This window comes from Hydrogenivirga sp. 128-5-R1-1 (assembly GCF_000171895.1).
The window spans coordinates 1-108,073 of the sequence record NZ_ABHJ01000003.1; the positions used below are offsets into that span (position 1 = coordinate 1).

General features: G+C 51.5%; 122 protein-coding genes and 2 tRNA genes (1 of these 124 cut by a window edge). 54 read left to right on the forward strand and 70 right to left on the reverse strand.

Features of this window, described 5'->3' with window-relative positions; all coding sequences use genetic code 11:
* The coding region (locus HG1285_RS13830; protein ID WP_008286480.1) for a methyl-accepting chemotaxis protein at positions 1-560 on the forward strand (560 nt) is incomplete at its 5' end.
* A gap of 12 nt (positions 561-572) precedes the next feature.
* Here HG1285_RS13830 and hypE read toward each other — a convergent pair.
* Positions 573-1,568 (reverse strand): hydrogenase expression/formation protein HypE, encoded by a 996-nt coding sequence (gene hypE, locus HG1285_RS13825; RefSeq protein WP_008286481.1) that lies wholly within the window; start codon positions 1,566-1,568, stop codon positions 573-575.
* Positions 1,569-1,587: 19 nt separating this feature from the next.
* Here hypE and moaC point away from each other — a divergent pair, with 19 nt between their 5' ends.
* From moaC to aroA, 5 genes are read left to right on the forward strand one after another with little or no spacing between them, the layout of a single operon-like run.
* Positions 1,588-2,346: a cyclic pyranopterin monophosphate synthase MoaC gene (moaC, locus tag HG1285_RS13820; RefSeq protein ID WP_008286482.1), complete on the forward strand. Its 759-nt coding sequence runs from the start codon at positions 1,588-1,590 to the stop codon at positions 2,344-2,346.
* The gene (locus HG1285_RS13815; protein ID WP_008286483.1) at positions 2,346-2,921 is read left to right on the forward strand and encodes a UbiX family flavin prenyltransferase; all 576 of its coding nucleotides are present in this window, start codon (positions 2,346-2,348) and stop codon (positions 2,919-2,921) included. The genes moaC and HG1285_RS13815 overlap by 1 nt, the downstream gene beginning before the upstream one ends.
* A complete protein-coding gene (locus HG1285_RS13810; RefSeq protein ID WP_008286484.1) occupies positions 2,918-3,622 on the forward strand; it encodes a FecR domain-containing protein in 705 nt (234 codons plus the stop codon). Before HG1285_RS13815 ends, HG1285_RS13810 begins: the two co-directional genes overlap by 4 nt.
* An 11-nt stretch (positions 3,623-3,633) precedes the next feature.
* The gene (locus tag HG1285_RS13805; protein WP_008286485.1) at positions 3,634-4,482 is read left to right on the forward strand and encodes a prephenate dehydrogenase/arogenate dehydrogenase family protein; all 849 of its coding nucleotides are present in this window, start codon (positions 3,634-3,636) and stop codon (positions 4,480-4,482) included.
* Complete coding sequence (gene aroA, locus HG1285_RS13800; RefSeq protein WP_008286486.1) at positions 4,479-5,786, forward strand: 3-phosphoshikimate 1-carboxyvinyltransferase; 1,308 nt, start codon at positions 4,479-4,481, stop codon at positions 5,784-5,786. The genes HG1285_RS13805 and aroA overlap by 4 nt, the downstream gene beginning before the upstream one ends.
* Here aroA and HG1285_RS13795 read toward each other — a convergent pair.
* From HG1285_RS13795 to dcd, 4 genes are read right to left on the reverse strand one after another with little or no spacing between them, the layout of a single operon-like run.
* Positions 5,766-6,842 carry a DUF763 domain-containing protein gene (locus HG1285_RS13795; protein WP_008286487.1) on the reverse strand — a complete coding sequence of 359 codons (1,077 nt, stop codon included), beginning with the start codon at positions 6,840-6,842 and terminating at the stop codon, positions 5,766-5,768. The two genes, aroA and HG1285_RS13795, sit on opposite strands and share 21 nt — an antisense overlap.
* A 4-nt stretch (positions 6,843-6,846) precedes the next feature.
* Positions 6,847-7,101: a hypothetical protein gene (locus HG1285_RS13790; protein ID WP_008286488.1), complete on the reverse strand. Its 255-nt coding sequence runs from the start codon at positions 7,099-7,101 to the stop codon at positions 6,847-6,849.
* A gap of 5 nt (positions 7,102-7,106) precedes the next feature.
* Entirely contained in the window at positions 7,107-7,529 is a 423-nt protein-coding gene (locus HG1285_RS17175) for a M23 family metallopeptidase (protein WP_008286489.1), read from the reverse strand.
* On the reverse strand, positions 7,526-8,059 hold the full coding sequence (gene dcd / locus HG1285_RS13785) for a dCTP deaminase (protein ID WP_008286490.1): 534 nt from the start codon (positions 8,057-8,059) through the stop codon (positions 7,526-7,528). Before dcd ends, HG1285_RS17175 begins: the two co-directional genes overlap by 4 nt.
* Before the next feature lie 22 nt (positions 8,060-8,081).
* On the opposite strand from dcd, the gene HG1285_RS20590 reads away from it, so the two are divergent.
* From HG1285_RS20590 to HG1285_RS13770, 3 genes are read left to right on the forward strand one after another with little or no spacing between them, the layout of a single operon-like run.
* A complete protein-coding gene (locus tag HG1285_RS20590; protein ID WP_083793035.1) occupies positions 8,082-8,939 on the forward strand; it encodes a glucosaminidase domain-containing protein in 858 nt (285 codons plus the stop codon).
* Positions 8,917-9,885: a polysaccharide deacetylase family protein gene (locus HG1285_RS13775; RefSeq protein ID WP_008286492.1), complete on the forward strand. Its 969-nt coding sequence runs from the start codon at positions 8,917-8,919 to the stop codon at positions 9,883-9,885. Before HG1285_RS20590 ends, HG1285_RS13775 begins: the two co-directional genes overlap by 23 nt.
* 1 nt (position 9,886) lies before the next feature.
* Positions 9,887-10,813, forward strand: coding sequence for a 2-dehydropantoate 2-reductase (locus HG1285_RS13770; RefSeq protein WP_008286493.1), 927 nt, complete (start codon positions 9,887-9,889; stop codon positions 10,811-10,813).
* Here HG1285_RS13770 and HG1285_RS13765 read toward each other — a convergent pair.
* Genes HG1285_RS13765 through lepA form a run of 3 tightly spaced genes read right to left on the reverse strand, consistent with a single transcriptional unit; the run spans position 10,797 to position 13,846 of the window.
* Entirely contained in the window at positions 10,797-11,192 is a 396-nt protein-coding gene (locus tag HG1285_RS13765; protein ID WP_008286494.1) for a polymer-forming cytoskeletal protein, read from the reverse strand. The two genes, HG1285_RS13770 and HG1285_RS13765, sit on opposite strands and share 17 nt — an antisense overlap.
* A gap of 1 nt (position 11,193) precedes the next feature.
* The gene (locus HG1285_RS13760; protein ID WP_008286495.1) at positions 11,194-12,036 is read right to left on the reverse strand and encodes a M23 family metallopeptidase; all 843 of its coding nucleotides are present in this window, start codon (positions 12,034-12,036) and stop codon (positions 11,194-11,196) included.
* A 7-nt stretch (positions 12,037-12,043) separates the two neighbouring features.
* Entirely contained in the window at positions 12,044-13,846 is a 1,803-nt protein-coding gene (lepA, locus tag HG1285_RS13755; protein WP_008286496.1) for a translation elongation factor 4, read from the reverse strand.
* Positions 13,847-13,946: 100 nt separating this feature from the next.
* Between lepA and HG1285_RS13750 the strand changes: the two genes are divergently transcribed.
* The 4 genes from HG1285_RS13750 to merA are packed head-to-tail and all read left to right on the forward strand — an operon-like array spanning position 13,947 to position 16,538.
* Positions 13,947-14,240 carry a metal-sensitive transcriptional regulator gene (locus tag HG1285_RS13750; RefSeq protein ID WP_008286497.1) on the forward strand — a complete coding sequence of 98 codons (294 nt, stop codon included), beginning with the start codon at positions 13,947-13,949 and terminating at the stop codon, positions 14,238-14,240.
* A 25-nt stretch (positions 14,241-14,265) separates the two neighbouring features.
* The gene (locus HG1285_RS13745) at positions 14,266-14,610 is read left to right on the forward strand and encodes a mercuric transporter MerT family protein (protein ID WP_198005422.1); all 345 of its coding nucleotides are present in this window, start codon (positions 14,266-14,268) and stop codon (positions 14,608-14,610) included.
* 3 nt (positions 14,611-14,613) lie between these two features.
* Positions 14,614-14,892 carry a heavy metal-associated domain-containing protein gene (locus HG1285_RS13740; RefSeq protein ID WP_008286499.1) on the forward strand — a complete coding sequence of 93 codons (279 nt, stop codon included), beginning with the start codon at positions 14,614-14,616 and terminating at the stop codon, positions 14,890-14,892.
* A gap of 11 nt (positions 14,893-14,903) precedes the next feature.
* On the forward strand, positions 14,904-16,538 hold the full coding sequence (gene merA, locus HG1285_RS13735) for a mercury(II) reductase (protein WP_008286500.1): 1,635 nt from the start codon (positions 14,904-14,906) through the stop codon (positions 16,536-16,538).
* Here merA and HG1285_RS13730 read toward each other — a convergent pair.
* Both HG1285_RS13730 and HG1285_RS13725 read right to left on the reverse strand, forming a co-directional pair.
* On the reverse strand, positions 16,532-17,029 hold the full coding sequence (locus HG1285_RS13730) for a hypothetical protein (protein ID WP_157560467.1): 498 nt from the start codon (positions 17,027-17,029) through the stop codon (positions 16,532-16,534). The genes merA and HG1285_RS13730 overlap by 7 nt on opposite strands.
* Positions 17,026-17,967 (reverse strand): OmpA family protein, encoded by a 942-nt coding sequence (locus HG1285_RS13725; protein WP_008286502.1) that lies wholly within the window; start codon positions 17,965-17,967, stop codon positions 17,026-17,028. Before HG1285_RS13725 ends, HG1285_RS13730 begins: the two co-directional genes overlap by 4 nt.
* Positions 17,968-18,016: 49 nt before the next feature.
* Here HG1285_RS13725 and HG1285_RS13720 point away from each other — a divergent pair, with 49 nt between their 5' ends.
* The 6 genes from HG1285_RS13720 to HG1285_RS13695 all read left to right on the forward strand — a co-directional run bounded on the left by HG1285_RS13720 (position 18,017) and on the right by HG1285_RS13695 (position 22,504).
* Positions 18,017-18,559, forward strand: coding sequence for a phosphate-starvation-inducible PsiE family protein (locus HG1285_RS13720; RefSeq protein WP_008286503.1), 543 nt, complete (start codon positions 18,017-18,019; stop codon positions 18,557-18,559).
* Positions 18,560-18,596: 37 nt separating this feature from the next.
* Positions 18,597-20,471 carry a vWA domain-containing protein gene (locus HG1285_RS13715; protein WP_008286504.1) on the forward strand — a complete coding sequence of 625 codons (1,875 nt, stop codon included), beginning with the start codon at positions 18,597-18,599 and terminating at the stop codon, positions 20,469-20,471.
* Positions 20,472-20,475: 4 nt separating this feature from the next.
* On the forward strand, positions 20,476-21,702 hold the full coding sequence (locus tag HG1285_RS13710) for a cation:proton antiporter (RefSeq protein ID WP_008286505.1): 1,227 nt from the start codon (positions 20,476-20,478) through the stop codon (positions 21,700-21,702).
* 79 nt (positions 21,703-21,781) lie between these two features.
* Positions 21,782-22,006 carry a ribbon-helix-helix domain-containing protein gene (locus tag HG1285_RS13705; RefSeq protein ID WP_008286506.1) on the forward strand — a complete coding sequence of 75 codons (225 nt, stop codon included), beginning with the start codon at positions 21,782-21,784 and terminating at the stop codon, positions 22,004-22,006.
* Between the two features lie 3 nt (positions 22,007-22,009).
* Positions 22,010-22,270, forward strand: coding sequence for a type II toxin-antitoxin system RelE/ParE family toxin (locus HG1285_RS13700; RefSeq protein ID WP_008286507.1), 261 nt, complete (start codon positions 22,010-22,012; stop codon positions 22,268-22,270).
* A 9-nt stretch (positions 22,271-22,279) separates the two neighbouring features.
* A complete protein-coding gene (locus HG1285_RS13695) occupies positions 22,280-22,504 on the forward strand; it encodes a hypothetical protein (RefSeq protein WP_008286508.1) in 225 nt (74 codons plus the stop codon).
* Here HG1285_RS13695 and HG1285_RS18680 read toward each other — a convergent pair.
* Together HG1285_RS18680 and HG1285_RS13690 are read right to left on the reverse strand one after the other, a co-directional pair.
* Entirely contained in the window at positions 22,464-22,970 is a 507-nt protein-coding gene (locus HG1285_RS18680; RefSeq protein ID WP_008286509.1) for a DUF6036 family nucleotidyltransferase, read from the reverse strand. The two genes, HG1285_RS13695 and HG1285_RS18680, sit on opposite strands and share 41 nt — an antisense overlap.
* Complete coding sequence (locus HG1285_RS13690) at positions 22,930-23,220, reverse strand: hypothetical protein (RefSeq protein ID WP_008286510.1); 291 nt, start codon at positions 23,218-23,220, stop codon at positions 22,930-22,932. The genes HG1285_RS18680 and HG1285_RS13690 overlap by 41 nt, the downstream gene beginning before the upstream one ends.
* A 17-nt stretch (positions 23,221-23,237) precedes the next feature.
* On the opposite strand from HG1285_RS13690, the gene HG1285_RS13685 reads away from it, so the two are divergent.
* On the forward strand, positions 23,238-23,759 hold the full coding sequence (locus HG1285_RS13685) for a gamma carbonic anhydrase family protein (RefSeq protein ID WP_008286511.1): 522 nt from the start codon (positions 23,238-23,240) through the stop codon (positions 23,757-23,759).
* 151 nt (positions 23,760-23,910) lie between these two features.
* The gene (locus HG1285_RS13680; protein ID WP_008286512.1) at positions 23,911-24,951 is read left to right on the forward strand and encodes a hypothetical protein; all 1,041 of its coding nucleotides are present in this window, start codon (positions 23,911-23,913) and stop codon (positions 24,949-24,951) included.
* 27 nt (positions 24,952-24,978) lie between these two features.
* Here HG1285_RS13680 and HG1285_RS13675 read toward each other — a convergent pair whose 3' ends face one another.
* On the reverse strand, positions 24,979-25,806 hold the full coding sequence (locus tag HG1285_RS13675) for a DMT family transporter (RefSeq protein ID WP_008286513.1): 828 nt from the start codon (positions 25,804-25,806) through the stop codon (positions 24,979-24,981).
* Between the two features lie 301 nt (positions 25,807-26,107).
* Positions 26,108-26,650 carry an orotate phosphoribosyltransferase gene (gene pyrE / locus HG1285_RS13665; protein ID WP_008286515.1) on the reverse strand — a complete coding sequence of 181 codons (543 nt, stop codon included), beginning with the start codon at positions 26,648-26,650 and terminating at the stop codon, positions 26,108-26,110.
* Between the two features lie 17 nt (positions 26,651-26,667).
* On the opposite strand from pyrE, the gene lpxK reads away from it, so the two are divergent.
* Positions 26,668-27,612, forward strand: coding sequence for a tetraacyldisaccharide 4'-kinase (gene lpxK, locus HG1285_RS13660; RefSeq protein ID WP_008286516.1), 945 nt, complete (start codon positions 26,668-26,670; stop codon positions 27,610-27,612).
* Positions 27,599-28,741 carry an MFS transporter gene (locus tag HG1285_RS13655; protein ID WP_008286517.1) on the forward strand — a complete coding sequence of 381 codons (1,143 nt, stop codon included), beginning with the start codon at positions 27,599-27,601 and terminating at the stop codon, positions 28,739-28,741. The genes lpxK and HG1285_RS13655 overlap by 14 nt, the downstream gene beginning before the upstream one ends.
* On the opposite strand, the gene HG1285_RS13650 is transcribed toward HG1285_RS13655, so the two are convergent.
* The 3 genes from HG1285_RS13650 to thrC are packed head-to-tail and all read right to left on the reverse strand — an operon-like array spanning position 28,732 to position 30,839.
* Entirely contained in the window at positions 28,732-29,214 is a 483-nt protein-coding gene (locus tag HG1285_RS13650; protein ID WP_008286518.1) for a glycine cleavage system protein H, read from the reverse strand. The genes HG1285_RS13655 and HG1285_RS13650 overlap by 10 nt on opposite strands.
* Positions 29,215-29,229: 15 nt before the next feature.
* Complete coding sequence (locus tag HG1285_RS13645) at positions 29,230-29,781, reverse strand: class II aldolase/adducin family protein (RefSeq protein WP_008286519.1); 552 nt, start codon at positions 29,779-29,781, stop codon at positions 29,230-29,232.
* Positions 29,781-30,839 (reverse strand): threonine synthase, encoded by a 1,059-nt coding sequence (gene thrC, locus HG1285_RS13640; RefSeq protein WP_008286520.1) that lies wholly within the window; start codon positions 30,837-30,839, stop codon positions 29,781-29,783. Before thrC ends, HG1285_RS13645 begins: the two co-directional genes overlap by 1 nt.
* 48 nt (positions 30,840-30,887) lie before the next feature.
* Here thrC and fetB point away from each other — a divergent pair, with 48 nt between their 5' ends.
* Positions 30,888-31,628, forward strand: coding sequence for an iron export ABC transporter permease subunit FetB (gene fetB / locus HG1285_RS13635; protein ID WP_008286521.1), 741 nt, complete (start codon positions 30,888-30,890; stop codon positions 31,626-31,628).
* Here the strand turns inward: fetB and HG1285_RS13630 are convergent.
* Entirely contained in the window at positions 31,615-32,487 is an 873-nt protein-coding gene (locus HG1285_RS13630; RefSeq protein WP_008286522.1) for an ATP-dependent Clp protease proteolytic subunit, read from the reverse strand. The genes fetB and HG1285_RS13630 overlap by 14 nt on opposite strands.
* Before the next feature lie 38 nt (positions 32,488-32,525).
* A complete protein-coding gene (gene ftsY / locus HG1285_RS13625) occupies positions 32,526-33,908 on the reverse strand; it encodes a signal recognition particle-docking protein FtsY (protein WP_008286523.1) in 1,383 nt (460 codons plus the stop codon).
* 23 nt (positions 33,909-33,931) lie between these two features.
* Between ftsY and HG1285_RS13620 the strand changes: the two genes are divergently transcribed.
* The 3 genes from HG1285_RS13620 to HG1285_RS13610 are packed head-to-tail and all read left to right on the forward strand — an operon-like array spanning position 33,932 to position 37,756.
* Positions 33,932-34,204 carry a septation protein SpoVG family protein gene (locus HG1285_RS13620; protein ID WP_008286524.1) on the forward strand — a complete coding sequence of 91 codons (273 nt, stop codon included), beginning with the start codon at positions 33,932-33,934 and terminating at the stop codon, positions 34,202-34,204.
* Positions 34,173-35,870 carry a cytochrome c biogenesis protein ResB gene (locus HG1285_RS13615; RefSeq protein WP_232219446.1) on the forward strand — a complete coding sequence of 566 codons (1,698 nt, stop codon included), beginning with the start codon at positions 34,173-34,175 and terminating at the stop codon, positions 35,868-35,870. The genes HG1285_RS13620 and HG1285_RS13615 overlap by 32 nt, the downstream gene beginning before the upstream one ends.
* Before the next feature lie 23 nt (positions 35,871-35,893).
* Positions 35,894-37,756, forward strand: a complete 1,863-nt coding sequence (locus tag HG1285_RS13610) for a diguanylate cyclase (RefSeq protein WP_008286526.1) — start codon at positions 35,894-35,896, stop codon at positions 37,754-37,756.
* A gap of 6 nt (positions 37,757-37,762) precedes the next feature.
* Here the strand turns inward: HG1285_RS13610 and trpE are convergent, their stop codons facing one another.
* A complete protein-coding gene (gene trpE, locus HG1285_RS13605) occupies positions 37,763-39,238 on the reverse strand; it encodes an anthranilate synthase component I (RefSeq protein ID WP_008286527.1) in 1,476 nt (491 codons plus the stop codon).
* Positions 39,239-39,296: 58 nt separating this feature from the next.
* Between trpE and HG1285_RS13600 the strand changes: the two genes are divergently transcribed.
* Complete coding sequence (locus HG1285_RS13600) at positions 39,297-39,686, forward strand: hypothetical protein (protein WP_008286528.1); 390 nt, start codon at positions 39,297-39,299, stop codon at positions 39,684-39,686.
* Positions 39,683-40,096 carry a secondary thiamine-phosphate synthase enzyme YjbQ gene (locus tag HG1285_RS13595; RefSeq protein WP_008286529.1) on the forward strand — a complete coding sequence of 138 codons (414 nt, stop codon included), beginning with the start codon at positions 39,683-39,685 and terminating at the stop codon, positions 40,094-40,096. Before HG1285_RS13600 ends, HG1285_RS13595 begins: the two co-directional genes overlap by 4 nt.
* Positions 40,097-40,137: 41 nt before the next feature.
* On the opposite strand, the gene HG1285_RS13590 is transcribed toward HG1285_RS13595, so the two are convergent.
* Together HG1285_RS13590 and rimO are read right to left on the reverse strand one after the other, a co-directional pair.
* Positions 40,138-41,451: an outer membrane protein transport protein gene (locus tag HG1285_RS13590; RefSeq protein WP_008286530.1), complete on the reverse strand. Its 1,314-nt coding sequence runs from the start codon at positions 41,449-41,451 to the stop codon at positions 40,138-40,140.
* 121 nt (positions 41,452-41,572) lie between these two features.
* Positions 41,573-42,847: a 30S ribosomal protein S12 methylthiotransferase RimO gene (gene rimO / locus HG1285_RS13585; RefSeq protein ID WP_343122627.1), complete on the reverse strand. Its 1,275-nt coding sequence runs from the start codon at positions 42,845-42,847 to the stop codon at positions 41,573-41,575.
* A 78-nt stretch (positions 42,848-42,925) separates the two neighbouring features.
* On the opposite strand from rimO, the gene HG1285_RS13580 reads away from it, so the two are divergent.
* Genes HG1285_RS13580 through hisH form a run of 5 tightly spaced genes read left to right on the forward strand, consistent with a single transcriptional unit; the run spans position 42,926 to position 49,431 of the window.
* A complete protein-coding gene (locus HG1285_RS13580) occupies positions 42,926-46,441 on the forward strand; it encodes a valine--tRNA ligase (RefSeq protein WP_008286532.1) in 3,516 nt (1,171 codons plus the stop codon).
* A gap of 53 nt (positions 46,442-46,494) precedes the next feature.
* Positions 46,495-47,322, forward strand: coding sequence for a serine/threonine-protein kinase (locus HG1285_RS13575; protein WP_008286534.1), 828 nt, complete (start codon positions 46,495-46,497; stop codon positions 47,320-47,322).
* The gene (locus HG1285_RS13570; RefSeq protein ID WP_008286535.1) at positions 47,319-47,951 is read left to right on the forward strand and encodes a PP2C family serine/threonine-protein phosphatase; all 633 of its coding nucleotides are present in this window, start codon (positions 47,319-47,321) and stop codon (positions 47,949-47,951) included. The genes HG1285_RS13575 and HG1285_RS13570 overlap by 4 nt, the downstream gene beginning before the upstream one ends.
* Before the next feature lie 20 nt (positions 47,952-47,971).
* Positions 47,972-48,814, forward strand: coding sequence for a cytochrome c biogenesis protein CcdA (locus tag HG1285_RS13565; RefSeq protein WP_008286536.1), 843 nt, complete (start codon positions 47,972-47,974; stop codon positions 48,812-48,814).
* A complete protein-coding gene (gene hisH / locus HG1285_RS13560) occupies positions 48,811-49,431 on the forward strand; it encodes an imidazole glycerol phosphate synthase subunit HisH (protein ID WP_008286537.1) in 621 nt (206 codons plus the stop codon). The genes HG1285_RS13565 and hisH overlap by 4 nt, the downstream gene beginning before the upstream one ends.
* Here hisH and HG1285_RS13555 read toward each other — a convergent pair.
* From HG1285_RS13555 to HG1285_RS13520, 8 genes are all read right to left on the reverse strand, one after another.
* A complete protein-coding gene (locus HG1285_RS13555; protein ID WP_008286538.1) occupies positions 49,428-50,180 on the reverse strand; it encodes a TIGR04219 family outer membrane beta-barrel protein in 753 nt (250 codons plus the stop codon). The genes hisH and HG1285_RS13555 overlap by 4 nt on opposite strands.
* Before the next feature lie 16 nt (positions 50,181-50,196).
* Positions 50,197-51,381: a transglycosylase SLT domain-containing protein gene (locus HG1285_RS13550; protein WP_008286539.1), complete on the reverse strand. Its 1,185-nt coding sequence runs from the start codon at positions 51,379-51,381 to the stop codon at positions 50,197-50,199.
* 49 nt (positions 51,382-51,430) lie between these two features.
* Positions 51,431-52,015 (reverse strand): LPP20 family lipoprotein, encoded by a 585-nt coding sequence (locus HG1285_RS13545; protein WP_008286540.1) that lies wholly within the window; start codon positions 52,013-52,015, stop codon positions 51,431-51,433.
* Positions 52,016-52,085: 70 nt separating this feature from the next.
* Positions 52,086-55,589, reverse strand: coding sequence for a DNA polymerase III subunit alpha (dnaE, locus tag HG1285_RS13540; RefSeq protein ID WP_008286541.1), 3,504 nt, complete (start codon positions 55,587-55,589; stop codon positions 52,086-52,088).
* Between the two features lie 97 nt (positions 55,590-55,686).
* Complete coding sequence (locus HG1285_RS13535) at positions 55,687-56,955, reverse strand: hemolysin family protein (protein WP_008286542.1); 1,269 nt, start codon at positions 56,953-56,955, stop codon at positions 55,687-55,689.
* The gene (locus tag HG1285_RS13530; protein ID WP_008286543.1) at positions 56,924-57,841 is read right to left on the reverse strand and encodes an oligopeptide/dipeptide ABC transporter ATP-binding protein; all 918 of its coding nucleotides are present in this window, start codon (positions 57,839-57,841) and stop codon (positions 56,924-56,926) included. The genes HG1285_RS13535 and HG1285_RS13530 overlap by 32 nt, the downstream gene beginning before the upstream one ends.
* Positions 57,842-57,863: 22 nt before the next feature.
* Positions 57,864-59,234 (reverse strand): oxygen-independent coproporphyrinogen III oxidase, encoded by a 1,371-nt coding sequence (hemN, locus tag HG1285_RS13525; protein ID WP_008286544.1) that lies wholly within the window; start codon positions 59,232-59,234, stop codon positions 57,864-57,866.
* A 31-nt stretch (positions 59,235-59,265) separates the two neighbouring features.
* Complete coding sequence (locus HG1285_RS13520; RefSeq protein WP_008286545.1) at positions 59,266-59,919, reverse strand: site-2 protease family protein; 654 nt, start codon at positions 59,917-59,919, stop codon at positions 59,266-59,268.
* 27 nt (positions 59,920-59,946) lie between these two features.
* Between HG1285_RS13520 and rimP the strand changes: the two genes are divergently transcribed.
* From rimP to HG1285_RS13505, 3 genes are read left to right on the forward strand one after another with little or no spacing between them, the layout of a single operon-like run.
* Positions 59,947-60,420, forward strand: a complete 474-nt coding sequence (gene rimP, locus HG1285_RS13515) for a ribosome maturation factor RimP (RefSeq protein WP_008286546.1) — start codon at positions 59,947-59,949, stop codon at positions 60,418-60,420.
* A complete protein-coding gene (nusA, locus tag HG1285_RS13510; RefSeq protein WP_008286547.1) occupies positions 60,414-61,415 on the forward strand; it encodes a transcription termination factor NusA in 1,002 nt (333 codons plus the stop codon). Before rimP ends, nusA begins: the two co-directional genes overlap by 7 nt.
* Positions 61,408-62,685: a class I SAM-dependent RNA methyltransferase gene (locus HG1285_RS13505; RefSeq protein WP_008286548.1), complete on the forward strand. Its 1,278-nt coding sequence runs from the start codon at positions 61,408-61,410 to the stop codon at positions 62,683-62,685. Before nusA ends, HG1285_RS13505 begins: the two co-directional genes overlap by 8 nt.
* Here the strand turns inward: HG1285_RS13505 and HG1285_RS13500 are convergent.
* Complete coding sequence (locus HG1285_RS13500) at positions 62,676-63,101, reverse strand: hypothetical protein (protein ID WP_008286549.1); 426 nt, start codon at positions 63,099-63,101, stop codon at positions 62,676-62,678. The genes HG1285_RS13505 and HG1285_RS13500 overlap by 10 nt on opposite strands.
* Positions 63,102-63,119: 18 nt before the next feature.
* Complete coding sequence (locus HG1285_RS17185) at positions 63,120-63,647, reverse strand: hypothetical protein (RefSeq protein WP_008286550.1); 528 nt, start codon at positions 63,645-63,647, stop codon at positions 63,120-63,122.
* Positions 63,648-63,667: 20 nt separating this feature from the next.
* Here HG1285_RS17185 and HG1285_RS13495 point away from each other — a divergent pair, with 20 nt between their 5' ends.
* On the forward strand, positions 63,668-64,750 hold the full coding sequence (locus tag HG1285_RS13495) for a glycosyltransferase N-terminal domain-containing protein (RefSeq protein ID WP_008286551.1): 1,083 nt from the start codon (positions 63,668-63,670) through the stop codon (positions 64,748-64,750).
* Here the strand turns inward: HG1285_RS13495 and HG1285_RS13490 are convergent.
* Positions 64,733-65,149 carry a low molecular weight phosphatase family protein gene (locus HG1285_RS13490; RefSeq protein ID WP_198005423.1) on the reverse strand — a complete coding sequence of 139 codons (417 nt, stop codon included), beginning with the start codon at positions 65,147-65,149 and terminating at the stop codon, positions 64,733-64,735. The genes HG1285_RS13495 and HG1285_RS13490 overlap by 18 nt on opposite strands.
* Here HG1285_RS13490 and lpxB point away from each other — a divergent pair.
* Positions 65,130-66,269, forward strand: a complete 1,140-nt coding sequence (lpxB, locus tag HG1285_RS13485; protein ID WP_232219447.1) for a lipid-A-disaccharide synthase — start codon at positions 65,130-65,132, stop codon at positions 66,267-66,269. The two genes, HG1285_RS13490 and lpxB, sit on opposite strands and share 20 nt — an antisense overlap.
* 175 nt (positions 66,270-66,444) lie before the next feature.
* Here lpxB and HG1285_RS17190 read toward each other — a convergent pair whose 3' ends face one another.
* The 3 genes from HG1285_RS17190 to HG1285_RS13475 form a co-directional block, all read right to left on the reverse strand.
* Positions 66,445-66,795 carry a hypothetical protein gene (locus HG1285_RS17190; RefSeq protein WP_157560471.1) on the reverse strand — a complete coding sequence of 117 codons (351 nt, stop codon included), beginning with the start codon at positions 66,793-66,795 and terminating at the stop codon, positions 66,445-66,447.
* Complete coding sequence (locus HG1285_RS13480) at positions 66,759-67,385, reverse strand: hypothetical protein (RefSeq protein ID WP_232219448.1); 627 nt, start codon at positions 67,383-67,385, stop codon at positions 66,759-66,761. Before HG1285_RS13480 ends, HG1285_RS17190 begins: the two co-directional genes overlap by 37 nt.
* Positions 67,386-67,456: 71 nt before the next feature.
* Positions 67,457-67,550 (reverse strand) — tRNA-Ser (locus HG1285_RS13475).
* A gap of 19 nt (positions 67,551-67,569) precedes the next feature.
* On the opposite strand from HG1285_RS13475, the gene HG1285_RS13470 reads away from it, so the two are divergent.
* The 3 genes from HG1285_RS13470 (at position 67,570) to ccsA (ending at position 70,254) form a co-directional block, all read left to right on the forward strand.
* Positions 67,570-68,418, forward strand: coding sequence for a YicC/YloC family endoribonuclease (locus HG1285_RS13470; protein ID WP_032496385.1), 849 nt, complete (start codon positions 67,570-67,572; stop codon positions 68,416-68,418).
* An 84-nt stretch (positions 68,419-68,502) separates the two neighbouring features.
* The gene (gene nadA, locus HG1285_RS13465; protein WP_008286557.1) at positions 68,503-69,474 is read left to right on the forward strand and encodes a quinolinate synthase NadA; all 972 of its coding nucleotides are present in this window, start codon (positions 68,503-68,505) and stop codon (positions 69,472-69,474) included.
* A 12-nt stretch (positions 69,475-69,486) separates the two neighbouring features.
* Positions 69,487-70,254 (forward strand): cytochrome c biogenesis protein CcsA, encoded by a 768-nt coding sequence (gene ccsA / locus HG1285_RS13460; protein WP_008286558.1) that lies wholly within the window; start codon positions 69,487-69,489, stop codon positions 70,252-70,254.
* On the opposite strand, the gene accB is transcribed toward ccsA, so the two are convergent.
* From accB to HG1285_RS13425, 7 genes are read right to left on the reverse strand one after another with little or no spacing between them, the layout of a single operon-like run.
* Positions 70,251-70,709 carry an acetyl-CoA carboxylase biotin carboxyl carrier protein gene (gene accB, locus HG1285_RS13455; protein WP_008286559.1) on the reverse strand — a complete coding sequence of 153 codons (459 nt, stop codon included), beginning with the start codon at positions 70,707-70,709 and terminating at the stop codon, positions 70,251-70,253. The two genes, ccsA and accB, sit on opposite strands and share 4 nt — an antisense overlap.
* Positions 70,709-71,278, reverse strand: a complete 570-nt coding sequence (gene efp / locus HG1285_RS13450) for an elongation factor P (protein WP_008286560.1) — start codon at positions 71,276-71,278, stop codon at positions 70,709-70,711. The genes accB and efp overlap by 1 nt, the downstream gene beginning before the upstream one ends.
* Before the next feature lie 14 nt (positions 71,279-71,292).
* Positions 71,293-72,297 carry a tRNA preQ1(34) S-adenosylmethionine ribosyltransferase-isomerase QueA gene (queA, locus tag HG1285_RS13445; protein WP_008286561.1) on the reverse strand — a complete coding sequence of 335 codons (1,005 nt, stop codon included), beginning with the start codon at positions 72,295-72,297 and terminating at the stop codon, positions 71,293-71,295.
* The gene (locus HG1285_RS13440; RefSeq protein ID WP_008286562.1) at positions 72,287-73,525 is read right to left on the reverse strand and encodes a cation:proton antiporter; all 1,239 of its coding nucleotides are present in this window, start codon (positions 73,523-73,525) and stop codon (positions 72,287-72,289) included. The genes queA and HG1285_RS13440 overlap by 11 nt, the downstream gene beginning before the upstream one ends.
* Before the next feature lie 27 nt (positions 73,526-73,552).
* Complete coding sequence (locus HG1285_RS13435) at positions 73,553-75,430, reverse strand: bifunctional diguanylate cyclase/phosphodiesterase (protein ID WP_008286563.1); 1,878 nt, start codon at positions 75,428-75,430, stop codon at positions 73,553-73,555.
* On the reverse strand, positions 75,427-75,930 hold the full coding sequence (locus HG1285_RS13430) for a hypothetical protein (RefSeq protein WP_008286564.1): 504 nt from the start codon (positions 75,928-75,930) through the stop codon (positions 75,427-75,429). Before HG1285_RS13430 ends, HG1285_RS13435 begins: the two co-directional genes overlap by 4 nt.
* Entirely contained in the window at positions 75,927-77,882 is a 1,956-nt protein-coding gene (locus HG1285_RS13425) for a hypothetical protein (protein ID WP_198005424.1), read from the reverse strand. Before HG1285_RS13425 ends, HG1285_RS13430 begins: the two co-directional genes overlap by 4 nt.
* 10 nt (positions 77,883-77,892) lie before the next feature.
* Here HG1285_RS13425 and murC point away from each other — a divergent pair, with 10 nt between their 5' ends.
* Positions 77,893-79,296, forward strand: a complete 1,404-nt coding sequence (gene murC / locus HG1285_RS13420) for a UDP-N-acetylmuramate--L-alanine ligase (RefSeq protein ID WP_008286566.1) — start codon at positions 77,893-77,895, stop codon at positions 79,294-79,296.
* On the opposite strand, the gene HG1285_RS13415 is transcribed toward murC, so the two are convergent.
* The 3 genes from HG1285_RS13415 to HG1285_RS13410 are packed head-to-tail and all read right to left on the reverse strand — an operon-like array spanning position 79,246 to position 81,712.
* Entirely contained in the window at positions 79,246-80,901 is a 1,656-nt protein-coding gene (locus HG1285_RS13415) for an AarF/ABC1/UbiB kinase family protein (RefSeq protein WP_008286567.1), read from the reverse strand. The two genes, murC and HG1285_RS13415, sit on opposite strands and share 51 nt — an antisense overlap.
* Entirely contained in the window at positions 80,901-81,044 is a 144-nt protein-coding gene (locus HG1285_RS19410) for a hypothetical protein (RefSeq protein ID WP_157560474.1), read from the reverse strand. Before HG1285_RS19410 ends, HG1285_RS13415 begins: the two co-directional genes overlap by 1 nt.
* Positions 81,045-81,061: 17 nt before the next feature.
* Positions 81,062-81,712 (reverse strand): ComF family protein, encoded by a 651-nt coding sequence (locus HG1285_RS13410; RefSeq protein WP_008286569.1) that lies wholly within the window; start codon positions 81,710-81,712, stop codon positions 81,062-81,064.
* Between the two features lie 30 nt (positions 81,713-81,742).
* Here HG1285_RS13410 and carB point away from each other — a divergent pair, with 30 nt between their 5' ends.
* The gene (carB, locus tag HG1285_RS13405; protein ID WP_008286570.1) at positions 81,743-83,347 is read left to right on the forward strand and encodes a carbamoyl-phosphate synthase large subunit; all 1,605 of its coding nucleotides are present in this window, start codon (positions 81,743-81,745) and stop codon (positions 83,345-83,347) included.
* Here carB and lipA read toward each other — a convergent pair.
* Entirely contained in the window at positions 83,335-84,171 is an 837-nt protein-coding gene (gene lipA / locus HG1285_RS13400) for a lipoyl synthase (RefSeq protein WP_008286571.1), read from the reverse strand. The two genes, carB and lipA, sit on opposite strands and share 13 nt — an antisense overlap.
* 99 nt (positions 84,172-84,270) lie before the next feature.
* Here lipA and HG1285_RS13395 point away from each other — a divergent pair, with 99 nt between their 5' ends.
* A complete protein-coding gene (locus HG1285_RS13395) occupies positions 84,271-84,741 on the forward strand; it encodes a cytochrome P460 family protein (protein WP_008286572.1) in 471 nt (156 codons plus the stop codon).
* Here the strand turns inward: HG1285_RS13395 and HG1285_RS18685 are convergent.
* The 4 genes from HG1285_RS18685 to metG form a co-directional block, all read right to left on the reverse strand.
* Positions 84,683-85,264: a winged helix-turn-helix transcriptional regulator gene (locus HG1285_RS18685; protein WP_008286573.1), complete on the reverse strand. Its 582-nt coding sequence runs from the start codon at positions 85,262-85,264 to the stop codon at positions 84,683-84,685. The genes HG1285_RS13395 and HG1285_RS18685 overlap by 59 nt on opposite strands.
* A gap of 9 nt (positions 85,265-85,273) precedes the next feature.
* The gene (locus HG1285_RS13390; protein WP_008286574.1) at positions 85,274-85,834 is read right to left on the reverse strand and encodes a bifunctional precorrin-2 dehydrogenase/sirohydrochlorin ferrochelatase; all 561 of its coding nucleotides are present in this window, start codon (positions 85,832-85,834) and stop codon (positions 85,274-85,276) included.
* Positions 85,834-86,421, reverse strand: coding sequence for a thermonuclease family protein (locus tag HG1285_RS13385; RefSeq protein WP_008286575.1), 588 nt, complete (start codon positions 86,419-86,421; stop codon positions 85,834-85,836). The genes HG1285_RS13390 and HG1285_RS13385 overlap by 1 nt, the downstream gene beginning before the upstream one ends.
* A gap of 116 nt (positions 86,422-86,537) precedes the next feature.
* Positions 86,538-88,040 (reverse strand): methionine--tRNA ligase, encoded by a 1,503-nt coding sequence (gene metG, locus HG1285_RS13380; protein WP_232219449.1) that lies wholly within the window; start codon positions 88,038-88,040, stop codon positions 86,538-86,540.
* Positions 88,041-88,060: 20 nt separating this feature from the next.
* On the opposite strand from metG, the gene HG1285_RS13375 reads away from it, so the two are divergent.
* Positions 88,061-88,624 (forward strand): hypothetical protein, encoded by a 564-nt coding sequence (locus HG1285_RS13375; protein WP_232219450.1) that lies wholly within the window; start codon positions 88,061-88,063, stop codon positions 88,622-88,624.
* A 2-nt stretch (positions 88,625-88,626) separates the two neighbouring features.
* On the opposite strand, the gene HG1285_RS20595 is transcribed toward HG1285_RS13375, so the two are convergent.
* Together HG1285_RS20595 and HG1285_RS13365 are read right to left on the reverse strand one after the other, a co-directional pair.
* A complete protein-coding gene (locus HG1285_RS20595) occupies positions 88,627-89,175 on the reverse strand; it encodes a septal ring lytic transglycosylase RlpA family protein (protein WP_008286579.1) in 549 nt (182 codons plus the stop codon).
* 1 nt (position 89,176) lies between these two features.
* Positions 89,177-89,851 carry a hypothetical protein gene (locus HG1285_RS13365; protein WP_008286580.1) on the reverse strand — a complete coding sequence of 225 codons (675 nt, stop codon included), beginning with the start codon at positions 89,849-89,851 and terminating at the stop codon, positions 89,177-89,179.
* Between the two features lie 52 nt (positions 89,852-89,903).
* Here HG1285_RS13365 and HG1285_RS13360 point away from each other — a divergent pair, with 52 nt between their 5' ends.
* Genes HG1285_RS13360 through HG1285_RS13350 form a run of 3 tightly spaced genes read left to right on the forward strand, consistent with a single transcriptional unit; the run spans position 89,904 to position 92,342 of the window.
* A complete protein-coding gene (locus HG1285_RS13360; protein ID WP_008286581.1) occupies positions 89,904-91,658 on the forward strand; it encodes a mechanosensitive ion channel domain-containing protein in 1,755 nt (584 codons plus the stop codon).
* Positions 91,618-92,061: a nucleoside deaminase gene (locus tag HG1285_RS13355; RefSeq protein WP_008286582.1), complete on the forward strand. Its 444-nt coding sequence runs from the start codon at positions 91,618-91,620 to the stop codon at positions 92,059-92,061. Before HG1285_RS13360 ends, HG1285_RS13355 begins: the two co-directional genes overlap by 41 nt.
* Entirely contained in the window at positions 92,055-92,342 is a 288-nt protein-coding gene (locus tag HG1285_RS13350) for a DUF503 domain-containing protein (protein WP_008286583.1), read from the forward strand. Before HG1285_RS13355 ends, HG1285_RS13350 begins: the two co-directional genes overlap by 7 nt.
* Here HG1285_RS13350 and dapA read toward each other — a convergent pair.
* The gene (dapA, locus tag HG1285_RS13345; protein WP_008286584.1) at positions 92,339-93,223 is read right to left on the reverse strand and encodes a 4-hydroxy-tetrahydrodipicolinate synthase; all 885 of its coding nucleotides are present in this window, start codon (positions 93,221-93,223) and stop codon (positions 92,339-92,341) included. The genes HG1285_RS13350 and dapA overlap by 4 nt on opposite strands.
* 41 nt (positions 93,224-93,264) lie before the next feature.
* On the opposite strand from dapA, the gene hpt reads away from it, so the two are divergent.
* Complete coding sequence (gene hpt, locus HG1285_RS13340; RefSeq protein WP_008286585.1) at positions 93,265-93,801, forward strand: hypoxanthine phosphoribosyltransferase; 537 nt, start codon at positions 93,265-93,267, stop codon at positions 93,799-93,801.
* Positions 93,802-93,804: 3 nt separating this feature from the next.
* The gene (locus HG1285_RS13335; RefSeq protein WP_008286586.1) at positions 93,805-94,836 is read left to right on the forward strand and encodes a zinc-binding dehydrogenase; all 1,032 of its coding nucleotides are present in this window, start codon (positions 93,805-93,807) and stop codon (positions 94,834-94,836) included.
* Here the strand turns inward: HG1285_RS13335 and HG1285_RS13330 are convergent.
* Both HG1285_RS13330 and rimI read right to left on the reverse strand, forming a co-directional pair.
* The gene (locus tag HG1285_RS13330; protein WP_008286587.1) at positions 94,833-95,165 is read right to left on the reverse strand and encodes a nicotinate phosphoribosyltransferase; all 333 of its coding nucleotides are present in this window, start codon (positions 95,163-95,165) and stop codon (positions 94,833-94,835) included. The two genes, HG1285_RS13335 and HG1285_RS13330, sit on opposite strands and share 4 nt — an antisense overlap.
* A 9-nt stretch (positions 95,166-95,174) precedes the next feature.
* Positions 95,175-95,627: a ribosomal protein S18-alanine N-acetyltransferase gene (gene rimI, locus HG1285_RS13325; protein ID WP_008286588.1), complete on the reverse strand. Its 453-nt coding sequence runs from the start codon at positions 95,625-95,627 to the stop codon at positions 95,175-95,177.
* A gap of 25 nt (positions 95,628-95,652) precedes the next feature.
* Between rimI and HG1285_RS13320 the strand changes: the two genes are divergently transcribed.
* The gene (locus HG1285_RS13320) at positions 95,653-96,972 is read left to right on the forward strand and encodes a nodulation protein NfeD (RefSeq protein ID WP_008286589.1); all 1,320 of its coding nucleotides are present in this window, start codon (positions 95,653-95,655) and stop codon (positions 96,970-96,972) included.
* Here the strand turns inward: HG1285_RS13320 and HG1285_RS13315 are convergent.
* From HG1285_RS13315 to HG1285_RS13265, 11 genes are all read right to left on the reverse strand, one after another.
* The gene (locus HG1285_RS13315; protein ID WP_008286590.1) at positions 96,920-97,192 is read right to left on the reverse strand and encodes an EscU/YscU/HrcU family type III secretion system export apparatus switch protein; all 273 of its coding nucleotides are present in this window, start codon (positions 97,190-97,192) and stop codon (positions 96,920-96,922) included. The two genes, HG1285_RS13320 and HG1285_RS13315, sit on opposite strands and share 53 nt — an antisense overlap.
* Positions 97,193-97,194: 2 nt before the next feature.
* The gene (locus tag HG1285_RS13310; RefSeq protein WP_008286591.1) at positions 97,195-98,754 is read right to left on the reverse strand and encodes a hypothetical protein; all 1,560 of its coding nucleotides are present in this window, start codon (positions 98,752-98,754) and stop codon (positions 97,195-97,197) included.
* A complete protein-coding gene (locus HG1285_RS13305) occupies positions 98,744-99,628 on the reverse strand; it encodes an ROK family protein (protein ID WP_008286592.1) in 885 nt (294 codons plus the stop codon). Before HG1285_RS13305 ends, HG1285_RS13310 begins: the two co-directional genes overlap by 11 nt.
* Complete coding sequence (locus HG1285_RS13300; protein WP_008286593.1) at positions 99,612-100,082, reverse strand: hypothetical protein; 471 nt, start codon at positions 100,080-100,082, stop codon at positions 99,612-99,614. Before HG1285_RS13300 ends, HG1285_RS13305 begins: the two co-directional genes overlap by 17 nt.
* Positions 100,073-101,014 (reverse strand): magnesium/cobalt transporter CorA, encoded by a 942-nt coding sequence (corA, locus tag HG1285_RS13295; RefSeq protein WP_008286594.1) that lies wholly within the window; start codon positions 101,012-101,014, stop codon positions 100,073-100,075. Before corA ends, HG1285_RS13300 begins: the two co-directional genes overlap by 10 nt.
* 18 nt (positions 101,015-101,032) lie before the next feature.
* The gene (locus HG1285_RS13290; RefSeq protein ID WP_008286595.1) at positions 101,033-101,464 is read right to left on the reverse strand and encodes a DUF2267 domain-containing protein; all 432 of its coding nucleotides are present in this window, start codon (positions 101,462-101,464) and stop codon (positions 101,033-101,035) included.
* Between the two features lie 26 nt (positions 101,465-101,490).
* Entirely contained in the window at positions 101,491-102,468 is a 978-nt protein-coding gene (mltG, locus tag HG1285_RS13285; RefSeq protein WP_008286596.1) for an endolytic transglycosylase MltG, read from the reverse strand.
* Positions 102,465-102,863, reverse strand: coding sequence for a Holliday junction resolvase RuvX (ruvX, locus tag HG1285_RS13280; RefSeq protein WP_008286597.1), 399 nt, complete (start codon positions 102,861-102,863; stop codon positions 102,465-102,467). The genes mltG and ruvX overlap by 4 nt, the downstream gene beginning before the upstream one ends.
* Positions 102,860-103,054 carry a DUF2892 domain-containing protein gene (locus tag HG1285_RS13275; RefSeq protein ID WP_008286598.1) on the reverse strand — a complete coding sequence of 65 codons (195 nt, stop codon included), beginning with the start codon at positions 103,052-103,054 and terminating at the stop codon, positions 102,860-102,862. The genes ruvX and HG1285_RS13275 overlap by 4 nt, the downstream gene beginning before the upstream one ends.
* Positions 103,055-103,089: 35 nt before the next feature.
* Positions 103,090-103,181 (reverse strand) — tRNA-Ser (locus tag HG1285_RS13270).
* Between the two features lie 36 nt (positions 103,182-103,217).
* Positions 103,218-103,958: a 3'-5' exonuclease gene (locus HG1285_RS13265; RefSeq protein ID WP_008286600.1), complete on the reverse strand. Its 741-nt coding sequence runs from the start codon at positions 103,956-103,958 to the stop codon at positions 103,218-103,220.
* Positions 103,959-104,001: 43 nt separating this feature from the next.
* Between HG1285_RS13265 and HG1285_RS13260 the strand changes: the two genes are divergently transcribed.
* A complete protein-coding gene (locus tag HG1285_RS13260; RefSeq protein ID WP_008286601.1) occupies positions 104,002-105,333 on the forward strand; it encodes a TrkH family potassium uptake protein in 1,332 nt (443 codons plus the stop codon).
* Complete coding sequence (locus tag HG1285_RS13255; protein ID WP_008286603.1) at positions 105,330-105,980, forward strand: TrkA family potassium uptake protein; 651 nt, start codon at positions 105,330-105,332, stop codon at positions 105,978-105,980. Before HG1285_RS13260 ends, HG1285_RS13255 begins: the two co-directional genes overlap by 4 nt.
* Here the strand turns inward: HG1285_RS13255 and HG1285_RS13250 are convergent.
* The 3 genes in view from HG1285_RS13250 to HG1285_RS13240 are tightly spaced (each overlapping or abutting the next) and all read right to left on the reverse strand, a layout consistent with a single transcriptional unit that may run on beyond the window.
* The gene (locus HG1285_RS13250) at positions 105,977-106,297 is read right to left on the reverse strand and encodes a tetratricopeptide repeat protein (protein ID WP_008286604.1); all 321 of its coding nucleotides are present in this window, start codon (positions 106,295-106,297) and stop codon (positions 105,977-105,979) included. The genes HG1285_RS13255 and HG1285_RS13250 overlap by 4 nt on opposite strands.
* On the reverse strand, positions 106,260-107,018 hold the full coding sequence (locus HG1285_RS13245; RefSeq protein WP_008286605.1) for a DUF3108 domain-containing protein: 759 nt from the start codon (positions 107,016-107,018) through the stop codon (positions 106,260-106,262). The genes HG1285_RS13250 and HG1285_RS13245 overlap by 38 nt, the downstream gene beginning before the upstream one ends.
* Positions 107,015-108,073 carry the 3' portion of a GspE/PulE family protein gene (locus HG1285_RS13240; RefSeq protein WP_008286606.1) on the reverse strand. It continues 639 nt past the right edge of the window, so 1,059 of the gene's 1,698 nt are visible here — the last part of the coding sequence; the start codon falls outside the window, past its right edge; it ends in the stop codon at positions 107,015-107,017. Before HG1285_RS13240 ends, HG1285_RS13245 begins: the two co-directional genes overlap by 4 nt.

Genomic DNA, 108,073 nt, shown 5'->3' on the forward strand with positions numbered 1-108,073 from the left:
AGACTTCCGAAGCTATAAGGCAGATATCTGAGGAGACCCTGAGGGCGAGAAACGTTTCCATGGACATGGCAGAAGCTATAAGGGACGGGAAGGATAAGGTTTCCTTCATGCACGGGGCTATGAACAGGATAGTTGACGTGAGCGAGAGCATAAGCTCCATAACGGAGACGATAATAACCATCGCGGAGCAAACAAATCTATTGGCTCTGAACGCCGCCATAGAGGCGGCGAGGGCTGGAGAGGTGGGGAGAGGTTTCGCCGTGGTCGCGGACGAGGTCAGGAGGCTCGCCGAAATATCGGGTAACGCGGCTAAGGAGATAGCCCAGCTCCTAGAAAACGCCCTCAAGACCGTGGCTGAAGGCAAGGACGCTTCGGAGGCTGTAGTGGAGAGCTACAGGAAGATAGAGGAGGTTACCACCGAGATCGCTACCGTCATAGATACCATAGCCACCGCTATGGAAGAGCAGAGCAGGGCAGTTGACATAATAAGGGACAGCATAACGGACATATCCAACAGCACCGAGAGGATGGAGGAGAGCGTAAAGAGGTTTAAGCTGTGAACACACAGGACTTCAGCATATACGTGGCAGGAGCTCGCCCGAAGGTGCTTCCATTATCCTTTTCACGCCGTAAGGCGTCCTTAAGACAACCCTGCTGCCATTTCCGACAATCCTACCTATGATCTCCGCATCCCTGCCGTGGGGATGTTCTCTGAGAAGCTCAAGAGTCCTCTCTGCATCCCTTTCCGCGACGGACATTACCGCCATACCTTCGTTGGCTAAGTGGGTGGGCTCAAACCCGAGGAGCTCACAGAGTCCCAGGACGGCTTCCTTGACGGGTATCTTATCCTCCTCAACCTCTATTTCAACACCCGACTGTTCAGCCCACTCGTTGAGAACTGCAGATAGTCCACCCCTCGTGGCGTCCCTTATAGCGTGGACTTGAACGCCTGAGCTCAAGACCTTCTCTATCATGTCCCACAGGCTCTTACAGTCGCTCTCTATGGGGATCTCAAACTCCATGCCCTCCCTCTCGGCGAGAATGCACGCACCGTGGTCTCCAACGGTTCCTGAAACGAGTATCGCATCTCCCTCCTGCAAGGTGTGGGCGGACAGACCTTTGAAGGTCATGATCCCTATGCCCGAGGTGTTTATGAATATCCTGTCCACCTGACCCTTGGGGACAACCTTGGTGTCCCCGGTGACCACGAGAACACCAGCCCTGTTTGCCTCCTCAGCCATGCTCTTTACGACCCCCTCAAGCTCCTCAAAGCTGAAGCCCTCCTCTATTATGAAACCCGCCGAGAGATACTTCGGTCTTGCACCCATAACGGCGAGGTCGTTTACCGTGCCAGCCACCGCAAGCTTACCTATATCCCCTCCCTTGAAGAAAGGAGGAGAGACCGTGAAGGAGTCGGTGGTGAAGGCGACGGCACCCTCCAAATCAAGAACTGCGGAGTCCTCCATGCGTTCAAGGATAGGGTTTGAGAGGTGTTTTATGAAGAACTCCTTTATCAACCTTTGGGTTTCTTCTCCTCCGGAGCCGTGAGAGAGTAAAACACGCTTCATTTAGGTTATATTAAAGCTCATGAGAACGATAGACGTAAGTCCAAAATTTGAAACCCACAGGAGCGCGAGAGCTTACGGTAGGATAAGGCTCAGACCGGAGACCGTGGAGCTGATAAGGGGTAAAAAGCTTCCCAAGGGAGATCTTGTTGAAGCCACGAAGCTTACGGGCATTTACGGAGCCAAGAGAACAGGCGAGATACTTCCCTTCTGCCACCCCATATCCCTTGACTTTGTGGAGGTTGAAGTGAGGGTTAACGATAACAGCGTAGAGGTCTTCTCCACGGTGAGCGGCATAGCGAGAACGGGCTACGAGATGGAAGCTCTGACCGCGGTGTCAACTGCACTCCTGAACGTTTACGACATGTGTAAAGGCGTTGACGATGAGATGGTCATAGAGGATATAAGACTTACGGACAAGAAAGGAGGGAAGTCTGACTGGTCGGTAAAGCTGGAGGGAGTTGGAGTGAGGGTGCTGTCCCAGAACGAAGAACTGAAGGATGTAGCCCTATCCTACCTGAAAGACCTTGGAGCTGTGGAATCGGAGAAGCCCAGGCTGACAGTAGTATTAGGAGAACCCACGGGATTGAAGGAGGAGCTCATTTCCCTGGAGGCGGTTATAGCCCTGTATGACTTCAGGAAAAACCCCACACTCGTGGGAGAGGAGATAAGGGTCGGCAGAAACGGAGAAGGCTCCCTCGTCGTTGTTATACCTCCAAGAAAAGAGAAGCTCAAACTGTTCTTTGAGACCTTCGGGGGAATACTCGGGAGCCTCCTGTAATGGACAGGTTCGTTCTCTGCATCACCGGGGCGAGCGGAGCTGTATACGGATACAGAGTCCTACAGGTATTGTCGGAGTTTTCCTACGTTGATGTGGTGGTCTCCGGGGCTGGAAGCATAGTCCTGAGAGAGGAACTTGACAAAGACCTTCAGGGGCTTAAGGAAGAATTTCCTTCGGTGAAATTTCACGGAGAGAAGGATCTTACCGCTCCCATAGCGAGCGGTTCTGTCCTCACGGGATACAGAGGGGTGGTGGTTATTCCCTGCTCCATGAGCACCCTCGCAAGCGTGGCGAACGGTGTGAATAATAACTTGATCCACAGGGTTTGTGAAGTAGCCTTAAAGGAGAGGGTTAAACTGGTTATGGTTGTCAGGGAGATGCCTTACTCAAGGGTGCACATAGAAAACATGCTCAAGGTCACCGACGCGGGGGCTATCGTGACACCTGCAAGTCCGGGCTTCTATCACAGACCGGGCTCGCTCCAGGAGGTCGTTGACTTTGTCGTGGGTAAGGTGCTGGATCAGCTCGGCGTTAAGCACGAGCTTTACAAAAGGTGGAAAGGAGGAGGGAAATGAGAGTATTAGCCATTGTTCTCGTTTTAGCACTGAGCGTTTTTGGCGGGGAGAAGGCAGGAGAGGTGGTCAAGAAGCAGGGGAGGGTCAAGCTCCTGAGAGAGGGTGATCTGAAGGGTAAGCTGATAACCCACCTTCCTCAGGAGCTCTTTGTTAAGGACATTCTCAAAACGGACTTCTCCTCAATGGCTTTCGTAAAGCTCCTCGGAGTGAACAAGCTCGTCCTCATGGAGAACAGCGTCCTGTACATAGAGGGCATAGACAGGCTGAACTTTGAAGAGGGCAGGGCTGTATTCCAGATAAGGAAGAGGGAGGAGAGCAGAGGGCTCAAGGTTAGGGTGCGCTCCGTGATCATAGGTATAAAAGGGACAAGGTTCATGGTGGACGCAAAGGGCGACAGTATAGGGATATTCCTAAAGGACGGACTCCTCACCGTGAGGAAGATGGTTGGAGAGTTCATAAGGTACAAAAAGAAGGAGGAGGAAGAGTTTGAGGAGTTCAGGCGCGAGATAGAGGAGGGGATAAGGGAGGAGAAAGAGGAGTACGAAAAGTTCAAGAGAGAAACGGAGAAGGAGTTCCGTGAGTTCGTCAAGGAATTTGAGCTCAAGCCGGGCAGCGCGGTAATAATAGAGGGCAGCGAGGTCAGGGATGTGGAGATACCTCCCGAGGTGGAGGAAGAGTTCAGGCTCCTTGATATGTTTTAATATTTCCTCCTATGGCTAAATCTCTCCTCATAGTGGGCGTTGGGTTTATGGGAGGCTCGTTCGCCTTAGCCCTTCGCAGGGGAGGATTTAAAGGGAGCATATACGGCGTAGACATAAAACCGGAAACCATAGATAAGGCGGAGGAGCTCGGCGTAATTGATGGGGGTGGAACGGAGCTGGGACTCGTTCAGGAGATAGAGCCGGATTATGTCGTCCTCGCATCGCCGGTGAGGACCTTCAGGGGCATAGTCAGGGGTGTGAAGCCCTTCCTGAAGGAAGGGGCTGTGATCACAGACCTCGGGAGTGTGAAAGGAAAGCTCGTTTACGAGCTTGAGGAGCAGCTCGGGAGCAGGTTCGTCGGGAGCCACCCCATCGCCGGTACGGAGAAGTCGGGGGTTGAGCACAGCTTCGCAGAGCTCTTTGAGGGTAAAAAGGTAGTCATAACACCGACCGAAAGCACCGACAAGGAAGCCCTGGAGGAGGTCGTCTCCCTGTGGAAGCTTACGGGTGGAAGGGTTGAGTTCATGGATCCCATGCTCCACGACTGGGTCTTCGGGGCTGTATCGCACCTGCCCCATGCGATAGCCTTTGCCCTTATAGACGCCCTCATAGAGATGTCCGATGGAGTAGACCTGTTCAAGTATCCGGGGGGCGGTTTTAAGGACTTCACCCGCATAGCGGCGAGCGATCCTGTGATGTGGAGGGACATATTCTTAGAAAACAGGAACAACGTCCTGAAGGCTATAGAGGTGTACGAGAACTCCCTTCAGAAGCTCAAAGAGCTTATAGAGGACGAGAGGGAAGAGGAGCTCACAGAGTACCTGAAGGAGGCAAAGCAGAGGAGGTTGAGCCTGGAATGAAGGAGCTCGTTATTGAGAAAAGGGTAAGCAGGGTAAAGGGTGAGCTGAGAGTCCCCTCCGACAAGTCCATATCCCACAGAGCTGTGATCATAGGTGCCCTTGCCAGGGGGAAGACCACCGTTCACGACTGGCTTAGGTCTGAAGATACGCTCGCCACCCTTAACATGGTCAGAATGCTCGGCGTTGAAGTCTATGACAGCGGGAGCGTGCTTGAGATAGAGGGAAAGAATTACCTCTTTGAAGAGCCAACGGACATACTGGACGCAAGGAACTCCGGGACTACGGCGAGGCTTATGCTCGGCGTGCTATCAACCCAGCCCTTCTTCAGTGCCCTGACCGGCGATGAGAGCCTGAGGGGAAGACCGATGCTTAGGGTCGTTGATCCTCTGCGGAGCATGGGAGCTACCATAGACGGAAGGGAGCAGGGGAACAAACTACCCGTGGCTGTCAGAGGTGGTAAGCTCAGAGGCATATCCTTCTTCAACAAGAAGGCTTCAGCTCAGGTAAAGTCCTCCATACTCCTTGCCGGGATCAAGGCGGAGGGCATCACGGAGGTGGTGGAGCCCGTTATGTCCCGAGACCACACGGAGAAGATGCTCAGCTTCTTTGGAGCTGAGATAGTGAGCGTTCCAGAGGAGAAGGGGCACATAGTAAAGCTCAGAGGCGGGCAGGAGTTGAAGGGCTCCGAGGTTTACTGTCCAGCCGACCCCTCCTCGGCAGCCTTCTTCTGCGCCCTCGCACTTCTAACAGAAGGGGGTGAGCTCGTTCTCAGAGATGTCCTCGTTAACCCTACGAGGGATGGCTTTTACAGAAAGCTGAGGGACATGGGGGCAGAGCTCAGCTACGAGAACCAGAGGGAGATATCGGGGGAGCCCATAGCGGACATAGTGGTTAGAGGAAGCAAGAGACTGAAAGCCGTGAAGGTGGACGCTGAAGAGATACCTGCGATGATTGACGAGATCCCTGTGCTCGCCGTAGTTATGGCACTTGCGGAAGGGAAGTCTTCAGTCAGGGGGGCGAGAGAGCTCAGGGTAAAGGAGAGCGACAGGATAAGAGCAATAGTTGAGAACCTGCGTGCTATGGGTGTCAAGGTTGATGAGTACGAGGACGGCTTTGATATAGAGGGCACTGACAGGCTTAAGGGGGCTCACATTAAGACCTTCGGAGACCACAGGATAGCTATGGCTTTCACGGTGGCTGGACTTTTGGCAGACGGAAGAACGATCATAGACGACGTTGAGTGCGTTAACATCTCCTACCCAAACTTTCTGAGGGACATAGACTCAGTGGTTGAGTATTCTTGAGAGCCTTTTCAGGGCGTCTACCTTTTCCCTCTCACCTATCTTTGCCTTTGATATGGCTCTTTTTAAGGTATCTATGGTTGCGTCGTAAACCTCCCTCTGGACGGGAAAGGGGTGTCCGTCCTTCCCGCCGTGAGCAAAGGTGTAACGGGCGGGGTCTTTAAAGGAGGGCTTTTCTCCATAAATGAGTTCGCTCACCAAAGTGAGGGCTTTGATGGTCTTTGGACCTATTCCTCTCTGCTTAAGGAGGTCTTCAAACCCTTTTACGCTCCCTGCGTCTATCTTTTTAACCGTATCTCTGAGCTTTCTGAGGTTTAGGTCTTCACCCTTTATGTAGTGTCTTGAGGGCATCTTAAGGCTTTCCATCTTCTCAAGCTCTCTCAGGAGAAATTCCCTGTCCCTGATCAGCTCGGTTATTGACCTCCTGGAACCACGAGACTCCCTGGACACCATATTGAGGATTATCCTCTCGTGAACTTTTTGGGCGGATATGCCGCTGTGGGGTTCCTCAACGAGGTTGTTCACTCTATCACCAAGCCAGTGGTAGCGCCTCGCATATCTGTTCTCTGCATTCAAGCCCTGCTGAACCACAGCCCAGGAGCCGTCCTCTGTGAAGATCAGCGTGTGGTGGTAGAGCTGATAGCCATCCTGAAGCAGGGTGTTGTCTACCTTGGCAACCACACGACTTATCTCTTTCAGACCTTCTGTATCCGTACCCACGATCTCTCCGAGCCTGTCAAGCTCCTCGGGGGTTCTGAGCGCGCTCTTTCCCTTTCCTCCGACCACGAACAAGCCCAGATCCTTCCCGATGTATCTGAGAGATTCCTTTAGAGCTCCGCAGACCGTTGTGGTGAGACCGCTGGAGTGCCAGTCAAACCCGAGAACGCAACCGAAAGACTGAAACCAATAAGGGTCTGCCACCCGCTCAAGGAACGCATCTCTGCCGTGCTCCAGCACCACCAGCTCAACGATGTTCCTTGAGAGCTCAACCATCCTCTTGAACAGCCACGGTGGAGCCTTGCCGTGGTGAAGAGGCAAGTCCGCAAATCCCTTCCTCATCTGATCAGTCCCGATCTTTTGTAAAGCCTTCAAAGAACCTGTTGATGTCCTTTGCTACGTCCTTTACCGCTTTGCCCGCCTTGCACCAGCCCTTGTTCAGCTTGCACCTTGTAATGCATCCCTCTCTCTTCTTCTCGTCAAGGGGAAACTCCTGAACGCAATCAAAGGCACACTTCTTATAGGAGAGCTCACACCTGTCGGCGAGCTCAACGGCTTCCGAAAGGGATACGAGACACAGGAAAACAGCCACTATAAGCATGAGCCTCACCTCAAGATGGGTTTTAAAGGTTTACCGTAGGCATCTCTGAGTTCATAGTACACGCCGCAGGCGTCCTTGTTCCTGCCCACCTTACCTATGACCTGTCTATCCTTGACCCTCTCTCCCGTTTTGACCCAGGGCTTGCTGAGCCTGCCGTAAACAGACACGAAGCCGTCCCTCTGGTTCACTATGACCACCCAGCCGTAGCTCTCTATGTCCCTGCCGGAGTACACTACATCTCCCTCCTTCACAGCCCGAACGAACTTTGAACAGCTTGTCTTTATGAACACGCCTCTGGGCGTCTTGTTGAAAACACCCCTGACGGGGGCATGGTAGACGGGAGTCCTCGTCTCCGGCCTCTCAACCTTGACCGGTCTCTGGGCACAGGAGGCTATAAAAAAGAGCGTGAGTATCAAGAGTGCCTTCATAGGTCTCCGTCCAGCTCTATCCTTGAGGGCGTTACGCCTCTCTGCCCCTTGTACTTGCCCGAGTACACGTTCTCCGGTATCTTATCAAGCTCCGCAAAGACGAGCTGACACACCCTCATCCCCACATAAAGCCTTATGGGAACGCTGTTTGCGTTGTACAGCTCAAGGGTTATCTGTCCCTCAAACCCCGCATCCACCCAACCGGCGTTCTCTATGAAGAGCCCGAGTCTGCCCAGCGAAGACCTACCCTCAACGAAGGCTGTTATGTGGGAGGGTAACTTTATGTACTCAACGGTCGTGGCGAGGAGGAACTCCTTAGGCTGTATGTCTATGTACTCGTTCACGTCCACCCTGTCAACCCTGTGCACTCCCTCCCTGACGTCTATCAACTCCGTCTCCCTGTATCTGGCAAACTCTCCCCCAAGCCTGAGGTCAAGGGAGGAGCACTGCACCTGAGACTTCTCAAAGGGGTCAACCTTGAGGACACCCTTGTCTATAAGCTCCTTTATAGTCCTGTCGCTCAGGATCATAACCTAATAAAATTATAAGGCTATGCGAAGGGCTTTATCCCTTTCTGCACCGCTGCTTCTTTTAGTGCTGAGTGTGTATGTGTCCCTGAACTACCTACCCGAAACCCAGAGGCTAAAGGCGCTGCTCTCTTCCCAGGTCACCCTTATAGAGCTCCCCCGCATAGATGTGATCTACCGTAAGCTAAGCTCCCCCAACGACATAGTGAGTGTGCACTGTGAGTCCGTGCTACCGGTAACCTACACAAAGGTGGTATCCCTGTCCTCCCTTCAGCCGGCGGAGAGGAAGAAGAGATTCATAGACCTACTTTTGCCCTCCGTCCTAATAGCCAACTACGAAGTGGTGAGAACGAGGGAGAACCTAACCAGAGTCCTTGAGAAGCTGAAGATGAGGTACAAGCTGAGCAGAGCTGAGAGGGACTTCGTTGAGAGCATGCTGGACAGGTGTAAGGCGGACTCCATAGAGGAGGTGTTGCTAAAGGCTAATCCGGTTCCTCCGAGCCTTGTGGTGGCTCAAGCTGCCGTTGAAAGCGGGTGGGGAACCTCACGCTTCTTCGTAGAGGGAAACAACCTCTTCGGTATGTGGGCTTTCAAGGATAAGAGCAAGGTAATAGAAGCTAAGGAGAGTAAGGTTCACCTCAAGAGGTACGATTCCATACTTGAGGCTGTGCGAGATTACATATACAACGTTAACGTTGGCTGGGCTTACAGCGAGTTCAGGAAACACCGCCGCAAGAGCTTTGACCCCCTTGAGCTGTCAGAATTTTTGAGCTTCTATTCCATAGAGAGGGAGAAGTATGTTAAGAAGATCAGGAGAATCATTGAGAAGAACGGGCTTACGGAGCTTGATTATTGCATTCTTGACCCTTCTTATATCCGGTGAGTCCTTCGCGGATTACGCTTCCATACTTCTCTATCACAGGTTCGGCGACCACAGGTATCCGACCACATCCGTAAGTATGGAGGACTTTGAGGCTCAGATGCGCTATCTTAAGGAGAACAACTACAACGTTATACCCATGAGCAAGCTCGTTGAGCTTCTGAAGGATAAAAAGCCTATACCTCCAAAGACGGTTGTGATAGCGATAGACGACGGCTACCGTTCAACTATGAAGGCTTTCAGAGTCCTCAAAAAGTATAGGTTCCCCTTTGTAGTCTTCCTGTATATGGAAGCTGTGGGAAGGTATCCGGATTTCCTTACCTTAAAAGAGATAGAGGAGATGAGAAGCTCTGGACTTGCGGAGTTTGAGAACCACTCGTACTCTCACAAACCCTTCGGACTGATGAAGGACACATCCAAGTTTATAAAAGACCTTGAGCTGAGCGAAAGAAGATTCAAGAGGCTTTTTGGGAGAAAACCGCGGCTCTACGCGCTACCCTTCGGATACTACAACAAAGGTGTTATAGAGGCTCTCAAGGAGAGAGGCTACGAGGCTGTCTTCACCCAGGATCCCGGCAACGTTGACCTCAACACCGACATTCACAGGATACCGAGACAGGCTATAGTGGGGAGCTGGAGCAAGATGAAAAACTTCAAGAAGAAGCTAAACCGTGAGCCTCTCCCCATAGACGGAATTGTCCCCGGCTGGGGATTTCTGGAGAATAACCCGCCTGCGCGAATAGGGGCTTTCCTGAAAGAGCCGTCTAAGTACGACAGGTGCAGGATATACGTAACGGAGCTCGGCTGGAGGCTCGCCAAGAGGAAGGGTGCCCTCGTGTTCAGAGACAACCTGCCCAAGCTGAAACGGAGGTGGAACAGGGTAGGCGTGAAGTGCAGGAACACAGAAAGCAACAGGTGGGCTGAGAGCTTCTGGATGATAATAAGGTGAAATGAGGTTTCTCGTAGTTGGCGTGGGTGCCATAGGGAGCTCTTACTTCGCCTTTCTTACCAGGGCGGGACATGAGGCTGTTGGGCTCGTCAAGAGGGGAAGAAAGCTGAAAAACCTCTCCGTTAGAGGTATATGGGGAGAGTTTGAGGTGCCTGTCAAGACTGTGGAGAGCCCCTCCGAACTCGGACTAACCCCTGAGGTGGTGATACTCTCCGTCAAATCCTACGATACGAGAAGAGCCCTTGAGAACATAAGAGAAGCTGTAGGAAGGAACACCCTGATAATGATCGCCCAGAACGGATACGGCAACTACGAAACGGCGGTTGAGCTCTACGGAGAGGGGAAGGTCATACTGGCGAGGGTAATATTCGGCTCCGAGGTCTTGGAACCCGGCAGCATCAGGATAACGGTCTCTGCAGACGACGTAGTGATAGGAGACCCTGCGGGGATCGTTAAAGAGGATTACCTGAAGGATCTCGCCCACACCTTCACCGAAGCGGGCATACCCACCAGATACGAGAGGGAGGTTTACAAGTTCCTCTGGGACAAGATAATCTACAACTGTGCCCTCAACCCCCTCGGGGCACTTCTTGAGGTTAATTACGGAACCTTGGCTGAAAACCCCCACACCAGAGAGCTGATGGACAGGATCGTTGAAGAGGTCTTTGAAGTGACCCGCTCCGCGGGTATAGAGACCTTCTGGAAGACAGCAGAAGAGTACCTTAAGGTCTTTTACGAGAGGCTGATACCGCCAACCTCAGCCCACTACCCCTCCATGCTTGCAGACGTGAAGAAGGGAAAGACCGAGATAGACGCCTTAAACGGGGCTATATGCAGACTCGGTTCAAAGTACGGTGTGGCAACACCCACCAACAGAGTTATAACGGAACTCGTGAAGGCGAAGGAGTTGCTCAATCAGGGATCTTGATCTCAGACGTGTCGGGTATGGTCGCGCTCCCCATGGAGCAGTGCCCGTTATATACAGCCCCCTCTTCTATAACGAAAACGTCAGCCCTTACGTCGCCGTTGAGGGTTGCACCTCTCTTTAGCTCTATCCTCTGGGCATCAACGTTGCCGTCCACAGTCCCGTGTATAAGTATCTCGGTACACTGTATATCCCCCTCTACCCTTCCGGACTCACCTATTATCAGCATCCCCTCGCTTCTTATGTTGCCCTTCACCCTTCCATCTATCCTTGTAGCGGTTGATAGGTTCAGGTTCCCCTCAAAGGTGCACCCCTCTCCTATTAGAGTGTTTACGTCCGCGCTTTCAACGGGTTTGAACACCTCTTTCTTTCCACCGAACATCTCACCACCTCACATACATGTATTTTATTGGATTCTCACGCTTTGAGTACCTCCACACCTCGTAGTGGACGTGGGGACCTGTAGACCTGCCCGTGGAGCCAACGTAGCCCACTATATCACCCGACTTGACCCACTGCCCGGGCTTAACCTTTATCCTTGACAGGTGTGCATACATCGTCCTGAAGCCGTAAGCGTGCTTTAGTATGACCACCTTTCCGTAGCCACCCTTCCATCCCGCGTATATAACCTTGCCGTCGGCGGTAGCCCTGACCCGTGTGCCCCAGGGAGCCCTTATGTCCACACCCTCGTGGAACTCGTACTTACCCGTGAAGGGGTCTATCCTGTAGCCGTACCGGGAAGTTATCCTGCCCCACACCGGAGGTCCTAAGGGAACCCTGCTCAAATACTTCTGAAACTTGTCAGCCTCGCTGTGAAGAAAGCTCACGTACTCAACGTCAAGGATGTCAACCTTGTTCTGGGCACCTCCAACGCCGCTCGGCACACGCCTTATTCCCTTTCTTCTCAGGAACTTGTCTATGGTTACGAGCTTACCCTCAAGGTGTTTCACCTTCTCCTTGAACTGCTGAAGGTAGCTGTTCCTCTCCTGCTCTCTGGCGAGCAATAGCTCCAGGCTCTTCCTCTCCTCCTTTAGCTTGGCAACCTCCTGCCTCAGGGATATGTTCTGGTAGAAGGAGAAGACCGAAAAGGCGAACAGTCCCCCCAAAAACACCCCAGACGCAACCAAGGACTTTTTCAGCAGATCAACGTTTACCTTTAAACTCTTTGCCTTCTTCCCTCCGTACCCTACTATCAAGATGTTTATGTACTTATCCTTCCCCTTCATAATGCTCTTATTCTACACTAAGAACGCTCAGGAATGCCTCCTGCGGCAGTGAGACGTTCCCGAACTGCTTCATCCTCTTCTTACCCTCCTTCTGTTTCTCAAGGAGCTTCTTCTTTCGGGTTATATCTCCCCCGTAACACTTGGCGGTGACGTTAGCCCTCAGGGGCTTTATCCTCTCGGAGGCTATCACCTTTCCCCCTATCGCCGCCTGTATGTGTATCTCAAAGAGTTGCCTGGGTATGGTTTCCCTGAGCTTCTCCACTATCAGCCTCGCCCTCCTGTATGCCTTGTCCCTGTGGACTATGAAGGAAAGGGCATCAACAGGCTTCTTGTTTATGAGTATGTGCAGCTTGACGAGGTCTGAAGGTCTGTAGCCTATGAACTCGTAATCGTAGGAGGCGTAACCTCGCGAAAGGGTCTTTATCTTGTCGTGGAAGTCTAAAATAACCTCTGAAAGAGGGATCTCGTACTCCAGCATAACCGTGTTCTCATCAAGGTAGGAGAACTTCTTCTGCTCTCCCCTCTTCTCCTGACAGAGCTGCATTATGTTACCAACGTACTCCTTCGGAGTGATTATCGTAACAAGAACGTATGGCTCCTCAACGCTATCAACGAGACCGAGGTTGTCGGGGAACTCCGAAGGGTTCCTTACCTCTATGACCTCACCCGTGTGTTTCTTCCTCACCCTATAAATAACGTTCGGTGCGGTGGTGATAATTTTTACCCCGTACTCCCTCTCAAGTCTCTCCTGGACTATCTCCATGTGCAGGAGTCCCAGAAATCCTACCCTGAAGCCCATCCCTAGGGCCGGCGAGCTCTCAGGTTCATAGACTATGGCTGAGTCGTTTATCGCATATTTTTCAAGGGCGTCCCTGAGCTCCTCAAAGGTGGTGTCCTCGGTAGGGTATATACCCGCAAAGACCATAGGCTTCGCAGGTCTAAAGCCGGGTATGGCTTCCTTCACAGGGTTCCTCGCGTGGGTTATCGTGTCCCCTATCCTCACGTCTCTCACGTCCTTTATGGATGCGGCGATGTATCCCACGTCTCCCGCTTCCAGCTTTTCAAACTTCGTCATCTTGGGAGTTTGGGCACCCACCTCCGTAACCTCGTACTCCTTGCCCGTTGAGAAGAGCCTTATCCTGTCTCCCGGCTTTACCTCCCCGTCGAAGACCCTCACGAAGGCGACCGCTCCGCGGTATGGGTCGTAGTAGGAATCAAATATGAGGGCTTTAAGCGGAGCCTTTGGATCACCTTTGGGCGGCGGCACCCTCTCAACTATCGCCTCAAGGATCTCCTCTATGCCTATCCCTTCCTTAGCGGAGGCGAGGATGACCTCATCACCGGGCAGCCCGAGTATGTCCTCTATCTGCTTGATGATCCTCTCTGGCTCGGCGGCAGGAAGGTCTATCTTGTTTATAACGGGGATTATCACGAGGTCCTGTTCAACCGCCTTCCAGAAGTTTGCTACAGTCTGAGCCTCTATCCCCTGGGTCGCGTCCACGAGGAGGAGCGCCCCCTCACAGGCAGCGAGCGCACGGGAAACCTCGTAGGAGAAGTCCACGTGTCCAGGAGTGTCTATGAGGTGTAGCTTGTAGGTCTCCCCGTCCTTAGCATTGTAGAACATCCTGACAGCTTGCATCTTAATCGTTATACCCCTCTCCCTCTCTATGTCTAAGGTGTCGAGGAGCTGTTCCTTTTTCTCCCTCTCGCTGATAGCCCCCGTAAATTCAAGGAGGCGGTCTGCGAGGGTGGACTTTCCGTGGTCAACGTGGGCTATTATGGAGAAGTTCCTTACCTTTTCGAGGCTCATAAGCTCTAAATTATGACACAGCACCTCTGGGGACAAGTGAGACTCTTGCAGTTGAAATTTTACTCCCGGGCATTACAATATACCTATAGGGGGTATAGGTATGGAGAGGTGCGACGTTTATCTGACCCAGGAGAGTATGGAAGAGCTACTAAGGAGGCTCTCACGTATTGAGGGGCAGATAAGGGGTATCCAGAGGATGGTCAAAGAGAAGAGGAGCTGTGACGAGATACTCATTCAGATATCGGCAGTGAAGTCAGCCCTCAGCAGTGTGGCGGTGAAGCTCCTTGAGGATCACGTGGAGTCCTGCGTGAAGCCGAGCGTTGAAGCGGGGGATACTAAGGCGCTTGAGGATTTTTTAGAGGCTGTTAAGAAGCTGATAAAGGGAGGTTGCTGATATGAGAGAGTTCCTCGGAAGCCTCGTGGGGACCTTTGCCTCCCTCCTCGCCGCCTCCTGTTGTGTTGTCCCAACCCTCTTCGTGGTCTTCGGAGTCTCTGCAGGAAGCCTTAGCTTTCTGAGTGCACTGGAGCCCTACAGGTGGTACTTCCTGGCAGTCGCCTACATCGCGGTCGGATACTCACTCTACAAGTTCTACCTGAAGAACTGGGTCAAGGAGAAGCTGCTCAAGAAGCCCGCTATAGAGTGTGCCTGCGAGGAGCCGGGCTGGACTCAGAAGCTCAGCAAAGGGGTTACGTGGTTTGCCCTCGTACTTCTTGTGTTTGCAACTTTTTACCCCTACGTCCTTGAAAAGATTTACGGAGGTTGAGATATGAGAAGAGCTGTGCTCGCTGCCCTTATTCTGGTCAGCTTCAGCTTTGCAGAGAAGGTTCTGGTGATTGACGTGGAAGGGATGACCTGCAAGGTCTGCCCTATAGCGGTTAAGAAGGCTATATCTGAAACCAAGGGTGTGAAGTGGGTCAAGACATCATTGAAGAACCGCGTAGCGGTTGTAGTAGTTGAAGATAACGTAAAAGAGGAGGAAGTTCTGAAAGCTATACGCAGGGCTGGAAGCTACAGGGGAAAGCTTATAGGTAAGGCTGAGTTTTAGGAGGTTTAAAGATGGTTAGGTTGAAGATCACGGGGATGACCTGTGAGCACTGTGCCCAGACAGTAAAGAGAGCCCTGGAGAGCGCGGAGGGTGTTAAGTCCGCCAAGGTTTACTTCCCTCAGGGCTACGCAGAGGTAGAGATGGAAGGGGAGATGGACGTAAACGAGCTTGTGGAGGCTGTAAGGCGTTCGGGCTACGGCGCACAGCCCCTTCAGGAAGCTCCCGAGGTTTACATACCTAAAGAAGATGTCTATGACCTCTTCATACTCGGGGGAGGTTCCGCGGGTTTTGCAGGAGCGATAAGAGCTGTGGAGCTCGGGGCGAATAGGGTTCTGATAGCGGAAGAAAACGTAATAGGAGGGACGTGCCTAAACAGAGGGTGCATACCCTCCAAGTACCTGATAGAGACTGCAAACATGCTCTACGCTCCTAAGTCCAACCCCATACCGAGCGTGAGGCTCGGAGAGGGAGAGCTTGACTTCAGGAAGGTAGTTGAGCTCAAAGAGGAACTCCTGAAGGAGCTGAGGAAAGAGAAGTACTGGAATGTTCTTGGCGCTTACCCAGAGATAGAGTACGTTGAGGGGCACGCAGAGTTCCTGAAAAAGGGTAAGGCGAGAGTAGGAGAGAGGGAAGTGAGCTTCCACAGGGCGCTCGTGTCCTCGGGTTCAAGCCCCTTTGTACCTCCCATAAGGGGAATAGAGGACGTTCCCTACCTCACGAGCGACACGATATTTGACCTTGAGGAACTCCCCGAGCACCTGCTTATAATCGGAGGCGGAGCTATAGGTCTTGAACTGGGGCAGGCGTTTTTGAGGTTTGGCTCAAAGGTGAGCGTAATAGAAGCTCTACCCGAGATAGCGATGGGAGAGGAACCGGAGCTCAGGAGCAGACTTAGAGAGCTCTTAGAGAAGGAAGGTATGGAGATATACACCTCCGCGAGAGTGGAAAGTGTGGCAAAGGACGGAGAAGAGATAAAGCTCACTATTTCTCAGGGTGGAAGGAGCTTTGAGCTTGTCGGAACCCATCTCCTCGTGGCGACGGGAAGAAGAGCGAACACGGAGAGCCTCGGGCTTGATAGGGTTGGAGTCCAGGTGGACGAGAGGGGCTTCGTGAAGGTGAACGAGTTTCTGCAGACCACAAACCCGGAGATATACGGTGCAGGGGACTGCATAGACAGGATGCTCCTCGTTACAGTCGCGGCACTTGAGGGAGGAATAGCCGCTGAGAACGCACTCCTCGGGAATAAGAAGAAGATAGACTACCTCTCCATCCCCCACGCCATATTCACGGAGCCGGAGCTCGGGAGCGTGGGACTGACCGAGGAGGAGGCTCGCAAGAGAGGTTACAGGGTGGACACGAGGGTTCTGGAGTTCTCAAAGGTTCCGAGAGCCATCATAGCCTTCAGGACCGAGGGGCTCGTTAAGATGGTGGTGGAAGAAGAGACCCACAGGGTTCTCGGAGTCCACGTCCTCGCTCCCCACGGGGCTGAGATAATCCACAGGGCGGTTCCTATACTGAAGTTGGGTCTTAAGCTCGAAGACATAGTAGACATGGTTGACGTATATCCTACCCTCTCCGAGTCCATAAAGCTCTGTGCCCAGACCTTCTTCAAGGACGTATCCAAGCTCTCCTGCTGTGCTCAGTGAGTTAGCCCGAGCCTATCTACAACCTTCCACAGATCAGGGGTTAGCCTTAGGAAGTCCTGGAGACTTCCGGCAGGTCTCAGCTCGGCTACAGGTTCTGGATCCTCTCCCATTTCAGCCCTAAGAACCTTCCCACTCGGGAGCTCGAAGAGAAACTCCGTGAGGTTTACATCCTGGGTCACGGTTGCGAATCTTCCTGATTCCACAAAGACTTCTGAGATTATAAAGAAGGTGAGTTTTGAGCTTTTCAGCTTTAAGGACAGGAGTTCACACAGTCCCTCCAGCGTAGGCTTTCCCTTGAACCTTACCTTGATAAGCTTGCCTCTGGAGGAACTCCTACCCTTTATTACCCTGCCCTCCTCTCTGTAAACCTCTATAAGAGAGTTCTCGTAATTTACTCTGACTGAGAGCCCGACCCTGTGGAGGAACTCTACCTTAGAGTTCACGTATATAACAGCTGTGTTCTTGAAAACCTTGGAAAAGTCCTCCATCACATCTCTACGAGCTCTACCCTTCTGTTCCTCGCCCTTCCCTCGGGAGTTCTATTCGTGTCCACGGGCGCAACGGGTCCAACCCCTACGGCCTTCAGCCTTTTTGGGCTTATCCCGTACTCTTTGACGAGCCTTCTGACCACAGCCTCAGCCCTCTTCAGGGATAGCTTCAGGTTGTAATCGTAACTCCCCGTTCCGTCTGTGTGTCCTACCACGTAGAGCCTGGCTTTGGGGTTCATCTTCAGGTATCTCGCTATCTCCTTTAAGGTCTTCTCGGATCCGGGCTTGATGACCGCGCTGCCGTGGTCAAAGTGTATCCCGTATATGGATACCGACCCCCTCTCTTCTATACTCTTTTCTATCTCTTCAGCCTTCACGACCTTGAGCCCGAGATTCAAAGGCTTACTCTCCACTACCCTGAGCTTTATCTGGGTCATGCCTGAGAGTGTATAGGTGTAAAGGGCAACGTGAACTTCCTTATCTTTATATGAGCCCCTCATAAAGAGGAAGTTCAATTTCCTTGGAGGAAGGGCATCCCACTTTGGCTCGCCGAGCTTGTTTATAAGCTCCATAAAGAGGGTTGCATTTGAGCGTGTGCAGGGTGCACATTCGTAGATCACCTTGAAGCCCTTTGAGCTCAGCTCTTTCCTGTATACCTTATGAACCGCCGCAGGGCTCAAGCCCTTGGGAACCAGGTAGTATATCCTCGTGACCTTACCTTCCAGCTCCTTAAAAGCCTTAATTCTTCCCCAGCCGTAGTCTATCTTCGTGGGAACCCTGAGAACGTCGTAGTCCTTCACCGTATAGTTCGCTATCCTGGAGCCCTCAACCCTACCCACCGCAGGGTGATCCTGCGAACCCCTTACGTCCTTCTTGGGAAGTCTGGAGATATCCGCGAAGGCAAACACCGTCAGCACGAGCAAGGAAAGAAGGTAAAGCATATCGCCGCCCTCCCTCTACAAATTTACTTTTTCCTTTAAAATTTTCCCTATGAAGTTCCTCTTCTCCGACAAATTCTCCCGAAATGCCCTTGAGTTCTACAACAAGGTGGTGAACCTTCTCGTCATACTCACCGTTCCCATAATCATACTCACACTGATAACCGCCATCTTCATAATCCTCTACGATCTCAGGCTCTTTACCGCCCACATAGTTGAAGGTGAGTTCAGGTTAGAGCACGAGGAAGCCTTCAAGCTCTTGATAAAGAACATCCTCAACTTCTTCGTCCTTATAGAACTCTTCAGGGTGTTCCTTGACGTCATAGAGTACAAGCGCATACGAAAACGCCAGATGCTTGAAGCGGGCATAGTCTTCGTGGTCAGGGAGATAGTGATAGCCATGTTTGACCACAGGTTCTCTTACACAGACCTCATAGGTTACTCGGTCTTGATATTAGCCTTGGGCATAACCTACGTTCTTATGGAGAGGAGCTGGTTTGAGTTCGTCCGCCTATCACGGAGAAGGACAACCGACAGCGAGTTTGAGAAGGGCATAAAGAGGGTTTACAGAAAACTCAAAAGGACTGAGCAATAACATTGAAGAGACCGCCTTCGGCGGTAGTTTAAAGACCATGAAGGAAAGGTGGAAGGTAATAGCTAACCTCCTTGAGGAGGAATACGACGTAGAGGTTCAACCCTCCTACGAAGGCTGGGGTGCGGGATACGACCCTAAGCTACTGCCCGTCCTTGAGATGTGGGCGAGGGGAGAGGTGGAGGAGATACCTCCCGGTGCCAAGACGCCACGGGGCGTGGTCTTCAACGTGGTAGAGTTCCTGAGAAAGACCGACGATTACGCCATAAACTCCATAAGGCATGAGATAAGCTACCTTTTCACTACCCACTTTCCCAGCTGGAGGTTGGGTCAGAGGGAGGTCTTCAGGGCTGGCTACGTTCCCACCTCCTTCTTGAGCCTGTATGCGGTTCTTGAGAACATAAAGTCCAAGGAGAGGATAGTGGAGGAGATACCCTCTGCGGTCTTCGGGCTCAAGACAATAACCAGAGAACTCCTTGAGAGCATAAAGCCCATCTACCCGCACCACCAACTCGCCCTATCCCTCGCTTACAGGTGGCTGGGTGAAGAGGCTCCCTTTTCTCAGGAAATAAAGCACTATACGGACAGCATGGAGAAGACCTTCTACGAATACATAAAGGAAAAAGACTACCAGACCGCCTACGACATAGTGATGGAGGAGCTCTGGCCTAAGTTCAGGGTCTTGGTGGACGAGGCGAGGGATCTCAACTACATAGACCTCCTCTTGGACGAAGCGAGGGGAAAGAAGAGGGAGGACGGGCACAGGGGCAGGATAATGACCGATATACTCCGAAAGCTGCCCGAAAGCTACCAAACCCTCATACACCAATACAAAGACAAAACATCGGTGGACATACCGGAGGTGGAGAGGAAAGAGCTCCTGAAAGTCTTATCCTCCATGCAGGACTGGATGAAGGACTACGTGAAGCAGATGAGTTACCTTGACCTCCTTGAAAAGGACATAGCATTCCTGCAGAACTTCCTTCCCAAGACCCTTGAGGTGGACGTGGAGCACAGGGGGTTTCTGACCTTCATCTTCAAAGGTTGGGAAGAAGAAGACGCCATGTCCAACAGCATGAAGCTACAGGAGATATACGATGAAGAGCTTTCCGAGATGGACAGGAAGTATCGCAAGGAGCACGGATTAACCGAGGAGGAGTTCAAAAAATACCAGATGCTCATGAAGAGCATACTCCCTTACGTTGAGCACTTCCGTAGGAAGTTTGACAACCTAATGCCGGAGGAAGAGGAACACTGGGGCGGGAGCTACATGTCGGGAAAGCGCCTCAATTTCAAGAAGATACCCACAGAGATACCCATCAGGAGGGGAAAGATATACACCCGCAGGGAGATACCCGAGAGGAAAGACCTCGCCTTTGAGCTACTCATAGACATATCCACCTCCATGAAGAAGGAGGAGAAGTTCGTAAACGCTCTGAGGTCTCTGCTACTGGTCTCGGAGGTTCTGAACAAACTCAAGATGCCCTTCTCCATAAAGGTCTTCAACGAGAATGTGTACGACCTCAAGGACTTTGAAGAAGACTACCGACTCGCCAAGGCTAAGATAATGGAGCTGATCTCAAGCGTAGGCGGTGGAACGGATCTGGGCAAGGCTATAAACATAGGTCTTGAGAGCTTGGAGCTTTACATAAAGAGCACCCACAGGAAGGGTATCCTCATACTCTTCACCGACGGGGAGCCCACCAAGGGCATGAGGGGAGAGGAGCTAAAGAGCTTTATACTCCAGATGAAGCAGAAGTTTCCCATAGTGGGCGTGGGGGTCGGGAGCGCCACCCAATTAGTGAAGGATTACTTTGACAGAACCGGTGTTAGCGTGGAAGATGTCTCTAAGCTACCTGCCGCCTTCTCCTTCATAGTTGAGAACCAGCTGAAGAGACTCCTTTCTGTAAACTGATCCCATGGAAGATATCCTGCACAGGGGAGGGGTTCTATTACATCTTGGACTTATCCTCCTGATAGGCTACATCTTCGGTAACTTAGCCAACCTGTTCAAGCTCCCGAGGGTGAGCGGATACATACTCGCCGGCATAGTCATGAGCCCTTCCGTATTGGGAATAATAGATAGGAACTTCCTTGAGAATGCGGACGTGGTCACCCATGCGAGCCTCTCCATAATCACCTTTTTGATAGGATCAAGCCTGAGCTGGAAGAGGGTCAGGAGACTCGGCAGGAGCATAGCCTTCATAACCCTCGGGGAAGCGGAGCTTGCCTTTATCTTCGTAGCTTTCTCCATGGGGCTTTATCTATACCTGCTGGGTGGTTACGACCCGACCATGGCGGTTGCCCTCGCCCTAATATTCGGTTCCCTCGCCTCTCCCACGGATCCCACCGCCACCTTGGCGGTCATTCATGAATACAGGTCTAAGGGAATTCTCACCACCAGCGTTTTGGGTGTCTCCGCTCTGGACGATGCCACTGGGATAATGAACTTCGTCTTGGGCTTCTCGGTTGCCCTTGCGCTGGTCTCGGGCGTATCGGTGGACTTGGGTTCCGTGCTGGGGAGCGTTGCCTTTCAGGTCTTAGGTGCAGTAGCCTTGGGTGTGCTGATGGGTGGGGTTATGTTCTTCTTGGGGAAGTTTGCAAAAGCCCGCAAGGAGGCTGTTACCCTGAGCGTGGGTGTTCTCTTCTTCACCTTTGCCGTCGCAAGGTTGCTGGATGTTGATGATCTTCTCTCCACCATGAGTGTGGGTGTGACTATAGCCAACTTGGGGGAGGCTTGGAAGGAGTTTGAAAAGCCCTTGGAGAACTACATAGAGGACTTGATATTCACCGCTTTCTTCGTGGTTGGTTCCGCCTTCCTTGACCTTAAGGTTCTTATATCCTTCTTGCCTCTTGTGATCTTATACGTGGTGAGCAGGTTTGCGGGTAAGTTTGTGGGTGTGTACCTGGGAGGTAGTTTGTCCGATGCACCGCAGGTGGTTAAGAAATATCTCGCCTTTGCCCTCTTTCCGCAGGGAGGGATAGTGATAGGTCTTGCCCTACTTGTCTACCAGAACCCCAATTTCAAGGAGGTAGGTTCTATCCTCGTGAACGTGGTCATAGGAGCGACCGTTATCCACGAGCTTTTGGGCTCCGTTTTTTCCAAGCTTACCCTCACAAAAGCAGGTGAGATCCCGGGCAAGTGAGCATGGATGGCATCCGTTCCAGCTCTTATCCTGATAAATCTGGATTGAATACACACAAAAAATGTGTATATTTACACACATGGTTAAAAGATTAAACATAACCCTTGATGAGGAACTTGCCCACGAACTGGAAAGGTTCAGCTCCGAGCTTGGAGAAAAGAAGAGCAAGATCATTGAGAAGGCTCTTACCTTTTACTTTGATTACCTTGACCTCAAGATCGCAGAGGAAAGATTAAAAGAACTTGAAAGAGGTGAAACAGACACTATACCTGCGGAGGAGGTTTACAGAAATCTTGACCTATAAAGAATGTACAGAATAGAATTCCTCAGGAAGGCCTACGAAGAGTTCAGGAGTTTGGACAGACCTGTCCAGAAGCTGATCAAAGAGAAGCTGGATATTCTCGCAAGCAATCCCGAGGCGCTTAAAAACAACATAAAATCCCTCAAAGGTAAACACGCAGGTCTTTACAGGTTGAGGGTTGGTAACTACCGGGTAATTTACAAAGAAGACAAGGATAAGCCTTTGATACTTATAATCAGGGTAGGACACAGGAGAGAAGTGTATTAGAATACTTCCATGCACCCTAAGGAGCTGCTCAGGAAGGTATGGCAGGTTATTTCCTTCATCTTCGTCCTTTACGGCTTTTATCTCTTTTTCTTGTTTGTGTGGGATACGGTAAACAGGGTTAACGAGAAGCTCGCCCTACCTGTAGCCTTCCTCATGACCCTCCTGCTCGTGGGGGTGAGCTCACTCCTGTGGATCAGGAAGCACCTGAGAGGAAGCTCTCCATCCGTTTCTTGAAGAGGAAGAACTCAACGTCCTTGACTGGCTTTACGAGTTTAAGCCTTTCCTCAATATCTTCTCTGCTCAGATTGAATTTCCTCATAACCGCCTGCGCATCCATTTCATCTTCCGCAGTCCCCCTTCTCAGCTTTGCTATCACATAATCTACAGGGTCTAGCACGCATATTTCCACATCTCCGAACTTTATCACACACTCCACCCTTTCCCTGTAACCCTTTGGCATGGGAACTACACTCCAGCGGTCAAAGTCCTCACCGTAGTCCGCTCTCACTCCCAAACCCTCAATCAACCTCCCTATCTCATTCCACACCTCTTCGTCTGCTATAAGTTCAAAGTCTATATCCTGTGTGTACTGAGCCTCTATCCCATAAAGTTCAAGGGCACTCCTCCCGACCGCGATAATTCGTGCTCTCAGATTCCTTTCAGCAAGACTCTTTGCAAGCTCCTCGTATATGTGTCTCATAGTAAAGGGCTTCTCTGAACCTCCTCAGATTTTTCTTAAGGTCGTTTTTATCAACCTTGATCTTATCCCCCTGAGACCTGATGAACTCCTCCAGCACATCGTTCTTTATCCCGTATATGGACAGCTCGTTTTTGAAGGTTTTATACCATGCGACCGCCCTTAGAAACTCATTTTTGTCCGAACGCTTTAGTTCCTTCGCCTTCTCAGGGCTAAACAGAGCTTCAAGCCATCTGTGTTCAACTACGGGCACGGTTATAATTTAATCCGATGGCAGTGATAAAGCCTTACAAGGGTATATTTCCGAAGGTTCATCCTTCAGTTTACCTTTCGGACAACGTTTACGTCATAGGGGACGTTGAAATCGGGGAGGACTCCTCCGTATGGTTCGGAAGCGTGGTGAGGGGGGATGTGAACTACATAAGGATAGGTAAGAGGACGAACATCCAGGACAACTCGGTTGTCCATGTCACCCACGACACCCATCCCACGATAATAGGTAACAACGTCACCGTGGGGCACAGGGTCATACTCCACGGATGCGTTCTCGGAAACAACATACTGGTTGGGATGGGTGCTGTAATAATGGACGGGGTAGAGATAGAGGATTACGTCCTCGTCGGGGCTGGGGCGCTGGTAACCCCCAACAAGAAGATACCCTCAGGTGTGCTCGTGGCGGGAGTTCCTGCAAAGGTGGTGAGGGATTTGAAAGGTGAAGAGATAAAGCTTATAGAGGAGTCTGCAGAGAACTACGTGAGGTATAAGAACGAGTATTTAAACTCTGGTAAATGAACGCCCATTAGGTAATGTAAATTTCCTTGACAAACAGCGATTTCTTTCTGCTAAACTAAGACAAACAATTTTAAGGGAGGTAGGAGTATGAAGAAGTTCGCACTGCTTTCAGGGATCGCCAGCCTGTCACTGCTTGTAGCATGCGGAGGAGGTGGGGGGGGGTGATACAACTTCAACTTCTACGTCTAAAACAGCACCATCCGGCACGTATATAGGTGCTGCCGCGCAGGGAGATTACGCTAAGTTTACGGTAAACAACAACCAAGTTACGTATGAATTTACAGGTTACTGGGCTACCCAATGGTGCGGTGGAACATGCTCAGGGACTGCGGATTTAGAAGCTTACAACAACGGACAAACTTTCTGGAAGGTTTTGCAAAACGGGCAAAAAGTCGCAGATATGCTCCTTGCTAACAATTTAGGTCTGGCTGCTATTAAAGAGGGTAGCAACATTGCCCTTATAATTGGTTTACAGCACAGCGCTGATCCCACACAGACCAGCGTTGTTGGTAACTATATATATTTGGAACTCAAAACAACAGGGTTAATATTAGCAGACTTGACCGTAAATAATGATGGGACGTTTACTTATTATGATCTAACCAGTAACACAAGTGGCAGTGGATGCTGGGCACTGGATACACAGAATAAAGTTATACAGGCCAAGCTCGGTATATCCAATTGTAGTAGTTATAACCCCAGCAATGATGGAGTTGACGTTAGGGTTTACGTAAAGCCTGGAACGAACAGAAAGGCAATAGTGGTTGATTATGCTGATGGTAGCGGTTTTGGAATAGGTCTTGAGAAGGTGGCAGTAGCTAGTGAATTTGACAATACTAAAACATACAACATAGAGTACTTTTCATACGATGTAACAAACAATTCCCCCGAACTCGGAACGTCCAAACTGGAATACAAGAACAACCAGTGGCAGTATGTATGGCAGGGTGGAGGGAATACTTACTGTGCTGTTGTACAGTTTGACCAGGATTGTAATGGTAATAACTATCCAGGGCTAACCTGTGCTACGGTTGGTAATTATGACTCAAACACAGGAAATTGTGATGCTACCGGAAGTACCAATAAAGTTCATGTCTTCTATGATCCAACAGACAAGTATTACTTTGCCATATCTAAGGATAATACAGGCAATTACTACATTGACATAGGTGTAATAGTAAGTACTCAATAACTCCCTCAGCCCCCTTGGGGGCTCCTTTTAAATCCCCAAAAGCACGGCTCCTAAAACCTTCAGCAAAGCTCCCCAGAAGCTCCTTCTTATCTCCTCTCCGAAGAAGAGCTTCCCGTAAAGGACGTCAAGTATGATCGCGAGCCTCTCTAACAAAGCAACGTAGGAGGTGAAGGTGTAAAGTAGGGCTGTGGTGTAGGCGACCACACCCAGGGAGAAAAATATCCCCATAGGCAGGTTCAGGGGATTTCTGTAGTTTTTCCTGTTTAGGAGCTCTCTAACCCCCACGAAGGGAATCAATCCGAGGCTCATAACGAGACAGTAGTACCAAGAAAAGAAGAAGGGATTGCTCTGGATTATCACGAATTTCCCCACCACAACGTTGAAGCCAAAGAGCATGGCAGAGAGGAGCATATATAAACTCCCCCTGTTCGCTTTAAAGAAGTTCCTTAAAGAACCACCAGTTATAACCACAGAGCCGAGGAGTATGAGGACTATACCGAGGAAACCCTCCGCACTTATCCTCTCTCCCAGGAGGAAAAACCCGAAGAGGGCAGAAAATAGGGGCATGAAGGCGAAGAAGGGCATTCCCACCGATAGGGGAGCGTACTTTATCCCCTTTATGAAGAATACCGAGGCAACCACTTCCAGAGGTAGCCAGACGAAGGTCGTCCAGATGACCGTGAAGTTGAGCTCCCAGAAGTAGAGTCCGAGAGGAAGAAGTAGTACAGCGCCAACAGGGAACCTTATCCATAGGACGAAGTTTTCATCGTACCCTCTAAGGAGGCTCTTCTTGTTGAATATGTCGTTGGTCGCCCAGAAGAAGGCGGAGAGAAGGGCGAGGAGTATCCCGAGCATGGAAGTAGTATAGGATATAGGCTCGTGAGTTAATTAGAAACGGACTTCTCCGGCTTTAGACTGAACCAGAGCAACCCAAGAGCAAAGATGAATACTATAAGACCGATTAAGGCAAAAATTTGTATATCACTCATCCTTTTCTCCTTTGTATAAGATAGTATAAGTATCAAGCCAGCAGTGAGCACAAAAATGACATAAATAGCATCGTCTTCCGTCATGGGTTTAGCGATAGGGGCGATAAGGGAACCTACTATTAATCCAACTCACAGATTCCTGACGGTTTCAAGAATAAATCTCCTTCTCATAACAGCTCGGAGAGCTTGAAGAGGGAATAGAGAGCGAGCCCCTCCTTCTCAACGTTCTCCCTTCCTCCCTCCTCCCTGTCCACTATGGTGAATACACCGATAACCTCAAAACCTGCCTCCCTGCAAGCCTTAACAGCCTTAAGGGAAGAACCAGCGGTGGTTACCACGTCTTCAACCACAGCGACCCTGCTACCCTCCTTAAGCAGACCCTCTATCTGTCTTCCCATGCCGTGCCCCTTGGGTTCTTTCCTGACCACGAAGGGCTTTATAGGGTTCCCGTCCATGTATGAGACGAAAGAGACCGAGTAGGCTATCGGGTCGGCTCCGAGGGTAAGACCTCCCACGCCGTCTGGGTTAAACTCCCTAACGAGCTCGTACATGAGCTTTCCCACTATGTAGGCACCCTCCGGGTCAAAGGTTATCTGCTTGAGGTCAATGTAATACCTGCTGAGCTTTCCAGAAGAGAGCTTGAAGACCGGCTCATCAGCCACCCTGAGAGAGCGTCCCTTTATGAGCTCTTTTAGCCTTTCCCTTTCCATGGTGCTAATATTTTAGTGTGTTTCTGCTCTACCCACTTTCCCTTATATACCGCGGAGCGGTTAATCTAAGGAACCTCCTGTACGACAGGGACATCTTGAAGAGAAAAAAACTCCCCGTCCCCGTTGTCTCGGTGGGCAACATCTCCGCAGGTGGGACGGGGAAGACCTCTCTGGTCAGATGCTTAGCTCAGGAGCTTGGAAGGACCCTTCGGGTGGCGGTTCTTTTAAGAGGATACAGGAGGAAGAGCAAAGGGACGCTCGTGGTCTCGGAGTGGGGAGAACTGAAGGTTGGGGTTGAGGAAGCGGGAGACGAGGCTTACCTACTTGCCAAACTGTTACCATCGGCGTCAGTGGTTGTCTCCGAAGACAGGTACAGGGGCGGTCTCCTCGCTGTTGAGAGGCTGGGTGCTGAGCTGATAGTTCTGGACGACGGCTTCCAGCACAGAAGACTTCACAGAGACCTTGACATAGTCCTGCTCAGAAGGCGAGACCTCACGGACAGTCTCCTGCCCGCCGGACTTCTGAGGGAGCCCCTAAAGAACCTCTCCCGTGCGGACGCTGTGGTCTTATCCTACCAGGACATAGAACCCTTTGAGTTTGAGCTTGGGGAAAAGCCCGTGTTCAAGATGTTCAGACGTTTCACACATCTTTTAAACACGCGCTTTGAGCGCGTCCCTCTTGAAACTCTGAAGGATAGAGAAGTTGTCGCCTTTGCGGGGCTCGGGAGCAACGAGCAGTTCTTCAGGTCTCTTGAAAGGCTCGGTTTCAGACTCAAGGAGAGGTTGAGCTTTCCGGATCATTACACCTACAAGGATTTTTCTCTGAAGGAGGGAGAGACCTACATCACCACCCCCAAGGACATGGTGAAGCTCCCTGCCGTTGAGAACCTCTTCGCCCTTGATTTTGAGCTTGAGGTGGAAGGGCTCCTTGACTTCGTGAGGGAGAGGGTTGGAAAGGGGTAGAGCTTACCGGCTTGTAGTTCTCCTGGGAATAGTCAGCCTGCTCTCAGATGTCGTTTACGAAGGGGCGAGGAGCGTGGTGGGTTCCTACCTATCGGTTCTCGGAGCCGGGAGCGTGGTCACGGGTTTAGTGGCTGGAGGAGGAGAGTTTTTCGGTTACTCCCTCAGACTACTCTTTGGTTATCTCGCTGACAGAACGAGAGCTTACTGGTTCCTCACCATGTCCGGGTATGCCCTCACCCTCTTCTCTGTGCCTCTGATGGGGCTGGTTAAAAGCTGGATGTGGGTAGCCGGTCTCCTGCTGACCGAGAGGCTTGGAAAGGCTATCAGAACCCCTTCACGGGACGCCATACTCTCCTTTGCCACGCAGAAAGTTGGCTACGGAAAAGGCTTTGGGATACACGAGTTCCTTGACCAGGTGGGTGCGGTTTTAGGACCCCTCTTAGTGGCGGTGGTGCTTTCCCTGAGCTCAGACTACAGGGTAACCTTTCTAAGCCTGCTGTTCCCCTCCGTGTTTGCGATGCTCCTTTTGCTGAAGGCTAAGGGTGAGTTTCTGGAACCAAAAGCTGTTACAGAGGAAGTTAAAAGCCCGAGGTCTGTATTTTACCTCTACCTCGTTGGCTCTTCACTCCTGTCCCTTGGGTTCGTTCAGTTCCCCCTTGTAGCCTTCCACTGGAGAGAAAACGACCTAATGTCGGATCCCTCCATTCCCCTCGCATTCTCCGCAGCCATGCTCCTTGATGCCCTTTCAGCTCTGGCTTTCGGGTTCCTCTTTGACAGGATAGGTATGTACGCCCTCTCTATCGGAGTCCTTGCTGGAGTGCCCGCTACTTTCCTGCTCTTTAAGGGAGACTCCTCAGCCCTGTATTTGGGAATAGCCCTCTGGGGCATAAGCCTTGGGGTTCAGGAGTCCATAATGCGCTCTGCCATAGCTAAACTCACCAGAAGGGAAGAGAGGGGTAGGGCTTACGGACTCTTTCACTTTTTCCTTGGCGTTTCCATCTTTCTGGGCAACGCCCTCATGGGTTTCCTGTACTCCGCAGGAGTCCTTTATGTAGTTGTGTACTCAACCCTGCTTCAGCTCTTATCCATTCCCCTATTCTTAATCTGCCAGAGAAGACTTCAGGAGTAGAACTTCTTGCTTATCTGGGCGAGCTCCTCTCCGCAGTTCACGTTTTCCCTCTCTATGTACTCTTTCTGCTTCTGAATAGCCTCATCTCCGGTAACGAGGTCTTTAAGGTCTCTCTCCAGGTCTGTGGGTTTCACCCTCACTATCCACCCCTTACCGTAGGGGTCGTCGTTTATGAGCTCCGGGTCGTCAAAGAGCTCCTCGTTCCTCTCTATCACTTCTCCCTCTATAACCGCAGGTATTGGTCCTGTCCACTTGCCGCTCTCAAGGGAGGCGTAGGGTTTACCCTTGGGAACGTGCCTTCCGGGCTTCTTTATCCTTATGTTTATTATCTTTCCAGCCCTCGCCTGCCCTATGTCCGTGGCACCCACCGTTACAGTTCCGTCCTCGTTCAACCTGAACCACACCTGATTGTCTATGTCGTAGTACAGGTCGGGCGGCAACTTACAGCCTCTATAGACAACCTCTTCAGCCATTACATACCTCCTGGTTCATAGACCCTTTAGAAAGAGTATTTTACAGGAATGCTCTAAGGTTGATACAAGACTGTAAGCCCTGAAGAGCTCTCTACCGCAGGCAAATACCCCGTGACCTCTGACAACCACCACGGGAGAGCTCTTTAGCACCCGCGAAGCCTCACGCGCAAGCTCCTCCGATGCCGAGGGTTTCTGAAGCTCAATCACGGGAACATTGCCGAGGATCTCCCTTCCCTCTGAGTCCACTGGAACTATGGAGTCCAGAGTGTAAGAGATGAGCAGGGTGTAGGTTGGGTGGGCGTGAACCACCGCGGACGTACCCGTCTCAAGGATTATCCTCCTGTGCACCGGGAGCTCAACGGAAGCCCTATCATCAAGTATGTGCTCCTCTCCGAGGGGTAGCTCTATTATGTCTTCTTTCCTGAGAGCACCTAAGTTTGAGCCGGTGCGCGTTATAAACAGGTCATTCGTAAAAGCCCTGCTTATGTTGCCGGAACGGGCGCTTACGAGCCCCTCCTTGAACAGGAGCCTTCCTACCCCCTCTATCTCCCTGTATACCCACTCCATCAGAAGCCAAGCTCTCTCACCACGGCACTTATCTGGGGAGGAACGGTGATAGGCTCCTCGCACACCCTTATGGCTGTATCCGGGTCTTTCAGTCCGTTACCCGTCAGGGTGCATACTACCACCTCCCCACCTTTAAAGAATCCTTCTCTCGTAAGCTTTATCAGACCGGCAACGCTCGCAGCCGAGGCAGGTTCACAGAAAACACCCTCGCTTGAGGCTATCGTCTTGTAGGCGTTCAGTATCTCCCCGTCGCTCACCATGTCTATCTTCCCTCCTGACTCCTCGGCGGCTTTAAGGGCATTTTTCCAGCTGTAGGGGTTACCTATCTTTATAGCGGTGGCTACAGTCTGGGGGTTCTTTATGGGATAGCCCTTCACTATCGGTGCGGCACCCTCCGCCTGCCACCCCATCATCTTAGGGAGTTTATCTATCCTGCCAGCCTTCTTATAGTCCTTGTACCCTCTCCAGTAGGCTGTTATGTTACCCGCGTTGCCAACGGGTATGAAGTGATAGTCGGGGGCGTTCCCCAGCACATCGCAAACCTCGTAGGCGGCTGTCTTCTGTCCCTCTATCCGATACGGGTTCACGGAGTTAACTATCTCAACGGGATACTTCTCACCTATCTTCCTGACTATGTGGAGGGCATCGTCAAAGGTTCCCCTCACGGCGAGAACCTTAGCCCCGTATATCATAGCTTGAGAGAGCTTCCCTATAGCGACCGCCCCCTTGGGAAGGAGCACGTAGGCTCTCATGCCAGCCCTCGCTGCGTAGGCTGCGGCAGAGGCTGAGGTGTTCCCCGTTGAAGCGCAGATGACCGCTTCCTTACCCGACTCTGCAGCTTTGGATATTGCCACGGTCATGCCTCTGTCCTTGAAGGACCCTGTCGGGTTCAAGCCCTCATACTTGAGGTATATCTTTCCCCTGAAGCCTATAGCCTCCGCGAGGTTGGGAGCCTCTATGAGTGGTGTGTTCCCCTCCAGCAGGGTGACGACGGGCGTTTCCTCGTTTACGGGTAGGAATTCTCTGTACTGGTTTATTATTCCCTGCCAAGAACCCATAACACGCTCTTAATTATAACCCCGAAATGTTGGAAAATATTAGGCTCTATGGAACAGCACATCTTCATACTCTCTTACGCCCTCATCGTGTTCTCAATACTGATAGCCCGCAGAGAAGGTCTTGGAAACGAGAGGGAGATATTCCTTTCCTCCGTGAGAACCGCCTTTCAGCTTGTACTTCTCGGGTACGTGCTGAAGTACCTCTTGAGGTTAGAGTCCCTGTGGGAGCTCTCCCTCGTGATTTTAGGGATGTCTTTTGTCTCCGCCTTTATAGCCTACGAGAGGGTGAGGCACAGGGAGGTTCTGCTGGCGAGCTTTCTCTCAATAACTCTGACAACCTTTACAACTGTGGCGCCGCTTCTTTCAGTGGGAATCCTTAAGCCGGAGGCTCACCAGTTGATACCCTTTGGAGGTCTGATAGTGGGCAACGTCCTCAATTCAATAACTCTGGCTTTTGACAGGTTTTTGGGCGAGGTCAGGAACAGACGGGAGGAGATAGAAGCTAAGGTGGCACTCGGAGCCACTCTGAGGTTCGCTATGAAGGAAGCCTTCGTGGACAGCCTGAGGACTTCTCTGATACCAAAGATAAACTTTATGAAAGCGGCAGGGCTCGTTCACATTCCCGGTGTAGCCGTGGGTATGCTCATGGCAGGGGCAGACCCGATGAATGCCATACTTTACCAGATAGTGATACTCTACGCCCTCGTGTTTGCAGGTCTCCTGGGAAGCGTCCTCATGCTCTACACAGGTTACAGGTGGGCTTTTCACATAGCCTCTAAGAGTCTTTAACCCCTGAACCCTGTGCGGGCTGTCTGTAAGGAACGGGTATGTACTGAACGGAAGGGGGCTGGGCGCCTACAGGTTGTTCGTAGAGTTCCATGAGGGCGTAAACCTCCTCAGGCACCTCTGTTATAACGTTCAGTCCGAGCTCCTTCAGGTAGTCAGCCGTAAGGGGGTAGTCATGGGTGAACTTTCCAACGGCGAGCTCTTCGGCTATCCTCTCCGCCTTTTCCTTTTCCATACCCTTTGAGGTCAGGAGGTTGGTGAGGTACTCCTTCATCTGCCTTATAGCCTTTTCGGACACGTCCGCAAGTATGAGGGTCTGGTCGTCTATGTCCTTGGGCTCCTTCTTCTCAAGCACTTTGAGTATGGAGGCGGCGGGCATCTGCCCTATCTGGGGATCTACTGGACCTAAAACTGCGTTGGGGTCCATTATTATCTCGTCAGCGGAGAGAGCTATGAGGGTTCCACCGGACATGGCGTAGTGGGGGACTATGACCCTGACGGGTGCCTTGTGCTTTGCGAGGGCATTCGCTATCTGGGTTGCAGCGAGGGCGAGCCCTCCCGGAGTGTGGATCACAAAATCTATGGGCATGTCGTCGGGCGTCATCCTTATAGCCCTGAGAACCCTCTCGGAGTCCTCAATGTTTATGAACCTGAATATGGGTATCCCGAGGAAGCCCATCGCTTCCTGCCTGTGTATCATCGTGATCACCCTGCTCTTCCTCTTCTCCTCTATCGTTCTTATGGCAGCCTCCCTCGCCCTCTGAATGGACATCTTCTTGAACCAGGGGCTCAGAATTAGGAAGAAGATGAACATAAACCACAGCAGGTTAAACATGTAAGAAAAGGGGTCGTACGCTGGCATACCTTTACCTCCCTTGTTTTAAAACTATAGCACGGGCTTCAATCAAATAGGGCATCAACATACTCATCAACGCTGAAGGGCTGTAAATCGTCTATGCCCTCTCCCACACCTATGAGCTTTATGGGAATCTTCAACTCCCGGCATATCGCTATCACGGCTCCACCCTTGGCGCTGCCATCAAGCTTGGTAACGACTATGCCGCTTATGTCAACCGCCTCTTTGAAGACCTTTGCCTGCTGTATAGAGTTCTGCCCTATGGTTGCGTCCAGGACGAGGAGGGTCTCAGAAGGTTCCTCTGGTGCGAGCTTCTGTATAACCTTCTTGACCTTGCGTAGTTCCTGGATCAGGGGTTCCTTGGTATGTAGCCTGCCTGCGGTGTCTATCAGGACTACATCGTGTCCCTCCCTTATGGCTCTATCAACGCCCTCGTAAACGACCGATGCGGGGTCTGCACCTTCGTGCTTCTTGGTTATGTCCGCACCAGACCTCTGAGCCCACACCTCCAGCTGCTCTATGGCTGCAGCCCTGAAGGTATCCGCAGCGACGAGGAGAACCCTTTTGCCCTCCTTTGTGAACCTGTGGGCGAGCTTACCTATGGTGGTAGTCTTGCCCGAGCCGTTTACCCCGAGAAATAGAACCACCACGGGTTTTTTTTCTGTGGGGAGGTTTAACTTGCCTTCACAGCCCCTGAGTAGCTCTTTGACCTTCTCCTTGGTGATCTCTTTGAGCTCCTCAGAGCTCTTTATGTTCTTCCTTATGGCGGTCTTCCTGAGGTCTTCAACGAGGTTCACGGCAGTCTTCACGCCGACGTCAGCCTTCACAAGGAGTTCCTCAAGCTCTTCAAAGAGCTCATCGTCAACCTTCCTGCCCCTGAAGACTATGCCGAACTCTACGCTCTCCTTAGTCTTCCTTAGACCTTTTTTTAACTTATCAAGGAGGCTCTCCTTCTTCTCTTCAACGAGCCCAAGGGCTTTCTTCAGTTCGTATATCTTCTTTTCAAGCTCTTCCCTCTTAGAGGGTGGAGCTATCTTCAGAGCTCTCTCAAGAACCTCAAGAGCCTTCTCCCTCTGTCCCGTGGCGCTGAGTATACCGCCCACCTTGTATAGGCTCTCAAAGCTCCCTACCTTGAGGTACTCCTCAACAGCCTTGGTGTAGTTTCCCGCTTTCTCGTAAACGAGCCCCCTCTCCTCAGCACTCCCGAGCTCATTCCCGTATCGCTCCAGGAGGCGGTAAGCCTGCATGTAGTTCTCCTCTTCCAGGTAAAGGTCAAAGAGAACCTTTCTGAGGTCCGGGTCTTCCTCGTGCCTCTCAAGGAGCTTTCGGGCTTTGTCTCTCTTGCCTTTTCTCAGAAGCTCCAGTATGGCACTCTTATCACCCTTCTCTGCCCTCTTTTCTACCTCGGATTTTTTGAAGAAGAGCATTACGAGTATTATCTTAAATCACTATGCTAAAGGTTGAGGTGGTTAAGTTCTATCCCTTTGAGCTTCCGGGGAGGAAGGGGGGTCTTGTGGGTTACGCCGACGTTAAGCTGGGGGAAGAGGTTCTCATAAAGGCGGTGAAGCTCATGAAGAACAAACACGGAGGCTTCTACGTTCAGATGCCCAGCATACAGCTCGGGGACAGGAGTTACGATGCGGTAGAGATACTCTCAAGACAGCTCCTTGAGGACATAAGGAGAAAGGTTGTTGATACCTACAGAGAAGAGGTTAAAATATAAAGCTCAAACTATGGCTTCTATCGTTCAATCCTTCGGGTTCTTTGTAGCCACCCTCATACTGTTCTCGGGGGTAGTAATATACGGGCTGTTCCATACAGACGAGTACGGGCTCCTTTTCTGGAGCCTCTTCGGTGTGTCGGGGCTGCTCTTCCTCACAGGTCTTGTAGCTACCCTTTACAAGGGTGTGAAGGACTTAATCAAGGACTACAGGAAGCACGGGAACTTCTTCGGCTTCCTCTACGACTTCTTCGCCTCCCTGAAACTCGCCATATTCATAATGCTCCTGCTGGGCATATTTTCCATGCTGGGCTCCACCTACATACAGCAACTCCAGCCCTTTGAAACCTACCTTGACCAGTTCGGACCCACAAAGGCTGTGTGGTTCTGGAAGCTCTGGCTCAATGACGTCTTCCACTCCTGGTATTACATAGCCCTCATAGTGCTCCTTGCCGTCAACCTTACAGTCTGTTCAATAAAGAGGCTTCCGAGGATATGGAGACAGACCTTCGGTAGCGAGAGGATACTCAAACTTGACGATAAGGCGGAGAAACGCCTTAAACCCCTCACGGTGAAGACCCAAAATTCTCACGAGATCGTTAACCTGCTTCTCAAGAGAGGCTTCAAGGTGTTCAAGGAGGAAGAGGGAGACAGGATATACCTCTTTGCCGAGAAAGGCAGGTTTTCAAGGCTCGGCGTTTACATAGTTCACATAGCCCTGCTCGTCATAATGGCGGGTGCTCTGATAGACGCCGTCTTCGGTATAAGGGGCTTCCTGCCCGTCCCCGAGGGTGATACGTCCGACATAATGCTCGTGGGTGCGGAGGACAGAAGGGTCAGGCTTCCCTTCGCCGTTCACCTGAAGGAGTTCCGGATAATAACCTACGGTGAAGAGGCTCAGCAGAAGGGCATAAAGGTGGCCGAGGCTTTCAAGGATGCGGTCGCCTCCTACAGGAGCAAGATTGAGATACTGAACTCGGGAAAGAAGGTGGCTGAGGGTGTGGTTGAGGTAAACAAGCCCTTTGACTTCAAGAGCTATAGGATATTTCAGGCTTCCTACGGACTCACGGGCGGAGTCAAGGAGATGGGGGTTGTCGTCGTTGACAAGAGGCTCGCAGAGAAGGAGGAAGAGGCTCACAGAGCTATAGTGGGCAAGTTCACCATAGGGAGCGGCAAGGTGGTTGAGTTCAAGGACATGCTCGTGTCCATAGAGAGGGTGGTGCTCAACATACAGAACCCCGACAGGGGTCTTGAGGGAGACCTCGCCCCCGCGGTCGTGCTCAAAGTCCTGCTCAACAGAAAAGCTTACAACGTTCCCCTCGTCTACGACCCCCAGATAACGGTGCTGCTCTACTCCCAGTCTGAGGAGCTGGAGGACTTCCCTTACGTCTTCTTCATGGACGGCTTCGTTCCCCAGTTCTACTCGGGTTTTCAGGTCTCCTTCCACCCCGGAACTAACATAATCTGGCTCGGCTCCATAATCCTCGTCCTCGGCATGATGATAGCCTTCTATACAGTCCACAGGAAGGTCTGGGTCAGGATAGAGGGGGATACGGTCAAGATAGCCTTCTACTCCCACAAGTTCAAGGAGGAGTTTAAGAGGAGTTTCCTGAGGGAGCTTGAGCAACTGCACCATCACGGCGAGCCTAAGCCCCAGAGTGGGGAGTAAAATTATGAGGGCGGGGTAATCGTATGTTCAAGGGAATGAGGGGACGCCTTATTCTGAAGACGGGATTGCTTCTCCTTGTCCTCTTCGTCCTGACGGTAGGGATAGTCGCCTTCTTCTTCAGGGAGAGCGTAATAAATAGCTCCAAGGAAAACGCCATGACCGTTGCCGAGATAGTCAGGGACACGCTGACCTCCTATATGGTTCTCGGAGTTATAGACAGGAGAGACCTCTTCCTGCAGCAGATAAAGGAGACCCACGGGCTTGAGTACGTGAGGGTCATCAGGGGCGAGGCTGTGAAGAAGCAGTTCGGTAAGGGTATGGACGAGGAAGAGCCAAAGAACCCCCTTGAGAAGGAAGTTCTCAAAACGGGAAAGATAAAGAACTTACTCCTTGAGGACAGAGACAGGGTGGTTTACCAGCTCGTAATACCTTACAAAGCTACCTCCACAGGGCGGGTGAACTGCCTCCAGTGTCATCAGGTTAAGGAGGGAGAAGTCCTCGGTGCGGTCAGCCTCGCGATGGACTTGACGGAGAAGAGGAACGAAGCCCTCTTACTCCTTGGTGTTTACACAGCCACCGCAGGTGGGATCTTCGTGGTGCTCTTCATAGTGATAGTCAGGTACTTTGAGCCCTACAGGAAGCTCTTCAACGACGTGAAGAGGGTGCTCAACAACTTCAAGGAGGGCAACTTCAGGGATACGGTTGAGACGGAGCTTGACGACGAGGCGGGAGAGATCGCGGAGGTGGTAAACAGGGTCGGTGAGCAACTGAACTCCATGCTGAACAGGATAAGGGAAAAGGTCTCCATGCTGATAGGCTACAACGTTATGGAAACGGAGAACGCCCTGAAGGATACGGAAAAGATAGTGGACGAGCTCGTTAAGATCTCCCACTTCAAGAGGACAATAGAGCAGGACATAAAGAAGGCTGACATATACGAGAGGATAGAGACAGTCCTTGCGGACTACATGAGCCTTGACAAGTTCTCCATATACGAAGTTGACGAGAGAAAGAACTCAATGCACGTGGTCACAGTCCACGGGGAGAGTATGTGGTGTTCCAACATAATTCTGGAGGATGCCAACGAGTGCAGGGCAAAGAGAACCGGCGAGGACGTGGACTCGCTGGAGTTTCCCTGTATCTGTCCAAGGTTTGCCCACAACGACCTGTGTTTAACGAGCGGTCTCCAGTATTACTGCATACCCGTGAACATAGGCGGTAAGGTCGGAAGCGTAGTCCAGATAGTCTACGAGAAGGACATGGACGTGTTCGTCAGGATGCTCATCCCTTACATAAAGGGGTATCTGCAGGAGGCTTCTCCCGTGCTTGAGTCCAAGAGTCTAATGGAGCTCCTCCAGCAGCAGTCCTACATAGACCAGCTAACGGGACTTTACAACAGGAGGTTCCTGGACGAGATAGCCGATAAGCTCTCCGCCCAGGTGAAGAGGAGGGGAACCTCTCTGGGAATTCTAATGATAGACATAGACTACTTCAAGCAGATAAACGACAAGTACGGGCACGACGTAGGGGACAGGGTTCTCAAGGAGATAGCGAGCATTATAAAGAGCAGCGTAAGAGAGGCGGACTACGTGATTCGCTTCGGCGGGGAGGAGATACTGGTGCTCCTCGTTGACGTGAGGGAGGGCACGGCTAAGAAGGTTGCCGAGAAGATAAGGAGGGCTATAGAGAACAAGGTCATAGAGATATCGGGCGGCGTTATAAAGAAGACCGTTAGCATAGGAGTTTCAGAGTTTCCCAAGGACTGCGACGGCAAGTTCTGGCAGTGCATAAAGTTTGCGGATGTAGCCCTATACAGGGCTAAGGAAGAGGGCAGGAACCGTGTGGTGAGATTTACTCCCGAGATGTGGAGCGGGGAAGAGTACTGATGAGTGTTAAGGCAGGTCTGCCATATCAACCGCCTTCATGAGGGCTTTAGCCTTGTTCAGGGTCTCCTCCCACTCTCTCTCCGGAACAGAGTCAGCCACTATGCCCGCACCAGCCTGAACGAAAACCTCCCTGTCCCTGAGCACCGCCGTCCTTATGGCTATAGCCATGTCCATATTGCCCTGAAAGGAGATGTATCCTACCGAGCCGGCGTATATGCCCCTATTCTCCCTCTCCAGTTCCTCAATTATCTGCATAGCTCTGACCTTTGGTGCTCCCGAGACTGTTCCCGCCGGGAAGGTTGCCTTGAGCACGTCCAGAGCCGAAAGTCCTTCCCTAAGAGTTCCGACAACATCGCTGACTATGTGCATCACGTGGGAGTATCTCTCAACCCTCATGAAGTCCTCAACCTTCACACTGCCGATCTCAGATACTCTGCCCAGATCGTTCCTCGCGAGGTCTACGAGCATGAGGTGTTCAGCCCTCTCCTTCTCGTCTGCGAGCAACTCCTCCTCAAGTCTTTTGTCCTCCTCCGGAGTTTTCCCCCTCGGTCGTGTTCCCGCTATGGGTCTCGTCTCTATGCGCCTCCCTTCCACCCGGACGAGAACCTCCGGTGAAGAGCCTATCACCTTCAGGTCTCTGAAGTCCAGGTAGTACATGTAGGGAGAAGGATTCAGATATCTCAAAGCCCTGTATATGTTCTCGGGTTCTCCCCTGAACTCTCTCCTGAATCGCTGGGACAGGACTACCTGGATTATGTCTCCCTGTCCTATGTAATCCTTCGCTCTCTCCACAACCCTTTCAAACTCTTCCCTCGTGAAGTTTGAACGCCACACGGACAGGTTAGGCTCCCTCTCAGAGAAACTTATCGGCTCTGCCCTCCCCGTAGAGAGCGTCTTCACGACCTCCTCTATGGAAGCAACAGCCCTGTCGTACTCCTCCTCAACCCCTCTGTCGGTGAGAATGGGATACACCACCTTTATCTTACCCGTGAGGTTGTCGTGTATAACCACAACGTCCGTCAGAACCATGAAAACATCGTAGGTCTTTACCGGGTCGGGGTTGCTGTCCCCTATAGGCTCGTAGAACTTGACCACATCGTAAGCAAAGTAGCCCACCAGCCCTCCCCAGAACCTCGGCAGGTTGGGGTCGTTGTAAGGCTTGAAGCTCCTTATTATTCTGTCTATAACACCCGCAGGGTCTTCGCTCTCAAAGAGATCAACCCTCGCCCTGCTGTATACCTCACCGTATCTGCCCTTCGTCCTAACGTAGAAGGAAGAACCCAGTATCACGAAGGAGAACCTTCCCCACTTCTCTCCGCCCTCGGCACTTTCAAGGAGGAAGTTGAAGCGGTCTGGACGCCTGAGCTTCAGGAAGAGAGAGAGAGGTGTTTCCACGTCCGCGAGCAACTCGGTATACAGAGGTATGACGTTGTATTCGGAGGAAAGCTTCTTCGCCTGTTCTCTGGAAAGGTTGAGCTCCATGGATTGTATGATAAACCATTGTGATATAATATGCACTCTCTCCTAAGGAGGTCGGAGGATGGAGCTCTGGGTAAAGATAGGAAAGAGCAAGAAGAAGTTTCAGGGTTCTCTCAAGGACGTTATGGAGAGCGTCGTAAAGGAAGGCAAGGGCAAGAAGACGGTTGAGCTACTCTCCTTCCACGCAGGACAGAAGGAGAGAAGAAGGCTCAAGAGAGAGCTCAGGGCTAATGGAAAAGACCTTCTCAAGACGGCAAGCTCACTCGCGAGGTGGTTCTACCTGAGAGACTTAAGAAGAACGAGGAGAAGGATAAAGGAGCTCAAGAGGAGAGCTAAATACGTGTCCAAGGGAGAGGTGTTCTACTGCCCCAAGGTCATGGAGAGGGTGGAGACCCTTGAAAAGGAGCTCGGGAATATAAAGGGAAAGCTTGAGGAACTCAAGGTAAGTTGAAGGCTTACACCAAATACCTGACCTTCAAAACGGAAAAGAGAAGAGAGCTCATAAGGATAACTGACACAGTCCGGGAGGCGGTTGAAGAGTCCGGCGTCAGGGAAGGGCTCTGTCTGGTCTCTGCGATGCACCTCACCGCCGCCGTTATAGTTCAAGATGACGAGGAAGGGTTGCACGACGATATATGGGAGTGGCTTGAAAAGCTCGCCCCCTTCAGAAAGGACTACAAGCACCATTTAACAGGTGAAGACAACGGGGACGCCCACCTTAAGAACCTCTTAGTCCACCTGCAGGTAGTTTTACCCATAACAGAGGGCAAATTAGACCTTGGACCCTGGCAGGAGGTCTTCTACGCGGAGTTTGATGGACAGAGACCAAAGAGGGTGATCATAAAGATAATAGGTGAGTAAAAAGGACCCCCCTCCCAACCGGGAAGGGGTGTAGAGATTTCTTAGAACTTCCAGTTCAGACCAACGGAAATGGAGTCTTGAGCGTTCTTGGCGCCGACCAGAACATTACAGTTACTACCCTGAGCGCAGGCTTCTACCTTCTTCTCGAACGCCCTGACATAGGAAAAGTCAACGGCAAAGGTATTGGTGAATTCGTACCCTGCACCTAAGGTTATGTGCTGTTCTGTTATGGCTGGGAACCCTATAAGGTTAAACCAAGCGATATTAAAATCTGAAAATGGAGCGTTTAGTATATTAGGGGAAGATGGAGGTGTGGTACCCTTGTCTCCTCCATCTATAGGAGATTTCCCGTAGTTATAACCTATCCTTAAAGCAAGCTTCTCCATAGGTTTATACTCAGCACCTATCGCATATACCCACTGATCATCCCACTGGAAATCTCCGTAGCCATCGGCATCTTTCCAGTTTATCCACCTAACATCAAGACCAACTTTAAGACCATCAAGAGGTGCAGCACCTATACCAAGTGCAACTTCCTGGGGCTGTTGAAGCTTTAAATCATCAAAGTCGTAAGCTCCAGGTGTAGTCGGCGGGTTAGCGTCAAATACATTCTTATACTTCATGCTTACCGGTGACTGATATGTAATACCTGCGTATAAGAAGTCTCCAAAATTCAGCGAAGCCCCAACCTGGAATCCAAGCCCAAGAGCCTGCGACTGTCCGCCGCCAGCATTGTACACATCACCAGCATCTATACCACCGCTTCCATTACAATCAACGTCAGGGTTACCATCTCCATTAGTATCACACAACATAAATGCTCCCATATCTAAAGAACCCCAAGCTATGTGAGGAGCAAAAGAAACAGAGATCATCTCATTTACCTGCACTGATATTGCGGGAATAATTCTCATAAACTGGAAAGTAGTATGCATCTGCGCGAGTGCACTATTCTTATCCCTGTAGTCAACACCCATTCCAGAGACACCAAAGGCACCAAGACCAAAAACGAGTCTGTCACTTATCCTGTGTACTACACCTATTTCTGGAACCATAAAAGTGTCTGCCTTGCTTTTTACGTACCCAGTTTCTATGCTTGCGCTTTGATTCTTGTACCTTGCCTTCACCTTCGGCATGAACAGTATTCCACCGAACTGAACGGTGAACTTGTTCTCCATTACGCTCATCCATGCTGGGTTTCTGAACACCGAGTCAACGGGCCCAACGGGTGCACCAACACCTATTCCACCCATACCTCTTGATGCAGGCGTCAAGCCTATCAGGTTATCCCCGTTCGTAGCAAAGGTCAGCGTTGCCGTTGAGAACAGGGCACCTATAAGTAAAGCCTTTCTCATATTCCTACCTCCCTGTAAGGATTACTTACTCAAGGATTTTAACCCCCACAGCCGATACATCATGCTTTTTAATTTCTTATACAGCACGAACATTAAGTTATATCAATATATTCTTATAAAGCTATACAACCCGTCCGCCTAAGTCGTAATCCGTAGCCTGTGTTATCTCAACCTCAACCCGATCGCCGACCTTAAGGGGTTCCTCCGACTCAATATACACGGCTCCATCAACCTCGGGGGCGTGCAGGTAAGCCCTGCCCTTAGGGACGAAGGAGAACTCACTGGAGAAGCCGTCCACTATAACTTTGAACCTCTTACCTACAAGGGAGGCGTTTTTCCTTGCCGTGATCTTTCTCTGAGCCTCTATGAGGGTCTCCTTTCTCTCCTCCTTGAGTTCCTGTGGAAGTGGGTCTCCCAGGGGAAAGGCGCCCGTGTCTTCCTCCGGCGAGTAGGTGAACACCCCGAGCCAGTGGAAGTGTCCCTCCTCAACGAAGTTCAAAAGCCTTCTGAAGTCCTCTTCGTCCTCGTTCGGGTAGCCCACTATAAGGGTGGTTCTCAAAACAGCTTCGGGTATCTCAGACCTTATCTTCTCAATAAGCCTCCTTACAAAGCCCTCGTCGTAGCCTCTCCTCATACTCTTCAGAACTTTGCTGGATATGTGCTGTATGGGCATGTCAAAGTAAGGGAGCACCTTCTCTGAGTCCCTTATGTAGCTTATGAGCTGGTCACTCACTTCAGTAGGGTACAGGTACAGCAGCCTTATCCACTCTATACCCTCCACCTCCTCAAGCTCCTTCAGGAGTTCCGTTAGCCTGTACTCCCTGTAAAGGTCTTTCCCGTAGTAAGTGGTGTCCTGGGATACTATGTCTATCTCCTTAACACCTCGCGAAGCGAGGTCTTTCACCTCGGAAACTATATCCTCAACAGGTCTTGAAAGATGCCTTCCCCTTATCTTGGGTATGGCACAGAAGGAGCACAGGCGGTTACAACCTTCAGCTATCTTGACGTAAGCGTAGGATGTTGGAGTTGTGAGAAGCCTGTAGGGTGCGCTGTACTTTGGCTGGAGACCAAGGTGTTTGAGTATCTCATCCCAGCTCTGTGTCCCGAAGAAGCCCTCAACCTCCGTGAGTTCCTTTTCAAGCTCCTTCCTGTACCTCTCAACGAGGCAGCCCATAACGAGAACCTTCTTGCCGGTATCTATGGCTTCAAGTATAGTGTCTATGGACTCACGCTTCGCGTCCTCTATGAAACCGCAGGTATTGACCACTATACAGTCTGCACTTTCAATATCCGATGTAAGCTCCACGCCGGCAGACTTCAGCCTCGCAAGCAGTATCTCCGAATCAACGAGGTTTTTAGAGCAGCCGAGGCTGATAACTCCAACTTTCATAGGAATGAATAATATAAGCCCTGCCGGAAAGATCCACGGTGCGAGGACAACCCCCTGACCTCCCTAAGTTATAATATCCTTCCCATGAAAGAGCTCAAGGATTACAACCCAAGCGAGATAGAGGATAGATGGTCCAAGTTCTGGATAGAGAGGGCTATATACCACGTTGAGAAACCAGACAGGCGGAAGAAGTTTTCGGTGGTCATACCTCCCCCCAACGTTACGGGCTCACTCCACATGGGACACGCCCTCAACTCAACCCTCCAGGACATAGTAGCCCGCTGGCAGAGGATGAAGGGCAGGCAGGTTGTCTGGGTGCCCGGCTTTGACCACGCCGGCATAGCCACCCAGTACGTTGTGGATAAGCAGCTCCAGGAGGAGGGCAAAAGCAGGCTGGAACTCGGGAGACAGGAGTTTATCAGAAAGGTCTGGGAGTGGGTTCCAAAGTCAAGAAACGCCATAAGAACCCAGCTTGAGAAGCTCGGTGTCTCCGTGGACTGGAAGAGAGAGAGGTTTACCCTTGATGAAGGCTTTTCAAGAGCTGTCAGGAAGGCGTTCAGGGAACTCTACGAGAACGGGCTCATATACAGGAGCGAATACATAGTCAACTGGTGTCCCAAAGACCTAACAGCCCTGTCAGACCTTGAGGTTGAACACGAGGAGGAGAAAGGGAAGCTCTGGTACATAAAGTACCCCCTTGAGGACGGCTCGGGCTTCGTTACGGTAGCCACTACGAGACCGGAGACCATGCTGGGAGACACCGCCGTGGCGGTCAATCCGGAGGACGAGAGGTACAAGGAGCTTGTGGGTAAAAGGCTCCGGCTCCCGCTCGTTGAGTGGAAGAGGAAGACCCTCTCGGGTGAGGAGATAGACAACCTAATACCCATAATAGCGGACGAGAGGGTTAAGCCAGAGTTCGGAACAGGTGCGGTCAAGGTAACCCCAGCCCACGACCCCAACGACTTTGAGATGGGAAGAGCCCACGACCTCCCCTTCGTCAAGGTTATGGACGAGAGAGCCTTCATGAACGAGAACGCCGGTGAGTTCGCAGGTCTGGAGAGGTACGAGGCGAGGAAGAGGATAGTTGAAAGGCTCAGAGAACTGGGATTGCTTGAGAAGGAGGAGGAACACACCCACGCAGTCGGCAGGTGTTACAGGTGTAAGACGGTGGTTGAGCCTATGGTGTCAAGGCAGTGGTTCGTCAAGGTGTCCGACCCTGCCATAAGGGACGTGTCCATAAAGGTTGTGGAGGAGGGCATAGAGGAGAGAGAGGAGAAAGAGCTCTTCGTTCAGTTCGCTGAAGTGGAAGGTCTAACCGTAACCATACCCGTTAGCGACGAGGTCAGCGGTGAGACCAAGGCGGTGGTTGTGCTCAACGAGGGCATTGAGTTCCTCACGGGCATAAGGGAAGGAGAGCTCGCTTACATCTATTACCCCAAAGGAAGGGAAGAAGTAATAGACACAGCAAAAAGGCTCACTTACGAGTTCATGAGGAAGCCCTCCGGGCTTGAGTTCCTGATAGGGGTCAACGGAGAGATATCAGTAATCAGACAGGGCGTTGAGTCAAGCGTAGAGAGAGGTAGATACCTCCTCGCCTTTGAGGGAAACAGGCTGAACCTCTACAGGTGGGACGATGAAGGCTACGAGTTCCTTCAGGTTATAGAGACGGGAAACGCAAGGCTTGAACCCGTCCAGAAGTCCATACAGGTAAAGGTGGAAAGAGAGAAGAAGGAGGAGGTCCGCAAAAAGCAGGTTAAGTTCATACCGGAGCAGTGGAGGAAGTTCTACCTGGACTGGATGTACAACCTGAGAGACTGGTGCATCTCCCGTCAGATATGGTGGGGGCACCGGATACCTGTATGGTACTGCGAGGACTGCAGTGAAGCTAACGTTTTCACCGACGACGACTTTGACAGGGTTTACGACAAGCTGATATTCAACCTAATAGCGGACGGCAAGATAGGTTTAGAGTTCACGCCCGAGGAGATAGAGAAGGTTCTTCACTCTCCAAACTTCGTCCACCCGGAGATGACCGTCCTTGACTTTTACAAGAAGTTCGTGTTTCACAGATACCACTCCACGGAGGTGGACGCCCACTCCCTCAGGCTATTCTTCACGCAGGAAGCAAACCCTATGGCTATGCTCACCCCGGGGGTGTCCACGAGGGGTTTATACAGATACGACAGCAGGAGCAAGAAGTGGAGGATACTCCTCAAGTGTAAAAAGTGCGGCTCTGAAAGGTTAAAGCAGGAGGAGGACGTCCTGGACACCTGGTTCTCCTCCGCTCTCTGGCCCTTCGGTGTCTTTGGCTGGCCCGAAAGCTCCGAAGACCTCAAGAACCTATACCCCACAGACCTTCTGGTCACGGGCTTTGACATCATATTCTTCTGGGTCGCCCGGATGATCATGATGGGCACCTACTTCATGGAGGACATACCCTTCCACGACGTTTACGTCCACGCCCTCGTCAGAGATGAGAAGGGGCAGAAGATGTCCAAGACAAAAGGCAACGTCATAGACCCCCTTGACGTGATAAAAGACTACGGTGCCGACGCCCTCAGGTTTACCCTCGCTATACTCACGGTTCAGGGCAGGGACATAAAGCTCTCAAAGAAGAGGTTTGAGGGATACAAGCACTTCGCCAACAAGATATGGAACGCTACGCGTTTCGTTCTGATGAACACCCCCGATGACTTCGCCACGATGCTCCCCTACATGGCTCCCCTGAAGCCCGAGGACAGGTGGATAATGACCCTTCTGAACGAAACCGCCGAAAAGGTAAACAGGGCTCTGGAATCCTACGATTTCTCCAGGGCATCGCAGGCTATATACGACTTCTTCTGGTCTGATTTCTGTGACTGGTATATAGAGTTCACCAAAGAGAGGATATACAGGGAGCTCCCCGAAGGTGAGGACGAAGCAGCCCAAAAGGAGAGGGCTACGATACTCTCTGAAAAAACGACTGCGCTCTACACGCTCCACTACGTCCTTGAGAAGGCTCTCAGAATACTCCACCCCTTCATGCCCTACATAACAGAAGAGCTGTGGCATAAGCTGCCCTCAAGCGACGGCGAGAGCATATCCCTGAAGGACTTCCCCGAGAAGAAACAGGAAGAGATGTTCCCGGAGGACAGGGAGAGGGTGGACAGACTCAGGGAGATAATAGGTGCTGTCCGCTCCCTCAGGGCAGACCTACAGATAGAACCTTCCAGGAAGCTAAGGGCTTTCTACAGGGCTGAGGGCGAGCTCTCAAAGTCCGTGATAGAAGAGTTCAAAGCCCACATACTCAACCTCGCAAGGCTGGAGGAGTTCTCGGAAGTCTCCGAAAGACCTGAAAACACTCTTGCAACCTTCTCAAGGGACGTTGAGATATACCTCTCCGTGGAAGGTCACGTTGATGTGGACAAGCTGACGGAGTCTTACGAAAGGAAGAGAGAGAAGCTCCTGACGGAGCTTGAGAGGGTAAATAAAAAGCTCTCCAACGAAAACTTCGTCAAGAAGGCACCTCCAGAGGTTGTTGAGAAGGAGAAGAGGATAAAGCAGGAGCTTGAAGAAGACCTGCAGAAGGTTGAGAGAATTCTAGGCGTTCTTAAAGGTTGATGGAAACCAGAGCAGGGAGTATCTTTAAGAACCTCTGCACTCTATAGAGCACCATGGAGGAACTTACACCGCGTTTCAAAGAAGGCGACCTCATATTAGGTTACTACGAAGTCTTGGGCGTAATAGGGCGCGGGGACTTCGGAGTTGTATACAAGGTCAGGGGGGTGAAGGGCAGGTACAGGGGCAAGGTGCTTGCCCTTAAGGTGGCATCAAACCCCTACGGAGTGGAGTACCTCTGGAAAGAAGCCCAGACCCTGATACTCCTCAACCACCCGAACATAATATCCCTCCAGAGCTACCTGTACAAAAAGGACAAGGGTGAGCTGTACGTTCTGTACGAGCTCATGGACGTGGGAGACCTTAAAGAGTATGTGCTTTCCAGAGGAGGTCTCTCAGAGAAGGAAGCCCTTAAAGTTCTCTGGAACATAACCAACGGGCTCGCCTTTCTCCACAGCAGGGGCTACATCCACAGCGACATAAAGCCTGAAAACGTCTTCGGCAAGAAAGTCCTCAAGAGCATAGTTTGGAAGCTGGGAGACTTCGGACTGCTCAAGATAAGAGGTTCGGTCTCTATCCTTGACGTTAAGGGAACCCTTGGCTACATCGCCCCGGAGGTTTTCAAGGGTGAAATACACAGGAGTAGCGATATATTCTCCTTAGGCTGTCTCTTCTACTTCACCCTATTCCAGAGAGACCCCTTTCACACAGAGGAAAGGAAGGAAAAGCTCAGGAGGAACAAGGAAGGTGCATACACACCCCCGGAGGGGGTCTCTCCAAAGGTAAAGTCCCTTATAGAGAAGCTGCTTGAGAGGGATTACACCAAGCGGTTCAGGACTGCGGGTGAGCTCAAGGAATACCTTGTAGAGGAGGGTCTTGCGTGAAGTGTGCAGCGAGAGAGTTTTACCGAAACCCCGAAACATACGCCGACAGGGTCTTCTGCTCCGAAGATACCTTTGCGGTGGCGGACGGAATGGGACTGGGGAAGGGAGCCGTGCTCGCCTCCAGCAAAGCCGTTGAGCTCGTGGGAAGGTACAGACCCTTCAGCTCGTCCGGGGATATGGAGGAGTTCTTCAAGCGGGCTAACCTCAAGATAATGGAGGAGATAGCCAAACTGGGCGACAGACACATAACCGGCACAACCCTCAGCGTGGTGTCCTTTTCCAGAGGGAGGTTCGTTCTCGGTCACGTGGGGGACTCAAGGGTATACCTCCTCAGAGACGGCAGCCTAAAACAGCTCACCCGTGATCAGATAGAACTAAGGAACGGCAGGAAGCAGGTCTCCGTGCTGGGTATAGACTGGAAGTTAAACGTTCTAACGGAGGAGGGCGCTCTGTGCAGGGGGGATATATTCCTTCTCATATCGGACGGGGCTGTGAACCACCTGAGCGATGAAGATATAAAGGACGTCCTCTCCGAGGACGTGGAGGGGAGCGCTGAGAAACTCCTTGAGCTTTACCGTGAGAAGAACCCTGAAGAGGATATGTCCTTTACGATAGTCCTTATAGAATAGGGATATATAATTTAATAGCCATGCTTGAAGTAACTTTCCTGGGTGCCTTCATAGCAGGGGTATTAGCTTTCCTGTCACCCTGCGTCCTACCCATAATACCGGCTTACCTGTCCTATATATCGGGTGTTGGAATAGAGGAGGTTCAGAGGGAGAAGAGGCTCTTCAACGTGAGGATATTCCTCGCAACCCTCTTCTTCGTCGTTGGATTCTCCATAGTCTTCACCATGCTAGGGGCGGGAGCCTCCTTCATAGGACAGTTCCTAAGGACTTACCAGACGGAGATTGCCAAGGTCGGCGGCGGACTGGTCATATTCTTCGGGCTCCACTTCGCGGGAGCCTTCCTCAGACCAAACTTTCTAAAAGAGCTCATAGGCGTCCAGTCCTTCATAACAGCCCTTTACCTCTTCAAGGTTATAGGGAAGGAGACCTTCTTCAGCCTCACGGGTGCGCTCGCCATAGTGCTGACCCTTTACCTCTTTGGAGTCCACGAGTATCTCTACAGACAACTCAAGACGGAAGCCAAGACGAAGGCGTCATACATAGGTGCCTTTGTAATAGGTGTTGTGTTCGCCTTCGGGTGGACGCCCTGTATAGGTCCTATACTGGGTTCAATACTATTCTTAGCCTCCCAGCAGGAGACTGTCAGGGAGGGAGCGGTAATGCTCCTGCTATTCTCCTTCGGTCTCGGAGTTCCCTTCCTGGTGGCGGGATTGCTATTTTCTCTGTTCCTGAACTTCGTCAAGAAGTTCGGCAAGTTCTTTGGAGTGGTTGAGTTCGTCGGGGGTATACTCCTGATATCCCTCGGGCTACTGCTCGTCCTTGACAAGCTCAGCTGGTTCGCCTCGCTGGGAGTGGGTATATGAAGGTTGCCGTAGTTGACTACGGAATGGGAAACCTCCGCAGTGTTCAGAAGGCTCTGGAATACGTTGGCTTCAGGCACGTATCCGTTACATCAAACCCCGAAGAGATAGAGGGGTCTGATGTGGTCGTATTCCCCGGTCAGGGAGCCTTTAAGAAGGCTATGGAAAACCTCAAGAGGCTGTCTTTAATAAAGCCCCTCCTGTTCCACATAGAGAAGGGAAAACCTTTCTTGGGGATATGTCTCGGTCTTCAGCTGTTGTTTGAGAAGAGCTACGAGCACGGAGAGACTAAGGGCTTAGGTGTGTTTGAGGGAGAGGTGGTGTTGTTACCCCCCGGGGTCAAGCTGCCCCACATAGGCTGGAACCAGGTGTGGATAGAGAAGGAAAAGGGTTTATACGAAGGCATAGAAGACGGGGATTTCTTTTACTTCGTCCACTCCTACCACGTTGTCCCCCGTGATGGGAGCATAGTAGCCTCCAAAACCGACTACGAGATATACTTCGTTTCAGCCGTTCAGAAAGAAAACCTCTGGGCTGTACAGTTTCATCCAGAGAAGAGCCAGAGCAAAGGACTCCGGCTCCTTGAGAACTTCAAGAACTACTGCGAAGCAGTCCTCTAAAAGGCTACACCCACGTTGGCGAAGAGGCTCTTGATCTTTATGTCTGCGGTCACGTCTCCAACGTCGTCCAGCTCCAGTCTCTCGTAGCGGTATCCAGCCCCAACGAAGAAGGAAGCCATGCCGGGTATGGATATGGGCTTGAGTCTGGCTTCAGCGGTTATGTCGTAGTACTTGCTTCCCGAATAGGTTATACCTCTGAGCTCACCTATGAGAGAGACAAAGGGGAGATTGAGTCCAAGACCCGCATAAACCATGGGAACGGGTATTGTGACCGATTTTGACTCTGTGTGGTTGGTTGAAAGTTCCGTAACTTTACCATCAAAGTTGATTATCCTCACGTTAATACCAAGCTCGGGGTCAAGCAACCCTGCGGTCGCTGTACCAACAAGAGGTATGTTGTAATACAACCCTACATCATAGTGGTCAAGCTTTACGTCTGTCTTTACGTCTCCTGAAAAGGTGTAACCCCCGTAAGTAAATGTCCTTGTCTTCTGTCCCTCAAACTTCATGGGTATGTACTGAAGGTAGAGGTTTGGAACTATGGGAAGTTCTACCTTCGCCCTCGCGAAGGGCTTTGTTTCCTTCTCTAAACCAAAACCATCCTTAACATCAACCTTATCACCTTGGTACTGTATGTACCCAGAGGGGTCGTGGCTCATGGCACCTACGGAGAACTCAGCATTCACAAGGGGAACCGCAAAAGAGCTGCCTACGGAAAACAGCGCTCCCAAAAGTATCGCCTTCTTCATATTTCACCTCCTTACCTTACAGGTTTCTATAAACGGCAATTCTGGTTGAAACTTTACGCAGGTAGTCTTTTGTTTCGTTGTAGGGCAGATTTCTCATGAGAACGCTGTAAACGCCCTGCGGGGAAAGCCTGTTTATGACCCTTATGGCACGCTTAAGATTTCTTGAACCAACAAAAGCCCTCGCAACGTTTCCCGGTCCGGTATTGTAGGCTGCTATGGTGCAGTAGAGCCTGCTCTCAGGGTCTTTAACACCTTTGAAGTACTTGTAGTAGAGCATGTGTACGTAGACAGACCCCGTCTTTATGTTATTCTCGGCGTTGTATAGGTAGGAGGGAGATAGTATCTTGGGACGCCCGAACAGGAACTTGGTCACGTCCTTACCTGCTGTATGGGGGACTATCTGCATCAGTCCGTAGGCTGGGACGTGAGACCTTGCAAGGGGGTTGAAGTAGCTCTCGGTGTGTATTATCGCGAATATCAAAGGATAGGAGAGTTTCCACTTTTCCGACTCGCGGACTACGACAGGCTTATAGAGCTTTGCCTTTCTGAGCACCCTCTTTGGAGGTATCTTCACCCTGAAAACGCTGACGTTGCCCTTGGCGGTTTTCTTTACCCTGATACTCCCCCGGGACATCAAATTCGCTATCCCGCGCTCCAGCTCTGAACCTGAAGGCTTAGTCTTTCCAAAAACAACAGGAGCGAGAACAGGCTCTCTGTCCACCGACGCCCTCTTTACGTACTTAAGTCCCTTAACCCTTTTCTCTATACCTGTGAGTACCGGGTCGCGGCTGAAGGCTTTCCTCTTATCCTGAGTTAGGAAGTCCCTAAGCTCCCTCTTTAGCTTTCTCCTGAGCTCCCTTCTGCTCCCCCTGACCTCTATGCGGAGCTCACCCTTCTCAAAGTCAAAGACCCTTTTGACCTTCAGGTCTTCGGAGTACTGGACGAGTTTCTTCCTTGTGGTGTCCTCGTACTTGTCCCAGTATTTTAAAACTTCCCTCTTAAACTTCCTGAACTCCTCGTAGGTTATCCTCTTGTACTCCTCAAACTCCCTGTTTACTTCCTTTAAGTATCTATTGAAGCCTTCCTTCTCCTCTCTGAATCCTTCAAGCTCCTCTTTCAGGAAATCCCCAAAACTATCCTGAGCCTTAACCTGAAAGGGCGATGAGACCACAAGAAGACCTAAGAAAAGCCAGAGTATCATTTTTCTCTCTTCAGTTGTGTTGAAACGACGGGGCGTACGCCCCGTTCAATCACTGCCCCTTAAATTCCTTGTCTATCTCTTTGTCAAGCTCCTGGTAAGCCTTCTTAGCCTGGTAGAGCTGCCAGAGCGCCTGCTCGTTTTTCAGGCTCGTCTCAACCTGAGTCTTTATGAAGTCCTTGACCATCTCCGGGTCTATACCCACGAGAACGAAGAGCTCGTTACAGGGTGACCTCCAGAGGGCGACCTGTTTGGAACCCCTTATGGTCTGGTAGGCGACCTGTTTGGACACCTGGACTGAAACCCTGTCCACAGTTTCAGCGTCACCCACACCCGTCACCTGCATGAAGTTCTTGACCATGTTCTTGACCCTTATCTCAATCATACGGGCGAGCTCATCCCTGGCATTGGCGAGAGCTTCCGTCCTCGCGAACTGAAGACCAGCCTTACCCAGCTTGGCAGAACCGACGGCAGCCAGCTTAGAGCCCTTCACCTCAGGATTGAGCACCCATGATGGTGCACCCTTCAGGCAGGGGTCTCCCTCAAAACCGGTGGCAGCCTCCTTCTTACCTCCGCAGGAGGTCACAAAGGTTATGCTTGCAAGTCCAGCGAGAGAAAATATCAGCGCTTTCTTCATTATTCCACCCTCCTTTAGCTTTGGCTGCCTTTAATTATAAGTTTTAAATTCACACCTTAACAGGGAAATTTCACATTACAACCCTTATCTTCATTCTATCCGTAAGGAAATTTATAAGTTCCGTGCTCGGGTTTATCCTGTAATCGGGCGGAGGCTGGAGTACCGCCTTGAAATCTTTCCCTCTTATCTCAAGAACAACCTGTACTCCATCGTCGTTTTTAAATCTGTCAAGAAGTTCCTTCAGCTTTTCCATCTTTCCGTTTATGGCGTCTTCCCTCTTAAGGATGAGTGTTATAGAGCCGTTACCGTTCTTTGAAACCTCTTCGGGCAACAAGACCTGCTGGGCTATGAACTTCACGCTCTCGGTCTCCATGTCCTCGTCCGTGTATCCCTCTATAACCACAACCCTGTCCTCTTTCAGCTTCTCCTTAAACTCCTCGTAAGTATCAGGGAAAGCTACAACCTCTACCATACCGCTCTTGTCTATCAGGTTCAGTATAGCCATGTAACTGCCGTTCCTCGTCTTCTTGACCTGAAGGTTGGACACCGCACCGGCCAAGGTCAATGTGCTCCCCTTGCCTATACCCTCAAGTTCTTCAATTGGAGTGTACTTACCTGCCAAGAGCTTCTCGTACTTATCAAGCGGGTGTCCGGATATGTAGAAGCCTATGACCTCCTTTTCCATCCTCAGTATGTCGTTTATGTCTAACTTTTTCTTCTTCTGGGTTCCGCCGAAGAGGCTGTTCTGGGCGAGGCTGGACATGTTCTTACCGGAGGATGAGAGCCTATCAAGGAGCTCGTCCCTCTTGGTTCCCGTAAAGTCAAAGGCACCAGCCTTTATAAGGCACTCAAGGACTTTCTTGTTCACCTTCCTGCCGTCCACCCTGCTCACGAAGTCCTGAATTCCCCTGAACTCCCTGTCTTTTCTCGCCTCCGTTATAGCCTTTGCCGCCTCCTCTCCCACACCCTTTATCCTTCCTATGCCGAACCTTACCTCCCTCTCACCCTCTATGATGAAACCCACGTCGCTCCTGTTCACATCCGGCGGGAGTATCTCAAAGCCCATGATCTTGGCGTCCTTTATGAGGTTTATGAACTTGTTGTCGTTCTTCTCGGTGGTGAGCTTGACCGCAAAGAACTCTGCAGGGTAGTGAGCCTTCATGTAGGCAGTCCAGTAGGAAATGTATCCGTAGGCTACCGAGTGGGACTTGTTGAAGGAGTAAGAGGCAAACTTCTCTATGTCCTCCCAGAGCTTGGTTATCTTGTCCTCCGGAAAGCCCCTCTCCACAGACCCCTTTATGAACTTCTCCCTCATCTGTTCCATGAGGTCTTTCTTCTTCTTTCCTATCGCCTTTCTGAGGGTGTCCGCCTCACCGGGAGTGAAGCCCGCCAGCACACGGGACATCCTCATCACCTGCTCCTGATACACGATCACACCGTAGGTCTCTTTGAGAACCTCCTCCAATTCCGGGAATGGATAATCAACGGGCTCCTTGCCATGCTTCCTGTTTATGTACCTGTCCACCAGCCCGCTCTTTAGAGGTCCCGGTCTGTACAGGGCGAGGACAGCCACTATGTCGTCAAAGGAGTCGGGTTTGAGCCTCTTGAGAAGCTCCTTCATGCCCCTGCTCTCAAGCTGGAAGACCCCCGTGGTGTTGCCGTCTTGTAGAAGCTCAAAGACCTTTGGATCGTCCATGGGAAGGGAGAGAAAGTCAACCTCTTCGCCCCTCCTCTCCTTGACCAGATCCCTCATACCCTTGAGCTCCGTGAGGGTCTTGAGTCCAAGGAAGTCCATCTTGAGAAGTCCCATGTCCTCCAGCTTGGTCATGTCAAACTGGGTCGCCACAGCTCCGTCCCTGTCGTAGAAGAGCGGAATGAGATCCGATAAGGGTTTTGGAGCTATAACGACGCCTGCGGCGTGGAGGGAGGTGTGACGGGTGAGACCCTCAAGCCTGAGAGCTATCTGGACGAGCTTATCTATCTCTGCGTTCTCTTTGCAGAGCTTCCTGAACTTGTTTACGTTGTCCTCTATGTCTCCCCTGTGGGCGCCGTAGCGCTCTTTGAGAACCTCCATGGGTGTGGAGTACATCTCTTCAAGGGAGAGCCACGTTCCCTGAACGTCTCCCTGAGGTATGAGTTTGGCGAGTTGGTCTGCGGTAGAGTAGGGAAGCCCCAAGGCTCTGGCAACGTCCCTGAGAGTTTGCTTAGCCTTCATCACGTTGTAGGTGATTATCTGGGCTACGTTCTCCCTTCCGTACTTGTCCTTGACGTACTCTATGACCCTGTCCCTATTGTCCTGACAGAAGTCCACGTCTATGTCGGGCATGGAGACCCTTTCGGGATTTAGGAATCTCTCAAATAGGAGCCCGTGCCTGATGGGGTCAACGTCCGTTATGCCGATGGAGTAGGCGACCAGAGATCCCGCTGCAGAACCCCTTCCGGGTCCCACGGGAACGCTGTTGTTCTTAGCCCAGTTTATAAAGTCCTGAACTATGAGGAAGTATCCCGCAAAGCCCATGCGGTTTATCACGTCCAGCTCAAACTCAAGCCTCTCCCAGTATTCCCTCGTGTCCTTAGCCTGCCCCTTGGCTATCCTCTGCTTCAGTCCCCTCACCGCAAGGTCTCTTAGATGATCCTCAAGGGTGGTGTCCTTGGGCACCTGATACTCCGGCAGGAGGTAACCGCTGGTTTCAAAGAGATCAAAGCTGTCTGCGGTTCTGTCCATTACCTCAAGGGTGTTCAGTAGGGCTCGCTCCCAGCCATCAAACTTGCCTTCAAACTTTCTCCAGACCTCCTCGGGACTTGCAAAATGAAGCCCGTCGTTGGCACACCTGAAGCCTCCCTTGGTCATGTCGTGGACGGTTCTCTTCATCTGGATAGCCATGAGGGTGGTGTGAGCCTCCCTGTCCTCTGGGTTCAGGTAGTGGGAGTCGTTGGTGGCTATCAGCTCTACCCCGTACTTCTTAGCTATCTCTATGAGGTTCCTGTTGGCGACCGCCTGCTCGTCTATGTCGTTGGACTGGAGCTCCAAGAAGAGGTCTTCTCCGAATATGTCCTTGAACTTCTTCACCCACTCCTCAGCCTTCTGGGTCTCGTTTATAGAGGCGTAGTAAGTGGGAACGCCTTTGAGACAGGCTGTAAGGGCAATTAGACCCTCTCCATACTTCTCAAGCAGTTCGTAGTCTATTCTGGGCTTGTAATAAAACCCCTCCTTGTAGGCGAGGGTGGAGAGCTTGAAGAGGTTCTTGAGTCCCGTATCGTTCTTGGCTATGAGTATGAGGTGGTGGTTATACTTGTCGGTTATGTTGTCCTCACTACCCTTGGTCTTTCTGTCAAACCTTGACCCGGTGGTGAAGTAAGCCTCCATGCCGATTATGGGCTTTATGCCTTCTTTCTTCAGGGCTTTGTAGAACTGGAAAGATCCGAAGAGGTTTCCGTGGTCGGACATCCCCACGGCTCTGTATCCGAACTCCTTCGCCTTCTTGACCAAGTCCTCTATCTTTATAGCCCCATCAAGGAGTGAGTACTGGGTGTGCAAGTGCAGGTGAACGAAATCTTTGACCCCCTCTCTCATGGCTTCAATTGATGATAAGTCCGCTCACCTCGGGGGACAGGCTGATTTTGAGAAGTATATCGGTGACTTGCGAGTCCGATTATAAGTCAATCAAATGTTAGGCTTTTTCTTCAGCCTTTCTCATAACCTTAACTATGACCTCTTTGACCCTGTTTCTCTCAACATCACCCACTATGAACTTGAAGCCATCGTACTCAAACTCATCCCCTTTCTCAGGCACCTTCTCAAGGTTAGCCATCACGAAACCGCTCACCGTATCGTAGTCGTACTCCTCTGGAAGCTCAAAGCCCAACTTTTGGGCAACCTCCTCTATGTCCGCCGAGCCGTCTATCCGGAACATGTCGTAGGAGAGCTTCTCTATCTCCTTCTCCTCCTCCCACTCCTCCGGCACCTCACCTACGAGCCACCTGAGAACGTCGTACATGGTTACCAAGCCCGATACAGCTCCGTGCTCATCAACGACCATCGCTATCTGGGTTCTCGCCTTCCTCAGCTCCTGAAGGAGGCTACCCACGCTCATGACCTCCGGTACGAAGAGGACTTCCCTCTTAAACTCCCCAAGGGCTCTGTCCCTGTTCTTGTTCACCGGCAGTAGATCCTTTACGTGAACCACACCGCTAACATCGTCAAGCCTCTCCTTGTAGACGGGTATCCTGCTGTGCCCGTGTTTCTTTATATCCTCTATCACCTCTCCCACCTTAAGGTCCTCCTTGAGGGCGAATATGTCGGGTCTCGGGGTCATTATCTCCCTCACGAGCACCTCGTCCATCTCAAAGACCTTTTCAACCATCTCCCTCTCGTCCTCCGAGAACTCTCCCGCCTCTATACCCAGTTCAAGGATGCCTAAGAGCTTCTCCTCGGAGAGCTCAAACTCTTCATCTCTGCTCTCTATACCGAGCTTTTTCAGTAGAGTCTGGACGGGCAGAAGGAGTATTAGCCTCACGGGAGTTATGACCAGGTGGAAGAGGTAGAAGATGGGTGCGTAAAGGAGAGAGAGCCTGTCAGCCACGGGAAGGACGGCATTCTTGGGAAGGGTCTCACCGAATATGAATATGAGGAGGGACATTATCACGGCGGATATGAAGGCACCCTCCTTCCCGAAGCTCTGGGTGAAGAGCTTTGCCCCGTAGGAGGATATGAAGACGTTCACCAGCTCGTTGCCTATGAGTATGGATATCAGAACCTCTTTGGGCTTCGTCAGTAGGCGCATGAGGACCCTGTAAAGCCTGCTCTTGGAGTACTTCATTAAGAAAGGCTTGCTGACGCTGAAGAAGACCACCTCCGAGGAGGCGAAGAAGCCCGACGCAAACAGCAAGAAGGCAAAGACGAGCAGGTCAGTATAGGTTGCAGTTAACGAGCCTTCCATTCAGCTCTGACCTCCTGACAGTTCTGGAACACTCCTCTCTGTAGTCGGGACACCTGGGTGCAAAGGGACAACCCTCTTCGGGGATAACATACTCAACCTCCTTGAAATCCTCTTCCTTTCTGAACCTCGGGTGTTTAACGGGAACGTTGCTGAGGAGGAACTTGGTGTATGGGTGTAGAGGCTCCTTGAGAACCTCCTCTTTTCTCCCCAACTCCATGAGCATTCCTCCGTATATGACCGCCACCCTATCGGCTATCTTCTCCACCACCCTTATGTCGTGGGTTATGAAGATGAAGGCTATGCCTTCCCCTTTAAGACTCTCAAACAGCTTAAGTATCTCCCATTGGACGGACACGTCCAGAGAAGCGGTGGGTTCGTCGGCTACTATCAGGCTCGGCTTCAGAACTATCGCCCTCGCTATGGCTACCCTCTGCCTCTGTCCTCCAGATAGATCGTCGGGCTTCCTGTTCAGGAACTCGGAAGGGAGCTGAACCTTCTCTATGGCTCTCTCAACGGTATCTTTCCTGTCCTTCAAGCCGTGAACCACGAGCGGTTCTTCAAGTATCTCCCGCACCCTCATCCTGGGATTAAGGGAACTCCTCGGATCCTGAAACACGACCGACACCTTACGAGTGTACTCCTTACCCATCTTAAAGGCGTCCTTGCCGGAAAAGAGAACCTCTCCGGAGGTAGGCTCCTCAAGCCTGAGGATAACCTTGCCGAGGGTGGTCTTGCCCGAGCCGGACTCACCTACCACACCGAGTATCTCGGATTTTTTAATGGAAAAGCTCACATTTCTCAGTGCGTAAAAGGGCTTTCTCTTGAATAGACCAGCTTTGAGCTTGTAAGCTTTTGATACCTCTCTGACCTCAAGCAGTGTGTTCATCTATGTCCCGATAGACCCTCCGTCATATAGTCCTTGAGAACTTGAGCTCCTTTTTAGACTTCAGGTAGGCATCAAACACCATGGCTACATTCCTTATGAGAAGCCTTCCCACGGGAAGTATGTTTATCCTCCTGTCTTTGAGCTCTATGAGTCCGTCCTCCTCCAGTTCCCTTAACTCCTCCAGCTCCCTCTCAAAGTAGTCCTCAAAGTTTATGCCGAACTCCTCCTCTATCCTTGAGAAGCTCACGCCGAGGTTGCACATTATATCCATGATCACTTCACGTCTTATGAAGTCGTCGTCGTTAAGTATATACCCTCTGAAGACCGGCAGTCTGCCCTCGTCTATTGCAACGTTGTACTCCCTGAGGGTCTTGTAGTTCTGGAAGTAAGAGTCCTGAAGCATACCTATGGATGTGGCTCCTATGCCCAGGAGTTCAACGCCCTTCCTCGTGGTGTAACCCTGAAAGTTCCTCCAGAGCTTGCCCTCCCTTTGAGCCACCGCGAGCTCGTCCTCAGGCTTGGCGAAGTGATCCATGCCTATGTACACATACCCGGCGTCCTGGAATTTCTCTATAACCATCTCTATTATGGAGAGCTTCTCCTCCGCAGAGGGGAGGGTGTCAGGGTCTATGTGCTTCTGGATCGGCTTAACCCAGGGGACGTAAGCGAAGCTGTACACGGCTATCCTGTTGGGATCTAACTCAATAACCTTCTCCACCGTTCTCTGAAAACTTTCTCTCGTCTGGTAAGGGAGTCCGTAGATGAGGTCTATGTTGATGCTGTAAAAGCCAAGCTCCCTGAGCCTCTTCATAGTTCTCTCCATGAGCTCGTAGGGCTGTATCCTGTTTATAGCCCTCTGAACCTTTTCGTCCAAGTCCTGCAAGCCCATACTGACCCTGTTAAAGCCCACGTCTCTTATGGTTTGAAGCTGCTCGTCGGTAGCGTAACGTGGGTCTATCTCTATGCTGACCTCAGCGTCTTCGGAGAAGGTAAACCTTCTCTTTATCTCTCCCATGAACTCCCTTATCTCATCGGGTTCAAGGTAGTTGGGGGTTCCCCCTCCCCAGTGGAGCTGCTCTACCCTTCTTTCCCTGTCCAAGAGCTCGGAGACCATATCCATCTCCCTGTAAACTCTGTCCAAGTAAGGTCTCTCTATACCCTTTCTGTGGGAGATTATTATGTTGCACCCGCAGTAGTAGCACCCGCTCTCGCAGAAGGGTATGTGGAAGTACAGGGATAGCGGAGTCTTCCTCTCGTTACTCTTTATGAGCCTCTCCCTGTAGTCCTGAGCCCCAACCTCCTCTGTAAACTCCGTTGCAGGGGGATAGCTGGTGTACCTCGGACCCGGTCGGTCGTACTTCTTTATAAGCTCTCTGTTAAATTCTGTTCTCATAGCTCTAATAAATATAGTCCTTTACGAGTCCTCACGTCCCGCCCAGTATCAGGTGGTAGAGGAAGACCAGGGGAGGGTATATTATCTTCCCGAGCACCCCGGTAAACAAAAGCACGGTTATCACAAAGAAGCCGTATATCTCGTACTTGTAGAATAGCTCCCAGTACTTAAAGGACAGAAAGCTCATGAGGGCTTTGCTGCCGTCCAGAGGGGGTATGGGGATTATGTTAAAGAGGGCGAGTATAAGGTTTATCAGGACAGACTTTGCTGAAAATATGAGCAGGGGGTAGATTATGGACTTGGCTACGAAAGGGTCAACGCTCTCCGACAGCCCGTACAGTACCCTGTAAACAACTCCAAAACCCACCGCAAGGCTCAGGTTCATAACCACACCCGCTATGGAGGTGAAGAAGGTTCCCATCCTCAGGTCTCTGAAGTTCATGGGATTTATCGGCACCGGTTTAGCCCAGCCGAATATTATCGGGGAGTTCAGAACTATAAACATGGCGGGGAGTATTATGGTTCCCACGGGGTCTATGTGGGGGATCGGGTTCAGTGTGAGCCTTCCCGCCATCTTCGCCGTCGGGTCACCCATCCTGTAGGCGACCCATCCGTGAGCTACCTCGTGAAGGATAACAGCTATCATCAGGGCTGGTATTGAGAGGACTGCTTCGCTGAGGTTCATAGCAGTGAGAATTATAAAATAATACCTATGAACGTTGATAGTGCAGAGATCTCAAGGAGGATAAAGGAGCTCGTAGAGCCTCTCATAAAGGGAATGGGCTACAGGCTCTTTGATGTTGAGTTCAAACCTGAGAGGGGGTGGGTTCTGAGGGTAATAATAGACAAGCCGGGCGGAGTAACGATAAGGGACTGCGAAGAGGTTAGCAAGAAGATAAGCGGTCTCTTGGACGTGGAGGACATAATTCCTTTCTCATACATGCTGGAGATATCCTCACCGGGCTTAACGAGGGAACTGGAGAAACCCGAACACTACGATTTCTTCAAGGGAAGACTCGTCAAGGTCGTGCTTAGGGAGCCTGTGAGCGGGAAGAGGGAAGCAACCGGCTATGTGGAAAGTGTCAGGGAAGGTATAATAACTCTCCGAGAGAGGGAAAAGGGAGAAGCGCTACACATACCCTTCTCCGCAATAGCTAAGGGAAGGCTGGAGCCAGAGAAATGGTAAAGAACATAAGAAAGCTGATAGAACAGGTAGCCAAGGAAAAAGACCTCCCTGAGAGGGTGGTTGAGTACGCCCTCAAGAACGCCATAGCTATAGCTATAAAGAAGGATAAGAGGATAAGGGAGAACCTGGACATAGAGTTCACCGATGAGGGTATAAAGGTCTACGTGGTAAAGGGAAAGGGTAGGGAAAAAGAGAGGCTACCTCTTGATATAAGCACGGAGGACGTCAACAGGATAGCTGCCTTCGCAGCTAAGGAGGAGTTCCTCAACGAGCTGGAGAGGGCGGAGAGAGAGAGGGGCTTCCTGGAGTACAAGGAGCTTGAGGGCGAGGTGGTAACGGGTATAGTTAGGAAGATATACGACAACGGAGATATACTCGTTGACCTTGGAAAGGTTGAGGCTGTACTACCCCGCAGGGAACAGATACCCGGCGAGACTTACCACGTCGGTGATAAGGTCAAGGCGTTGCTCCTTGAGGTGAAGAAGATGCACGGTGAGCCACGGCTCATACTATCCAGGACACACCCCCTATTCTTAAAGAGGCTCCTTGAGACGGAGATCCCCGAGGTGGCGGACAAGGAGATAGAGGTGAAGTCTGTAGCCCGGATACCGGGTGAAAGGGCGAAGGTGGCTGTTTACGCTAAGGACATGAAGATGGATCCTGTGGGCATAGTTGTGGGTCTCAGGGGCTCAAGGATACAACCCATATCGGACGAACTCCACGGAGAGAAGATAGATGTGGTCAGGTGGACGGACGACGAAGAGGAGTTCATAAGGAGGGCTCTGTCCCCTGCACAGCCTACGGCGATAAGGCTCATACCTGAAGAGGAGAGGGCTGAGGTGGCAGTCCCCCAAGACCAGCTCTCCCTGGCAATAGGAAGGAGGGGGACAAACGTGAAGCTTGCCCACAGGCTTACAGGTTGGCACATAGACGTGATGTCGGAGGAAGACTTTGAAAAGCTCACGGAGCTTAGAGAGACAGAGTCAAGTGAGTAAAGAGGACAGCTTAAGGCTCAGCATAGAGAAGCTCGTTTACGGTGGTTATGGGCTTGCACGCCACAGGGATAAGGTCATACTCGTCCGCTTCGCTGCACCTCAGGAGCTGGTTGACGCAGAGGTAGTAGAGGACAAGAAGGATTACGCCGAGGCTTTGGTCAACAACGTAGTCCTCTCCTCCAGGTCCCGCAGAGAGGCGCCGTGTCCGCACTTTGGGGTATGTGGCGGCTGTCAGCTTCAGCACATAGACTATGTGACTCAGGTTGAGAGCAAGGAGTCCATACTCGTTGAAACTCTGCAGAGGATAGGTAAGATAAAGAGCGTTCCCCTCGGGGAACCCATTCAGTCCGGTCAGGAGTTCGGTTACAGGGTCAGGGTACAGTTCAAAGTCAAGAGCGGAAAGCTGGGCTTTTTCAGGTGGGACGAGCACGAGGTTGTAGACATAGATAACTGTCCCGTAGCCCACCCGAGGATAAACGAGCTCATACCTTCCCTCAAAGAGTGTGTAAAACACATAAGAGAGCTCCAGGAGATCCACGTCAATTACTCCCCATCGGAGGACAAGTTCCTTGTCAAGTTCGTGACGCCCACGGAGATGGACAGAGAGCTTCTCAGCAACCTCAAGGAGGACTGCCTTCCGGAGGACGTGGTTGGAGTCGGAGATTACTCAAGGCTCAGGACTATACTCAACCGGAGGTTCTGGATAGGGAAAGAGTACCTCTTCGTAGAGGTGAGCAGCTGGAAGTTCAGGGTCAGCGCGGACTCCTTCTTTCAGGTGAACTGGACTATATGGAAGAGCTTTATAGAGGCGGTGAGCGATGTGAAGTCATACAGGAAGGCGATAGACCTTCACTGCGGGGTGGGCTTCTTCACCATACCTCTCTCGGAGAAGGGCAACTTCATAGAGGGCTCCGACAGCAACCCCTCAGCGATAAACGACGCCGAATACAACGCCAAGCTCAACGGCAGGGACAACGTGGTATTCATGAGGTCGGACGCTTACAGGCACCTCAAGAGCAGGGGAGGAGAAGTCCTTGACCTCGTAGTCCTTGACCCACCGCGGAGCGGTCTTGAAAAGAACGAAATGGAACTCCTCGTTAAGAACAAACCCGAGAACATAGTTTACGTATCCTGCAACCCATCAACGCTCGCCCGTGATCTGAAAACGCTCCTCAGGAACGGCTACACTCTGGAGAAGATAAGACTCGTGGACATGTTCCCCCAGACCTATCACATTGAGAGCGTGAGCTTTTTGAGGGTTCAGGAGTAAGAGAAGAGGAGCTTGCCCTTCTGAACCTCTTTGGGAGAAAGGAGTATTTTATCCTCCGCCATGAATTGGACGAAGCCCTCTATCAGTCCCATGAGGAAGTAAACCACGGGAGACTTCTCTATGTCTTCAGCCCTGATAGCCTCACTGAAGATGTCGTCCTCCACGCTTATGGTGGAGTCTTCCTTCTCCACCTTCTTGGCAAAGCCGAGCTCTTCCAGCATCATGCAGGTTCTCTTTACGGCTTCCTCCTTGTCAAGCACTTCCGGCAGGTGACCTATCAGACTTTCAAGGAGTCTCGGTCCGCTGTGCCTGCCGGCGTCTCTCAGAACGGCGTTAGCCCCCTTGTCCCCTATGAGGTTCCTTACCCCCTCAATTAGTTCTACCATGGAAATTACGAGTATGTCCGGATCCACCATCTGTACACCCCCTAAAATTTACGCCTGCTTTAGGTTTAAAATCGGAACAGCAAGCTTTTCCTTCAGCTGGATAAATTCTGTGGATATGCTGTACGTATCACGGAGGGTATAGAAGGCGTCCAGGACGCTTTTCTCAAAGTTATTTTCAAGGCTCTTTATTACGTAATCTACATCCCGCATCTTCACGAAGGCGATCCCAGACCACTTCTCCTTCACCATGCCCACGGTTACGTGGATCCTGTTAAAGAAGCTAAACAGGCTCTCTTTGGAGAGTTTTATACCCCCGTCTATCAGGAGAACGTCGTTGCCCCTGAGCTTCCTCAACCCCTTGTAGGCTCCAAACACGGTGTTGTCCCTGAGGTTGTTTATCAGGCAGAGATCGGGGAATTTGTCAAATAGGTCTTTGAACTGGGAGCTTACCGAGGCGTAAACGCTATCAACGCCTATAATTCTGTTCAGAAGTGAGAGGTTTCCTTCAAGCTCCCTGTAAAACTTATCCTTTCCGTTTTCAAGGAGTTCGGAGTAAAGGACGAGCAAAGCTTTCATACTATAATTCTAAAACACCGATGAGCTTTTGTCTCAAAAAAAGACTCCTCATTGAGAAACCCCGCATATATAGTTCCGGAGAAGTCCTGTGGGTTCACTGTGCAAGCGTGGGAGAGTTCAACACCTTCAAGCCGATTTTAAAGGAACTTAAAAGCTCCCACAGGATAGCTTTGACTTACTTCTCCCCTAGGGCAAAGGAGTTCCTTGAGTCCCAGAGTGGGTTCTACGACCTTCTCTTTCCCCTTCCCTTAGACCTTCCCTTTCTAATCAGGAAGTTTGAGAGCCTCTTGAAGCCAAAAGCCCTGATAGTGGTTGAAAGGGAGCTATGGTTCTCTTTAATAAAGTTCACCAGAACGAAGAAGATACTCGTTAACGCCTACGCCAAGGGTAGCCTAATGGAAAAGCTCCTGATACCAGAGTTTCGGCTCATAGTAGCAAGGGAGGAGGAGGACAGGAGGCTCTTTATAGAGGAAGGGGCTAAGAGGGTTGAAGTCTGTGGCAACCTGAAATTCGTCCAGGACAGCGGCTTTAAACCCGTCAGCCTGAATGTACCCGAGGGCTACAAGGTATTCGTCGCCGGAAGCGTCAGGGAGGGTGAAGAGGAGTTCATCCTAAGGGCGTTCCTGAAGGTCAGAGGGAAAATCCCCCTGAAGCTGATCGTCGCACCCAGGCACATAAAGAGAGCCAGAAACATCAAAGCCCTCGCCGAGTCCATGGGCTTAAAGGTATCTCTCAGGAGCTCCGGAGATGAAAGCTGGGACGTCCTGGTGGTTGACACCCTCGGTGAGCTCAGGGCTATATACTCCCTCGCAGATGTCACCTTTGTGGGGGGAACCATGGTGCCCGTTGGTGGACATAACCTCTTAGAGCCAGCCTATCTTGGAAAGCCTGTCATCTTCGGAAAGCACACCCATAAGGTAAGGGAGCTTGAGAGTCTCCTTACATCAAAGGGATACGGATTTAAGGTCGGCGACGAAGGAGAGCTTACCACCACCTTTGAAAGGCTCCTCAGGGAGGGTTTTTCACCCACGGAAGATCTCAGGGGGCTCTCCATCAAAGTGAAGGAGTGTTATATGAAGGCTATCCTATCCGAGCTTGATTAACCCCCTTATGTGCTCCTCCACTTCCTCAAGGGTCTTCATAAAGGAAGCCTCCCCACCTGAAGGCTCCTCTATTAGCCAGTTCTCCCTCCGTTTGTGGGAGACCACGAACTCACACTTCTCCTTAGCCTCGTTACACATCGTCACGAGGACGTCCAGCTTCCGGTAGGGTATCTTGGCGATCGGCTTGGGACGCAGACCTTTAGTAGGGTATCCCTTCTTTTCAAGAACCTGTAGGGTAAGAGGATTTACCTCCTCGGCGGGCTCCGTGCCTGCGGAGAACACCTCAGCCTTTATGCCCACATCGGAGAAGACTTTTTTCGCCACAGCTTCAGCCATTATGCTCCTCACTGCGTTCTCACGGCTTACGAAGGCTATCTTCATGGTCTTTAATAATAGCATGCACAGGAGGGTTTTCCTCTCCATAGGGGACGTATCCGCAGCCAACTACATCTATGAGATCTTCAGAGAAGGCTTTGAGGACACGGAGCTTGTGGGGATAACGAACGAGAAACTTGAGAGTATAGGAGTTAAAAGTGTTGCGAGCATTTCCGAGCTCTCGGTCGTGGGTATAGCCGAAGTTCTACCTAAGCTACTTCAGATAAGGAGGATTTACAAGAGGTGTCTTGAGACCCTTTCAGGGTGTGATATTCTCGTAGCCTGTGATGCACCGGGCTTTAACCTGAGGCTTATAAAGGAAGCCCGCAACTCAGGCGTGAAGAAAATCATCTACTTTATCTCTCCCCAGGTCTGGGCTTGGAAGCCCAGGAGGGCTGAGGTTATAGCGAGGTACGCCGACGAGCTGGTCCTTATACTCCCCTTTGAGAGGGAGCTGTACAGCAGGTTTGAAAACAAGCATTTCAGGGTTCACTACGTCGGACATCCCCTCGTGGACATGGTTCGTCCGGGCATTGACAGAGAGGAGTTTTTAGAAGCGCTCGGCACCAAAGGAGTACCCGTGAACCTTATGCCGGGGAGCCGTTGGGGAGAGGTAAAACGCCACGCACCCTTTTTGAAGGAAGTTGTAAAAGGACTTGTGGACAGGACTGAGCTCTTCGTCCTTCCAACCTTTGAAGAGTTCAGACTCTTTCTTGAGGACATCTTTAAGGACTTACCCGTCAGGGTCATTACGGAAAGGGATATAAGCTCTCCCGCTTACAGCTCAATGTTTTATTCAAAGCTATCCCTCATAGCGTCGGGCACATCTTCCCTTGAAGCCGCCCTTGCCCTGAACCCCCATGTAGTCTTTTACAGGGTGAACCTGCTCACATACCTCATCGGAAAGCTACTCGTTAAGGTGGAGCATGTAAGCCTGCCCAACCTGATACTCGGGAGGGAGGTAGTGCCAGAGTTGATAAACAGAGACCCCTTTGAGGTCGTTCAGGTAGCACGTGAGCTGCTGGAAGATGAGGAAAAAAGGGAAGCTATGAAGGAAAGCTTCGGAGAGCTGAAAAGAAGACTCGGCGGTGAAGGTGTTATTCTCAAACTGAGAAGTCTATTCAAGGAACTATTAAACGGTTGATGTAATTTTACAAATTAATTTACCACCTATCTAAGACTAAATGTGACTTAGCGGGATTTTTCGGGATAGGGGATAAGTGTTGAATGTTGAAGCTTATAAGGAAGTCCTTATGTGTTTAAAAGGAGGGTGGTAAATTTTTTGTAACAAAAGTGGTAATTTTTTTCGTAAAATTCGCTCACTTCTTCAGATACCTCTCCCTGTATATCTCTCTCAGATGTTCAGGAAGCTTGTCCTCGGGAAACTCTCCTCTTACTATCTTGTTCAGATGCCACCACCACTTCTCAAGGGGTTGGGAGGGGTCGTCTTCTATTTTGAACCCGTGCCACTTGGGGGAGTTTTTTAGGAAATAGTCAAGGTCAAGGAGCAGAAACTTATCCGCCATCTTGGTTATTTCATTATCCTCAACCCCATACTCGTATATAAGCTCCCTTTGTTTTTGTAAATCAAAGGGGACGTTCTCAAACTCCAGAACCATCGTGCGGTAGTTCTTCACAAGAGCCTGCTTAGAATATGTCTTAACTGCCATAGTCTAATTATAGGTCTTCCCGTCTGCCTTGCATAGTCCTCGTAGTCTTCATACTGTTCTTCAAGCTCAAAGATAGTTATCTTCGTATCAGGCGGGTGTATGATAGCTATGTACCTTCCAAGTTCAAGAGCTACCCTGTCTCCCTGTTTGTACATAAGAGCCTCCGGGTCTTTGATGTGCTTCGTGAACATCTTGTCAAGTTCCTGGGGGCTCTTAAGGCTCCAGCCGTCTATGTATTTCCTCTTTACATAATGCACCTCAAGACTACTCACGGGTCTTTTATGGAGTATGTTATAGGCTTCCTCGGGTATAACTTCGTAAACTGAACTGAGTTTTAAGAGCTCCCTCTCTATATCTCTGGAGGTTGCCTCTTTCCACCTCCCCGCCCTCGCTGTCCTTCCAATAGTCTGGATTACCTTAAACTCTTCCTTTCCGACCCTATCTATGAGATCCTTCTTTCTGACGAAGGCGTTAAGCTCCCCCTCCCAGAGCTTTTCTATGTCAATCCCAAGAGCTTCTATATCTCTGATATACTGAGGAGCTATCTTCCTTAGAGTTTCCCTGTCCAGCTTTTCCTTCCTTCTCCTCATCCCCTTTCTTCTCACGACAGGGATAAGGTAGCACATGCATTGGGGATGGGGGTTTCTCTGAGAGCTTTATCTGGCGGCGGGGGTGGGATTTGAACCCACGGCAGGGCTAAAACACCCTGCAAGGGATTTCGAATCCCCCGCGTTCGTCCGCTCCGCCACCCCGCCTGACCTTAAAATTATAGGCATGCTAAGCATGACAGGATTTGGAAAAGGGGAGCATGAGAGCGAAAACTGGAAGGTAAACGTTGTGATGCGTTCGCTGAACGGTAAAGGTCTTGACGTATCGGTTAGGATGCCTTCATTTCTTCTGCCTGCAGAGCCAAAGATCAAAGAACTCGTAAAATCCCGCATAAGGAGGGGGACAGTTCATATCATGGTTGACGTGGAGTCCAAGGAAGCTCTGCCTCCTGTGGACATGGAGAAGCTGTCTCAGAACGTTGAGCTCGTCAGAGACATATCTCGCCAACTTGAACTATCCCTGAGCGATGATACGGTGTTTGAGTACGGGTGGAAGTATTCGGAGAAGGTTCTTTCTGAAATGGACGAGGAACTTGAGAAGACCATACTGGGAGCTGTGGAAAGGGCTCTCTCAGAGCTTATTGAGAGCAGGAAGAAGGAAGGAGAAGCCCTGAAGAAAGACCTCTCCCAGCGTGTTGAAAAGATAGAAAATCTCCTTAAAAAGATAAAGGAGAAGAAGGACGAGATAATTGAGAGGCTTAAGGAGAGGGTTCTTGAAAAGGCGAAGAGGTTAGACCTACCTGAAGAACACCCCACGGTCATGAACGAGCTCCTCTTTCTCCTGGAGAAGATGGACGTGGAGGAGGAGGTAACGAGGCTTGAGACCCACATAAAGCGCTTTCGCGCCCTTATAGATAACGGGAAGGAAGTGGGTAAGAAGTTAGAGTTTCTCGCTCAGGAGATGCACAGGGAGATAACCACCCTCGGCAACAAGATACCAGACCTATCCGAATACGTGGTAGACATAAAGGCTGAGATAGACAGGATAAAGCAGCAGGCAGCTAACGTTGAGTAAGCTTTTAAAAACTCGGTATATACTCATGGCTTGAACTGAACGCCGGAGGCGTCTAAATTATACACTTACGAACTCAGGAGGAAGATGATGAGCGTGAGCTTTGATATACAGGAGAGGGAACTTACCCACGAGGAGGTAAGGGAACTCCAGAGAGAGGTAAGAAGGCTTGCCGAGGAGAAGAACGCCGTCATACTTGCCCACTACTACCAGAGAGGTGAGGTTCAGGATATAGCGGACTTCGTAGGTGACTCTCTTGATCTCTCCAGAAAGGCAGCCACCACAGACGCAGACATAATAGTATTCTGCGGCGTGAGGTTTATGTGTGAGACCGCAAAGATACTGAGCCCCAACAAAAAGGTTTTGCACCCCAATCCAGAGTCAGGTTGCCCCATGGCGGACATGGTCACAGCCCAGCAGGTAAGAAAGCTCAGGGAAGAGCACCCGGACGCTGAGTTTGTTGCCTACATAAACACCACCGCGGACGTGAAGGCTGAGGTGGACATATGCGTCACCTCCGCAAACGCCCCCAAAATAATAAAGAAGCTTGAGGCTAAGAAGATAGTCTTTCTTCCAGATCAGGCTCTCGGCGAGTGGGTAGCCAAGCAGGTACCAGACAAGGAGTTCGTCATATGGAAGGGGTTCTGCCCCCCTCACTTTGAGTTCACCGCCAGAGAGGTTATGAAGTTAAAGGAGAGGTACCCGGACGCCAAAGTTGCCGTTCACCCCGAGTGCCACCCAAGAGTTATAGATATAGCGGACTTCGTCGGTTCTACGTCCCAGATAATCAAGTACGCAACCTCCGTTGAAGCGGACAGGGTGATAGTGATAACGGAGGTAGGGCTGAAATACACGCTTATGAAGAAGAACCCAAACAAGGAATACATATTCCCAGAGTCCATGAACTACTGCGGAACGGTTTACTGCTGCACCATGAAGGGCATAACCTTACCGAAAGTCTATGAAACTCTCAAGAACGAGATAAACGAGGTAGAACTGCCCGAGGAGATAATAGAAAGGGCGAGAAGACCCATAGAGAGAATGCTTGAGCTCAGCTGATAAAATATCTCTATGTCTCTGCTCCTCGTCTCGGTTTTGCTTTACCTATTGAGTGGGAGCCTCTTCCTCTTAAAGACCTTCGTCGGATTAAACCTTAGGAACTACCCAACCCTGGTTCTTCTCTTGGCTTTCTTCTTTTACCTGCTCCACTTCTTCAAGGTTTACGCCACCACGGGACACTTCCCCGTGGGGGATATGTACGGCATGGTCTCCCTGATGGGGAACTTACTGATACTTATCTTCATACTCCTTGACCTTGTATTCAAGAAGAGCGTTGCAGACTTCGGTTTGATAGTGGCTTTTGTGGGGTTCCTGACTACGCTCGTGGGGTTGCCCGCCCACAGGGTTGGCTACAAGAACCCCTTTTACGTGTATCACATACTCTCGGCGGCGACAGCTTACGCTTCTCTGATACTCGGCGGGCTCTCCTCGTTGATAAAGTTCTTCGTGGAGAAGAAGCTGAAGGCTAAGCACATAGAGGGTTTCATGGTGCCGATAAACCTCTTAAGGAAGATGGAGAAGATATTTCTTAACCTCGGTTTCATATTTCTGACCATGACGCTCATATTCGGTAGCATATGGGCTAAGAACTTCCTCGGTAAGCACTGGGTAAACGACCCAAAGCTCATACTGACACTCTTCTTGTGGGTGTACTACGCCGTGATAATACACTTAAACCTTGCGAGGGGTCTGAAGCCATCCCGGTTCTCTCTGCTCTCCGCAATCGGACTCTTGCTTCTCCTTGGAAGTCTCCTGTTTATAAGGCACAGTATAGTTTAAATCTCCGTATCTATCAGAAATAGGGGTTGGCCGTACTCAACGGTCTCCCCGTTCTCAACAAGAATCTTCTCTATCTTGCCCCTAACGTCGCTCTCTATCTCGTTCATTACTTTTAAGGCTTCCACTATGCAGAGAACCTGTCCCGGCGAGACTATATCGCCCACCTCAACGAAGGGAGGTGCACCCGGAGAGGGCGAGCGGTAGAAGGTGCCCACGAGGGGACTCTTTATGACGTGATACTGCTTTTCCTCCTCACTTATGTCCTCACTCGGGGGGAGGACTTCCTGGTGTCTGAAATCCTCAACCTGCCTCGGCTTCCTTTCAATCCTCGGCTGTACCACCTCACCCCTGTGGGTCTCTATGACTATCTTCCCCTCCTCATTCTCTATCTTGAGAGACCTTATGTTTGAGTTCTTTACGAGCTCTATAAGCTCCCTTATGAAGTCCTTGTCCATCACTTCACCCTTTCTATGTAGTTGCCCGTTCTTGTATCCACCTTAACTACGTCTCCCTCTGCAACGAAGAAGGGAACCTGAACCACAGCCCCCGTCTCCAGCTTGGCAGGCTTTGTTCCTCCCGCAGCTGTATCACCCTTAAAAGCCGGTTCGGTTTCCACCACCTTAAGCTCCACGTGCTTTGGAAGTTCTATCCCTACCGGCTGTCCCTGATAGAAGAATATGACCACCTGCATTCCCTCTTTCAGGAACTTAGCCTCCTCAGCCACCTTGTCCTTAGGTATAGCCACCATCTCGTAGGTCTGGGTGTTCATGAAGTAGTAGTTGTCCCCGTCCGAGTATGAGTACTCACCAAAGCTCTGCTCAAAGTCTGCGAGGGGTATCGTATCCGAGGACTTGTAGGTTATCTCTATTACGTTCCCCGTGAGCATATTCTTAGCCTTCACCCTGACGAAAGCCTGTCCCTTCCCGGGCTTAACGTGTTCGTAGTCTATTACCCTGTATGGCTCTCCCTTGTGCTCAATGAAAATGTCTCTCGTGATCCTGTTTATATCTATCTTCTCAACCATGGGTAGATATTTTATCAAAGTATAAGCATACCGTCCCCGTAGCTGTAAAACCTGTATTCCTTAGAGACCGCTTCGCGGTAAGCTTTTAAAACGAACTCCTTACCACCGAACGCTGACACAAGGAACAGGAGCGATGAACGGGGCAGGTGGAAGTTGGTTATAAGGGCGTCCACCACCTTGAACTCGTAGCCCGGGTATATGTACAGCTCAGTCCAACCCTCGTAGGATTTGAAGGGGCTTGTCTCCAGGGCTCTCACGACCGTAGTTCCCACCGCCACAACCCTGCCGCCCCTTTCCTTTGTATTATGTATCTTCTCAACGGTCTCCTCCGGCACCCTGATGTATTCGGGTTCAACCACATGCTCCTCAACGCTGTCAGTCTTAACGGGCTTGAAAGTTCCGTAGGATACGTGGAGTGTCACAAACGTCCTTCCTATACCCTTCCTCTCAAGTTTCTCCAGAAGCTCCTCCGAAAAGTGCAGAGAGGCGGTGGGTGAAGCCACGGCGCCTTCCTCCTCAGCGAATATGGTCTGGTAGTACTCCCTGTCTATATCCTCCTCCTCTCTCCTGAGGTAGGGTGGTATGGGTATGTGCCCGTACCTGTCTACCAGTTTGAGGGGGTCTTTCCCCATGAGCCTGACGAGGAACTTCCCATCCTCTATGTGTTCCAACACTTCAATCCCAAAGTCCGGAGCTATCTCTATGCTCAGACCCTTCCTTATCTTCTTCCCTCCCACAAGGGCTTTCCATAGGTCAGGTTTCACGTAGTCGGTGAGCACCACCTCCACCTTACCACCCGTGGGTTTCCTGCCGTAGAGCCTTGCGGGTATAACTTTCGTGTTGTTGAATACGAGGAGGTCTCCCTCCTCAAGGTGATCGGGCAGGTTCCAGAAGGTATCGTGTTTTATGCTCTGGGAACCTCTGTCCAAAACCATGAGCCTCGCGCTGTGCCTGGGAACGACGGGATACTTTGCTATCAGCTCTTCAGGTAGCTCGTAATCAAACTCTTCAACCCTCATCGCCACGTATGTTTAATTTAATGAGTATGGGGGCGAGGAGGGTCGTTACAGCAACGACGAACACCACAACGGCGTAGCCCACGCTGTCTATCGCATTAAAGCTCCTGCCGAACTCCGCAAATATGAGTCCTACCTCTCCACGGGGCATCATGGAGAGACCTATACTCATACGCTCCTTGAAACTCCCCTTGACGACAAAACCCGCGATTACCTTTCCAAATATAGCTATAGCTATCAGAGAAAGGGAGAAAGCCCAGAATTCGCCTGATAAGAAGTCTATCGCCTTAAGGTTGAGGGCAAGACCCACGGAGACGAAGAATATGGGCGCTATAACCTGAACGAGAGGGGTTATACCCTCCTCAACCTTGTGGACTATCTTCTCGTTGAGGTGCAGGAAGGCTGCAAAGGGTAGGGCAAACCTCCTGGAGAGAGCCAGACCCGCAGTAAAGGCACCAAGTATCTCCGGTGAGCCAGCCCTGTAGGCAGCGTAGCCGACCCCGAGGATAAGGGATAGAACTGTGGCGGGGATTATCTCAGGTTCTTTGAGCTTATCAACCACATAAGACAGTGCCTTTGCCATCACCCTGGCTACTATGGGTGCTATAACGAAGAACATGGCTATGTGGAACATCAGGCTCGTGGTAGCCTCAAGGTTCACCTCTTTGGTCTTGGAGAACTCGTAGAGGGCTGCGAGTATCACAACACCTAAGATGTCGTCCAGCACCGCCGCTCCCAGAACTATCTGGGCAAAACGCGCCTTGTGTTTCCCGAGGTCTGTTAGAACCCTGACGGTTATACCTATACTGGTGGCTGTTAGGGCACCCCCTATAAAGAGAGAGCTTATGAGGGGCAGGTCAAAGACGTAGTAAGATATTGCGAAACCGCCCGCAAAGGGCACGGCGGCACCTATAACGGCGACGAGGGTAGACCACACCCCCACCCTTATAAGCATGTGTATATCGGCCTCAAGTCCGACCTCAAAGAGGAGGAGTATGACTCCGAGTTCGGCGAGAACCTTTATGGCTTCACTGAGAGGTATCCATCCCAGGAGACTCTGACCTAAGATAATACCCGCGAAGACCTCCCCCAGAACCGCCGGTATGCCGAGTCTCTTGAACAGGGTGCCGAAGATCTTACCCGTTAAAAGGATTACGGCTATGTGAAGAAAAAGCGTGTGTATATCAACTCCTGCCGCCGCTGCGCCCTCTGCTCCCCCAACCGCTGCCATATTGTGCCCTATTTTAACAAAAAGGACTTAAAGAGGTTTTGGTTTTCCTATATGAAAGCCCTGTCCGTAGTCAACACCGAGCTCTCTTAAGGTTTTCAGTATAGCCTCGTTCTCAACGTACTCTGCTATCACCTTTATGTTCACCTCCTTGCAGAAGGAGGTTATGGTTTTGGTGAGGAGTTTTGAAAGTTTATTTCTGTGAATGTCCTTTATTATGCTTCCGTCTATCTTCAGGTAGTCTATGCGCATCTGGGTTATGTTTATCAGGTTAGAGTAGCCGGCTCCAAAGTCGTCTATGCATATCCTGAAACCGAGCTTCCTCAACTCCATGACGGACTCCTTCATCCGCTCAAAGGAGGGTATCCCCTCAACCTCTGTTATCTCTAAGAGCATCCTTCCCCTTATCCTCTTATCAATTGACCTGAGTTCTTCAAGCACCGTCTCGTCGGTCACGTCGGTAGGTATGAGGTTTATGCTTACCCTTATATCCTCACGTTCTTTCAAGAGCTTCACGTTCATCCTTATTATCTCCTTGACGAACCTCGTGTATATGAAGGTTCCCTTGATGTCTTCAAGGAACATGTTGGGTGATACGATCTCCCCCTTCTCGTCCTTTATCCTCGCCAGCGCTTCATAGTGGGATATCTCGTGGGTTCTCAGGTCTACTATGGGCTGATAGTGGCATATAACTCTCCCGCTCTCTATGGCGTCCCTAACGTCGGCTATTGAGAGCCTGCGCTTGAGCTCTTCAACAGTCTCATCGTGGGCTTCAACCCTGTCCTTACCTTCCCTCTTAGCCCTGTAAAGGGCTCTGTCTGCACCCTTTATAGCCTCCTCAATAGACCTGCTCCTCTCGGGGGACAGGTTCACACCTATGGAAACCTTCAGCCTGACTTCGTAACCGTTGTAAGGAAAGACTACGCTCTTTACTCTATCCTTCAGTTCCTCAAAGAACCTCATCACTTCAGACTTCTTTCTGAAACGTTCTTTGGGAAGCAGTACGAGAAACTCCTCTCCGGCGTACCTCACCAGGAGGACGTCCCCCAAAAATTCCCTGAGAAAGTTGGAAAACTCCCTCAGTATTGAGTCTCCCGCCTCCTCGCCGTAGGTCGTGTTTATCTTTCTGAAGTCGTCTATGTCTATCAGGGCTATGTAATATCTATCAAGGTCTATCCTGCTGCCCTCCACGTCTATGTAGTTCTTGTTGTACAGTCCTGTGAGCCTGTCCACGTAGAGTGCCCTCTCGGCTGCCCTCTTTCTAAAGTACTGGTAAACGGCTACGCCGAAGAAGGAAACCACAAGGAACAGAGAGACAGAGAGCGTATTTCTTATCAAGTCAAGGGCTCCCTTTATCTCCCTTATCTTCTGAACAGAGAAGTCCGCTACCAGCAACGCCCTCGTGGCGTCTCTCCACACTATCGGCTTTACGTAAGTAGCCCCTATGGTGTGGAGGTTCTCCTGAACTATGACCACATCCCTCTTCTTCTCTATGGCTTCAATCCACTTATCCACGTTATAAACGTCAAGCTTCTCACCGAGCTCACCCTTGTCCTCTCTGGAGCCGTCAACCAGGAAACGGAACTTGCCCTCCTCGTCCCTGTATACGATGTAAACGTACTTTATCTCCGGGGTAACGAGGAGTGAGAGCTTCCTCTCAACTTCCCTTCTCAGTCCTTCGTTGTGGTAGAGGGCTATAACTATATCCTCTTCACCTACGGTCAGAAGCAGGTCTTGAGCTATGTTGTCAAACACGTGCCCCACTATGGACACAACGTCTGATACCACCCTCTTCTGTATACGGGTTTCCACGTAGGAGGAGCCCATGTATATGGGGACAGACATGCTCACGATCACCACCGCGAGAAGTAGGGCGAGCAAGTTGAAGCTGCCCCCTCTCCTGTTCATACCCTCATTCCCCTCCTGAGTTCCTCCACCTTTACCTCGGACTCTATGAACCTGTCGTACTCTGAGGGTAGTTCTATCCTGTGTTTCTCAAGCCTTTCCCTTATCAGGACCAAGTTGGGTCTCCCCTTCTTCCAGTAAAAGGCTCCCAGGCAGTTCCTAAACTTGAACAGGTTTTCCCTCTTCGTGGAGAAGAGTAGCCCCTCAAGACAGTCCCGAGGAAACTTCTCTACAAAGCCCGCTATGAGGGTAATGTCCGCATCCTTGCAGCTTTCCACGACCTTGAGCTTTTTGGCAAATCTCTCTATGTTCTTCCTGTAACGTTCCCTCTTGTCCCCAACGAGGAAAACCCTGACCTCTTTCTTCTTGAGTATGTCCAGGAACAGCTTCTGGAGTATCTTGACCTCAAGCTCCTCCGGGACGGAGTACTCCACATGAAGGTGTGAGGTTGCAGGTAACACAGCCGTAAGAAGGAGAAACAGAACGCCTATAAGGGCTCTCAAAATACCCACTCCATACTCATGTACACCGTCCTCTCCCTCACGGGGTAGCTAACCACGCCTCCCGTCTGGGGAACCACGTAGGGGATCTCTACGCTCCTGTTTAGGAGGTTCTCCCCCTTGAGCCTGAGTGAAAGGGAGTCGCTCACATGGTAGGTCACCCCAGAGCTCAGGTCGTACCCGTCTTTTATACGTTTGCCTGAGAACTCAAAACCTCTCCTGTATATGAGCTCTCCAAAGAGGTCAAACCTGCCCACGGAGGAAAGGAGACGCATGAACCCACCCGAGGTGGAGGAGACCTCGCTGTCCGGGTCAAGGAAAAGGCTGTAGCCGAGCTGGAGCTTGTGGTCTTCCCTGAACACGCTCTCTAAGTTTATGAACACGGGTTTTATCTCCACAGACTCCCCCGAGTTTGTGAGCCGTCCCGTACTGTCGGGCACAAACGCGTCCTCAATCCGCACAAAGCCTGCACCAAACCCTACAGTTGTCCCGTCCGTTATCTTAAGAGAGCCTTCGGCTGTTACGGATAGGGGTATCTTCATTGTGTCAAGGTCTCTCCCGGAGATCTCCGTGTCGTAGAAGAAAGGAGGCACGTAGCTCCTGCTCAAGAAGCCTTTAATAGACAACCTGTCGGTCAGCAGAGAGATGTAACCGACCCTAGCTATGATCTCCTCAAAATCCCTGAAACCTCCATTCCTGTAGTACTTGTCAATCTTAAGCCCACCTATTATAAGGTTGCGGGGGTTTATGGAGAACTTGTCCTCAAGTATGAGGGAGTATATCTCCTGCCTGTTGAAGGGGACGGTTTCACCCACTTCGCGGACGGAGCCTCCAAGGGTGACGTAGTAGCGGTTATCTACGTCTGAACTGTAGAGCTTGTAAGACAGGGCAGTCAGGAGCTTGTTGTTCTTGGAGGAGAACTCCCTTGATAGGTAAACCGTGACCTTGCTGAAGAAGGTGTTCTCGTAAAACTCTCTCGGGTTGTTTAGGGGGTTGAGAGGATCCATGAATACGGGTATGTAAAGACCCGAGGAACTGCTCTCTAAGTGCTTCCTCCTGTGGTTGTCAAGGGAGAAAACGAGCTTGGTATCCCTGTCTTCAGAAGGATACAGCGTCAGGGTTAGGTATATGTCCTCAGCCCTCGTGTAACCTTTCTCAGCCACGTTGTCCATAGCAAAGCCCATGAAGGGGTTTTTCTTTACATAGCCGTAGCCGAGCTCAAGGCTCCCGTGCTCAAAGTAAATCCCAAAGAAGGCGTACCTGTACCTTCCGTCCCTTGAGAGGGTCTGGGAACCGATCCTGTAGTCCTTCTTGTTGTCGTAGCTCTCCGAGAGCCAGAATATGTAGGACAGGTCTCCACCCAAGTCCCTCGCCGAGTGCAGGACGGCATCGTAGCCCTTCCTTGAGCTCCCCGTCAACCTGAGACCGCTCACGTTCTCCCTGGCTGGCTCCTTCGTGTAAACCTTTATTATCAGAGAGGCGGGGTCGTTGCCGAGCTCTATGGCGCCTATCCCGAGGTAGACCTCTACGTGATCAACCCCGTCTAAGGGAAGGTTCTCCCACACGAGAAATGGGGAGCCTGTATGCAGGGAGGATACCTCGTGATCGTTGATGTAGAGCCTCACGTGTCTAGGTATCGGTGAGATTCCTCCGTACTCGTTCAGGGTCAGTATCCCAAACCTGTTGTTCGCCAGAGTAAAGAAGCGGAGTGACTTTAGGAGATCTGAAAGTGTCCGTGCCTGCATACGTTCTATGTCTCTTCTCTTGAAGAGGATGAGGTGTCCGAGACTGTCCCTGCGCGTCTGTTTGTAAAGCTCAGAAGCCTGTTCGTACTCCTCTAAAAGCTCAGATATGCCCTGGGCACTGGACAGGGTAGTGCACAGCAAGAGTCCTATGGCTACACACTTTTTTATGTACTCGCTCACCATGCCCCCAACGTCTGAAAGATAATACAATTAAAATCGCATGTTAAGGGAAAAAGTAAAGAGGTTCCACTTCGTAGGCATAGGTGGCATAGGGATGAGCGGCATAGCCCAAATTTTGCTTGAGATGAACTACGACGTTTCAGGTTCGGACATAAAGGATAACAAGAACACGGAGATGCTGAGGAGCAAGGGTGCGAGGATACACATAGGGCACAGGGCGGAGAACGTCAGTGAAGATACTCAGGTTGTAGTTTATTCCTCTGCGGTAAGGGAGGACAACCCGGAGCTCCGCAGGGCTAAGGAGCTGGGAATACCGGTGATCCCGAGGGGCGAAATGCTCGCCGAGCTATTCAAACTCAAAGAGGGCATAGCTGTTAGCGGCTCCCACGGAAAGACCACGACCACCTCCATGGTAGCCCACATCCTTGAGGAGGCAGGCTTTGACCCGACCGTGATAATAGGAGGAATCCTTCAGAGGCTCGGAAGCAACGCCAAGCTGGGCAGGGGTGACCTGCTCGTATCCGAGGCGGACGAGAGCGATGGCTCATTCCTGAAGCTCTCTCCGGCGGTGAATGTTATAACCAACATAGACCTTGAACACATGGACTACTACAGAGACCTTGAGGACATAGTCGCAGCCTTTGCAAAGTTTGCGGGCTCAGTGCCCTTTTACGGCTTCTGCGTGGCGAACGCCGACGATCCGAACGTAAGAAATGCTACCTCTTCGGTAACCAAGAAGCTCATAACCTTCGGCATAGAAAAGGAAGCGGACGTGGTCGGCACCGAGCTCAGTATAGAGGGTGGAAGGTACGCCTTCGGCGTGGTCTTTAAAGGAGAAAGATTAGGGAAGATACGTCTCAGTATAGGGGGTAGGCACAACGTCTACAACGCACTTGCCGCTACGGCGGTGTCCCTGGAGCTGGGAGTCCCCTTTGAGGTGGTCAGGAGTGCCTTGGAAGGCTTTCACAACGCCGAGAGGAGGATGGAGCTGAAGGGCTTCTTTGGAGGCGTTCCCATATACGACGACTACGGGCACCATCCCACCGAGATAAGGGCGGTAGTCAGCGCCCTCAGGGAGATGTACCCGGGCAGGAGACTCGTGATGGTGTTTCAACCCCACAGGTACTCAAGAACTCACTTCTTATTTGATAGTTTTGTGGAGGTTCTAAAACTCCCAGACCTCCTCTTAATGTTAGACATATATCCGGCGAGTGAGAAGAATATTTACGGCGTTGACGCGAGGGAGCTCGCCTTAAGAAGTGGGGCTACCTTCGTGGAGGAAAAGGAGAACGTCCTGAGCTTGCTTGAGGAAAACCTTAGGGAGGGGGACGTGCTCCTCTTTATGGGCGCTGGAGATATAACGAGGTTGTGCGAAGACTTCGTGAAAGCTCATTCAGGTGCCCTCCCGGAAGACCTTGAACATCAGTCCGCCAAAGAAGATTAAGGCTACAAAGCCAACCAGAATTAGGAAGAACTCCACCCTGAAGAACTCGGGCTTGTAAGAGGAGACCACCAGAGCCATGGAGAGAATGAAGGCTAAGGTGAGTATGCTCAGGGTGAGCCTGTTTATATCCTTTCTCAGGTCGCTGACAAGCCTCTTCTCCCCTTCGTACTTTACCGAGAACTCCAGCTTTCCAGCCTCAAGCATTGAGGTGAACTTTTTCAGCTTCTCGGGCGACTGGATGAGCATCTTGGAGAGCAGAAGGGCGTTCCTCTCCGCCTGCCGGGCGATAAAACGGGGTGAAGCGAAAACCCTCCTGCTGCGTGATACGTAGGGCTTTATCACGCTTATCATCCTGAACTCCGGGTCAAGGTTCATGAGGAGACCCTCAGCCATGCCTATGGTCTTCAGCAGAAGGAAGAGGTCTGATGGGAGAGTGATCCTGTATCTGTAAGTCAGCCTGAATATCTCGTTCACAACCCTTGAGAGCTTTATCTCCCCAAGAGGCTTCAGGAAGTAGTAAGAGAAGAGAACCTCAAACTCCTTTCTAAGCATGCTCTCCCTCTTTGGATCTCCCCTTATGCCAAGGTCATAGAGGGCGTCCATAACGAGGCTCATGTCGTTCTTGGTTATGCCGTAGAGCAGCTGGACGAGGTTTATCCTCATTACGTCGTCAAGCACTCCAACCATACCAAAGTCAACGAGCCCTATCCTGCCGTCCCTCAGGAGGAAGAAGTTACCGGGGTGAGGGCCTCCGTGAAAGAAGCCATCCCTGAAGAACATGTTCATGTACATGTCCGCTCCCTTCCGGGCTACCTCCTTGGGGTCGTAGCCGAGCTTCCTTATACTCTGAACGTCCGTGAACTTGGAACCCTCAAGCTCCTCAAGGGTCAGAACCTTGGAGGTGGAGTACTCCCAGAACACCCTTGGTATGTGGACGTAATCGTCCTTTAGGAAGTTCTTCCTGAAGGTCTCGGCGTTTCTTCCCTCCCTCTCGTAGTCAAGCTCGTTCCTTAGGACGTAGGAAAACTCCTCAAAGAGCCCCTCCAGGTCTATGTGTTCGGCAGCCTCCCAATGGGCGGACAGCCTTTTAACCAGCTCCTCAAGTATCTCCAAGTCCTGTCTTATCTGGAGTTCAACCCCCGGCTTCTGAACCTTCACAACCACCCGTGTCCCGTCCTTGAGCCTCGCCCTGTGCACCTGACCTATGGAAGCGGAAGCCAGCGGCTCCCTTTCAAACTCTGCGAAGAGCTCCTTTAAGGGTGCACCGAGCTCCTCCTCCACGACCTTCACTATCTTCTCTGTGGGGCAGGGAGGTATCCTGTCCTGGAGTTTGGCAAACTCCTCAATGTACTCGGTTGGTATGAGGTCGGGTCGTGTGCTGAGTATCTGACCGAGCTTTATGAAGGTGGGTCCGAGCTCTTCAAATGCCATCCTGAGATGCTCGGGGGCTGAGTATCTGTGCTCCCTCTTGGGATGTCCTAAGATTCCCCAGTGAAAGGGGACGAACCTGCCGAGACCTACCTTCTCCACTATGAAGCCGAAGCCGTGCTTGGCGAGTATCTTTGCTATCTGAGCCTTTCTCTTTACGTGCTTAGGCGCTATCATCACAGCAGAACGCTGATGAGGAAGAGCAGGGCTATAGCCACCGCGACCGCTATCCAGGGGTTTTCCTTGATCTTCTCAAGGATATTCTTTTTTCTGGAGGGCTTGGTCTTCTCCCTGTAATAGTCCCTGTCCATCAACCCCATAACAGAACCTCCCTCATTTAATTTACCCCTTCCCTTGAGAGAAAGTAGAAGAACACTTCAGAAGCTCCGAGCGACAGGAGTAGCTCACTCACAGCCCTGCTTGTGGCTCCGGTGGTGAGAATGTCGTCAAAGACGAGAACCCTCTTACCCTCCACAGCGTCTATGAACTCCTCCCTAACGCCGAAGGCGTCCTTCACAGCACTTAAGCGTTCTTCCCTGCCGTATGAGGCGAGCGGTCTGGAGTGTCTTTTCCTGAAGAGGACAGGTTCGCTGTTCAGTCCCGCACCCAAGAGTATCTCTTCGTTGTGGTCAAAGCCCCTACTCCAGAACCTGAAGGTGTGCAGGGGAACATGGGTGAGCAGGTCTGGGTGGGTCTCTTCTATGAACTCTTTAAGGTGCCGGGATATAGCCGCTCCCAGCCTTCGGGCTAAGGGCTTTACGCTCCTGAACTTGATGAGTCTTATCGCCTCCGCAAGGACTCCATCGTAAGACCCGAACACCCTGTAACTCTCTATGAAGTCAAGTTTTTCGTAAAGGATGGGATGCGCCGGCTCAATGCTCTTGATACACTCACCGCACAGGTATCCCTGCTCTGGGTCGTCCAGCCCTCCCCCGCAGAAGGTACACCTTTCCTCGGTTAAGCCTAAGAGAGTGAGAGCCCTTCCCAACACCCCGTTCAGTTTAAAATAAGTTCCTTAATGAAGGGAAAGATAGTTATCTTAGGGAGCGGTCCCAACAGGATCGGTCAGGGTATAGAGTTTGACTACGCGTGCGTCCACGCTGTCTTCGCAGCTCAGGAAGAGGGATACGAAGCGATAATGGTGAACTGCAACCCTGAGACGGTGTCCACGGATTACGATACTGCTGACAGGCTCTACTTTGAGCCCATAGTCCTTGAACACGTCCTCGCCATAGTGAACAGGGAGAAGCCGGAGGGCGTAATACTCCAGTTCGGCGGGCAGACTCCTCTCAAGCTCGCCATACCCCTGCAGAGGGAAGGTGTGAGGATACTGGGCACCTCCCCAGAGAGCATAGACAGGGCTGAGGACAGAGAGCTCTTCAGAGAGCTCATAATTGAGCTCGGTCTCAGACAGCCCGAGAGTGGGACAGCCCGAAGCAAGGATGAAGCTGTGAGGGTGGCAAGCGAGATAGGCTATCCCGTCCTAGTTCGTCCCTCCTACGTGCTCGGTGGCAGGGCTATGAAGATAGTCTACGGTGAGGAAGACCTCATTCAGTACCTTGAAGAGGCTGTCAGTGTAAGTTACGAGAGACCCATACTTATAGACAAGTACCTGAAGGATAGCGTTGAGCTTGACGTTGACGCTGTAGCGGACGGAGAGGACGTCCTTATAGGCGCCGTGATGGAGCACATAGAGGAGGCGGGGGTTCACTCGGGAGACAGCGCAGCCTCCATACCACCCTACACCCTTGACGATGAGGTGGTTGAGGAGGTCAAGAGGCAGGCTAAGGCGATAGCAAAGTCCCTGGACGTCAGGGGGCTGATAAACCTTCAGTTCGCTGTGTCCGAGGGTGAAGTTTACATCCTTGAGGTGAACCCAAGGGCGTCAAGGACGGTGCCCTTTGTCAGCAAGTCGGTGGGCTATCCCCTCGCCAAGATAGCCGCCAAGGTGGCTCTGGGAAGGAAGCTCAGGGAGCTCGTGCCCGAAGTCTTTGAGCGTCTGGAGAAGGGAGATAACCACTTAGCCTCGGACTTCGTCGGCAGAGACAGGAAGTTGTACTCTATAAAGGAGGTTGTGTTTCCCTGGAACAGGTTTCCCGAGGTTGACCCCCTCCTCGGTCCCGAAATGAAGAGCACGGGGGAGGTAATGGGGGTGGACGAGGACTTTGGGCTCGCCTTTTACAAGGCTCAGCTCGCCGCAGGCAACAGACTCCCCGAAGGAGGGAACGTGTTCATAAGCGTGGCGGACAGGGACAAGGAGAAGGTTGTGGATCTCGCCAAGGGGTTCCTTGAGCTCGGCTTTAAAATCTACGCCACAACGGGGACTTACAGGTTCCTTAAGAACATGGGGATAGAGGTTGAGCACGTGCTGAAGCTGTCTGAGGGGAGACCCCATGTCGTTGACCTGATGACAAACGGGCAGATACATCTCGTAATAAATACACCCTCCGGCAGGAGGGAGGTGAGCGATGCCTACTTTATCAGGAGGGCTGCAATACAGTACGGAATCCCTTACACCACGACAGTCCGGGGTGGATACGCCATACTGAGCGCTATAAGGAGCTACAAGGGTCTCAAGGATAGAGGCGAGAGGTTGAGGATATACTTTCTTCAGGAGCTCTGAGAGAGCAGCCACCCTTCAAAGGCTTTGTACGAGCTCCTAACCTGAGGACCGCAGGCTACGAACTTGAATCCGAGCTGTAAAGCCCTCTCCCTGATGAGCTCAAACTCCTCTTCCCTGTAGAACTTAACTACAGGATGATGTCTCAGAGAGGGCTGGTAGTACTGACCTACGGTGAGGAAGTCACAATCCACACCTCTGAGGTCTTCCATGGCTTCAAAGATCTCTTCCATACTCTCACCGAAGCCCACTATCAGGGCTGACTTGGTAGGTATCTGAGGTGCAATCTCCTTGCTCTCCTTAAGGAGCCTAAGGCTCCTGTCGTAGCTGGAGCCTATCCTGACCTCAGGGTAGAGCCTCCTCACGGTCTCTACGTTGTGATTCAGAACGTCGGGACCCTCGGCGAGCACTCTCTCAAGGGCTTCCCTGCTACCTCTAAAGTCCGGGATAAGAACCTCTACTCTAACCCCGGGCAACTCCTCCCTGATAACCCTTACGCAGCGGGCAAAGTGAGAGGAACCTCCATCGGGTAGGTCGTCCCTAGTTACGGAGGTTATAACCACATACCTGAGACCAAGGGCTTTAACCGCCTCCGCGAGCCGGTAAGGCTCCTCCGGGTCAACGGGAAGGGGGTGCTTACGCTTCACGTTGCAGAAAGTACATCCCCTCGTGCACCTGTCTCCCAGTATCATGAAGGTGGCAGTTCCACCACCGAAGCACTCGGAGATGTTGGGGCAGCGGGACTCCTCACAGACAGTGTTGAGCTTAGCTCTCCTCAAGAGCTTTTTCACCTCGTTAACCCTGGAGAGCTCTATCAGTGGCTTCATACCTAAAAATGATACTGAAAAAGTGGAAAGGCAGTATCCGTATTTTCAGAAATTGACACCTATCAACCACTTACGAAATTACACTTAAGGAGGTGAGCGATGGGTAGAAAGTTTCTTCTTCTCTCGGCTGTTCTGTTCTCCATCGTATCGGGTGGTCAGATATTCAAATCTGGGGACTACAAGGGCTGGCACCACGTAAAGAGTATGGTCATACATGACCCTAAACACCCCCTCTACAACCCCTTCGGAGGCATACACCACGTATATGCGAACATGAAGGCTGTATCTACAACCAAGAAAGGCGAAGGTAGGAGGTTCCCCGAAGGCGCAGTTTTAGCCTTCCTCCTATACGAAGCCGAGGAAGCTGGGGGTGCATTCGTTGAAGGGAAAAAGAAGATAGAGGCTTTCATGGTCAAAGACTCACGCAGATACGCTGACACGGGTGGATGGGGATTCTTTGCCTACGACGGAAGAGGAAAGAGTATAGTCAAGGACATGAAGAGGGACTGTTTCAACTGCCATGCACAGGTGAAGAAGCTTGACTACGTGTTCTCCCTCTATAAAGAATGAGCTCCTTCATACGCTTAAGCAGAGGTCTGAGCTCTATGCCCTTTTCCGTAAGCCTGTAGATAACCCTCACGGGTTTGGTGGGCAGGACTGTCCTCTGGACGAGCCCGAGATCTTCAAGCTCTCTGAGTCTGGCATGGAGAACCTTGTCGGTCAAGCCCGGTAGGGCTTCCTTCAGCATCTTCGGGGAAAGCTCCCTGTCCAGCTCATCCATTATCTCCAGAGTCCAGCGGCAGGACATCACCGCCACAACCTTCTCCACGGGAATGGGCATACTTCTCAACCACGCGCATATAGGTTTGAGTTCCTCCGGGTTCACCAGGTAGTAGAAGGTCTCCTTGGGGTAACCATCCTTTTCTATTTTGTTAACAACTCCCACCGCCGTGAGCCTCTTCAACCTGTCAAAGAGAACCCTCTCCTCTATACCTTTTACGAGTCGGAGAAGCTCAGAGGGTCTCCTGGGAGAGTCAGCGAGGTGCATAACTATCTGAAGAGCCCATTTACAGGTTAGAAGGCTTCTCCCCATGTGGAGAATTTACTCTAAGGGTATAAGCTCTTCAACCATCTCTATCAGCCTCCTCTGGCGCTCCTCGCCCTTCTCCCTCCTCTCCCTCTCAAGGCGTAAAGTTTCAAGGATACGCTCAAGGTCTTTTGGAAGGGCTCTCTCTATAAGCTCCCTGAGCCTCTTAGAGAGGGCTGGAACCTGACCGGAGGTACTTATACCTATGACCACTTCCCCCCTGACGACGAGGGAGGGGAATATGAAGTTGCAGAACTCCGGGGAGTCCACCGAGTTACAGAGTATCCTTCTCTTTTCACAGAGGTTGAATATCCTCTTCTGGAGTTCCAGATCGTCCACCGCAACTATGACCATGTCCTTATTCCTAAGGTCTCCCGTTAGGAACCTCCTCCTCCTCAACCTGAGAGAGTGTCTCTTTACGAGGTCTTTCATCTCCCTGGTAACCTCCGGAGCCACCACCGTTATGTTGCGGGTGAACTTCAGAAGGTTCTGAACCTTCCGTGTTGCCACCTTCCCCCCGCCGACGACGAGAACCTCCTTCTCAGAGAGGTCTATGTACGCTGGAAAAAGGGGCATCACATTCCCTCCGCCCAGAGACCCTTTCCTTCCTTCATAGCTCTTTTCTGGAGCTCTACAAAACGCTCCGCGTACTTAACGTTAGGTGGAAAGGTGTAAACCGTAGCGTAGCCCTCCCTGACGAGAACCTCGTTCAGCATCCTCCCGTCGGGCAGGTAAACGTAGGCAAGGAGTCTGCCGTATCTGTCGTGAACCTGAACGTCCGTCTCTAAATACACCACCGTCCCCGGTGGTATTAATCTCTTTGTAAAGGCGGAAGCCTTCTTTCCGAGCCTGACTATCTCCTCAACAGATTTCCCCTCCTTTTCAGCGTCTCTGTATGCCTTTCTGTTCCTCCTGCTCTCGGGCGTATCTATGCCTATGAGCCTGACCTTAACCTCTTCCCCGTTATCAAGCCTGCACTTGAAGGTGTCGCCATCGTAGACCCTGATCACGGTGCAGGGAACCCTCTCTCCAGTGAGCTCCCCCTTAGAACCTCCTATCTCCCTGAACTGTTCACCAACGAGCTGATAAAAGGTGTAAAGGACGAGCAGGACGAGCAGGTAGGAGAGCCCTCTCCAACTCAAGGGCGTTTTCTTTCTGGGCATAGCTCTATTTTATAGGGAAAATTCCCTCAACTCCGGGTGTGGAGAAACGAAAATAATAGACATGAAAGCCTACGAACTGGACTCAACTACCCTGTGGCTCCTCTTGAGGGGCAAGATCAGGCTTCCCTTCTGGGAAAGAGTATTTTCCTTTCTCCGAGCGAGTAGCTACCGAAGGTGAAGGGTTTAACTTCCTCAGGCATACGTTCAACACCAAGCATCTCCATGGCGAGCTTCATCTTATTGGGCATGAAAGGCGTGAGTAGGTAAGCAAGTAAGAAGAGTCCGTCCACGAGGGTGTAGAGCACGTCCCTGAGGTTTTCATCTCCTCTCTTTGCAAGTTCCCAGGGAGCCTTCTCATCCACATACTTGTTCAGGAAGGAGCTCAGCCTGAGAACCTCTTCCAGAGCCCTGTAGAAGTTCACCTCCCTCATGTAGCCCTCGTAACGCTCCACCACATCACCCGCAAGCTCACGGTAGGCGTCATCTCCCCTTCCCTCGACTTTTCCACCGAGGTACTTTTTGCTCATGGAAACAACCCTGCTAAAGAGGTTGCCTATCTCGTTGGCAAGCTCTCCGTTTATCCTGTTAAGGATAGCCTCCTTTGAGAAGTCGCCGTCCTGACCGAAGGGCACCTCCCTGAGGAGGAAGTACCTGACCTCGTCAAGTCCGTACTCCTCAACGACCTCGTATGGGCTTATCACGTTTCCGAGGGACTTGGACATCTTCTTCCCCTCTACCGTCCACCATCCGTGGGCGAAAACCGTTTCGGGAACTTCGTAACCCACCGAGAAGAGGAAGGCAGGCCAGTAGACGGTATGGAAACGGAGTATATCCTTGCCTACTATGTGCAGGTCGGCGGGCCAGTACCTATCCACCTGTCCATTCAGGGCAGATATGTAATTGAACAGAGCGTCAAACCACACGTATATTGTGTGCCCTTCATCAAAGGGAACGGGAATACCCCACCTCACCCTGCTCCTCGGTCTCGTCACCGATAGATCCTTCAAGCCCTGTTTGACAAAGGAGATTATCTCGTTCCTCCTGTAGTCAGGTCTCACGAACTCCGGGTGTTCTTCGTAAAGCTCAAGGAGTTTGTCCTGATACTTGCTCAGCCTGAAGAAGTAGGAGGGCTCCCTTATGTACTCGCAGGGCTTCATATGTATGGGGCAGGAGTTGCCCTCCGCAAGCTCCATCTCCGACTTGAACTCCTCACAACCGACACAGTACCAGCCTTCGTACTCCCCCAGGTATATGTCCCCGTTCTCGTAGCTCTTCGTGAAGACCTCCTTGACCAGCTCAACGTGCTCAGGGTCGGTAGTCCTTATGAACTTGGTGTACTCTATACCCAAGAACTCCCACAGTCTCTTGAAGTTCTCCGAGTTCCTGTCGGCGAGCTCCTTGGGGCTAACGCCCCTCTCTTCGGCAGACTTCTGTATTTTAAGCCCGTGTTCATCCGTTCCCGTGAGGAAGAAGACGTCGTATCCCCTGAGTCTGTAAAATCTCGCCACTGTGTCAGCGGCTATCGTCGTGTAGGCGTGCCCTATATGGGGGACATCGTTCACGTAGTAAATCGGAGTGGTTACATAAAACTTTTTCATGGGAAGAGTATTATAGGGCAAGGAGTACCCTGAGTGGGAACATGCGGGCGAAGAGCGTTCTCAGAACGCTATCGGAAGAGCTCCCTATATTAATTTATATGGCTGACCTCATAATGATGTGGGGGGAGATGGACGGAGACAGCTTTTCCCCCGAGAAGGTGTTCTGGCTCCTGACAAAGCCCCACCCCCACTGGGTAGAAACCTCAAGGGACAACCTCAAGCTGGACTTCAAGGAGAGTGGTTTCAGGCAGTTCGTTTCCCTCTCCTCAAGGTACATAGTTACAGACGCCATGCTCATGTTTGGACTCCAGTACTCCTACGAGACCCAGAAGTTGATAGAGTCCCTAAACCCCATAAGGCTTATGGTGCGCATGAAGCCGGGAAGCTACCTCGGCATGAGCCACCACTTTCTCGGAGCTCCCTTTGAGATAGAGATGGACGACGTGTTACGAGAGTTTCTGAACTCCGCCAGGGACACCCTTGAGAGCACTGGTTTCGGAAAGGACGTGGTTATAGTATCCTTCAACCCTTACCTTGAAGACCTGATACTAAGCAACCTCGGTAGGATAAGCAACCTGAACTTCAAGTTTATGAGCTCCTCTTAAGGTCAGTACGTATTCGCTATGTCAATTATTATGCTGTCGTAGTACCTGGTCAGGGATTCGGGGGCGAGGCACCTCAGGGGTATAACCTGAACCATAGCCACCCCGTCCAGCATCATGCCCAGCTTGTAAGCTGCCGCCTGAGACAGGTCTATTATCCTTCCGTCTATGTATGGACCCCTGTCGTTCACGCGCACCGTTATGACCTTTCCGTTCTCTTCGTTCCTAACGAGGACGTACGTTCCGAGTGGTAATGTCCTTGAGGCAGCCGTAAACTTGAAGAGGTCGTATATCTCCCCGTTGGCGGTCTTCCTCCCGTGAAACCTGCCTCCGTACCAGGAGGCTATACCCCTCTCAACCTTGCAGTCCTTCTTTACCTTTATGCCGGGGGCTACCTCCCTGAACTCCTCTCTAAGCAACTCGGACAGTGCCTGCCTGAACTCTCTGAGCTCCACCAACGTCTTTCTCTTCTTCTTCAGCCCAAGCTCCAGAGATAATTCCTCGCTGCCCAGAGCCACACCCAGCAAAAGGATAAGGGCTGTCAGGAGTTTCAACCTACACCTCCAGCGGGTAGTAGAAGGGTTTCAGCTCAACCTCTCCGTCGGGCAACTTGACGGGGTTCTTCAGGAGCTCCTCTATGAGCTCAAGCTTACCTTCAAGGGTTGAGACGTCCTTTCCGTAAAGCTTCGCTATGTCTTCTAAGTCTGGAGCCCTACCTGCCCTCTTCGCTATCTCACGGGATATCACGAAAGCCTTGCTGTCCACCTCTGGATAGAGGTCTTTTATGTAGGTGAGAACCTCGCTTGAGTACACCACCACCCTGGGGTAGCGGAGCATCTTCTGGATCATCTCCTCAAGGTGGAGCTGGTCGTGTTTTGATATGCCTTCCTTCGTCTTTATAGCCGCTATCAGGGCGTTTCCCTCAAAGTCTGCATGGTAAACGACGTAGGATTCGGGAACTACCTCCCAGCCGGACTCCTGTGCCGTGGTTATAAAAGCCCCGAGGGCTTCCTCCTTGGAAGGAAATATGTTGGTCAGCTTCTCAAACTCTTCCTCCGGGACTTCAAGGAACACTATGTAGCTCCCGTCTCCAACAGGTTCAGCCCAGAGTTTCATGTCAAGCTCTTCCCAGTTTTCAACGAGGGAATATCTATCAGGGTAGTTCTCCTTTAAGAACTCCCCGACGTCATCTATGCTCAGCTCGGATCTTACCGCCGTTTGAAGTTTCATGCTTTCCTCCAGAGATTAAAATATACGAAGTATATGATACTGGAAAAGAAATATGGATGATAGGCTCTCTTTCCTTCTGCTGGAGACCACCGCTCTGCTGAAGCTCTTCTTGATCAACCTGAGCACCAACTTCTTACAGGAGACTATGGTTCTCTTCACCTTGGGCGGCGGCTATCTGTTGGTTATCGGAGTTATAAGGAGCTTCTCCGAAAGAGCGGGAGACAGGTTCAGCCTCAGGTTCGCAGGGTTCGTCCTCGCCGTTGTGGCTTACGGGCTAACCATAGCCCTCCTGTCCAGAGCGGAAGGTGTAGAGATTCTCTACTTGCTGAAAGCCGTATTCTACGTGGAGGTGCTGCGGTCTCTCGTAAACGTCGTAACCCCTCATCTCAGGGTGGGCAACTCCTACCTCTTCACGCTGAAACTATCCATCCTGTCGGGAGGTATCTTTCTGTTCCTTCAAGACATAGCCCGTGGCGAAAGTCCTCCGGTGCTCAGATACGGAGAGCTGGGCTTCAAGCTGTCCTCCGCACTGCTCCTGACCCTCGCACTCGTGGGACTGTACAGGACCCTCTTGGGACACCTCAGTGAGGGGTTTGTAAACAGGATTCTCCGAAGGTCTGGACCCATTCTGCTCCTCTTCTACCTTGTGGTAACCCTCGGGTGGGTCTTCGGAACGGTGAAGCTATCCCAGGACTTCGTGGTGAAGTTCGCCCTCATGGCGGGAGTTCTGATAGGCTACTTTTCCCTCCAGGTTTACGCCGTATCGCTTATTGACAGAATCTTCGGGGAAGAGTTCCCTTCCCTGAAGGGTAGTCTCAGGAAGTTCCTCATGCTCTTCGCCCTCTTCATACTTTACAGGGGGGTTGACCTACTCTTCACCCTGGAGGCACTTAAATCACAGCTGGACAGCCTATACCTTATAAACACAGAGCTCGTTAAGATATCCCTTCTCTCAATATTGGAGAGCCTGTACGTCTTCGCTCTCTTATGGACACTGACGGGTTTTCTGAAGAATCTCGTTTACGCCTACTACATGAGCAGGGGGAAGGAGATTGAAGCCGGCTCCTTCCGGGCGCTCGTCTCAAATGTGGGTATACTCTTAGCCTTCTCCATAGCCCTCATACAGCTCGGTATAACCTGGAAGGTGATGGTTCCCCTTGCGGGAGCGCTCGGTATAGGTCTTGGGTTCGGTCTCCAGACTATATTCAACAACTACGTGAGCGGTTTCATCCTTCTTCTGAGCAAGAACATAAAGGTGGGTGACCTCGTTGAGGTGGAGGGTAGCGCAGGGTACGCCATAGGGAGGCAGAGTGAGACCATATTCGGTAAGGTTGTCAACATAAACATACTCACCACAGTGATAAGAACGAACGACAACGTGGAGATAGCCATACCTAACTCGGAGTTCATATCGGGCAGGATAATCAACTACTCCCTATCAGACCCCTACATCAGGGTGAGGATACCCTTCGGAGTTTCCTACTCATCGGATCCGGAAAAGGTCAAGGCTATCCTCCTGAAGGTGGCGGAGGAAAGCCCCCTCGTGCTTAAGGAACCCCCTCCGGGTGTATGGTTTTACGAGATGGGAGATAGCGCCCTCATATTCTACCTGCTCGTGTGGGTTGACATAAGGAGGTTCTGGAGGATGAGGGCACCCAGGAGCGAGATATACTTCAGGGCTTGGAAGGAACTCAAGAAGGAAGGTGTAGAGATACCCTTCCCCCAGAGGGACGTGTGGTTTAAAAATCCCCTAAGAGTGGAGATAGATGAGAGAGGTATTCCTGAAGGAGGCTCTGAAGGAAGCTGAGAGGGCGTATGCCCTCGGAGAAGTGCCCGTCGGCTGTGTCGTGGTGAAGGGTGGGAACGTCTTAGCCCGTGCCCACAACAGGACGGAAGAGCTGAAGGACGCCTCTGCCCACGCGGAGCTCTTAGCCCTTAGGGAAGCCGCAAAGGTGCTTGGTGACTGGAGGCTTGAAGGCTGCGAACTGTACGTCACCCTGGAACCCTGCGTCATGTGTGCTTATGCCCTGATACTCTTCAGGGTGGACAGGGTTGTCTTCGGCACTCCCGACAGAAAACACGGGGGCGTGATGAGCCTCTACAGCCTTCTGGATGACGAGAGGTTCAACCACAGGGTAAAGTGGGTTTACGAGCCCTGTGAAGAGTGTGGTAGATTACTCAGAGAGTTCTTCAAAGAGAGAAGATGTTAGTCGGAGTCCTCGTTATTGAGCTCTTCATACCCGACTCTGGCTCACTTAAGGGAAAGAGGAAGGAGGTCAAGTCAATAAAGGACAGGCTCAGGAGCAACTTCAACGTGTCCGTCTCCGAGATAGACAATCAGGAGCTCTGGCAGAGGAGCAGTATAGGCGTGGCAATAGCGGGCAGCGACGCCTCTCACCTGAGGGAAACTATGGACAGGATTGAGAGCTTCGTTGAGAGAAACTGGGCACACCTCGTCCTTGAGATAAGAGGTGATATTCTCAGCCTCTAATTGACCACGGGCAGGTTATACTTTTTCAGGACTTCCCTGAGCTTCTCCTCGTTCTCGGGCTTCATTTCGCACATGGGTAGCCTGAACTCCTTTTCGCACATACCCAGCATCCAGCAGGCTGTCTTCACGGGTATAGGGTTGGTCTCTATGAACAGAACCTTGAAGAGCTCGTACAGTTGTAGGTGGAGCTCCCTCGCCTTCAGGAAGTTCCCCTCTCTGGCAAACTCGGTGAGAGCCTTTATCTCCCTCGGGACTATGTTGTTGGCAACGGAGATCACACCCTTAGCTCCCAGAGCCATCATGGGAAGGGTCAGGCTGTCGTCCCCCGAGAGTATGGAAAAGTTCTCCCCAAGCTTCCTGCGGAGCTCAGATATCCTGTCCATGTTGGGGGTTGACTCCTTGGAACCCACCACGTTTGGGTATTCGGACACGAGCCTGTAGACGGTATCAACACCTATCTCAACGCCTGTTCTGGAAGGTATGTTGTAAAGGATTATCGGTATATCAACTTCCTCTGCGACGGTGGCAAAGTGTCTGTACAGACCCTCCTGGGTGGGTTTGTTGTAATAGGGAACAACGAGAAGCGCTGCGTCCGCCCCAACCTCCTTAGCGTGAGCCGTCAGGTGGACTGCCTCATGGGTTGCGTTCGCCCCCGTCCCCGCTATTATCTTTATCCTCCCGTTGGCATGTTTGACGGCGAACTCCACAACCTTGTCGTGCTCTTCAAAGGTAAGTGTTGGGGACTCGCCCGTCGTTCCGCACACGAGGACGGCGTCCGTCCCGTTGTCCACGTGGAAGTCTATGAGCTTTCCGAGGGCTTCGTAGTCAACCTCTCCTTCCTTGAAGGGAGTTATCAGCGCAACTATTGAGCCTTCAAACATGGGAATAATTTTAACCCACCTCCCTGATAAAATAGGGAGGTATGAGAGAGATAAGGGGGAAGAGCCTCTCCCTGTTGATAAAGGAGGACGACATAAGGAGGAGGGTAAGGGAGCTCGGAAAGGAGATAGAGGAGGACTTCTCGGATTCGGAGGATTTCGTAGTAGTCGGTCTCCTGAAGGGTGCCTTCGTCTTTGTGGCAGACCTAGTCAGGGAGATAGACCTCCCGGCGAGGATAGACTTCCTCTGGGTATCCAGTTACGGGCAGGGGATGGAGAGCTCCGGGAGCATAAGAATAGTCAAAGACCTTGACACGGACATAGAGGGAAGGGATGTGCTCCTCGTTGACGACATACTTGACACTGGAATAACCCTCAGGGAGGTTTACGACTTCCTGAAGATAAAGAACCCTTCCAGACTGAAGACCTGCGTATTCCTTGATAAGAAGGGAAGGAGGAAGGTGGAGTTTGAAGCCGACTACGTCGGCTTTGAGGTTCCGAACGTCTTCCTCGTAGGTTACGGACTTGACTGGGGAGAGCTGGGGAGAAACCTGAAGGGTGTTTACGCCGTGGAGGATTGAGTAATGAAAGCGGTAGTCTTGAAAGGGTTCGGGGGCGTTGAGAAACTTGAGCTCGTTGAAGACTTCCCGACTCCCGAACCGAAGGAGGACGAGGTTCTCGTCAGGGTTAGGGCTGTCGCGCTGAACCACCTTGACATCTGGGTCAGGATGGGGGCTTTGGCAGTTAAACCCGAGCTGCCCCACATTCTTGGTTCCGATGTGAGCGGTGTCGTTGAGAAGGTGGGAAGTCTCGTGAAGGACATAGATGCAGGTGAGGAGGTGATCGTAGCACCCGGGCTCTCCTGCGGACGCTGCTACGACTGCCAGAACGGCGAAGACAACCACTGCAGAAATTACGACATCCTCGGACTCGCCAGCAGGGGAGGCTACGCCCAGTACGTATGCGTGCCTGCGAGAAACATCATAAGGAAGCCCAAAAACCTTACCTTTGAGGAGGCAGCCAGTTACCCTCTTACCTTCCTTACGGTGTGGAACGCCCTCGTTGAAAAGGGGGGTATAAAGCCCCACTCCAGAGTTCTGATATGGGGAGGCTCCTCGGGAGTGGGTGTAGCCGCCATACAGGTGGCAAAGCTGTTCGGAGCCTTCGTTATAACGACTGTAGGTAGCGAGGAGAAGGCTGAAAGGTGCAGAGAGCTCGGGGCTGATGTAGTCCTGAACCACTACGAGAAGGACGTGGTCAAGGAGGTAAGAAGCCTCTTCAGGGAAGGAGTTGATATAGTCGTGGATCACGTGGGAAGTGCTACCTTTGAGAAGAGCATAAGCTCCCTCAGAAAGGGGGGTGTCCTAACCTTCTTCGGAACCACCACAGGGAGCGAAGCTAAGGTGGATATAAGACACCTTTTTGTCAGGGAGATAGCCCTGAAGGGTGTTTACATGGGCAGGAGGGCAACTTTGTTTAAGATAACGGAGCTCTTTGAGAGGGGTCTTCTAAAGCCCGTCGTGGACAGGGTGTTCCCCTTGGAGGAAGCTGCGGAAGCCCACAGGTACCTTGAAAGCTCAAGACACTTCGGTAAGGTTGTGCTCAGGGTTGATTAGGAGAGGGCTTCCTTCAGCGCCTTTAACGCTATATCAGCCCTGTTTTCCATCTTGTCCCTTTCCTTCTCCTCCGGAAAGAGAGATAGGATCTCTTCCTTTGTGGGCTCCGTGCCCTTCTTCTTTACGAGCTCACACATGTAGTCGGTGATCGCCAGGAGCTTCTTGCACCTCTTTGTTGCGTTGAACTTGCAGTCAACGACCTTGCCGTTTTCCTTCTTAACGAACACGGTTACCCTATGGCAACCCTCGGTGCAGCTTCCCTTTAGACCCTCTTCCTCCGCTTCAACGAAGTTCTTTAAGCCCTGTTTTACGTACTCCGCCACCTTCATGGGAAGGTATTATACCAGCCCGGGTGTGAGTTCAACCTCCATCACGAGGGCTGTCTCGCCGTCGGAGTAAAATTTCGGTCTCTCCCTAACGACCTTAAAGCCGGCAGACCTGTAAAGCTTTATGGCGGGCAGGTTTGACTTCCTCACGTCAAGCTGGACGCTCCTCACCTCTCCCTTCAGCTCCTTCAGGAGCTCTTTCAGAAACCACTTTCCCGCTCCCCTGTTTCTGAACTCGGGCGTTATGGCGAAGGTCATCACGAAGGCTTCCTCCTTAATGACCCAGAGCACGGCGTATCCTATGAGCTCTCCCTCATTCTCAAGGACGAACCTGTGGGAATAGGGAAGATTGAACTCCCTCCTGAAGGCGTCCATGCTCCAGGCGTCTGTGGTAAAGGATAGCCTGTTTATCTCGTAGACCCTCGGCAGGTCTTCCTCCCTCATCGCCCTGACCCTTAAAGCCATCGCTTGAAATTATAATTAAGGAGGTATGTTTAGGTTTATCGCACTCCTCCTCTTGGTATGTTCCATCTCCTTTCCGAAGGTCTTTGTGGCTAAGTGGGACGGTGCAATAACGCCGATAACCGTTGACTACATAGACAGGTCTCTCACAAAGGCTGAAAGGGAGGGTGGAAGCCTTTTCGTCCTCCAGTTGAATACGCCAGGGGGTCTGGCGGAGTCCATGCGCAGGGTAGTTCAGAGGTTCCAGAGGAGCCCCCTACCGGTGGTGGTCTTCGTCTATCCTCCCGGCGGAAGGGCGGCATCGGCCGGGGCGATAATAACCGTCTCCGCGGAGGTTGCGGCTATGGCTCCCGGGACTAACATAGGGGCAGCCCACCCAGTCCAGATAGGAGGCGGAATGCCCGGTGACAAGAAGGAAAACAAAGAAGAGAAGGACGTTATGAAGGAGAAGATCCTTCAGGACATGCTCGCCTTCGTAAGGAGCATAGCCAAGGAGAAGGGCAGGAACGTAAAGGTCGTGGAGAAGATGGTGAAGGAAAGCCTCTCCCTGTCCGCGGAGGAGGCGCTCAGGGAGGGCGTCATAGACCTGATAGCGAGGGACATGAAGGAGCTTTTAAAAAAGATAGACGGCAGGAAGGTTAAAAAGTTCGGCAGAGAGATAGAGTTGAGGACTGAAGGCGTGGAAGTTGTTTACGTGAAGGAGAGTTTCAAGGAGGAGCTCCTCAAGGTTATAACTAACCCAACGGTGGCGTATCTGCTGCTCATGCTGGGCTTCTACGGGATATTCTTTGAGCTGTACAACCCGGGGGCTGTCATACCGGGTGTGGTCGGTGCTATATGCCTCCTTCTCGGACTCTACGGGCTATCCCTCATATCTATGAACTGGCTCGGGTTGTTCCTCATAGTCCTCGGCGTGCTCCTTTTCGTGCTTGAGCTGATAACTCCTACCTTCGGTGCGCTCGCCGTGGGAGGGGTGATATCCTTAGCCTTAGGCTCCATATTCCTCATAGATCCCGAGTCTCCGTACGGAGAGCTCCCCAAGTCCGTCATAACCGCTGTGGTTCTTGCGAGCGCCCTATTCTTTCTCGTAGCCGGCAGGCTCGGGTTAAAAGCCCAGAGAAGGAGGAAACTGACCGGCGCCGAAGGCATGATAGGTGAAGAGGGAGAGGCTATAACTGACTTCAAGAAGGGGAAAGGGAAGGTGGTCGTTCACGGGGAGATATGGAACGCCCTCAGCGACCAGGATATAAAGAAGGGAGATCAGATAAGGGTTGTGGCTTTAAAGGGGCTCAAGCTCATCGTTGAGAAGTCCTCTTCCGAGCCTCCTGAACAAAGACGAGAACCTTAGCCACAGCTTCGTACAACACCGGTGGTATCTCCTCAAACACCTCTATCTTTAGGAGAGCCTCTATAAGGTGTCTGTCCTCAAGGACGGGCACCCCCTCCTTCTTCGCAAGCTCTATTATCCTCTCGGCGAGTTCACCGGCACCCTTGGCTACCACTATGGGTGCCCTGTCCTTTCCCTCGGTGTATCTGATAGCAACCGCCTTCTTTCTCTTCTCCTCCATGGTCACACTCTCAGGTTGAACACGCTCTCCTCGCCGAGCTCATCGGTGATCTCCTCCTCAAAGGACTTCTCTTCGTCCCTGACAACTTCCATCTTCCTGACATCAAGACCGAGCTCCTCTATATCCCTCCTCAGAAGCGGTATGGAGCTCTCAATCTCCCTCTCTAAGGCTTCTATGTCCGTCTTAAATAGTATGTTCACAAACTCTGGCTCACTCTTCTTTGGAGCCTCTATGAGAATTCCGAGGAAGCCTTCGTCGTAGTTGAGCTTAACGAATATCCTGAAGGAGTCCTTCATGGAGAAGGCTAAGAGCCCCTTCCCCTCCTCAGTCCGAAAGGGCACAGCAAACCTCCTGCCCCCCTGCGCCACGAAATACGCCTGCATGTAATTGATGTTTTCAAGTCTGGTGAGGTTCTCCTTAACCTCCTGAGGCAGTTCGGAGGTGAGCCTTTCCCTGAACTCAGAGAGTCTTTCAACCTCCTCCGCCATCTCCTTCACCTGTCTGGCTATAAGGTTCACATCTTCAGTGTTGAGCTTTGAGCTCAGGAGAGTGTTTGCACCCTTCACGAGGTCTCTCAGATGGGTCAGGAGTTTATCTCTGTTGGGCACTATAAGCTCTGGGTTCTCCACCTTAAGCCCCACGAGGTTCAGCTTCCGGGTGAACTCCTGGACGCTGCCGTTCTCAAGGCTCTTCAGGGCTTCCCTGAATATGTCCAGCGTCTTTGGGTTCGTCTCCATTGAGGAGGTGAGCGCTTCCCTTACCTTCACCTCTATGCCCAGAGACCTTGCTCTGTCAACCACACTGGCGAACATGGAACGCACGAGCTCCCTCACGGTCTCCCTTATGAGGGTGAGCCTCTGTTCATTACCGCTTATCTTTGCCTCTATCTCACCCTCAAGGGAAACGAGTCCACGGAAGAACTCAAGCCTCTCACCCTCCTTCGCGGACTCCAGAAGGCGGGCAACCTGCTCCCTAAAAGCCTCTGGGACGTCAGCCCTCCTCAGGAAGCTCTCTATACGGGATGTGTCCGCCTCGCTCAGAGACTTGAGCACCTGATACTTGATGTCCCCTTTGATCTGATCCGCTCCGAGGACTCCCCTCAGGAAGTCCCACACCTTCCTCTCGTAAAGAAGCCCGGAGTTCTCCACGCTCTCCCTGACGTTGCCGTCCTTCAGGGGAGGGACGTCCATACCAAGGACGGTCTTCAAGAGCTCCTGAACGCCCCTTATTCCCGAAAAGGAACGCTCTACCCTGAGCGTTACGGGGTTCTTTGACTCCAGCACGAGGGTGAGTTCGTCCCCCACCTTGACGGGCATGGCGAGCCTGTTCTCAGCCTCAATCTCGTAGTTGTTCTCAAGGGTGAGTATCACCTTTCCCTGCTCAAGGGACTTCACGGTAGCCCTGAAGCGTGAGCCCAAGTCTCCCAAAGAGGCGAGCAAGGCTTCCGGGACGCGGGAGAGTATCCTTATCTCATACACCTTGGCAGTCTCGTAAGCCTCGTAGGCTTTGTTACGCAGTATGGCGGTGTCCAGAAAGACCCCTTCTACCCTTCTACCTTCCATCAGCTTTAATATCGGTTTTAAGGCTCTTTATGAAAGCGAGGGCACCCCTCGCACCCAGAAACTCCCCAGCCTCAGAAAAGCCAAGGGATACGCACGAGGACGGGAGAGACTCGGACAGCTCTTTCACCCTACCCTCCACATCTGCCAGGAGCTCTCCCATACCTTCCACCACACCTCCCCCTAAAACTATCCTGTCAGGGTTGAAGAGGTGAACCATGTTCATAAGACCTACGGAGAGGTATTCCTTGAATGTATCCACGGCGCGAAGCGCCGTCTCTTCACCCCCAAGGGCTCTCTTAACTATCTCGTAGTCCGGGAGTGTCTCTCCTCCGAGCTCTCTGTAAATCCTCTGGAGTCCATAGGAGGAACAGTAGGCTTCCCAGCACCCACGCCTCCCGCAGTTGCAGGGGTATCCGTTCCTCTCAACTATGTGGTGTCCCACTTCCATAGCGGAGCCACAGACACCGAAAAAGGGCTTACCCTCAATCACGAGACCTCCACCGAGACCCGTTCCGACGGCAACGAGGAGGAGGATTTCGCTCTCTCTGTTGTCAAAGAACCACTCTCCGAAAGCTGCTACGCTCACATCGTTGCCCACAACGACCTCTATGCCGCTGTCTCTGAAGAGTTCCCTGAAGTCAACGCCGTCTATCACCGGTATGTTGGGAGACCTGTAAACCTTTCCCGAAGTCGCGGTGAAACCGGCAACGGCTATTCCCACAGCGGTCGGACTCCCATCAAGGACTATCTCCTTGACTCTCTTAAGGAGGGTTTCCCTGTTGTCCTTTATGTTCTTTATGAAGTGCTTCTCCCTCCTGCCGTCCTCCCAGAGCACCTTGATAAAGGTTCCTCCTATATCAACTCCCTTCAGCATACTCTATCTCCGTGACCTTAAAGCCTCCCGTACCCGTATAACCGTAAACTTCCACCCTTATCCTTCTCTTGACGACCCCTTTCTCCTTAACGCCGATGACAGCCTCCATCATTATGAGCTTGCCGCTCCGCTCAACCTCTTCCTCTATGGTGACGTTCCCCCTCACCTTCTTAGCGTTCTCCACACACAGCTTTGTGAGTCCAGCAACGCCACCGAGCTTCCTCAGGAGCTTACCCTCCATGTGTTCTGCAAGTCGGGAGGCTACCTCGGGCGAGCAGTCCTCAAGCCCCGCTACGAAGAGATAAGCCCTCCTCAGAACCTCTATCTCCTCAGAGCTTTCCTCTCCCCTCTGGGAGTGTATCAGATAGGCTATCAGAAGAGGATACAGTAAGGCGAGGAGAACGAAAGCCCCTATCACCGCATCCTCAACCTTTACGCCTCTCTTCAGAGCCAACCCTTCCTCCTGACCCAGAGAAGGAGAGCGAGCGTTACGAGAACCATCAGGGCGAGAGAGTAAGGATAGCCGTACTTCCAGCTCAGTTCGGGCATGTTTTCAAAGTTCATGCCGAATATACTCGCTATCAGGGTGGCGGGAAGGAATATGGTGGCGAGGACGGTAAAGACCTTGACAGCCTCGTTCTGGCGTATGGTTATCAGTCCGAGCAGGGAGTTCTGGATGCTGTCTATCTTCTCCATGTAAAAGGAGGTGTAGTCAAGCAGCGTGTTCAGGTCGTCCAGGAGTATCTTCAGCTCCCTCTTAGTCTGGGCGTTTATGAGGGGGCTTTTCAGGAAGCGGGATAGTATCCTCACCTTCTCGTTTATGGACTCCCTGAGGGTTATGTTCAGCTCGTCATAGTAGGCTATGTCCTTTATGAGCTCCTCCGACTGCTCCACAAATATCTTCTTCCAGATGTTCCTGATCCTCTTGCCCACTATCTCCAGCCTGTCCCCTATCCTGTCAACCTCCAGGCTGAGTATCTCGGCGAATAGGGACTCCGCAAACTGTATGTAGGCTCTGTTGGTCTTCAACCTGTTGAGGAATATGAGTATCGCCGGTATGTCCCTGTACCTCAACGTTACGAAGTAACGTTCTCTTATGAAGAAGAATACGGGTTCCACTATTATCTCTTCCTTCTGCTGTATAACGAAGGACATGTTTATGTTTATTGCATCCCCCACCTCCGTGTACTTTGAGCTTATCTCTATATCGCCCATGACCTCTTTGGAGGGCATCTCAAAGCCTATGTTTTTCTCCAGCCAGGCTACCTCTTCGGCGTTCGGGTCAAGGGCGTCCACCCAGAGTATCCCCTTCCTCCTTACCTTATCAAAATCAGAGGGTTCCCACTCGGCAACTTCTCTCCCTGTAATTGTGTACAGTTTTATCACACCATAATTTTAACAGCGCTAACTCCAGAGCTCCCTTATTTCCTCCGGGAGCTGTCTTATCACATCCTCAACCTCTCCCCAGGTGACGTGTGCCTTTATAACCTTGAACACACCCCTCGTGAACCTCTCAGCCTCATCCATGTTGGCTATGTCCCTACCTCTTACGAGCCCGGGGTCTTCCATAACCCTCCTTAGAAAATCCTCCTTCTTCTTGATGCTCTTGTCGGGTCCCCGGGTTGGATCCCAGCCATCACACCAGACAGCCTTCAAGACCATGGGTAGCTGGGCAGCGAAGTCCTTGCCCTCTCTCGGGTCAAGGCGGTCTCTCAGGGTGTGAAGGACGGCCTTGGTCACCCTGAAAGCTCTGTGCTCATCATCAACACCAAGCTCCTTCATAACGTCGTGCAAGAAGCTGTGTCCCTTCTGAACCCACTCATCAAAGAGCCCCATCTCTCCACCTCCTTATATTTATTAATCTATCTCCTCTTGCGCATACGAGCCACGTTTCTCCTGTGTTGGGAGTAGGTGGTGCTGAATATGTGCCTCTTCCTCTTCGGGTCTACCACGAAGTAGAGATACCTCACGTTCGCGGGTTCAAGGGCGGCTTTCAGGGAGGAGAGTCCGGGGTTACATATAGGTGTGGGCGGAAGCCCGAAGTAGAGGTAGGTGTTGTATGGGTCGTCTATCTGGAGGTGTTCCTTCTTAAGTCTTCCTTCCCACATCCCCTTCCTTTTCAGGGCGTATATAACGGTTGGGTCTATCTGGAGCTTCATGCGCTTTTTGAGTCTGTTGTATATGACGGCAGCTATGAGGGGCTTTTCGTTTTCCCAGAAGGTCTCCTTCTCTATCATGGAGGCTACTATCACCCACTCCTCTATTGAGAGACCCTTCTCAGCCACACGGGGTCTGAGGTCAACGGTCTTCTTGAGGAAGTTCCTGTACATCGTGTCTATGACCTTCAAGGGATGGGTGTTCTTGGAGAAGAGGTAGGTATCCGGGAAAAGGAAGCCCTCCATCGTGGGTGTGGAGAGCCCGTAGCTCCTTGAGGTTGTCTCAGACATGGCGTACCTGAGGAAGTCCTCCTTCTTGCATACCTTTTCCTTTTCAAGGAGCTCCGCTATGTCGTAAAGGTCGCTACCCTCAGCCACAACTATCCTGTGGAGCTTGTGTATCCCCTTGGAGAGCTTCTCGTAAACGTCAAAGGGGGACACGTACCCGCTGAACTCGTACTCACCCGCCTCCAGTTTTTCCTTCCTGAGGACGTGTATAAGGATTAAAGAGAGCCTGCTTCTGATAAGACCCTCCCTGTGGAGGGTGTCTATTATCTTCACCGTGGGGGTACCGTAGGGTATATCTATCGTCCTGGTCTCGCTCACGTAAACGGGCAGAAAGGCGTAGGTGAGGTAAACGAGTAGCATAATGAAGAAGGCTGAAAGGAGAACAAGCTTTCTCATCTGGAGTGAAGGTACTCTTCCAAGATAATCTGGGCTGAGATCGCGTCAAGAACCTCTCTGCGTCTTCTGGGGGGCAGGTCTCTGAGGCGGCTCTCCGCTTCCATCGTTGAGTACCTCTCGTCCCATAACTCTATGTCCACGTCCTTGAGTCTCTTGCGGAGAGCCTCTGCGAACTCCCTGACAAGCTTTGCCCTTTCACCTTCCCTGCCCGAGGGAGTAAGGGGCAGTCCCACAACCACCTTCTTAACGCCCTTTGACCTGACGATATCCTCAATTCTGTCTAAGAGATTCGCGTCGTTTCTAAGAACGCCCTTGGGAACGGCTATACCTAAGTCCGTATCTCCTATGGCTAAGCCTACCCTCTTAGTCCCGAAATCTATGGCGATTATCTTCAAGACTCTCCGGCGGTTTTAAAGCCCACCACCTTATAGAGGGGGCAGAAACCAACGACCGAAGTTATTATGAACACTATTCCTATTATTCCCAGAATCCACCAGGCTCCTCCGTTCTGGACGGCGAGTACGATGAATATTATCGCGAGGATTATCCTTACGGCTCTGTCCCATGCTGCCATGTTCTTTTCCATGACTCTTCCCTCCTTTGCCTCTTAATTATAGTTCATGGCGGAAGGGGAGGGATTCGAACCCTCGGTACCCGAAACCGGGTACACGGCGTTTCCAGCGCCGCGCCTTCGTCCGCTCGGCCACCCTTCCTCAGGCTAAATATTTTAGCCCACGAGAGGGGTCTGTCTAAAGACCAAATACATCTCCCAGCGTATTCCTGAACCTCTCGTATATCCTCGCCGTGGCTATGGTGTCCTTAAGGTTGTAAAGGGCTATGTCCCTGTATCTGCCTTTAGCAAAGTACTCCTTAACGTCGTGTCCGTCCATATCCTCTTTGGGAGAGGGTATACCAAGCCTTCTACAGACGAACTCAAGGGAGTACTTCCTTCCCTGTCCGTGGAAGCTCAAAAGGTCAAGCAGGTCAAGGTGGTTTCTGTACTCGTACCTGTTGCCGATGAACTGTCTTGAAACCTTCACACCCAGGACGAAAGACCTGAGCATTAGAAAAACGGAGTCAAAGCCCCTGCCGTTAAAGGACACGAACCTGTATCCCTCCTTCTCCTTAGCCTTCTTCCAGAATTTGGTGAGTATCCTCCTCTCAGCCTCCTCTATACCCTCTTCCATGGAGAAGCCTACCATGTGAACTCTGAGCTCCAGCTCACCCCCCTCAAACTCCTCCCTGAGTTCCAGCTCCTCCTTAGAGTCCCTGTCTGAGAGGTACATGACCAGGGCTAACCCCTCGGAGACGTTCAGTAAAGCCACGCTAACGAGGTGTGCTGTGAGAGCCCAGAGGGAGAGCCTCTCCTTCTGCTTTTCCCTGTCCTCTTCGGTATCAGCGTATTTGAATATGTATTCCCAGTCTTCCTCTTTGAGGTTCTCTTCTTTTGTGGGTACCGTCTCTATGTCAAAGATTATCGCTTCCAACATGCCCACCCTCCAGAAAGGATTATAATTCAAGCTCAGGTTGAGGTTGGCAAAACCCAGTCCACCCCAGGCTATACTGCTGTCCTACGTTGCGGTAATAACCGTTGGGTTGGTGCTATTCAGGGTTCTGCCGACCACGAAGGGGGACGTTTCCCTCGTTGACAGCCTGTTTACTGTAACCTCCGCCGTCACAGTGACCGGCTTGACGGTTCTCAACACTGAGAAGGAGCTCACCGACGTGGGCAAGTGGCTTCTCCTGATCCTTATTCAGATAGGTGGACTCGGCTACATGACCATAACCACCTTTCTGCTAATAACCCTGAGGAGAAAGATAGGGCTCAAGGAGCGTCTCGTCCTGTCGGAAGCCCTTAACTATCCAGGTATACATGGACTCGTGCGTTTTTTACGCAGGGTCGTCCTGTTCGCTGTCCTTACGGAGCTCGTGGGGTTCTTCCTTCTCTACCTGTGGTGGCTGCCGGACATGGGCTACAGGGGAGCTCTGTTTCCCGCCCTGTTTCATTCGGTATCGGCTTTCAACAACGCCGGCTTTTCCCTGTTCGGGGACAACCTCGTAAGGTTCAGGGAAGACCTCTTCGTAAACATGATCGTGATAGCCCTTATAGTCCTCGGAGGTATAGGCTTCTTCGTTATAAACGACCTCTACCTTTACTACACCCGCAGGGTCAGAAGGCTCTCAACCCACACGAAGCTCGTCCTCTCACTGAGCGGGATACTGATCCTGCTCGGGTGGCTCGGTCTTATCCTCACGGAGTTAGCCCACTACTCCGGTGTGTGGGCTTTTGACTGGAAGACGAGGCTTACGTCCACCCTATTCCTCAGCGTGTCTTCAAGGACTGCGGGCTTCAATACCGTTGATATAAGCCTACTCTCGGAGTCCTCTCTCTTCCTCCTCATGCTTCTCATGTTCGTGGGGGCTTCGCCTGGAAGTACGGGAGGGGGCATAAAGACCACGACCTTTGCCGTCATACTCCTTGCGGTGGTATCCTACATCAGAGGCAGAGGCGAGGTGGTGGTCTTCAGCAGGAGCATAACCCAAGGGCAGATACACCGTGCGATGGTCGTCATGGCGCTGTCGTTCCTTCACATAGCGCTGGTAAACCTCCTCATAGACAGGATAGAGGAGAAGGACTTTCTCAGCACCATCTTTGAGGTCGTGTCCGCCTTTTCCACCGTGGGTCTGTCGGTAGGCGGAGGGGAGGGAGTCAGCTTCAGCGCTCAGCTGTCTCCGGTAAGCAAGCTGCTTATAGTTGTAACCATGCTGGTCGGCAGGGTAGGGATAATCAGCTTTGCTATGGCTCTTATAGGCAGAGAAGTGCACAGCAGGGTCAGACATCCAGAGGCGAGGTTGTTGCTGTGAAGAAAACCTTCGGTGTTGTGGGACTTGGAAGGTTTGGATACCACGTCGTTAAAACCCTTGCCGAAGCGGGTGTAGAGGTTATAGCCATAGACAAGGATGAGGATAAGGTCAGGCGTGTAAGCGACTTCGTGACACACGTATACGTGGCTGACGCCCTTGATGAAAAAGCTCTTGAGGAGTCGGGGATATTCACAGCCGATGTGGTGGTGGTTAGCATAGGGCAGAACATAGAGGCGAGCATACTCGTAACGGTTCTTTTGATAGACAGGGGTGTAAAGGAGGTGGTAGCGAAGGCTATAAACCCCCTGCACGGCGAGGTTTTGAGCAGGCTCGGCGTAAATAGGGTCGTGTACCCTGAAATGGAGATGGCGGTCAAGCTCGCCCGCTCGCTTCTGATAACGGGCATGGTGGCTGAGATACCCTTCGCCCGGGGTTACAGCATATTTGAGATAGAAGCCCCAGAGGGGCTTGTGGGGCGTTCCCTGAAGGAGCTTGATCTCAGGAACAGGTACGGGGTGAATGTGCTCGCCATAAAAAGAAAGGACGAGGTTGTGGTAAACCCCTCGGCGTCCGAGAGGATACTTCAGAAGGACGTGCTCCTCGTCCTGGGAAGCGAGGATAACATAATGAAGATGGTGAAGGGCTAAAAGCTCATGCTCCTTAGCTCCTCAATCCACCGCCTGTACTCCTCTGCCATGGAGGGGTGGTTGAACTTCATAGCCTGCTCAACGCCACGCTCCAGGACTTCAACCGCCTTGTTGAACTCTCCCAGCTCCTCGTAACACTTTGCCAGAAGTCTGTAAACTGCGCCCTCATCCTCCTGTAGCCTGAGGTACTCCTCAATGTGCCTTATGGCGTTCTCATAGTCTCTAACCTTGTAATACTCCTGGGCGAGGGAGTAGTGCACCATAGGGTTGTCGGGTGCTTTATTGAGCATCTCCCTGAAGTAGCTCAATCTGTCCATTCCTTACCTCCTTGAACAGGCTCATGTCTCCTTCAACTCTCTCCAGAACCACATCCGCACTGCCTATAGTAAATTTAATGCTCAGCTTCACGGGTATGTTGGTCTCCTTATCAACCCATACGAACCACTTGCCCTTAGGCTTAAGGATGCCCTTGGTCTCTATCTCAGGCACGAGAAGAACCTTCCAGGTGGAGTAGGTCTTCCCCGATATTTCTACTTTATCCTCCGATAGAGTCCTGTAGTGAACGTTCTGTATCTTGGCGTCGTAGAAGACGTTTATAGTTCCACCTTTGTAGTTGGGGGTGTCTATGTAAACCAGAAAGGAGGTTGAGAATGGGTCAAAGAGGTAAACGGAGCTCTCAAGGAAGCCTTCCTTAACCTTCTTCTCCTCTCTCTTATGTCTCACTATCCTGTACCTGACGCCCCTCTTCAGGAAGTCGTAAAGGTGGTCTCTTATAAAGCTCCCCTCCCTCTGAAAAAGGGCAAACTTCTTAGGCTTTAACGCCTGAAGTGTAGCCTCACCCCAACTGTTGACCCTCTTGACAAGCCTACCCACTACCACGGTCTTAGCCCAGGAGCGTATCTTGAGTTCCTCTCCCTTGAGGGTGTAGTCCACACAGCTCTCCGCAACGGGAAAGAACCAGAAGTAGACCCTGTAACAGGTCTCCAGTTCCTTTGAAAAGACGAGGAAGGGGAAGAGTATAAAGAGAAGAAATTTCATTGCATAAGGACTCTATTGACCTCCTCTATGGAGGTTATTCCCTTCTTGACCTTGAGCATGCCGGACTGATAGAGGGTTCTCATGCCCTTCTGGAGCGCGAGGTCTCTTATGTCGTCAGCGGTGCCACCCTTTATTATGAGCTTCCTGAGCTCGTCGTCTATCTCCATGATCTCGTGAACTGCCATCCTGCCCTTGTAGCCCGTGTTGTTGCAGGTGGGACATCCCTTCTCGCTCGCCTTGTATATAACAGCATCCTCATCGGGAGACTTGAGGACACCCATCCTCACGAGAGCTTCCTTTGGAACATCGTGGGGCACCTTGCAGTCGGGACAGAGCCTCCTTATAAGCCTCTGGGCTACCACGAGGACGAGAGAAGAACCAACGAGGAAGGGCTCTATGCCCATGTCGGTCAGTCGTGTAACGGTCGTGGGTGCATCGTTTGTGTGCAGCGTGGAGAAGACGAGGTGACCGGTCAGAGAAGCCCTGACGGCTATATCTCCCGTCTCCTGATCCCTTATCTCACCGACGAGTATTATGTCTGGGTCCTGCCTGAGAAACGCCCTCAGGACGCTTGAGAAGGTAAGCCCTATCCTCTCGTTGACCTGCACCTGGTTTATGCCCGGTATGGCGACCTCAACGGGGTCTTCGGCGGTCATTATGTTAACGTCAGGCTCGTTCCTCTCCATGAGAGCGGAGTATAGGGTAGTTGTCTTACCGGAACCGGTAGGACCCGTGACGAGAATCATCCCCCAGGGCTTCCATATCGCGCCCCTGAACTTCTCCAGGTCGTCGGGCTCAAAGCCGAGGTCTTCCAGCTTGACGTTCAGGTACTTCTCAGCCTCCTGAATCCTCATGACGACCTTCTCGCCGTAAACGGTTGGCACGGTTGAGACCCTGAGGTCTATCTTCTTCCTGTCTATCTTTATCCTTATCCTTCCGTCCTGGGGTTTTCTCTTCTCGGCTATGTCAAGGTTTGAGAGTATCTTGTACCTCGCTACAAGGCTGTCCTTTATGTTTATAGGTAACTGGTGGTATATCTTCAGAACACCGTCCAC

Coding starts and splice junctions, on each gene's coding strand:
- hypE (WP_008286481.1), bottom strand. CDS start 1,568: ATGAAGCGTGTTTTACTCTCTCACGGCTCCGGAGGAGAAGAAACCCAA.
- moaC (WP_008286482.1), top strand. CDS start 1,588: ATGAGAACGATAGACGTAAGTCCAAAATTTGAAACCCACAGGAGCGCG.
- HG1285_RS13815 (WP_008286483.1), top strand. CDS start 2,346: ATGGACAGGTTCGTTCTCTGCATCACCGGGGCGAGCGGAGCTGTATAC.
- HG1285_RS13810 (WP_008286484.1), top strand. CDS start 2,918: ATGAGAGTATTAGCCATTGTTCTCGTTTTAGCACTGAGCGTTTTTGGC.
- HG1285_RS13805 (WP_008286485.1), top strand. CDS start 3,634: ATGGCTAAATCTCTCCTCATAGTGGGCGTTGGGTTTATGGGAGGCTCG.
- aroA (WP_008286486.1), top strand. CDS start 4,479: ATGAAGGAGCTCGTTATTGAGAAAAGGGTAAGCAGGGTAAAGGGTGAG.
- HG1285_RS13795 (WP_008286487.1), bottom strand. CDS start 6,842: ATGAGGAAGGGATTTGCGGACTTGCCTCTTCACCACGGCAAGGCTCCA.
- HG1285_RS13790 (WP_008286488.1), bottom strand. CDS start 7,101: ATGCTTATAGTGGCTGTTTTCCTGTGTCTCGTATCCCTTTCGGAAGCC.
- HG1285_RS17175 (WP_008286489.1), bottom strand. CDS start 7,529: ATGAAGGCACTCTTGATACTCACGCTCTTTTTTATAGCCTCCTGTGCC.
- dcd (WP_008286490.1), bottom strand. CDS start 8,059: ATGATCCTGAGCGACAGGACTATAAAGGAGCTTATAGACAAGGGTGTC.
- HG1285_RS20590 (WP_083793035.1), top strand. CDS start 8,082: ATGCGAAGGGCTTTATCCCTTTCTGCACCGCTGCTTCTTTTAGTGCTG.
- HG1285_RS13770 (WP_008286493.1), top strand. CDS start 9,887: ATGAGGTTTCTCGTAGTTGGCGTGGGTGCCATAGGGAGCTCTTACTTC.
- HG1285_RS13765 (WP_008286494.1), bottom strand. CDS start 11,192: ATGTTCGGTGGAAAGAAAGAGGTGTTCAAACCCGTTGAAAGCGCGGAC.
- HG1285_RS13760 (WP_008286495.1), bottom strand. CDS start 12,036: ATGAAGGGGAAGGATAAGTACATAAACATCTTGATAGTAGGGTACGGA.
- lepA (WP_008286496.1), bottom strand. CDS start 13,846: ATGAGCCTCGAAAAGGTAAGGAACTTCTCCATAATAGCCCACGTTGAC.
- HG1285_RS13750 (WP_008286497.1), top strand. CDS start 13,947: ATGGAGAGGTGCGACGTTTATCTGACCCAGGAGAGTATGGAAGAGCTA.
- HG1285_RS13740 (WP_008286499.1), top strand. CDS start 14,614: ATGAGAAGAGCTGTGCTCGCTGCCCTTATTCTGGTCAGCTTCAGCTTT.
- merA (WP_008286500.1), top strand. CDS start 14,904: ATGGTTAGGTTGAAGATCACGGGGATGACCTGTGAGCACTGTGCCCAG.
- HG1285_RS13725 (WP_008286502.1), bottom strand. CDS start 17,967: ATGCTTTACCTTCTTTCCTTGCTCGTGCTGACGGTGTTTGCCTTCGCG.
- HG1285_RS13720 (WP_008286503.1), top strand. CDS start 18,017: ATGAAGTTCCTCTTCTCCGACAAATTCTCCCGAAATGCCCTTGAGTTC.
- HG1285_RS13715 (WP_008286504.1), top strand. CDS start 18,597: ATGAAGGAAAGGTGGAAGGTAATAGCTAACCTCCTTGAGGAGGAATAC.
- HG1285_RS13710 (WP_008286505.1), top strand. CDS start 20,476: ATGGAAGATATCCTGCACAGGGGAGGGGTTCTATTACATCTTGGACTT.
- HG1285_RS13705 (WP_008286506.1), top strand. CDS start 21,782: ATGGTTAAAAGATTAAACATAACCCTTGATGAGGAACTTGCCCACGAA.
- HG1285_RS13700 (WP_008286507.1), top strand. CDS start 22,010: ATGTACAGAATAGAATTCCTCAGGAAGGCCTACGAAGAGTTCAGGAGT.
- HG1285_RS13695 (WP_008286508.1), top strand. CDS start 22,280: ATGCACCCTAAGGAGCTGCTCAGGAAGGTATGGCAGGTTATTTCCTTC.
- HG1285_RS18680 (WP_008286509.1), bottom strand. CDS start 22,970: ATGAGACACATATACGAGGAGCTTGCAAAGAGTCTTGCTGAAAGGAAT.
- HG1285_RS13685 (WP_008286511.1), top strand. CDS start 23,238: ATGGCAGTGATAAAGCCTTACAAGGGTATATTTCCGAAGGTTCATCCT.
- HG1285_RS13675 (WP_008286513.1), bottom strand. CDS start 25,806: ATGCTCGGGATACTCCTCGCCCTTCTCTCCGCCTTCTTCTGGGCGACC.
- pyrE (WP_008286515.1), bottom strand. CDS start 26,650: ATGGAAAGGGAAAGGCTAAAAGAGCTCATAAAGGGACGCTCTCTCAGG.
- HG1285_RS13650 (WP_008286518.1), bottom strand. CDS start 29,214: ATGGCTGAAGAGGTTGTCTATAGAGGCTGTAAGTTGCCGCCCGACCTG.
- HG1285_RS13645 (WP_008286519.1), bottom strand. CDS start 29,781: ATGGAGTGGGTATACAGGGAGATAGAGGGGGTAGGAAGGCTCCTGTTC.
- thrC (WP_008286520.1), bottom strand. CDS start 30,839: ATGGGTTCTTGGCAGGGAATAATAAACCAGTACAGAGAATTCCTACCC.
- fetB (WP_008286521.1), top strand. CDS start 30,888: ATGGAACAGCACATCTTCATACTCTCTTACGCCCTCATCGTGTTCTCA.
- HG1285_RS13630 (WP_008286522.1), bottom strand. CDS start 32,487: ATGCCAGCGTACGACCCCTTTTCTTACATGTTTAACCTGCTGTGGTTT.
- ftsY (WP_008286523.1), bottom strand. CDS start 33,908: ATGCTCTTCTTCAAAAAATCCGAGGTAGAAAAGAGGGCAGAGAAGGGT.
- HG1285_RS13620 (WP_008286524.1), top strand. CDS start 33,932: ATGCTAAAGGTTGAGGTGGTTAAGTTCTATCCCTTTGAGCTTCCGGGG.
- HG1285_RS13610 (WP_008286526.1), top strand. CDS start 35,894: ATGTTCAAGGGAATGAGGGGACGCCTTATTCTGAAGACGGGATTGCTT.
- trpE (WP_008286527.1), bottom strand. CDS start 39,238: ATGGAGCTCAACCTTTCCAGAGAACAGGCGAAGAAGCTTTCCTCCGAA.
- HG1285_RS13600 (WP_008286528.1), top strand. CDS start 39,297: ATGGAGCTCTGGGTAAAGATAGGAAAGAGCAAGAAGAAGTTTCAGGGT.
- HG1285_RS13590 (WP_008286530.1), bottom strand. CDS start 41,451: ATGAGAAAGGCTTTACTTATAGGTGCCCTGTTCTCAACGGCAACGCTG.
- HG1285_RS13580 (WP_008286532.1), top strand. CDS start 42,926: ATGAAAGAGCTCAAGGATTACAACCCAAGCGAGATAGAGGATAGATGG.
- HG1285_RS13575 (WP_008286534.1), top strand. CDS start 46,495: ATGGAGGAACTTACACCGCGTTTCAAAGAAGGCGACCTCATATTAGGT.
- HG1285_RS13565 (WP_008286536.1), top strand. CDS start 47,972: ATGCTTGAAGTAACTTTCCTGGGTGCCTTCATAGCAGGGGTATTAGCT.
- hisH (WP_008286537.1), top strand. CDS start 48,811: ATGAAGGTTGCCGTAGTTGACTACGGAATGGGAAACCTCCGCAGTGTT.
- HG1285_RS13555 (WP_008286538.1), bottom strand. CDS start 50,180: ATGAAGAAGGCGATACTTTTGGGAGCGCTGTTTTCCGTAGGCAGCTCT.
- HG1285_RS13550 (WP_008286539.1), bottom strand. CDS start 51,381: ATGATACTCTGGCTTTTCTTAGGTCTTCTTGTGGTCTCATCGCCCTTT.
- HG1285_RS13545 (WP_008286540.1), bottom strand. CDS start 52,015: ATGAAGAAAGCGCTGATATTTTCTCTCGCTGGACTTGCAAGCATAACC.
- dnaE (WP_008286541.1), bottom strand. CDS start 55,589: ATGAGAGAGGGGGTCAAAGATTTCGTTCACCTGCACTTGCACACCCAG.
- HG1285_RS13535 (WP_008286542.1), bottom strand. CDS start 56,955: ATGGAAGGCTCGTTAACTGCAACCTATACTGACCTGCTCGTCTTTGCC.
- HG1285_RS13530 (WP_008286543.1), bottom strand. CDS start 57,841: ATGAACACACTGCTTGAGGTCAGAGAGGTATCAAAAGCTTACAAGCTC.
- hemN (WP_008286544.1), bottom strand. CDS start 59,234: ATGAGAACAGAATTTAACAGAGAGCTTATAAAGAAGTACGACCGACCG.
- HG1285_RS13520 (WP_008286545.1), bottom strand. CDS start 59,919: ATGAACCTCAGCGAAGCAGTCCTCTCAATACCAGCCCTGATGATAGCT.
- rimP (WP_008286546.1), top strand. CDS start 59,947: ATGAACGTTGATAGTGCAGAGATCTCAAGGAGGATAAAGGAGCTCGTA.
- nusA (WP_008286547.1), top strand. CDS start 60,414: ATGGTAAAGAACATAAGAAAGCTGATAGAACAGGTAGCCAAGGAAAAA.
- HG1285_RS13500 (WP_008286549.1), bottom strand. CDS start 63,101: ATGGTGGATCCGGACATACTCGTAATTTCCATGGTAGAACTAATTGAG.
- HG1285_RS17185 (WP_008286550.1), bottom strand. CDS start 63,647: ATGAAAGCTTTGCTCGTCCTTTACTCCGAACTCCTTGAAAACGGAAAG.
- HG1285_RS13495 (WP_008286551.1), top strand. CDS start 63,668: ATGAGCTTTTGTCTCAAAAAAAGACTCCTCATTGAGAAACCCCGCATA.
- lpxB (WP_232219447.1), top strand. CDS start 65,130: ATGGTCTTTAATAATAGCATGCACAGGAGGGTTTTCCTCTCCATAGGG.
- HG1285_RS13490 (WP_198005423.1), bottom strand. CDS start 65,149: ATGCTATTATTAAAGACCATGAAGATAGCCTTCGTAAGCCGTGAGAAC.
- HG1285_RS17190 (WP_157560471.1), bottom strand. CDS start 66,795: ATGGCAGTTAAGACATATTCTAAGCAGGCTCTTGTGAAGAACTACCGC.
- HG1285_RS13480 (WP_232219448.1), bottom strand. CDS start 67,385: ATGAGGAGAAGGAAGGAAAAGCTGGACAGGGAAACTCTAAGGAAGATA.
- HG1285_RS13470 (WP_032496385.1), top strand. CDS start 67,570: ATGCTAAGCATGACAGGATTTGGAAAAGGGGAGCATGAGAGCGAAAAC.
- nadA (WP_008286557.1), top strand. CDS start 68,503: ATGATGAGCGTGAGCTTTGATATACAGGAGAGGGAACTTACCCACGAG.
- ccsA (WP_008286558.1), top strand. CDS start 69,487: ATGTCTCTGCTCCTCGTCTCGGTTTTGCTTTACCTATTGAGTGGGAGC.
- accB (WP_008286559.1), bottom strand. CDS start 70,709: ATGGACAAGGACTTCATAAGGGAGCTTATAGAGCTCGTAAAGAACTCA.
- efp (WP_008286560.1), bottom strand. CDS start 71,278: ATGGTTGAGAAGATAGATATAAACAGGATCACGAGAGACATTTTCATT.
- queA (WP_008286561.1), bottom strand. CDS start 72,297: ATGAGGGTTGAAGAGTTTGATTACGAGCTACCTGAAGAGCTGATAGCA.
- HG1285_RS13440 (WP_008286562.1), bottom strand. CDS start 73,525: ATGGCAGCGGTTGGGGGAGCAGAGGGCGCAGCGGCGGCAGGAGTTGAT.
- HG1285_RS13435 (WP_008286563.1), bottom strand. CDS start 75,430: ATGAACAGGAGAGGGGGCAGCTTCAACTTGCTCGCCCTACTTCTCGCG.
- murC (WP_008286566.1), top strand. CDS start 77,893: ATGTTAAGGGAAAAAGTAAAGAGGTTCCACTTCGTAGGCATAGGTGGC.
- HG1285_RS13415 (WP_008286567.1), bottom strand. CDS start 80,901: ATGATAGCGCCTAAGCACGTAAAGAGAAAGGCTCAGATAGCAAAGATA.
- HG1285_RS19410 (WP_157560474.1), bottom strand. CDS start 81,044: ATGGGGTTGATGGACAGGGACTATTACAGGGAGAAGACCAAGCCCTCC.
- carB (WP_008286570.1), top strand. CDS start 81,743: ATGAAGGGAAAGATAGTTATCTTAGGGAGCGGTCCCAACAGGATCGGT.
- lipA (WP_008286571.1), bottom strand. CDS start 84,171: ATGAAGCCACTGATAGAGCTCTCCAGGGTTAACGAGGTGAAAAAGCTC.
- HG1285_RS13395 (WP_008286572.1), top strand. CDS start 84,271: ATGGGTAGAAAGTTTCTTCTTCTCTCGGCTGTTCTGTTCTCCATCGTA.
- HG1285_RS18685 (WP_008286573.1), bottom strand. CDS start 85,264: ATGGGGAGAAGCCTTCTAACCTGTAAATGGGCTCTTCAGATAGTTATG.
- HG1285_RS13390 (WP_008286574.1), bottom strand. CDS start 85,834: ATGCCCCTTTTTCCAGCGTACATAGACCTCTCTGAGAAGGAGGTTCTC.
- HG1285_RS13385 (WP_008286575.1), bottom strand. CDS start 86,421: ATGCCCAGAAAGAAAACGCCCTTGAGTTGGAGAGGGCTCTCCTACCTG.
- HG1285_RS13375 (WP_232219450.1), top strand. CDS start 88,061: ATGCGGGCGAAGAGCGTTCTCAGAACGCTATCGGAAGAGCTCCCTATA.
- HG1285_RS13365 (WP_008286580.1), bottom strand. CDS start 89,851: ATGAAACTTCAAACGGCGGTAAGATCCGAGCTGAGCATAGATGACGTC.
- HG1285_RS13360 (WP_008286581.1), top strand. CDS start 89,904: ATGGATGATAGGCTCTCTTTCCTTCTGCTGGAGACCACCGCTCTGCTG.
- HG1285_RS13355 (WP_008286582.1), top strand. CDS start 91,618: ATGAGAGAGGTATTCCTGAAGGAGGCTCTGAAGGAAGCTGAGAGGGCG.
- HG1285_RS13350 (WP_008286583.1), top strand. CDS start 92,055: ATGTTAGTCGGAGTCCTCGTTATTGAGCTCTTCATACCCGACTCTGGC.
- dapA (WP_008286584.1), bottom strand. CDS start 93,223: ATGTTTGAAGGCTCAATAGTTGCGCTGATAACTCCCTTCAAGGAAGGA.
- hpt (WP_008286585.1), top strand. CDS start 93,265: ATGAGAGAGATAAGGGGGAAGAGCCTCTCCCTGTTGATAAAGGAGGAC.
- HG1285_RS13335 (WP_008286586.1), top strand. CDS start 93,805: ATGAAAGCGGTAGTCTTGAAAGGGTTCGGGGGCGTTGAGAAACTTGAG.
- HG1285_RS13330 (WP_008286587.1), bottom strand. CDS start 95,165: ATGAAGGTGGCGGAGTACGTAAAACAGGGCTTAAAGAACTTCGTTGAA.
- rimI (WP_008286588.1), bottom strand. CDS start 95,627: ATGGCTTTAAGGGTCAGGGCGATGAGGGAGGAAGACCTGCCGAGGGTC.
- HG1285_RS13320 (WP_008286589.1), top strand. CDS start 95,653: ATGTTTAGGTTTATCGCACTCCTCCTCTTGGTATGTTCCATCTCCTTT.
- HG1285_RS13315 (WP_008286590.1), bottom strand. CDS start 97,192: ATGGAGGAGAAGAGAAAGAAGGCGGTTGCTATCAGATACACCGAGGGA.
- HG1285_RS13310 (WP_008286591.1), bottom strand. CDS start 98,754: ATGGAAGGTAGAAGGGTAGAAGGGGTCTTTCTGGACACCGCCATACTG.
- HG1285_RS13305 (WP_008286592.1), bottom strand. CDS start 99,628: ATGCTGAAGGGAGTTGATATAGGAGGAACCTTTATCAAGGTGCTCTGG.
- HG1285_RS13290 (WP_008286595.1), bottom strand. CDS start 101,464: ATGGGGCTCTTTGATGAGTGGGTTCAGAAGGGACACAGCTTCTTGCAC.
- mltG (WP_008286596.1), bottom strand. CDS start 102,468: ATGAGAAAGCTTGTTCTCCTTTCAGCCTTCTTCATTATGCTACTCGTT.
- HG1285_RS13275 (WP_008286598.1), bottom strand. CDS start 103,054: ATGGAAAAGAACATGGCAGCATGGGACAGAGCCGTAAGGATAATCCTC.
- HG1285_RS13265 (WP_008286600.1), bottom strand. CDS start 103,958: ATGTTGGAAGCGATAATCTTTGACATAGAGACGGTACCCACAAAAGAA.
- HG1285_RS13250 (WP_008286604.1), bottom strand. CDS start 106,297: ATGGACAGATTGAGCTACTTCAGGGAGATGCTCAATAAAGCACCCGAC.
- HG1285_RS13245 (WP_008286605.1), bottom strand. CDS start 107,018: ATGAAATTTCTTCTCTTTATACTCTTCCCCTTCCTCGTCTTTTCAAAG.